Annotated in this window: 114 protein-coding genes, 1 pseudogene and 1 riboswitch (2 of these 116 only partly in view); of the genes and pseudogenes, 64 read left to right on the top strand and 51 right to left on the bottom strand. The window is 73.1% G+C overall.

Annotated features, from left to right (window positions below):
• From ACH4NX_RS26615 to ACH4NX_RS26595, 5 genes are all read left to right on the top strand, one after another.
• Nucleotides 1-186: the 3' end of an ABC transporter ATP-binding protein gene (locus ACH4NX_RS26615; protein ID WP_351395232.1), read on the top strand. The gene continues 1635 nt to the left of window position 1, outside the view; the window shows 186 of its 1821 coding nt (coding positions 1636-1821); the start codon falls outside the window, past its left edge; its stop codon occupies nt 184-186.
• Nucleotides 183-1940 (top strand): ABC transporter ATP-binding protein, encoded by a 1758-nt coding sequence (locus ACH4NX_RS26610; protein ID WP_398128951.1) that lies wholly within the window; start codon nt 183-185, stop codon nt 1938-1940. Before ACH4NX_RS26615 ends, ACH4NX_RS26610 begins: the two co-directional genes overlap by 4 nt.
• Before the next feature lie 59 nt (nt 1941-1999).
• Nucleotides 2000-3397: a salicylate synthase gene (locus ACH4NX_RS26605; protein WP_398128950.1), complete on the top strand. Its 1398-nt coding sequence runs from the start codon at nt 2000-2002 to the stop codon at nt 3395-3397.
• A gap of 126 nt (nt 3398-3523) precedes the next feature.
• A complete protein-coding gene (locus tag ACH4NX_RS26600) occupies nt 3524-4279 on the top strand; it encodes a HipA family kinase (protein WP_398128949.1) in 756 nt (251 codons plus the stop codon).
• Complete coding sequence (locus ACH4NX_RS26595) at nt 4276-4659, top strand: DUF3037 domain-containing protein (protein WP_351395221.1); 384 nt, start codon at nt 4276-4278, stop codon at nt 4657-4659. Before ACH4NX_RS26600 ends, ACH4NX_RS26595 begins: the two co-directional genes overlap by 4 nt.
• A gap of 21 nt (nt 4660-4680) precedes the next feature.
• Here the strand turns inward: ACH4NX_RS26595 and ACH4NX_RS26590 are convergent, their stop codons facing one another.
• Nucleotides 4681-5478 (bottom strand): hypothetical protein, encoded by a 798-nt coding sequence (locus ACH4NX_RS26590; RefSeq protein WP_398128948.1) that lies wholly within the window; start codon nt 5476-5478, stop codon nt 4681-4683.
• A 272-nt stretch (nt 5479-5750) separates the two neighbouring features.
• Between ACH4NX_RS26590 and fabG the strand changes: the two genes are divergently transcribed.
• The 5 genes from fabG to ACH4NX_RS26565 all read left to right on the top strand — a co-directional run bounded on the left by fabG (nt 5751) and on the right by ACH4NX_RS26565 (nt 10555).
• Complete coding sequence (fabG, locus tag ACH4NX_RS26585; protein WP_351395215.1) at nt 5751-6512, top strand: 3-oxoacyl-ACP reductase FabG; 762 nt, start codon at nt 5751-5753, stop codon at nt 6510-6512.
• A gap of 42 nt (nt 6513-6554) precedes the next feature.
• Nucleotides 6555-7316 carry an SDR family oxidoreductase gene (locus tag ACH4NX_RS26580; RefSeq protein WP_398128947.1) on the top strand — a complete coding sequence of 254 codons (762 nt, stop codon included), beginning with the start codon at nt 6555-6557 and terminating at the stop codon, nt 7314-7316.
• A 210-nt stretch (nt 7317-7526) separates the two neighbouring features.
• Entirely contained in the window at nt 7527-9113 is a 1587-nt protein-coding gene (locus tag ACH4NX_RS26575; RefSeq protein WP_351395210.1) for an ABC transporter substrate-binding protein, read from the top strand.
• 93 nt (nt 9114-9206) lie between these two features.
• On the top strand, nt 9207-9890 hold the full coding sequence (gene ung, locus ACH4NX_RS26570; RefSeq protein ID WP_398128946.1) for a uracil-DNA glycosylase: 684 nt from the start codon (nt 9207-9209) through the stop codon (nt 9888-9890).
• A 122-nt stretch (nt 9891-10012) separates the two neighbouring features.
• On the top strand, nt 10013-10555 hold the full coding sequence (locus tag ACH4NX_RS26565) for a hypothetical protein (RefSeq protein WP_351395204.1): 543 nt from the start codon (nt 10013-10015) through the stop codon (nt 10553-10555).
• 69 nt (nt 10556-10624) lie between these two features.
• On the opposite strand, the gene ACH4NX_RS26560 is transcribed toward ACH4NX_RS26565, so the two are convergent.
• The 3 genes from ACH4NX_RS26560 to ACH4NX_RS26550 form a co-directional block, all read right to left on the bottom strand.
• On the bottom strand, nt 10625-11128 hold the full coding sequence (locus tag ACH4NX_RS26560; RefSeq protein WP_351395202.1) for a hypothetical protein: 504 nt from the start codon (nt 11126-11128) through the stop codon (nt 10625-10627).
• 112 nt (nt 11129-11240) lie between these two features.
• On the bottom strand, nt 11241-11753 hold the full coding sequence (locus ACH4NX_RS26555) for a DinB family protein (RefSeq protein ID WP_351395199.1): 513 nt from the start codon (nt 11751-11753) through the stop codon (nt 11241-11243).
• Between the two features lie 43 nt (nt 11754-11796).
• Entirely contained in the window at nt 11797-12405 is a 609-nt protein-coding gene (locus tag ACH4NX_RS26550) for a TetR/AcrR family transcriptional regulator (RefSeq protein WP_398128945.1), read from the bottom strand.
• Between the two features lie 97 nt (nt 12406-12502).
• On the opposite strand from ACH4NX_RS26550, the gene ACH4NX_RS26545 reads away from it, so the two are divergent.
• Together ACH4NX_RS26545 and ACH4NX_RS26540 are read left to right on the top strand one after the other, a co-directional pair.
• A complete protein-coding gene (locus ACH4NX_RS26545) occupies nt 12503-13738 on the top strand; it encodes an FAD-dependent monooxygenase (RefSeq protein WP_398128944.1) in 1236 nt (411 codons plus the stop codon).
• Entirely contained in the window at nt 13735-14640 is a 906-nt protein-coding gene (locus tag ACH4NX_RS26540; RefSeq protein ID WP_351395190.1) for a Gfo/Idh/MocA family oxidoreductase, read from the top strand. Before ACH4NX_RS26545 ends, ACH4NX_RS26540 begins: the two co-directional genes overlap by 4 nt.
• On the opposite strand, the gene lnt is transcribed toward ACH4NX_RS26540, so the two are convergent.
• Entirely contained in the window at nt 14564-16141 is a 1578-nt protein-coding gene (gene lnt / locus ACH4NX_RS26535) for an apolipoprotein N-acyltransferase (RefSeq protein WP_398128943.1), read from the bottom strand. The two genes, ACH4NX_RS26540 and lnt, sit on opposite strands and share 77 nt — an antisense overlap.
• Nucleotides 16142-16372: 231 nt before the next feature.
• Between lnt and ACH4NX_RS26530 the strand changes: the two genes are divergently transcribed.
• Nucleotides 16373-17113: an SDR family oxidoreductase gene (locus tag ACH4NX_RS26530; protein ID WP_351395185.1), complete on the top strand. Its 741-nt coding sequence runs from the start codon at nt 16373-16375 to the stop codon at nt 17111-17113.
• Between the two features lie 65 nt (nt 17114-17178).
• On the opposite strand, the gene ACH4NX_RS26525 is transcribed toward ACH4NX_RS26530, so the two are convergent.
• The 3 genes from ACH4NX_RS26525 to ACH4NX_RS26515 all read right to left on the bottom strand — a co-directional run bounded on the left by ACH4NX_RS26525 (nt 17179) and on the right by ACH4NX_RS26515 (nt 19333).
• Nucleotides 17179-17358, bottom strand: coding sequence for a hypothetical protein (locus tag ACH4NX_RS26525; protein WP_351395182.1), 180 nt, complete (start codon nt 17356-17358; stop codon nt 17179-17181).
• Nucleotides 17359-17421: 63 nt separating this feature from the next.
• A complete protein-coding gene (locus ACH4NX_RS26520; protein ID WP_351395180.1) occupies nt 17422-18297 on the bottom strand; it encodes an undecaprenyl-diphosphate phosphatase in 876 nt (291 codons plus the stop codon).
• A gap of 256 nt (nt 18298-18553) precedes the next feature.
• Nucleotides 18554-19333 (bottom strand): VTT domain-containing protein, encoded by a 780-nt coding sequence (locus tag ACH4NX_RS26515; RefSeq protein ID WP_351395177.1) that lies wholly within the window; start codon nt 19331-19333, stop codon nt 18554-18556.
• Between the two features lie 49 nt (nt 19334-19382).
• On the opposite strand from ACH4NX_RS26515, the gene ACH4NX_RS26510 reads away from it, so the two are divergent.
• From ACH4NX_RS26510 to ACH4NX_RS26500, 3 genes are all read left to right on the top strand, one after another.
• Nucleotides 19383-20105: a DNA alkylation repair protein gene (locus ACH4NX_RS26510; protein ID WP_351395174.1), complete on the top strand. Its 723-nt coding sequence runs from the start codon at nt 19383-19385 to the stop codon at nt 20103-20105.
• Nucleotides 20106-20396: 291 nt separating this feature from the next.
• Nucleotides 20397-21566, top strand: coding sequence for an elongation factor Tu (gene tuf, locus ACH4NX_RS26505; protein WP_398128942.1), 1170 nt, complete (start codon nt 20397-20399; stop codon nt 21564-21566).
• 36 nt (nt 21567-21602) lie between these two features.
• Nucleotides 21603-22448 (top strand): fused MFS/spermidine synthase, encoded by an 846-nt coding sequence (locus tag ACH4NX_RS26500; RefSeq protein WP_351395168.1) that lies wholly within the window; start codon nt 21603-21605, stop codon nt 22446-22448.
• Nucleotides 22449-22478: 30 nt separating this feature from the next.
• Here the strand turns inward: ACH4NX_RS26500 and ACH4NX_RS26495 are convergent, their stop codons facing one another.
• Together ACH4NX_RS26495 and ACH4NX_RS26490 are read right to left on the bottom strand one after the other, a co-directional pair.
• Entirely contained in the window at nt 22479-23516 is a 1038-nt protein-coding gene (locus tag ACH4NX_RS26495) for a hypothetical protein (protein WP_351395165.1), read from the bottom strand.
• Between the two features lie 126 nt (nt 23517-23642).
• On the bottom strand, nt 23643-24611 hold the full coding sequence (locus ACH4NX_RS26490) for a hypothetical protein (RefSeq protein ID WP_398128941.1): 969 nt from the start codon (nt 24609-24611) through the stop codon (nt 23643-23645).
• Nucleotides 24612-24707: 96 nt separating this feature from the next.
• Between ACH4NX_RS26490 and ACH4NX_RS26485 the strand changes: the two genes are divergently transcribed.
• The gene (locus ACH4NX_RS26485) at nt 24708-25145 is read left to right on the top strand and encodes a DUF4442 domain-containing protein (protein ID WP_351395385.1); all 438 of its coding nucleotides are present in this window, start codon (nt 24708-24710) and stop codon (nt 25143-25145) included.
• Between the two features lie 120 nt (nt 25146-25265).
• Nucleotides 25266-25919 (top strand): DedA family protein, encoded by a 654-nt coding sequence (locus ACH4NX_RS26480; RefSeq protein ID WP_351395160.1) that lies wholly within the window; start codon nt 25266-25268, stop codon nt 25917-25919.
• Between the two features lie 125 nt (nt 25920-26044).
• On the opposite strand, the gene ACH4NX_RS26475 is transcribed toward ACH4NX_RS26480, so the two are convergent.
• Complete coding sequence (locus ACH4NX_RS26475; protein WP_279564029.1) at nt 26045-26581, bottom strand: gamma carbonic anhydrase family protein; 537 nt, start codon at nt 26579-26581, stop codon at nt 26045-26047.
• 107 nt (nt 26582-26688) lie between these two features.
• On the opposite strand from ACH4NX_RS26475, the gene ACH4NX_RS26470 reads away from it, so the two are divergent.
• Both ACH4NX_RS26470 and ACH4NX_RS26465 read left to right on the top strand, forming a co-directional pair.
• Nucleotides 26689-27492: an acyltransferase gene (locus ACH4NX_RS26470; protein WP_351395157.1), complete on the top strand. Its 804-nt coding sequence runs from the start codon at nt 26689-26691 to the stop codon at nt 27490-27492.
• 121 nt (nt 27493-27613) lie between these two features.
• Entirely contained in the window at nt 27614-28171 is a 558-nt protein-coding gene (locus tag ACH4NX_RS26465; protein ID WP_351395154.1) for a YbaK/EbsC family protein, read from the top strand.
• 4 nt (nt 28172-28175) lie between these two features.
• Here the strand turns inward: ACH4NX_RS26465 and ACH4NX_RS26460 are convergent, their stop codons facing one another.
• Nucleotides 28176-29246: a cation diffusion facilitator family transporter gene (locus tag ACH4NX_RS26460; RefSeq protein ID WP_398128940.1), complete on the bottom strand. Its 1071-nt coding sequence runs from the start codon at nt 29244-29246 to the stop codon at nt 28176-28178.
• A gap of 80 nt (nt 29247-29326) precedes the next feature.
• On the opposite strand from ACH4NX_RS26460, the gene ACH4NX_RS26455 reads away from it, so the two are divergent.
• The 4 genes from ACH4NX_RS26455 (at nt 29327) to ACH4NX_RS26440 (ending at nt 34035) form a co-directional block, all read left to right on the top strand.
• Nucleotides 29327-29686 carry a metalloregulator ArsR/SmtB family transcription factor gene (locus ACH4NX_RS26455; protein WP_351395148.1) on the top strand — a complete coding sequence of 120 codons (360 nt, stop codon included), beginning with the start codon at nt 29327-29329 and terminating at the stop codon, nt 29684-29686.
• 161 nt (nt 29687-29847) lie between these two features.
• Nucleotides 29848-31314, top strand: a complete 1467-nt coding sequence (locus ACH4NX_RS26450) for a hypothetical protein (RefSeq protein ID WP_351395146.1) — start codon at nt 29848-29850, stop codon at nt 31312-31314.
• A gap of 76 nt (nt 31315-31390) precedes the next feature.
• On the top strand, nt 31391-32743 hold the full coding sequence (locus ACH4NX_RS26445; RefSeq protein ID WP_398128939.1) for an AAA family ATPase: 1353 nt from the start codon (nt 31391-31393) through the stop codon (nt 32741-32743).
• Complete coding sequence (locus tag ACH4NX_RS26440; RefSeq protein ID WP_351395140.1) at nt 32740-34035, top strand: VWA-like domain-containing protein; 1296 nt, start codon at nt 32740-32742, stop codon at nt 34033-34035. The genes ACH4NX_RS26445 and ACH4NX_RS26440 overlap by 4 nt, the downstream gene beginning before the upstream one ends.
• Before the next feature lie 48 nt (nt 34036-34083).
• Here the strand turns inward: ACH4NX_RS26440 and ACH4NX_RS26435 are convergent, their stop codons facing one another.
• Nucleotides 34084-34491: a CoA-binding protein gene (locus tag ACH4NX_RS26435; protein ID WP_351395137.1), complete on the bottom strand. Its 408-nt coding sequence runs from the start codon at nt 34489-34491 to the stop codon at nt 34084-34086.
• 220 nt (nt 34492-34711) lie between these two features.
• On the opposite strand from ACH4NX_RS26435, the gene ACH4NX_RS26430 reads away from it, so the two are divergent.
• Both ACH4NX_RS26430 and ACH4NX_RS26425 read left to right on the top strand, forming a co-directional pair.
• Nucleotides 34712-35440, top strand: a complete 729-nt coding sequence (locus tag ACH4NX_RS26430; RefSeq protein ID WP_398128938.1) for a hypothetical protein — start codon at nt 34712-34714, stop codon at nt 35438-35440.
• Between the two features lie 77 nt (nt 35441-35517).
• Nucleotides 35518-36144, top strand: coding sequence for a YigZ family protein (locus tag ACH4NX_RS26425; RefSeq protein WP_398128937.1), 627 nt, complete (start codon nt 35518-35520; stop codon nt 36142-36144).
• 97 nt (nt 36145-36241) lie between these two features.
• Here the strand turns inward: ACH4NX_RS26425 and ACH4NX_RS26420 are convergent, their stop codons facing one another.
• Complete coding sequence (locus ACH4NX_RS26420; RefSeq protein WP_398128936.1) at nt 36242-36919, bottom strand: response regulator; 678 nt, start codon at nt 36917-36919, stop codon at nt 36242-36244.
• Entirely contained in the window at nt 36920-38107 is a 1188-nt protein-coding gene (locus tag ACH4NX_RS26415; protein ID WP_351395127.1) for a histidine kinase, read from the bottom strand.
• A gap of 274 nt (nt 38108-38381) precedes the next feature.
• Between ACH4NX_RS26415 and ACH4NX_RS26410 the strand changes: the two genes are divergently transcribed.
• From ACH4NX_RS26410 to ACH4NX_RS26390, 5 genes are all read left to right on the top strand, one after another.
• The gene (locus ACH4NX_RS26410) at nt 38382-39878 is read left to right on the top strand and encodes an alpha/beta hydrolase (RefSeq protein ID WP_398128935.1); all 1497 of its coding nucleotides are present in this window, start codon (nt 38382-38384) and stop codon (nt 39876-39878) included.
• A gap of 4 nt (nt 39879-39882) precedes the next feature.
• On the top strand, nt 39883-40536 hold the full coding sequence (locus tag ACH4NX_RS26405; RefSeq protein ID WP_398128934.1) for a hypothetical protein: 654 nt from the start codon (nt 39883-39885) through the stop codon (nt 40534-40536).
• A 178-nt stretch (nt 40537-40714) separates the two neighbouring features.
• Nucleotides 40715-41878: an exonuclease SbcCD subunit D gene (locus tag ACH4NX_RS26400; RefSeq protein WP_351395121.1), complete on the top strand. Its 1164-nt coding sequence runs from the start codon at nt 40715-40717 to the stop codon at nt 41876-41878.
• Complete coding sequence (locus ACH4NX_RS26395) at nt 41875-44865, top strand: SMC family ATPase (RefSeq protein WP_351395119.1); 2991 nt, start codon at nt 41875-41877, stop codon at nt 44863-44865. The genes ACH4NX_RS26400 and ACH4NX_RS26395 overlap by 4 nt, the downstream gene beginning before the upstream one ends.
• Nucleotides 44866-45079: 214 nt before the next feature.
• A complete protein-coding gene (locus ACH4NX_RS26390) occupies nt 45080-45925 on the top strand; it encodes an SDR family oxidoreductase (RefSeq protein ID WP_398128933.1) in 846 nt (281 codons plus the stop codon).
• Nucleotides 45926-45956: 31 nt separating this feature from the next.
• Here ACH4NX_RS26390 and ACH4NX_RS26385 read toward each other — a convergent pair whose 3' ends face one another.
• Nucleotides 45957-47645 (bottom strand): DUF885 domain-containing protein, encoded by a 1689-nt coding sequence (locus tag ACH4NX_RS26385; RefSeq protein ID WP_351395112.1) that lies wholly within the window; start codon nt 47643-47645, stop codon nt 45957-45959.
• Between the two features lie 78 nt (nt 47646-47723).
• Nucleotides 47724-48215, bottom strand: a complete 492-nt coding sequence (locus ACH4NX_RS26380) for an Lrp/AsnC family transcriptional regulator (protein WP_351395110.1) — start codon at nt 48213-48215, stop codon at nt 47724-47726.
• Nucleotides 48216-48274: 59 nt separating this feature from the next.
• On the opposite strand from ACH4NX_RS26380, the gene ACH4NX_RS26375 reads away from it, so the two are divergent.
• Nucleotides 48275-49525 carry a trans-sulfuration enzyme family protein gene (locus ACH4NX_RS26375; RefSeq protein ID WP_398128932.1) on the top strand — a complete coding sequence of 417 codons (1251 nt, stop codon included), beginning with the start codon at nt 48275-48277 and terminating at the stop codon, nt 49523-49525.
• Between the two features lie 75 nt (nt 49526-49600).
• Here ACH4NX_RS26375 and ACH4NX_RS26370 read toward each other — a convergent pair whose 3' ends face one another.
• The 3 genes from ACH4NX_RS26370 to ACH4NX_RS26360 form a co-directional block, all read right to left on the bottom strand.
• Nucleotides 49601-50932: a GNAT family N-acetyltransferase gene (locus tag ACH4NX_RS26370; RefSeq protein WP_398128931.1), complete on the bottom strand. Its 1332-nt coding sequence runs from the start codon at nt 50930-50932 to the stop codon at nt 49601-49603.
• A gap of 176 nt (nt 50933-51108) precedes the next feature.
• Entirely contained in the window at nt 51109-52695 is a 1587-nt protein-coding gene (locus tag ACH4NX_RS26365) for an alkaline phosphatase D family protein (protein ID WP_351395101.1), read from the bottom strand.
• 126 nt (nt 52696-52821) lie between these two features.
• Nucleotides 52822-54309 (bottom strand): PLP-dependent aminotransferase family protein, encoded by a 1488-nt coding sequence (locus ACH4NX_RS26360; RefSeq protein ID WP_398128930.1) that lies wholly within the window; start codon nt 54307-54309, stop codon nt 52822-52824.
• 164 nt (nt 54310-54473) lie between these two features.
• Between ACH4NX_RS26360 and ACH4NX_RS26355 the strand changes: the two genes are divergently transcribed.
• From ACH4NX_RS26355 to ACH4NX_RS26310, 10 genes and pseudogenes are all read left to right on the top strand, one after another.
• On the top strand, nt 54474-54977 hold the full coding sequence (locus ACH4NX_RS26355) for a hypothetical protein (protein WP_351395096.1): 504 nt from the start codon (nt 54474-54476) through the stop codon (nt 54975-54977).
• Complete coding sequence (locus ACH4NX_RS26350) at nt 54961-55923, top strand: DUF2156 domain-containing protein (RefSeq protein WP_351395094.1); 963 nt, start codon at nt 54961-54963, stop codon at nt 55921-55923. The genes ACH4NX_RS26355 and ACH4NX_RS26350 overlap by 17 nt, the downstream gene beginning before the upstream one ends.
• Nucleotides 55924-56015: 92 nt before the next feature.
• Nucleotides 56016-57149, top strand: a complete 1134-nt coding sequence (locus ACH4NX_RS26345) for an acyl-CoA dehydrogenase (RefSeq protein ID WP_398128929.1) — start codon at nt 56016-56018, stop codon at nt 57147-57149.
• 50 nt (nt 57150-57199) lie between these two features.
• Nucleotides 57200-58321, top strand: a complete 1122-nt coding sequence (locus ACH4NX_RS26340) for an SDR family oxidoreductase (RefSeq protein ID WP_398128928.1) — start codon at nt 57200-57202, stop codon at nt 58319-58321.
• Nucleotides 58318-59700: an aminotransferase class III-fold pyridoxal phosphate-dependent enzyme gene (locus ACH4NX_RS26335; protein WP_398128927.1), complete on the top strand. Its 1383-nt coding sequence runs from the start codon at nt 58318-58320 to the stop codon at nt 59698-59700. Before ACH4NX_RS26340 ends, ACH4NX_RS26335 begins: the two co-directional genes overlap by 4 nt.
• A 30-nt stretch (nt 59701-59730) precedes the next feature.
• Nucleotides 59731-60198: an aromatase/cyclase gene (locus ACH4NX_RS26330; RefSeq protein WP_351395083.1), complete on the top strand. Its 468-nt coding sequence runs from the start codon at nt 59731-59733 to the stop codon at nt 60196-60198.
• Nucleotides 60170-60784 (top strand): flavin reductase family protein, encoded by a 615-nt coding sequence (locus ACH4NX_RS26325; RefSeq protein ID WP_351395081.1) that lies wholly within the window; start codon nt 60170-60172, stop codon nt 60782-60784. Before ACH4NX_RS26330 ends, ACH4NX_RS26325 begins: the two co-directional genes overlap by 29 nt.
• Complete coding sequence (locus ACH4NX_RS26320) at nt 60781-62103, top strand: FAD-binding oxidoreductase (protein ID WP_351395080.1); 1323 nt, start codon at nt 60781-60783, stop codon at nt 62101-62103. The genes ACH4NX_RS26325 and ACH4NX_RS26320 overlap by 4 nt, the downstream gene beginning before the upstream one ends.
• Nucleotides 62104-62124: 21 nt before the next feature.
• Nucleotides 62125-62199, top strand: a pseudogene (locus tag ACH4NX_RS26315) (PT domain-containing protein); the annotation flags it as partial.
• A gap of 26 nt (nt 62200-62225) precedes the next feature.
• Entirely contained in the window at nt 62226-63467 is a 1242-nt protein-coding gene (locus tag ACH4NX_RS26310; RefSeq protein ID WP_398128926.1) for a wax ester/triacylglycerol synthase domain-containing protein, read from the top strand.
• Nucleotides 63468-63543: 76 nt separating this feature from the next.
• Here the strand turns inward: ACH4NX_RS26310 and ACH4NX_RS26305 are convergent, their stop codons facing one another.
• The 6 genes from ACH4NX_RS26305 to ACH4NX_RS26280 all read right to left on the bottom strand — a co-directional run bounded on the left by ACH4NX_RS26305 (nt 63544) and on the right by ACH4NX_RS26280 (nt 70081).
• Nucleotides 63544-64440, bottom strand: a complete 897-nt coding sequence (locus tag ACH4NX_RS26305) for an SAM-dependent methyltransferase (protein WP_351395076.1) — start codon at nt 64438-64440, stop codon at nt 63544-63546.
• A 108-nt stretch (nt 64441-64548) separates the two neighbouring features.
• Nucleotides 64549-66126, bottom strand: coding sequence for an ABC1 kinase family protein (locus ACH4NX_RS26300; protein WP_398128925.1), 1578 nt, complete (start codon nt 66124-66126; stop codon nt 64549-64551).
• A 108-nt stretch (nt 66127-66234) separates the two neighbouring features.
• The gene (locus ACH4NX_RS26295; protein WP_351395073.1) at nt 66235-66846 is read right to left on the bottom strand and encodes a hypothetical protein; all 612 of its coding nucleotides are present in this window, start codon (nt 66844-66846) and stop codon (nt 66235-66237) included.
• A 53-nt stretch (nt 66847-66899) separates the two neighbouring features.
• Nucleotides 66900-67424 (bottom strand): sigma-70 family RNA polymerase sigma factor, encoded by a 525-nt coding sequence (locus ACH4NX_RS26290; protein ID WP_351395071.1) that lies wholly within the window; start codon nt 67422-67424, stop codon nt 66900-66902.
• A 150-nt stretch (nt 67425-67574) separates the two neighbouring features.
• Entirely contained in the window at nt 67575-69332 is a 1758-nt protein-coding gene (locus tag ACH4NX_RS26285; protein WP_398128924.1) for an NAD(P)/FAD-dependent oxidoreductase, read from the bottom strand.
• A 50-nt stretch (nt 69333-69382) separates the two neighbouring features.
• Nucleotides 69383-70081 carry a hypothetical protein gene (locus ACH4NX_RS26280; protein ID WP_351395067.1) on the bottom strand — a complete coding sequence of 233 codons (699 nt, stop codon included), beginning with the start codon at nt 70079-70081 and terminating at the stop codon, nt 69383-69385.
• A gap of 177 nt (nt 70082-70258) precedes the next feature.
• On the opposite strand from ACH4NX_RS26280, the gene ACH4NX_RS26275 reads away from it, so the two are divergent.
• A complete protein-coding gene (locus ACH4NX_RS26275) occupies nt 70259-70750 on the top strand; it encodes an SRPBCC family protein (protein ID WP_351395383.1) in 492 nt (163 codons plus the stop codon).
• A 140-nt stretch (nt 70751-70890) separates the two neighbouring features.
• Nucleotides 70891-71760 carry an esterase/lipase family protein gene (locus tag ACH4NX_RS26270; protein ID WP_398128923.1) on the top strand — a complete coding sequence of 290 codons (870 nt, stop codon included), beginning with the start codon at nt 70891-70893 and terminating at the stop codon, nt 71758-71760.
• Here the strand turns inward: ACH4NX_RS26270 and ACH4NX_RS26265 are convergent.
• Nucleotides 71712-72590: an alpha/beta fold hydrolase gene (locus ACH4NX_RS26265; RefSeq protein WP_398128922.1), complete on the bottom strand. Its 879-nt coding sequence runs from the start codon at nt 72588-72590 to the stop codon at nt 71712-71714. The genes ACH4NX_RS26270 and ACH4NX_RS26265 overlap by 49 nt on opposite strands.
• A gap of 197 nt (nt 72591-72787) precedes the next feature.
• Here ACH4NX_RS26265 and ACH4NX_RS26260 point away from each other — a divergent pair, with 197 nt between their 5' ends.
• A complete protein-coding gene (locus tag ACH4NX_RS26260; RefSeq protein WP_351395056.1) occupies nt 72788-73675 on the top strand; it encodes an RNA polymerase sigma-70 factor in 888 nt (295 codons plus the stop codon).
• A gap of 415 nt (nt 73676-74090) precedes the next feature.
• The gene (locus ACH4NX_RS26255) at nt 74091-74852 is read left to right on the top strand and encodes a GntR family transcriptional regulator (protein ID WP_351395054.1); all 762 of its coding nucleotides are present in this window, start codon (nt 74091-74093) and stop codon (nt 74850-74852) included.
• 25 nt (nt 74853-74877) lie between these two features.
• Here ACH4NX_RS26255 and ACH4NX_RS26250 read toward each other — a convergent pair whose 3' ends face one another.
• From ACH4NX_RS26250 to ACH4NX_RS26240, 3 genes are all read right to left on the bottom strand, one after another.
• The gene (locus ACH4NX_RS26250; protein ID WP_351395051.1) at nt 74878-76032 is read right to left on the bottom strand and encodes an ROK family transcriptional regulator; all 1155 of its coding nucleotides are present in this window, start codon (nt 76030-76032) and stop codon (nt 74878-74880) included.
• A 99-nt stretch (nt 76033-76131) separates the two neighbouring features.
• A complete protein-coding gene (locus ACH4NX_RS26245) occupies nt 76132-76794 on the bottom strand; it encodes a response regulator transcription factor (protein WP_351395049.1) in 663 nt (220 codons plus the stop codon).
• Nucleotides 76795-76808: 14 nt separating this feature from the next.
• A complete protein-coding gene (locus tag ACH4NX_RS26240; RefSeq protein ID WP_398128921.1) occupies nt 76809-77966 on the bottom strand; it encodes a sensor histidine kinase in 1158 nt (385 codons plus the stop codon).
• Between the two features lie 107 nt (nt 77967-78073).
• Between ACH4NX_RS26240 and ACH4NX_RS26235 the strand changes: the two genes are divergently transcribed.
• Genes ACH4NX_RS26235 through ACH4NX_RS26225 form a run of 3 tightly spaced genes read left to right on the top strand, consistent with a single transcriptional unit; the run spans nt 78074 to nt 80221 of the window.
• Complete coding sequence (locus ACH4NX_RS26235; protein WP_351395043.1) at nt 78074-78994, top strand: ABC transporter ATP-binding protein; 921 nt, start codon at nt 78074-78076, stop codon at nt 78992-78994.
• Between the two features lie 2 nt (nt 78995-78996).
• A complete protein-coding gene (locus ACH4NX_RS26230; RefSeq protein WP_398128920.1) occupies nt 78997-79722 on the top strand; it encodes an ABC transporter permease in 726 nt (241 codons plus the stop codon).
• 58 nt (nt 79723-79780) lie between these two features.
• A complete protein-coding gene (locus tag ACH4NX_RS26225; RefSeq protein WP_351395037.1) occupies nt 79781-80221 on the top strand; it encodes a hypothetical protein in 441 nt (146 codons plus the stop codon).
• Nucleotides 80222-80233: 12 nt separating this feature from the next.
• Here the strand turns inward: ACH4NX_RS26225 and mug are convergent, their stop codons facing one another.
• From mug to ACH4NX_RS26190, 7 genes are all read right to left on the bottom strand, one after another.
• Nucleotides 80234-80791: a G/U mismatch-specific DNA glycosylase gene (mug, locus tag ACH4NX_RS26220; protein WP_351395381.1), complete on the bottom strand. Its 558-nt coding sequence runs from the start codon at nt 80789-80791 to the stop codon at nt 80234-80236.
• Entirely contained in the window at nt 80788-82230 is a 1443-nt protein-coding gene (purB, locus tag ACH4NX_RS26215) for an adenylosuccinate lyase (protein WP_351395034.1), read from the bottom strand. Before purB ends, mug begins: the two co-directional genes overlap by 4 nt.
• Before the next feature lie 130 nt (nt 82231-82360).
• Nucleotides 82361-83143 (bottom strand): SGNH/GDSL hydrolase family protein, encoded by a 783-nt coding sequence (locus tag ACH4NX_RS26210; RefSeq protein ID WP_351395032.1) that lies wholly within the window; start codon nt 83141-83143, stop codon nt 82361-82363.
• A gap of 66 nt (nt 83144-83209) precedes the next feature.
• Complete coding sequence (locus ACH4NX_RS26205) at nt 83210-84250, bottom strand: hemolysin family protein (protein ID WP_398128919.1); 1041 nt, start codon at nt 84248-84250, stop codon at nt 83210-83212.
• Nucleotides 84247-85596, bottom strand: coding sequence for a hemolysin family protein (locus ACH4NX_RS26200; RefSeq protein WP_398128918.1), 1350 nt, complete (start codon nt 85594-85596; stop codon nt 84247-84249). Before ACH4NX_RS26200 ends, ACH4NX_RS26205 begins: the two co-directional genes overlap by 4 nt.
• 156 nt (nt 85597-85752) lie before the next feature.
• Complete coding sequence (locus tag ACH4NX_RS26195; RefSeq protein WP_351395023.1) at nt 85753-86178, bottom strand: GNAT family N-acetyltransferase; 426 nt, start codon at nt 86176-86178, stop codon at nt 85753-85755.
• A gap of 88 nt (nt 86179-86266) precedes the next feature.
• The gene (locus ACH4NX_RS26190; RefSeq protein WP_398128917.1) at nt 86267-87157 is read right to left on the bottom strand and encodes an LLM class F420-dependent oxidoreductase; all 891 of its coding nucleotides are present in this window, start codon (nt 87155-87157) and stop codon (nt 86267-86269) included.
• A gap of 222 nt (nt 87158-87379) precedes the next feature.
• On the opposite strand from ACH4NX_RS26190, the gene ACH4NX_RS26185 reads away from it, so the two are divergent.
• Nucleotides 87380-87607 (top strand): toxin-antitoxin system HicB family antitoxin, encoded by a 228-nt coding sequence (locus tag ACH4NX_RS26185; RefSeq protein ID WP_279564082.1) that lies wholly within the window; start codon nt 87380-87382, stop codon nt 87605-87607.
• A gap of 17 nt (nt 87608-87624) precedes the next feature.
• A complete protein-coding gene (locus ACH4NX_RS26180; protein WP_351395018.1) occupies nt 87625-87999 on the top strand; it encodes a fic family toxin-antitoxin system, toxin component in 375 nt (124 codons plus the stop codon).
• Nucleotides 88000-88002: 3 nt separating this feature from the next.
• On the opposite strand, the gene ACH4NX_RS26175 is transcribed toward ACH4NX_RS26180, so the two are convergent.
• The 4 genes from ACH4NX_RS26175 to bioB all read right to left on the bottom strand — a co-directional run bounded on the left by ACH4NX_RS26175 (nt 88003) and on the right by bioB (nt 92048).
• The gene (locus ACH4NX_RS26175) at nt 88003-88686 is read right to left on the bottom strand and encodes a class I SAM-dependent methyltransferase (protein WP_351395015.1); all 684 of its coding nucleotides are present in this window, start codon (nt 88684-88686) and stop codon (nt 88003-88005) included.
• A 144-nt stretch (nt 88687-88830) separates the two neighbouring features.
• The gene (gene bioD, locus ACH4NX_RS26170) at nt 88831-89547 is read right to left on the bottom strand and encodes a dethiobiotin synthase (protein WP_351395013.1); all 717 of its coding nucleotides are present in this window, start codon (nt 89545-89547) and stop codon (nt 88831-88833) included.
• A gap of 1 nt (nt 89548) precedes the next feature.
• The gene (locus ACH4NX_RS26165) at nt 89549-90835 is read right to left on the bottom strand and encodes an adenosylmethionine--8-amino-7-oxononanoate transaminase (protein WP_351395011.1); all 1287 of its coding nucleotides are present in this window, start codon (nt 90833-90835) and stop codon (nt 89549-89551) included.
• Nucleotides 90828-92048: a biotin synthase BioB gene (bioB, locus tag ACH4NX_RS26160; RefSeq protein WP_351395009.1), complete on the bottom strand. Its 1221-nt coding sequence runs from the start codon at nt 92046-92048 to the stop codon at nt 90828-90830. Before bioB ends, ACH4NX_RS26165 begins: the two co-directional genes overlap by 8 nt.
• Nucleotides 92049-92198: 150 nt before the next feature.
• Here bioB and ACH4NX_RS26155 point away from each other — a divergent pair, with 150 nt between their 5' ends.
• Entirely contained in the window at nt 92199-93326 is a 1128-nt protein-coding gene (locus ACH4NX_RS26155) for an 8-amino-7-oxononanoate synthase (protein WP_398128916.1), read from the top strand.
• A gap of 42 nt (nt 93327-93368) precedes the next feature.
• On the opposite strand, the gene ACH4NX_RS26150 is transcribed toward ACH4NX_RS26155, so the two are convergent.
• Entirely contained in the window at nt 93369-93611 is a 243-nt protein-coding gene (locus ACH4NX_RS26150; RefSeq protein ID WP_351395003.1) for a DUF397 domain-containing protein, read from the bottom strand.
• A 9-nt stretch (nt 93612-93620) separates the two neighbouring features.
• Nucleotides 93621-94481 (bottom strand): helix-turn-helix transcriptional regulator, encoded by an 861-nt coding sequence (locus ACH4NX_RS26145; RefSeq protein ID WP_351395000.1) that lies wholly within the window; start codon nt 94479-94481, stop codon nt 93621-93623.
• A 213-nt stretch (nt 94482-94694) separates the two neighbouring features.
• Between ACH4NX_RS26145 and ACH4NX_RS26140 the strand changes: the two genes are divergently transcribed.
• Nucleotides 94695-95186, top strand: a complete 492-nt coding sequence (locus tag ACH4NX_RS26140; protein WP_351394997.1) for an ATP-binding protein — start codon at nt 94695-94697, stop codon at nt 95184-95186.
• Nucleotides 95187-95273: 87 nt separating this feature from the next.
• Here the strand turns inward: ACH4NX_RS26140 and ACH4NX_RS26135 are convergent, their stop codons facing one another.
• Complete coding sequence (locus tag ACH4NX_RS26135) at nt 95274-95747, bottom strand: C40 family peptidase (protein ID WP_351394995.1); 474 nt, start codon at nt 95745-95747, stop codon at nt 95274-95276.
• A gap of 3 nt (nt 95748-95750) precedes the next feature.
• Nucleotides 95751-95895, bottom strand: a riboswitch (cyclic di-AMP (ydaO/yuaA leader).
• Nucleotides 95896-96390: 495 nt separating this feature from the next.
• Nucleotides 96391-96759, bottom strand: coding sequence for a VOC family protein (locus ACH4NX_RS26130; protein WP_398128915.1), 369 nt, complete (start codon nt 96757-96759; stop codon nt 96391-96393).
• A 264-nt stretch (nt 96760-97023) separates the two neighbouring features.
• Here ACH4NX_RS26130 and ACH4NX_RS26125 point away from each other — a divergent pair, with 264 nt between their 5' ends.
• The 7 genes from ACH4NX_RS26125 to ACH4NX_RS26095 all read left to right on the top strand — a co-directional run bounded on the left by ACH4NX_RS26125 (nt 97024) and on the right by ACH4NX_RS26095 (nt 101944).
• Complete coding sequence (locus tag ACH4NX_RS26125) at nt 97024-97158, top strand: hypothetical protein (protein WP_351394989.1); 135 nt, start codon at nt 97024-97026, stop codon at nt 97156-97158.
• Between the two features lie 165 nt (nt 97159-97323).
• Nucleotides 97324-97626, top strand: coding sequence for an urease subunit gamma (locus tag ACH4NX_RS26120; RefSeq protein ID WP_100048517.1), 303 nt, complete (start codon nt 97324-97326; stop codon nt 97624-97626).
• A gap of 14 nt (nt 97627-97640) precedes the next feature.
• Complete coding sequence (locus ACH4NX_RS26115) at nt 97641-97952, top strand: urease subunit beta (RefSeq protein WP_398128914.1); 312 nt, start codon at nt 97641-97643, stop codon at nt 97950-97952.
• Nucleotides 97945-99666: an urease subunit alpha gene (locus tag ACH4NX_RS26110; protein WP_398128913.1), complete on the top strand. Its 1722-nt coding sequence runs from the start codon at nt 97945-97947 to the stop codon at nt 99664-99666. Before ACH4NX_RS26115 ends, ACH4NX_RS26110 begins: the two co-directional genes overlap by 8 nt.
• 8 nt (nt 99667-99674) lie before the next feature.
• Nucleotides 99675-100349 (top strand): urease accessory UreF family protein, encoded by a 675-nt coding sequence (locus ACH4NX_RS26105; protein WP_351394979.1) that lies wholly within the window; start codon nt 99675-99677, stop codon nt 100347-100349.
• 162 nt (nt 100350-100511) lie between these two features.
• Nucleotides 100512-101186, top strand: a complete 675-nt coding sequence (gene ureG, locus ACH4NX_RS26100) for an urease accessory protein UreG (protein ID WP_398128912.1) — start codon at nt 100512-100514, stop codon at nt 101184-101186.
• Nucleotides 101174-101944: an urease accessory protein UreD gene (locus ACH4NX_RS26095; RefSeq protein WP_398128911.1), complete on the top strand. Its 771-nt coding sequence runs from the start codon at nt 101174-101176 to the stop codon at nt 101942-101944. Before ureG ends, ACH4NX_RS26095 begins: the two co-directional genes overlap by 13 nt.
• A gap of 97 nt (nt 101945-102041) precedes the next feature.
• On the opposite strand, the gene ACH4NX_RS26090 is transcribed toward ACH4NX_RS26095, so the two are convergent.
• The 3 genes from ACH4NX_RS26090 to proP all read right to left on the bottom strand — a co-directional run bounded on the left by ACH4NX_RS26090 (nt 102042) and on the right by proP (nt 105603).
• Nucleotides 102042-103076: an NAD-dependent epimerase/dehydratase family protein gene (locus ACH4NX_RS26090; RefSeq protein ID WP_398128910.1), complete on the bottom strand. Its 1035-nt coding sequence runs from the start codon at nt 103074-103076 to the stop codon at nt 102042-102044.
• A 111-nt stretch (nt 103077-103187) separates the two neighbouring features.
• The gene (locus tag ACH4NX_RS26085) at nt 103188-103910 is read right to left on the bottom strand and encodes a lysophospholipid acyltransferase family protein (protein WP_351394969.1); all 723 of its coding nucleotides are present in this window, start codon (nt 103908-103910) and stop codon (nt 103188-103190) included.
• Nucleotides 103911-104088: 178 nt separating this feature from the next.
• A complete protein-coding gene (gene proP, locus ACH4NX_RS26080; RefSeq protein ID WP_398128909.1) occupies nt 104089-105603 on the bottom strand; it encodes a glycine betaine/L-proline transporter ProP in 1515 nt (504 codons plus the stop codon).
• A 153-nt stretch (nt 105604-105756) separates the two neighbouring features.
• Here proP and ACH4NX_RS26075 point away from each other — a divergent pair, with 153 nt between their 5' ends.
• Nucleotides 105757-106212, top strand: coding sequence for an RpiB/LacA/LacB family sugar-phosphate isomerase (locus ACH4NX_RS26075; protein WP_351400907.1), 456 nt, complete (start codon nt 105757-105759; stop codon nt 106210-106212).
• Nucleotides 106213-106261: 49 nt separating this feature from the next.
• Here the strand turns inward: ACH4NX_RS26075 and rocD are convergent, their stop codons facing one another.
• From rocD to ACH4NX_RS26060, 3 genes are all read right to left on the bottom strand, one after another.
• Nucleotides 106262-107491, bottom strand: a complete 1230-nt coding sequence (rocD, locus tag ACH4NX_RS26070) for an ornithine--oxo-acid transaminase (protein WP_398128908.1) — start codon at nt 107489-107491, stop codon at nt 106262-106264.
• Nucleotides 107488-108327, bottom strand: coding sequence for a dimethylargininase (gene ddaH / locus ACH4NX_RS26065; RefSeq protein ID WP_398128907.1), 840 nt, complete (start codon nt 108325-108327; stop codon nt 107488-107490). The genes rocD and ddaH overlap by 4 nt, the downstream gene beginning before the upstream one ends.
• Nucleotides 108328-108519: 192 nt before the next feature.
• Nucleotides 108520-109002 (bottom strand): Lrp/AsnC family transcriptional regulator, encoded by a 483-nt coding sequence (locus ACH4NX_RS26060; RefSeq protein ID WP_351400909.1) that lies wholly within the window; start codon nt 109000-109002, stop codon nt 108520-108522.
• A 77-nt stretch (nt 109003-109079) separates the two neighbouring features.
• Here ACH4NX_RS26060 and ACH4NX_RS26055 point away from each other — a divergent pair, with 77 nt between their 5' ends.
• The 3 genes in view from ACH4NX_RS26055 to ACH4NX_RS26045 are tightly spaced (at most 19 nt apart) and all read left to right on the top strand, a layout consistent with a single transcriptional unit that may run on beyond the window.
• Complete coding sequence (locus ACH4NX_RS26055; protein ID WP_351400910.1) at nt 109080-109838, top strand: LytTR family DNA-binding domain-containing protein; 759 nt, start codon at nt 109080-109082, stop codon at nt 109836-109838.
• Between the two features lie 3 nt (nt 109839-109841).
• Nucleotides 109842-110201, top strand: coding sequence for a hypothetical protein (locus ACH4NX_RS26050; protein ID WP_351400912.1), 360 nt, complete (start codon nt 109842-109844; stop codon nt 110199-110201).
• Between the two features lie 19 nt (nt 110202-110220).
• A protein-coding gene (locus ACH4NX_RS26045) for a cation acetate symporter (protein ID WP_351400913.1) crosses the window boundary here: on the top strand, nt 110221-110465 show its beginning. The gene runs 1486 nt beyond the window's last position; the window shows 245 of its 1731 coding nt (coding positions 1-245); the start codon lies at nt 110221-110223; its stop codon lies off the right edge, out of view.

Below are 110465 nucleotides of genomic sequence, written 5' to 3'. Positions count from 1 at the left end.
ACCCTGCTCGTCATCGCCCACCGGCTGTCGACCGTCCGCTCCGCCGACCACATCGTGGTGCTGGAGGACGGACGCGTCACCGAACAGGGCCGCCACGACGACCTGCTGGCCGCCCGGGGCCGTTACGCCACGCTGTGGGACGCCCAGGGCAGCGCGGACGACATCCGAGAGGGAAGTGCACGATGATCCGTCAGCTCTACCGGGTCCTGGGACCGGAAGGCTCCCGCCCGCTCAACCGGCTGCTCCTCCTCCAGTGCGGCGCGGCCGTCCTGCAGGGTGTGGCCTTCGCCCTCCTGGTGCCCGTCCTGCGGACCCTGCTCGGCCCGGAACCCGACGACGTGTGGCCCTGGCTGACGGTGTTCGTCGTCTGCGCGCTCGCGCACGCCGTGCTCCAGGGCGCGGCCATCAGCGGCGGGTTCACGGTCGGTTCCCAGCTCTCCCGGGTCCTGCACCGCCGTCTGGCGGACCAGGCACTGCGCCTGCCGCTGGGCTGGTTCACCGCCGGCCGCGCAGCCGAGTTCAGCAGGCTCGCCGGGCAGAACGTCATCCAGGTGATGAGCACACCGGCCCACCTGCTGCGCCCGTTCATCAGCTCCCTGCTCACCCCGGCGACGCTGGTGATCGCCACCTTCTTCTTCGACGTCCGCACCGCCCTGGTGCTGCTGGTCTGCGCGCCCGTGCTGTTCGCCGTCCAGCGGGCGAGTACGGCCGTGATGCGCCGGCTCGACCTCGGCCGTGACGCCGCGATCGGCGAGTCCGCGGACCGGGTCCTGGAGTACGCGCGCAACCAGCCGGTACTGAGGGCGTTCGGCCGGACCGCCGAGGGACACGGAGCGCTGGACGACGCCCTGGTGGCCGAGGCGCGCGCGGACCGGCGGCTCATCGCCCGGGGGCTGCCCGGCCTGGTCTCGTTCTCGTTCGCCACCCGGCTCGTGTTCGCCCTGCTGCTCGCCCTGGGCGTGTCCTGGCAGCTCGACGGATCGCTCACCGTGCCCACCCTGCTGGCGCTTCTCGTGCTCCTGGTCCGCCTGATCGACAGTGTGTCGTCCGCCGCCGAGGCCGGCGCCGGCCTGCGCATCGCCCGCAACACCCTGGACCGCCTCGGCGCGGTCCTCGACGAACCACCGTTCCCCCAGCCGGCCGAGCCGAAGACACCGCGCGACGCGAGCGTGGAGTTCGCCGGCGTCGGCTTCCGCTACGACGCCGGCCCGGCACAGGGGGCGGGCGCACGTCCGGTCCTGAAGGACGTGACCTTCCGCCTGCCCGAGCGCAGCATGACGGCCCTGGTCGGGCCCTCCGGCGCGGGCAAGACCACGATCGCCGGACTGCTCACCCGGTTCCGGGACACCACCGAGGGCACGGTCCGCATCGGCGGCGTCGACGTACGCGAGATCGGCGCCGACGACCTCGCGGCCCACGTCTCCCTCGTCTTCCAGGACGTGTACCTCTTCGACGGCACGATCGAGGAGAACGTCCGCATCGCCGCCCCCGGCGCGAGCCCCGGCGAACTGGCCGAGGCCGCCGCCCTGTCCGGGCTGGACCGCGTGATCGCGGAGCTGCCCGGGGGATGGGCCACCAAGGTGGGGGAGGGCGGCGCACGTCTGTCCGGCGGCCAGCGGCAACGCGTGTCCGTCGCCCGCGCGCTCCTCAAGGACGCCCCGATCCTCGTCCTCGACGAGGCCACCGCCGCCCTCGACCAGGAGAACGAGGCGCTGTTCGCACAGGCCGTGCGGACGTTGGCGGACCGCAAGACCCTCCTGGTCGTCGCGCACCGGCTGAGCACCGTCGTGAACGCCGACCGGATCCTCGTCCTGGAGGACGGCGAGATCACCGAACAGGGCACGCACGACGACCTGGTGGCGAAGAACGGCACGTACGCCTCCTTCTGGGAACGGCGGACGCGGGCCCACGGCTGGCGACTGGAGACGGCACCGTCATGACTCCTCACCCGGCATCGGCGTTCGACCCGGACCCAGCGGCAGAGAGAAGGCACGACACGATGAGCACCGGACCCCACAGCACCTGGGAGGCATGGGCGAGGTCCGTCCCACCGCTCGCCCGCACCGGCACCCGGGAGCCCAGCCACGACCCGGCGGCCACCGCCACCCGCCTCGCACAGGCGGGACTGGCCGGCCAGTACGTGGTGTACGAGGGGGAAGGCGGAACATGGCACTTCGCGGCGGGCTCCGACGCGAGTGTCACCGCGGGCGCCACCGGCATCACCGCGCGGGCCGCCGGACGTACCTGGACCTCGCGCACCGGCCAGGAGCCACTGGCGGCGTTCGCCACCGCCCTGTCCGCCCTGCGCGAAGAGAGCGACGAAGGACGCCGCTTCTACGGCTGGGCCGCCTTCGAACTCGCCCACCTCCTTCACGCGGACCCCGAGGCGGCCGGAGACCGGCCCCTGCTGCACGCGCTGATCCCGTCCGTCGAGGTGACGCTCACCGGCGAGCGGACGGTCGTCCGCGCCGTGGACGAGGCATGGGCGCGCAAGGTCACCGACCTGCTCGCGGAGCCCACGCCCGGGCGGACCTCCTGCGAGGAGCCGACGCGGGAGAGGACCGAGGGCGTCATCTCCGTGGGCACCGCCGCCTACGGCCAGGCGGTCTCCCGCACGGTCGGGGACATTCGCGCCGGGCTGCTGGAGAAGGCCGTGGTCTCCCGGAAGGTCCCGTTGCCCGCCGAACCCCGCCCGGACTTCCCCGCGACGTACCTCGCGGGTCGCCGGGCCAACACACCGGCACGTTCCTACCTGCTGGATCTCGGCGGCTACCGGGCCGCCGGGTTCAGCCCCGAGACCGTTCTCGAGGTCGGGGACGACGGGCGGGTCAGCACACAGCCGCTCGCGGGCACCCGCGCCCTGGGCGCCGACCCGGCGGAGAACGAACGCCGGCGCGCGGAACTGCTCAGCGACCCCAAGGAGATACACGAGCACGCCGTGTCCGTACGCCTGGCCTGGGACGAGATGGCCGCCGTGTGCCGCCCCGGCACCGTCGTGGTCGAGGAGTACATGTCGGTCCGCCCACGAGGATCGGTGCAGCACCTTGCCTCACGGGTGACGGGCCGGCTCCGCCCGGACGCCGGACCGTGGGACGCCTTCGCCTCCCTCTTCCCGGCGATAACCGCCACCGGGGTCTCGAAACGCGCCGCGCTCGAGACCCTGGCCCGCCACGAGGAAGGGCCACGGGGCCTGTACGGCGGCGCGGTGTTCCGGGGGAGCACGCGCGGCGCCCTGGACGCCGCCCTCGTCCTGCGCACGCTCATCGGCACGGAGGACGAGGCGTGGCTGCGGGCGGGCGCGGGGGTCACCGCCCAGTCCAGCCCCGAACGGGAGATCGAGGAGACCTGCGAGAAACTCCGCAGCGTCGCCCCGTATCTGCGGTTCTCCACGGAATGACCCGGGGCGGGACAGCCGAAGAGGCGTCGGGCAGGGCGGGCGGCGGGCGCGTACCGCACCGATGATCACGGTCGGTTACTATGCACACTTCGTACGCGAGGCCCGAGGGGCAGGCTGGCTTCAGGGATGCTGAGAGATGTCACCGCCACCCGTTTCATCACGCCCTTGCGCGAGGGCGGCTCACTGCCGGGACTCGTCGAGGCCGACGACCTCGGCACGTACGTCCTGAAGTTCACCGGCGCGGGGCAGGGCCGCAAGACGCTCGTCGCCGAGGTGGTCTGCGGGGAACTCGCCCGCAGGCTGGGCTTCCGGGTGCCGCGTCTCGTGACGGTCGGCCTCGATCCGGTGCTCGGTCTCGGCGAACCCGACCAACAGGTGCAGGAACTGCTCAAGACGAGCGGCGGCACCAATCTCGGCATGGACTTCCTCTCCGGCGCGCTCGGCTTCGACCCGCTCGCCTTCGAGGTGAGCGCCGAGGAGGCGGGGCGCGTCGTCTGGTTCGACGCGCTGGTGAACAACGTCGACCGGTCCTGGCGCAACCCCAACCTGCTGCGGTGGCGCGGCGAGGTGTGGCTCATCGATCACGGCGCGACCATGATCTGGCACCACAACTGGCCGGGCGCCGAGGCCTCCGCCGCCCGGCCGTACGACACCTCCGACCACGCCCTCGCGCGCTTCGCGCCGGACGTCCGCTCGGCCGCCGCCGCGCTCGCGCCCCTGGTCACCGAGGACCTCCTCGCCGAGGTCACCGCCGAGATCCCCGACGTCTGGCTGCTGGACGAACCGGGCTTCGCCACCCCCGACGACCTCCGACGCGCCTACGCCGGGCCCCTGCTCGCTCGGGCCGCGACCATCCACGAACGCGTCAAGGGGGACCGGTGAGCGACCGCCACGTCTTCGAGTACGCGCTGCTGCGCGTCGTACCCCGCGTCGAACGCGGGGAGCGTGTCAACGCCGGCGTGCTCCTGTACTGCCGGGGCAGGTCCTACGTCGGGGCCCGCACCCACCTCGACGAGACCCGGCTGCTGGCCCTCGACCCTGCGGTGGACCTGCCCGGCGTGCGCGCCGCCCTGCGTGCCGTCGAGGGTGTGTGCGCCGGCGGCGACGCGGCGGGCCAGGCGGCCGGCGACGACCCCGGCCGCCGCTTCCGCTGGCTGATCGCTCCCCGTTCCACCATCGTCCGGCCCGGCCCCGTCCACACCGGCCTCACGACCGACCCGGCAGCCGAGATCGAACGGCTCCTCGACCTGCTGGTGCGCTAGCCGTGCTTCGCGCGCCCTGCCTCAGATGTGCCGGCGGCGCCTGATCGCGTAGCCCCCCGCGAGCGCGGCGCTTGTCACGAAGCCCAGCCCGAGGCCGATGTCCCGGCCGCTCGGCCCGGTACCCGAGGCACCGCCGACTCCGCCCTGCGTGCCGAGCGTCGGCGCGACGGTGGGAGAGGCGGTGGGCACCGGCGTGGTGGTGGCCGGGGCCGGCGGGGTCGGGGTGGGACGAGGCAGCGAGGTCGCGGAGATGGTCGGGAGCGAGGCCCGCCTCGGCGGTGCCGCGCCGGCCGCGCCTCCGTCCGCCTTCCCGGCGGCGTCGATCCCGCCCTGGTCGAGCCGGTCCTCGTCACGACGGCCCTGGTCCGTCCCGCCCTGGCCGGCGTCCTGGCCGGCGCCGCCCTGTTCGGGGCGGCCCGGGTCGTATCCGCCCTCGTCCATCCCGCCCTCGTCCATCCCGCCCTCGTCGCTTCCTCCCGAGTCGTTTCCGCCCTCGTCGGGCCGGTACTCGTCGAGCCGGCCCGCGTCGAGGGCGCCCTGTTCGAGCCGGCCCTCGTCGGCTCCGCTTCCGTCGGGTCGACCTCCGTCGGGTCGATCCCCGTCGGACAGGTCTCCGGTGAGAGCGTCCGGATCGAAGGCGTCGGGGGTGAACGGGTCCGGTTCGAACGGGTCGACCGGGTCGCTGCCGAGGGCGGACCGGGACGCCTTGTGGTGGGTGAGGTCCCAGGAGTCCGGTCCCTGGGAGTGTGCGGGGTGGGCCAGCGGCACGATCGCGGCGATCGCGACGGCTATGCCTGCGGCACCGGTACGACGGCGCATGGACGCCTCCTTTTCCGGCCACGAGTGGCTCGCGCTTCGACGCTAGGGCGCCGGTGGCGCGAGGGCCCGCAGCGCTGGGCCGATCGGGTTGGCCGGACGCGGTGCCGCCCCCCGGGAGCCCAGGTAATGGATCACACCGGCGCGGTGTCCCGTTGACACCGGGTGCCAGGGCTTCTAGCGTCACGTCTGCGGAAGGTACTAAGCGGTCGCTCACCCAGGGCGCACCGCGACACTCCGCACGGGCCGCATCCCCAGGACGAGGAGAAGCAGCAATGTCCACCACTGAGCAGCGGGTCGCCGTAGTCACCGGAGCCGCGCGCGGCATCGGCGCCGCCACCGCCGTACGACTGGCCGCCGAGGGCCGTGCCGTCGCCGTCATCGACCTCGACGAGGCCGCCTGCAAGGACACCGTCGAGAAGATCACCGCGGCCGGCGGCAAGGCGATCGCGGTCGGCTGCGACGTCTCCGACGAGTCGCAGGTCGAGGCAGCCGTCGCGCGGATCGCCGAGGAGCTGGGCGCGCCGGTGATCCTCGTCAACAACGCGGGGGTGCTGCGCGACAACCTGCTGTTCAAGATGAGCGTCTCCGACTGGGACACCGTCATGAACGTGCACCTGCGCGGCGCCTTCCTGATGTCGAAGGCCTGCCAGAAGCACATGGTGGACGCCGGCTTCGGCCGCATCGTCAACCTGTCCTCCTCGTCGGCGCTCGGCAACCGCGGCCAGGTCAACTACTCCGCCGCCAAGGCCGGTATGCAGGGCTTCACCAAGACTCTCGCCAAGGAGCTCGGCAAGTTCGGCGTCACCGCCAACTCCGTCGCCCCCGGCTTCATCGCGACCGAGATGACCAAGGCCACCGCCGACCGCGTGGGCATGGGCTTCGACGACTTCAAGGCCGCCGCCGCCACGCAGATCCCGGTGGCGCGCGTCGGCGAGCCCGACGACATCGCCAACGCCATCGCCTTCTTCACCGGCGAGGCGGCCGGCTTCGTCTCCGGCCAGGTGCTGTACGTGGCCGGCGGACCGCTCGACTAGGGAACGCGGAGACTAGGGACACTGGGACTAGGGACCACTGACATGACTGAACTCCCCGAGCTCTCCGGCAAGGTCGCCCTCGTCACGGGCGCCAGCCGCGGCATCGGCTACGGCGTCGCCGAGGCGCTCGTCGCGCGCGGTGACCGCGTCTGCATCACCGGCCGGGGCGAGGACGCCCTCAAGGAAGCCGTCGGCAGGCTCGGCCCGGACCGGGTCATCGGCGTCGCCGGCAAGGCGCACGACGAGGCCCACCAGGCCGTCGCCGTCGAGCGCACGATGGAGGCCTTCGGCCGCGTCGACTTCCTGGTCAACAACGCCGGCACCAACCCGGTGTTCGGGCCGATCGCCGACCTCGACCTGAACGTCGCGCGCAAGGTCTTCGAGACCAACGTGGTCTCGGCGCTCGGCTTCGCCCAGCGCACCTGGCACGCCTGGCAGAAGGACAACGGCGGCGCGATCGTCAACATCGCCTCCGTCGCGGGCCTGTCGCCCTCGCCCTTCATCGCCGCCTACGGCGTCAGCAAGGCCGCGCTGATCAACCTCACGGCGCAGCTGGCGCACGAGTTCGCGCCCGGGGTGCGGGTCAACGCGATCGCCCCGGCCGTCGTGAAGACCAAGTTCGCCGCCGCCCTGTACGAGGGCCGCGAGGAGGAGGCCGCCGCGGGCTACCCGCTGGGCCGGCTCGGCGTGCCCTCCGACATCGGGGGCGCCGCCGCGTTCCTCACCTCGGAGCAGTCCGGCTGGGTCACCGGTCAGACGCTCGTGGTCGACGGCGGCGTCTTCCTGAACGCCGGCGTGGCCTGATCCCGGCTGCCGCCCCCACCCCAGGACCGGTCCCGGACACGGGCGCCGTCGACGAGAACGGCGCCCGTGTCCGCGTTCCGAGACGACCGGGGCCATGACAACGTAGTCATGGCCAGTTGATCAAAACCCCTGTTCAGAAGGGGGTTCAGGTGGCGTGGCGCTGCGGTATGGTCTGCCGACCCTTGGTACGGCGGATCGAGGAGCGTGCGCGTGTTCAACCGGAACCGAGGCCTGCGGCGGGTGGCGGCCATCGTGTCCATGTCGTCGCTGGCCACCGGATGCGGCATTCTGTCGTCCGACAGTTCGCGGGACGAGGGGCCGATCGTCGTGGGGACGACCAGCGCCCCCAGCACGCTGGATCCGGCCGCCTCCTGGGACGGTTCGTGGGAGCTGTTCCGCAACGTCCACCAGACGCTGCTCAGCTACCCCAACGGCGCGACCGCGCCCGAGCCCGATGCCGCCGAGAACTGCTCGTTCACCGACTCCACGAACCAGGTGTACCGCTGTGAGCTGCGGGAAGGCCTGACCTTCTCCAACGGGGACCGGCTGGACGCCCAGGCCGTCAAGCACTCGATCGACCGCATCAAGGACATCAACGTCAACGGCGGCCCCGCCGGTCTGCTGGGCAGCCTCGAACGGGTCCAGGTGACGAGCGAGCGCGAAGTGGTCTTCCACCTCGACAAGCCCGACGCCACCTTCCCGTTCGTGCTCGCCACGCCCGCGATGTCGATCGTGGAACCCGGCGGCTACCCGGCGGACGCCCTGCGCGAGGACGGCGAGGTCGTCGGCTCGGGCCCGTACACGCTCCGGTCGTACGAGGAGGGCGAGCGGGCCGAACTCGTCCGCAACGACCGCTACAAGGGCTTCGCCGAGCGCCACAACGACGCGGTGACCATCCGCTACTTCAAGGACTCCGCCGGCATGGTGAAGGCGCTGCGCGCAGGGGAGATCCAGGTCACCTACCGGGGTCTGGCGGCCGACGACGTCATCACGCTGCAGAGCGGGGCCGCCAAGGAGGAGGACCTCCAGCTGGTCGAGGGCAGCGGTACGGAGATCCGCTACCTCGTCTTCAACCCCGAGGACCCGTGGGCGGGCCGCAGGGAGGTGCGCCGGGCCGTCGCCCAGGTGATCGACCGGGCGGCGATCGCCCACAAGATCTACCAGGACACCGTCGACCCGCTGTACTCGATGGTCCCCAAGGGCCTGACCGGCCACACCACGGGCTTCTTCGACGACTACGGTGACCCCAGCGTCCCCAAGGCCCGCGAGATCCTCACCGACGCCGGCATCACCGAGCCCGTCCCGCTGACCCTCTGGTACACCAGCGACCGCTACGGCTCGGAGACGGCGCGGGAGTTCAAGGAGATCAAGCGCCAGCTCGAGTCCTCCGGCCTGTTCACGGTCACCCTCGAGAGCCGACCCTGGAAGACGTACGTCGAGGGCTACCAGAAGGGCGAGTACCCGGTGTTCGGGCGCGGCTGGTCCCCCGACTTCCCGGACGCGGAGAACTTCATCGCGCCCTTCGTCGGCGAGCAGAACGCGCTCGGCACGCCCTACCTCGCACCGGAGATCACCGGCGAGCTGCTGCCCCGCTCGCGCCAGGAGAGCGACCGCGCCAACGTGGAGAAGGAGTTCGAGCGGGCGCAGCAGATCCTCCTGGACGACGCGCGGCTGCTGCCGGTGTGGCAGGGCAAGCAGTACGTGGCCGTCAGCACGGACATCTCGGGCGCGGAGCGGGCCATGGACCCCTCGTCGATCATGATGATGTGGCAGCTGTACCGGAAGACCAGCTGGTAGGCGCCGTCGAGCGCAGGCGGGCGCTCTGATTGTCAGTGGTCGCCGGTAGGTTCTTCAGCAGTGGAAGCGACCGCACAGCGTAAGGAAGTTCACGTGACCGACATCGCCATGCTGCCCGAGTCCTGGCGCGAGGTGCTGGGCGGCGAACTGCACAAGCCCTACTTCAAGGAGCTGATGGAGTTCGTCGAGGAGGAGCGGGCGAGCGGCCCTGTCTACCCTCCGCGCGAGGAGGTCTTCGCGGCGCTGGAGGCCACGCCGTACGACCAGGTGAAGGTGCTGGTCCTCGGGCAGGATCCGTACCACGGCGAGGGCCAGGGGCACGGTCTGTGCTTCTCCGTCCGGCCGGGCGTGAAGGTGCCGCCGTCCCTGCGGAACATCTACAAGGAGATGCACGCGGAGCTGGACACCCCGATCCCGGACAACGGCTGTCTGATCCCGTGGGCGAAGCAGGGCGTCCTGTTGCTCAACGCGGTGCTCACGGTCCGGGCCGGCGAGGCGAACTCGCACAAGGCCCGAGGATGGGAGCTGTTCACCGACGCGGTGATCCGCGCGGTGGCCGGCCGGACGGACCCGGCGGTGTTCGTGCTGTGGGGCAACTACGCGCAGAAGAAGCTGCCGCTGATCGACGAGACGCGGCACGTGGTCGTCAAGGGTGCGCACCCCTCGCCGCTGTCGGCGAAGAAGTTCTTCGGCTCCCGCCCGTTCACGCAGATCAACGAGGCGGTCGCGGGGCAGGGGCACGAGCCGATCGACTGGACCATCCCCTCTCTGGGCTGATCCCGACGGCCGGGCCGGCCGCCACCGGCCGGCCCGTGCGCGTCACGGGCTGCCTGACCGGTATTTCCGATATGTGCCGTTAGCGTCGTCGGGGACAGCCGACGAGGGGCACGGAGGACGCGGTGGCCAAGGGACAGGAGCAGGCGGCGCCGGATGCCGTGCTGACGCGGATCGGGCAGGTCGTCATGCTGCATCACGCGGGCGACCGTGAGGAGGCCCGGCATCGCTTCCTCGGCCTGTGGGCGGAGATCGGCGAGCACGGCGATCCGCTGCACCGCTGCACCCTGGCCCACTACCTGGCCGACACCCAGGACGACCCGGGGGACGAACTGGCCTGGGACCTGAGGGCGTTGTCGGCCGCAGAGGAACTCACGGAGGACCGGTCCAGTGGGCGGTTCCGGGGGACGCTCGCCGCGCGCGCCCTCTACCCGTCGCTGCACCTGAACCTGGCCGCCGACTACGACCGGCTCGGCCACCGCGAGGCCGCCCGCGTTCACCTGCGACAAGCCCGCGGCGCGGCCGGGTCCCTCGCTCCCGACCGCTACGGCGAGGGCGTGCGCGCGGCGATCGACCGGCTGGAGCGGCGACTGGGCGAGGGCGGGCCCACGCCCGACCGGCACGACCGGCCGGACGGACGGTGGGGACCACCGCGACAGCGGCCGTAGGAGGTGTCGGTGCCGTGCGGAGCAGGTCGGCCTCCGAAGCGTCCCGGTGGGCGAGGGTGAGAGCGCGGCTCAGCGGCCGTATGCCTGCTCGCAGATGACCGACTGGGGGCTGCCCGGCCGCCAGCCGCCGTACTGTTTGCCGAGGGAGCACACGTCCGCGTTCCGGCCGGCGTCCTGGCCGGCCGACGGCGGAACGTCGGGGACCTGGGCGCGAGGCCGCTCGGGCCCGTGCGCCCGCTCCGGCGCCTTGGAACGGTCGGGGCGCGGCCGCTGTTCCGGGTGGACGCGGGCGGCCGGGGGTTCTCGCAGGGGCGGGGCCGCCGGGGGCGTCGTGCGACGCGGCTCACCGGAGGCGTGGTCGGGGGTCCGGGAGGGGCCGATCATCTCCAGTGCCTCACGGGCCGGGGCCTGCACGACCCGTGGCTCGGCCGGGCCGTCCGGGTGTGGCGCGGACGAGCGGGCGCCGCCCGCCGACGGGTCGGCCGCGGCCGGACCCTGGACCGTCGTACAGGCGGTCAGGGCCGAGACGGCCGCGGCCACGAGGAGCGTTGCGGTGGTCGTCGTTCGATGCACCCGGGCCACTCTGCTGGGTCGGGCCCCGTCCACGACGCCGGAAGAGCGGGAGTTGCCCCGCACGGGTGATCTCCGGCCCCGTACGGAGGCCCCGTGGCCGTCCAAGGTGACGTCAGTCGCCCGTGGCGCCGTCGAGGCGTTCGCGGATCAGGTCGGCGTGCCCGTTGTGGCGGGCGTACTCCTCGATCATGTGGGTGTGGATCCAGCGCAGGGTGTACCGCTCACCGGTGCGCCGGTGCCTGCCGCGGGTCGGTTCGTCGAGGGGGAAGCCGGCCGCGTTGCGCCTGGCCGCCTCGATCTCGGCCTGCCAGGTGGCACGGACCTCCTGCCAGGTGTCCGCCTCGGTCACCCGGAAGTCGCCGTCCGGGTCCTCGTCGGTGTAGTGGATCGGGTCCGCGTCCTCGTCCGCCAGCACTCTGCGGTACCAGCTCCGCTCCACCTCCGCCATGTGTCGCACCAGCCCCATCAGGGACAACGTGGACGGGGTCACGGCGGCGGTCCTGAGCTGGGCGTCGGTGAGGCCCTCGCACTTCAGCGCGAGGGTCTGCCGGTGGTACTCCACCCAGCCCTCCAGCATGGTGCGTTCGTCGGCGTCGGCGGCGGGTTCGCGGCGTTCGTTCGTCATGTCGGCATCCTCGCCGAGGAAGGCCCCCGCCCACCAGGGGATTTCAGCCGTCCAGCATGCCGTCCAGTATCTCGCGCAGCCCCGCCCGGACCTCCTCGAGGCCCGGCACCTCCGCGTGGAAGGTCCCGGCCACGCAGCTGAACATCAGTCCGTCCGCCCAGGCGACCAGCGACAGCACGTGGCGTGCCGGGTCGGCCGAGCCCATCGCCGTGACGAGGGCGCCGAGTTGTTCACGGAAGCGGGCGCCCGCCGCGTCGAAGTGGGCTCGTAGCTCCGGGCGGCGCGTGGCCTCCAGGGCCAGTTCGTAGCGGGCCAGCGTCAGCTCGCGGTTGCGGGTCAGGGCGCGGTGCGCCGAAAGTGCCAGCGCGTCCACCAGCGAGTCCAGGCCGTGGCGCGGGTCCGGCATCTCGTCCAGACCCAGCACCCGCGCCTCCCGGTCGGCCAGGCGTCGCACCGCCAGTTCCAGGAGTGCCTGCCGGGTGCGCGCCAGGTTGGACGTGGAGCCCTGGGGGAGTCCCGCCGCCTCGTCGACCGCGCGGTGCGTGAGTCCGCGCATCCCGCGCTCGGCGAGCAGGGTGAGGGCGGCGTCGGCGACGAGGTCGGCGCGGGAGGCGCCGGCCGGGGGCGGGGAAGAGGCGGTGCGTGCGGACATGGGATCAACCTACCCGCCTCACTACGTCTGTAGTACAGTCGGGACGGCAGGCGTCACTACGTCTGTAGTGCGCGAGTGGTGAGTCGGAGGAGGAGCCATGACACGGACCAGGCAGGCCGTAGTGATCGGCGGCGGAATCGGCGGCCTGACCGCGGCGGTGGCCCTGCACCGCCGCGGCCTGGGGGTCACCGTCCTGGAGCGCGCCCCCTCGCTCCAGCCGGTCGGCGCGGCCATCTCCCTGTCGCCCAACGCCCTGCGCGCCCTCGACGTCATCGGCCTCGGCGACGAGATCCGCGACCTCGCCGCCTGGCAGGGCGACGGGGGACTGCGCACGCCGGGCGGGCGCTGGCTCTCCCGTTCCGACGCCGAGGCCGCGGCCGCACGGTTCGGCGGTCCGCTGGTGCTGGTGCACCGGGCCGCCCTCATCGACCGCCTGGCCGCGCGACTGCCGCCCGGTGCCGTCCGCACCGCCGCCGACGCGACGCTCGCCGACCCGGGCGGCAGCGACCGGCCGGCCCGCGTGCGTACACCCGACGGCGAGCTGGAGGCCGACCTGGTCGTCGGAGCCGACGGCATCCGCTCCGGCGTACGTGGCACGCTGTTCCCGCACCACCCCGGCCCCGTCTACTCCGGCTTCACCACCTGGCGTGTCGTGGTCCCGGTACCCGGCGTCGAGTTCGCCTCGCACGAGTCCTGGGGCCGGGGCCGCATCTGGGGCACGCACCCGATGGGGGACGGCCGGGTCTACGCCTACGCCGCCGCCGTCGCCCCGGCCGGCGGACACGCGGCCGACGAGAGGGCCGAGCTGCTGCGCCGGTACGGCGACTGGCACGAGCCGATCCCCGCCGTCCTCGCCGCCGCCCGCCCCGAGGACGTCCTCCGTCACGACGTGCACCACATCGCCGAGCCGCTGCCCGCCTACCACCAGGGCAGGGCCGTCCTCCTGGGGGACGCCGCGCACGCCATGCCGCCGACCCTCGGCCAGGGCGGCAACCAGGCCGTCGAGGACGCGATCGTGCTCGCGCACCACCACGACGACCTCGCCGCCTACACCGCCGCCCGGCTCCCCCGTACGACCGCCGTCGCCCGCCGGGCCGTCAAGGTCGCCCGGCTCAACCTGATGACCAACCGCGCCGGGATCGCCGTACGCGACACCGCGATGGCCGCGCTGTCCAAGGCCGGGCCCGCCCTCTTCCTGCGCGGCTTCGACGGCATCGCCGACTGGCGGCCCCCGGCGGGGGCCCCGACCGCTCGAGCGAAGCCGAGAGTGGGGGACGCCGTATGCTTCCCAGCAGACCCAGGTCGGCGAACGTCAGAGGAGCACACCCCGTGAAGGTCGGCTGCATCGGACTCGGCGACATCGCGCAGAAGGCCTACCTGCCGGTGCTCGCCACCCTTCCCGGCGTCGAACTGCACCTGCAGACCCGTACCCCGGCGACGCTCACCCGGGTCGCCGACGGACTGCGCCTTGCGGACGGGCAGCGCCACGCGGACCTCGACTCGCTCCTCGCCGAGGGCCTCGACGCCGCCTTCGTGCACGCGCCGACGGCCGTCCACCCGCAGATCGTGACCCGACTGCTGGAGGCCCGCGTCCCGACCTACGTCGACAAGCCGCTCGCCTACGAACTCGCCGACTCCGAGCGGCTGGTGGCCCTCGCCGAGGAACGGGACACCGGCCTCGCCGTCGGCTTCAACCGGCGCCACGCCCCCGGGTACGCGCAGTGCGCCGAGCACCCGCGCGAGCTGATCCTCATGCAGAAGAACCGCATAGGCCTGCCCGAGGAACCGCGCACCATGATCCTCGACGACTTCATCCACGTCGTCGACACGCTGCGCTTCCTGGCGCCCGGCACGGTGGACGACGTGACCGTGCGCGCCCGCGTCGAGGACGGCCTGCTCCACCACGTCGTGCTCCAGCTCGCCGGGGACGGTTTCACCGCGCTCGGCGTCATGAACCGGCTCAGCGGCTCGGCGGAGGAGATCCTCGAGGTCTCCGGTCAGGACACCAAGCGCCAGGTGGTCAACCTCGCCGAGGTGATCGACCACAAGGGCCAGCCGACCGTGCGGCGGCGCGGCGACTGGGTCCCGGTGGCCCGTCAGCGCGGTATCGAGCAGGCGGTACTCGCCTTCCTCGACGCCGTGCGCGCCGGCAAGGTGCTCAGTGCCCGCGACGCGCTCGAGACCCATGAGCTGTGCGAGCGGGTGGTGCGGGAGGTGGCGGAGCGCTCCGCCTGACCCGCGCCGTCCGTACGCCCTCGGCGGCGGCCCAGGCCGCGAGGACCAGCAGCGCCGCGTGCACCGCCCAGTCGCCGTGGCGGACGTACGGTGTGCCGCCGTGCGTGAGCGGCACCTCGTACACCCGTGAGGCGCTCGCGCCGGTGCCGAGCCACGAGCCGATCCGCGCGCCGTTCGCGTCGTAGACGGCGGAGACACCGGTCAGGGTCGCGTGCACCATCGGGCGCCCGGTCTCGGCGGCGCGCAGCGCGGCGAGCGAGGCGTGCTGCTCCGGTGCCCAGGTGTGCTGGAAGGTCGACGTCGACGACTGGGCGAGCAGCACCTCGGCGCCGTCGGCGGCCAGCCGGCGGCTCATGTCGGGAAACGCGCTCTCGAAGCACACCATCGGCCCGATCCGCAGCCCGTCCCCGACGTCCATCACCACCTGCTCGGTGCCCCGCCTGCGGTCCTCGCCCGCCGCCTCGCCGACGGAGGTGGCCCAGCCGAGCAGCGAGCGGGCCGGGACGTACTCCCCGAACGGGACGAGCCGCATCTTGTCGTACCGGTCGCCGGTCGGGCCGTCGGGGCCGACGAGCACGGAACTCTTGTAGATGCCGGGCTTGTCGGAGCGCCGCGCGTCCACGTTGACCAGGATGTCCGCACCGGTCTCCCGCGACAGCGACGCGAGCCGCCGCGCCAGGTCGGGCCGGTCGTCCAGGTCGAAGCCGACGCTGCTCTCGCCCCAGACGATCAGGTCGACATCCCGGTCGGCGAGCCGGCGGGTCAGCTCCTCCTCGCGGTCGAAGCGCCGGTCGGCGCTCGCCGCCCCGGCGACGATGCCGGGCTGCACCACGGCGATCGCGGCCCGCTCGCCGTCCGTGTCGGGACGCGGCGACCAGACCCAGGCCGCGGAGGTGGCGGCGGCGGTGGCGACCAGGCCGGCCAGGGCGGGCATGCGGGCCCGGCGGACGGCGACGAGTACCGCGACGGCGACGTTGACGGCCACCACGAGGAAGCTCAGCAGCCACACCCCGCCCACCGAGGCGAGCCGCAGCGCCGGCGCCACCTGCCACTGACTCGCGCCGAGGACACCCCAGGGGCCGCCGAGCCCCTCCCAGGAACGGACCAGCTCCACCGCCAGCCAGCCCGACGGCAGCACCACCAGCGCCGCAGCGGCCCGGCGGGCCGAGGGCGCCCCGCCCAGCAGCCGGCGCACCAGCCAGCCCCACGGCGCCCAGAGCGCGCCGAGCAGCGCGGCGATGACGAACGTGAACACGTGCAGGTTGGGCATCAGCCAGTGGTGCATGGCCAGCATGAACCCGAAGCCGCCGCACCACCCGTCGTACGCCGCGCGCTTCCAGGTCGGCGCCGTCCGGGCCAGCAGCAGCCAGGGCACCAGCGCGGCCCAGGCCCACCACCACAGGGCCGGACCCGGAAAGGCGAGCACGGGCAGGGCGCCGGCGACCGCGGCGGCAGCCGAGCGCCGCCACGGGGAGGCGAGCCAGTGGCCGAGCGTCTTCATGGGCGCCTCCCTACCCCGTGGTCCCTTCAGTGTGCGCTCTCGACGAGGGCGGATTCAGTCGATCACACCGGTCGTGCGTGACGTGGCGCGCCGAGCCGGTGACCTCACTTACGATGATCGATGATCGATCAAACAACTCTCAGTCCCTCTCAGTCCCTCTCAGTCCCTCTCAGTCCCTCTCGACTTCTCTCGGTCCCTCTCGGGGTCCCGATCTACTGCTGGAGGCAACTCATGGAGCGTCCCGTCACGGTGGTCACCGGTGGCAGCCGCGGAATCGGCGCGGCGACCTGTCTGCGGCTCGCGGCGGACGGCCACGACGTCGCGGTGGGGTACGTGCGGGACCCGGCGGCCGCGGAGGCGGTCGTGGCGGGGGTGCGCGAGGCGGGCGGCCGCGGGGTCGCCGTACGGGTGGACACGTCGGTCGAGGCCGACGTCGAGCGGCTCTTCGAGGTGGCGGGGGAGCGGCTCGGGCCGGTGACGGGGCTGGTGAACAACGCTGCGGTGACCGGCCCGCTGGGGCGGCTCGCCGACAGCGACACCGCCGACCTGCGCCGGGTCCTCGACGTCAATCTGCTGGGCGTGCTGCTGTGCGCCCGGCGCGCCGCCCGGCTGATGACCGCGCGGGGGAGCGGTGTGATCGTGAACGTGTCGTCGGGCGCCGCGACCATCGGCAGCCCCGGGGAGTACGTCCACTACGCGGCGTCCAAGGCGGGCGTCGACGCGCTGACCCTGGGCCTGGCCAAGGAGCTCGGCCCGGACGGCGTCCGCGTCAACGCCGTCGCGCCCGGGGTCGTCGACACGGAGATGCACGCGGCGATGGGCGCCCCGGACCGGGCGCTGCGGATGGGAGCCGCCGTTCCGCTGGGGCGTGCGGGCCGGGCGGAGGAGATCGCCGCGGCGATCTCCTGGCTGATGTCGCCGGACGCGTCGTACACGACGGGGACGGTGCTTCGGGTGGCCGGTGGCCGCTGACTTCCGAGAACGGCGCCGTGGGTGGACGCCGACGCCGGGTGCCGGCGGCGGGCGGTGCCCGGCCGTCAGGCCGCCTCGATGACCTCGCCGCGGATCGCGGTCGCCCACTCGACCACCAGCAACTCGTACTCCACACGCTCCTGCGCCGACAGGGTCCCGCCCGCGCGCCGCCACAGCGCACGGATCTTGTCGTTCAGCTCCGCGGCGGACCGCACGGAACCAGGAGTCACGGAATCGGGGGACATGCGGACAAGCCTAGGGGCAAGCACTGACAGTGCGCTACCGGACGGCTACCGAGGCGGATGCGGTCAGCCCGACGACTCCGCGGCGTGCGGGCTGAGGACACCCGTCGCGACCAGCGCGATGATGACGATGCCGAGCGCGATGCGGTACCAGACGAACGGCATGAAGCTCCTGGTCGAGATGAACTTCATGAACCAGGCGATGACCACGTACCCGGTGGCGAAGGCGATGACCGTCGCGAAGAGCGTCGGCCCCCAGGAGACGTGGTCGTTCTCCATCGCGTCGTTGAGCTCGAACAGACCGGAGGCGAGCACCGCCGGGATCGCGAGCAGGAACGAGTAGCGGGCCGCGGCCTCGCGCCGGTACCCCATGAACAGGCCGCCGCTGATGGTGGCCCCGGAGCGGGAGACGCCGGGAACGAGGGCCGCCGCCTGGCAGAGGCCGTAGATCAGGCCGTCCCGGACGCTGAGGTTCTCCAGTTCCTTGCGCCGCCGGGGCGCGCGGTGCCGGCCGCCCTTCTCGTCCCTCGCGGCCATCCGGTCCGCGACGCCGATGATCACACCGACGACGATCAGCATGGTCGCGGTGATCCGCAGGTCGCGGAACGGTCCCTCGATCTGGTCCTTGAGCGTCAGACCCAGCACGCCGATCGGGATCGAGCCGATGATCACCAGCCAGCCCATGCGCGCGTCGGGGTCGCTGCGAAGTTCCTTGTTCGTGAGCGACCGCGTCCAGGTCGAGATGATCCGCCCGATGTCCTTGCGGAAGTAGATGAGAACGGCGGCCTCGGTGCCGATCTGCGTGATCGCCGTGAAGGCCGCGCCCGGGTCGTGCCAGCCGGAGAACGCCGCGGTCAGACGCAGGTGCGCGCTGGAGGACACGGGGAGGAACTCGGTCAGCCCCTGGACGAGTCCGAGGATGAGGGATTCAAACCAAGACATGAGGTTACGGAGTCCAAGTGCCGAGCGAGAAACGGTCGATGGGCGCACCGGACCGCCGTGTGCGGTTGATCGGGATCAGGGCGCGCCGAGGGGCAGCGTAGCGTCCTTGGGTGAAATCCAGGTGACATGGCGGACCGGCCCCGCCGCGGCGGGGTCCGACACGAGCGCGCGGCCCGCGTGCGATGTGCGAGGCGGGCGACGTACGAGGCGGGCGGGCTCGTCACCGCGCCGGTCCGGGTGGCGGTGTGACGCCCGGTCAGCGCCCGCGCAGCTGGTTGCGCTTGCGCCAGGCCACCACGGCGCCCGCCAGTCCCGGCAGGGCGATGCAGGCCAGCGCGATCAGGAAGGCGGGGGAGGTCGGCGTCGAGGCGCGGGCGCCGGCGACGGCGTAGGCGGCGGTGTTGGGGATCGACCCGAGCCCCGTCGCCAGCAGGAAGGGCAGCAGCCCCATGCGGGAGACGGCCGCGCAGTAGTTGGCGGCGGCGAACGGCACCCCGGGGAACAGCCGAGCCGCCAGCATGGAGCGGAAACCGTGCCGGCTGAGCTGCCCGTCCGCGGCCTTCAGCCACTTGCCCCGCAGCAGCGGGCGCAGCGCCTCCTGGCCCAGCGCCCGCCCGAGGCAGAAGGCGATCCCGGCGCCGAGTACCGTCCCCGCGAGGGCGGAGGCGAGTCCCATCTGCGATCCGAACAGCGCGCCGGCCGCCAGGTTCAGCAGCGGACGCGGTACGAAGGCGACGGTGCACAGTCCGTACGCCACCGCGTAGGCGACCGCCGCCGCGGCTCCACCGAGTTGCGGTGGCCAGCCGTCGGTCAGCAACTGCTGCGGCTGGAACAGCAGAACCGCGGTCGCGGCCGAGGCCAGCAGGGCGACGAGCAGGGAGAGCCGGGACCAGGGGGAGAGCAGCACTCTCGTCACGCGGGCGGCGAAGCCGGTCGGTTCGACGGGCGCGGCGGCGGTGGCGACGGCGAGCTCTGTCGCCGCGGTCCGGGGAGAGACCGTGGCGGTGCCCCCAGAGCGGGTGGTGGCATCGAACATCCGGTGACACTAACCGACAAATGTGTGTGATCGCCGTATGGTGCGTCTCATGACCGTCACAGCCGAGGGGATTCCGGACGCTCCGCGCAGCCCTCTCGCCGACACGGTACTGGAGCGGCTCCCCGTCGTGTACGCCGCCGCGGCCGATCCCGAGCGGGCCGTGGCCGCGCGGGCGTACATGAAGGACGTGGCTCCCTTCCTGGGGCTGACCTCGCCTGTTCGCCGTGCCCTGTCCCGCACCGTCCTGGAGGGGCTGCCCCGCCCGGGCGAGTCGGACTGCGCCGCGGTCGCGCTGCGTTGCTGGCGGCTGCCCGAGCGCGAGTACCACTACTTCGCCGTCGACTACCTGCGCCGCCATGTGACGTGTTGCTCTTCCGGATTTCTGCCCGTGGTCCGGCATCTGCTCACCACGGTGCCGTGGTGGGACACCGTCGATCCGCTCGCCGCGCACGTCGTCGGAGGGCTCGTCGCGGCCGACCGGGACCTCACGGGCGAGATGGACGCCTGGATCGCGGACGAGGACCTGTGGCTGGTTCGCGCGGCCCTGCTCCACCAGCTGCGCTACAGGGAACGCACCGACGCCGAGCGTCTCTTCGGCTACTGCCTGCGCCAGTCGGGCCACGACGACTTCTTCGTCCGCAAGGCCATCGGCTGGTGCCTGCGCGAGTACGCCAGGACCGACCCGGACACCGTACGCGCCTTCGTGTCCGAACACGGGCGACGTCTCGCGCCGCTGTCCGTACGGGAGGCGCTGCGGAACATCGGTCCGTAGCGGGCCGTGACGGGCCGGGAAGACCCGGAGCGGTTTCGAACGCCCGTGCCACAGAGAACCATTCGACGTGGGGCAAAGCGTCGGCAAGGATCGACGGCATGTTCCGGTACGCCTTCCACCTCGCGGCATCCGCGGTCGCGGATGCGCCGAAGGCTGCCGTCCTCTTCCTGCCGGCCGCCGTCGACGGCGCCCGAAGCTGACCCTCCCCGGATCGTCCGGCGGACCCCGCAGGGGGAGGGTCGGCCAGTCCCCGGGGTCCCCACCACCGCCACGAGGCTTCGAGGTACCGCCATGTCCAAGACGGCGTACGTCCGCACCAAACCACATCTGAACATCGGCACGATGGGCCATGTCGACCACGGCAAGACCACCCTGACCGCCGCCATCACCAAGGTCCTCGCCGAGCGCGGCACCGGCACGTTCGTGCCGTTCGACCGCATCGACCGGGCCCCCGAGGAGGCGGCGCGCGGCATCACCATCAACATTGCGCACGTCGAGTACGAGACCGACACCCGGCACTACGCGCACGTGGACATGCCGGGCCACGCCGACTACGTCAAGAACATGGTCACCGGCGCCGCCCAGCTCGACGGGGCGATCCTCGTCGTCTCCGCGCTGGACGGGATCATGCCGCAGACCGCCGAACACGTCCTGCTCGCCCGGCAGGTGGGCGTCGACCACATCGTGGTCGCGCTCAACAAGGCCGACGCGGGTGACGGGGAACTGACCGACCTGGTCGAGCTGGAGGTGCGGGACCTGCTCACCGCGCACGGCTACGGCGGCGACACCGTGCCCGTCGTGCGGGTCTCGGGGCTGAAGGCCCTGGAGGGCGACCCGCGGTGGACCGCGTCCGTCGAGGCGCTGCTCGACGCCGTGGACACGTACGTGCCCATGCCGGAGCGGTATCTGGACGCGCCGTTCCTGCTGTCCGTGGAGAACGTGCTCACCATCACCGGCCGCGGCACGGTCGTGACCGGCGCGGTGGAGCGCGGCACCGTCCACGTCTCGGACCGGGTCGAGGTGCTGGGGGCGTCCGTCGAGACGGTCGTCACCGGGCTGGAGACCTTCGGCCGGCCGATGGAGGAGGCGCAGGCCGGGGACAACGTGGCCCTGCTGCTGCGCGGTGTCGCCCGCGACACGGTGCGACGGGGGCACGTGGTCGCCGCGCCGGGCAGTGTCGTTCCCGCGCGGCGCTTCACGGCGCGGGTGTACGTGCTGTCGGCGCGCGAGGGCGGGCGTTCGACACCGGTCGCCACCGGTTACCGGCCGCAGTTCTACATCCGGACCGCGGACGTGGTCGGGGACGTCGACCTCGGCGCGGTGGCGGTGGCGCGACCCGGGGACACGGTCACGATGACGGTGGAGCTGGGACGGGACGTGCCGCTGGAGACCGGCCTGGGGTTCGCCATCCGCGAGGGCGGGCGGACCGTGGGGGCGGGGACCGTGACCGGAGTCGGGTGAGGGCCGGAGCGGACGGGGGCCGGGCACAATGAGGAGGTGAACGAAGCCATACCGGTCAGCCGCGTCACCGACCACGGCACCGCCAAGCTCATGCCCGACGTCGACCGGCGGCGGGCCTGGCTGCTCACCGTCGACGGGGCGCCGCAGTCGTACGTCGACCTGGACGAGCCGGCGCACCTGGAGTTCGAGTACACGCGCCGGCTCGGCCACGTCCTGGACACGGTCGCCGAGCCGGGGCGTGCGCTGGACGTGCTGCACCTGGGCGGGGGCGCGTTCTCCCTGCCCCGGTACCTGGCCGCGACCCGGCCCGGTTCCCGGCAGGACGTGGTGGAGGCCGACCGGGGCCTGCTGGACCTGGTCGCCGAGCACCTGCCGCTCCCGGACGGCGCGGGCATCACCGCGCACGGTGCCGATGCCCGCGCCTGGCTGGAGGCCGCCCCCGCGGACTCGGCGGACGTCCTGGTCGCCGATGTCTTCGGGGGCTCGCGGGTGCCCGCGCACCTGACGTCCGTCGCCTACGCCCGCGAGGCGGCACGGGTGCTGCGCGCCGACGGCGTGTATGTGGCCAACCTGGCCGACGGGGCGCCGTTCTCCTTCCTGCGCGGCCAACTGGCGGGCTTCGCCACGCTCTTCGCGGAGCTGGCGCTGGTCGCCGAACCAGGTGTGCTGCGCGGACGCCGCTTCGGCAACGCCGTCCTCGTCGCCGCGCACCGGCCGCTCGACACGGCGGCCCTGGCCCGGCGTACCGCCGCCGACGCCTTCCCGGCCAGGGTCGAGCACGGGCCCGCCCTGCGGGACTTCGTCGGCGAGGCCCGGCCGGTGCGGGACGAGGACGCCGTGCCGTCGCCCGAGCCTCCCGCCGGGGCGTTCGGCATCGGCTGAGCGGCGCGCGCGGCGCCGCCCGCCGGGTGCCTACGTGCCGGTCGGCGGGGCCTCGGTGAGGCGCACGGTGCTCAGGATCTTCTGGACCGTCGCCTCCGGGATCTCCTCGTCGACGCCCTTGACGCCGTACAGGTTCCACGTGACGAAGTCGCCCGCGCCGTTCTTGAACGCGAAGGTGGTCGCCTTGCCCTCGGTGTCGCACTTCCCCTTCTGGGGGGTGCCCTCCGAGTGCGCCGTGATGAGGCTGCCCTCGATGCCGGACGTGGTCGTGTACGCCTTCGGCTTGCCGTACTTCACGCTCTTCATGTCCGGCTGCGTGTACCCGCCGAAGATCCACCACGGCACCCGCGTCTCGGCCGCCTGGTCGGTGGTCGTGGCTCCTTCCTCACCACGCGTCCCGGCGGTGGCGAGGGCGGTGCTCTCCTTGCGGCCGTCCTTGTTCTCGTCACTCGTGCACCACTCGGACTTCAGATAGGTCGGGGCTGTGACCGAGGTGCGGCCCATCTTCCCGTCCTTCTCCTCCCACTCGAAACCGACGCTCATGTCGACGGTGTCGATCTCCCAGTCGGCGGGCACGTCGAACATGGTGCCGAAGCGCGGGTTGGCGACGACCTTCCAGCCGTCGATGGTCGCCTTCGCGCCCTCTCCGCCCCGCGGGTTGTCCCCGCCGCCGGACGCGCTCGGGTCGGTGGACGGGGTCTCGGGCTTGTCGGCGGACGCGCTCGCGGACGGCTTCTTGTCCTTGCCGTCGTCCGCCTGGTCGTCCTTGTCACCGCCCAGCACCAGGAACCCGGTGACACCGGCGGCCACCACCACGGCGAGCGCCGCGACGATCGCGACCACCTTCGTCCGGTTCCCGCCACCGCCGCCGCCCGGAGACGGCTGCGCGGCCCCGGCGGGCTGCGGAACACCCCACTGAGGCTGCTCGTACGTGCCGGGCTGCTGCTGGTAGCCGGGCTGCTGGTAACCGGGCTGCTGGTAGGGATTCGGCTGTTGGTACCCCGGCTGCTGGTACGGATTGTTCTGCGGGTTCTGCTCGCCCCCGGGCGGCTGCTGTCCTGGCCACATGAGCAGTCACCCTAATGCCGCCCAGGACACGATTCGGTCACCAGCCCTTGTCAGGGACGTACCGAATCCCGGAACGCGCTTCCCGGCAGCGGCCCTTGGGCTCCGCGGAAACGGAAGGCCGACGCCTCAGGAATCCGCCGGCGTGTACTCCCTGACCGTGGCGAGGATCTTCCGGACGGTGGCGTCCGGCACCTCGTCGCCGACGTCCGCGGCGCCGAAGAACGACCAGGAGACCAGGTCGCCGTCGGCGGCCTCGAAGGCGAACGTCGTCGCCTTGCCGTCCACGTCGCACTTGCCCTTCTTCCGGATCCCCGACGACCGTGAGGTGGCGACGCTGCCCTCGATGCCGGAGGCGGTGGTGAACGAGGTCACCGGACCCGTCGAGACCTTGTCCCGCTCCGGCTGGGCGAAGCCCCCGTACACCCAGGCCGCCGAGTCGGTCCGGGCGATCTCCTCCGTGCTCCGCGCACCGTTGTCGCCGCGGGTGCCCGCGCCGGCCAGGGACGTGTGTTCGACGGAGCCGTCGCGGTCGCCGTCCGTCCCGCACCACTTCTCCTTGAGGACGGCCGGGGCCTTCATGGCGACCAGGGGCTTCTCCTCGGGGTCGTCGTCCTCGGCGACGTAGGTGACCCAGTCGGGCGACTGCCGCTTCCAGGAGGCCGGTACGTCGAAGGCGATGCCCTGGTCGGCGTTGGTCACGACGGTCCAGCCCTCGACGGCCGGCTGCCGGCCCTCGTCCCCGTTCCGCGGGTTGTCGGCGGCCGTCGCGGGCGTCGAGGCGGCGGTGGGGCCGGGCTCGGCCCGGTCGTCCTCGCCGCCGCCCAGCAGGACGGTCCCGGTCGCGGCGGCGGCCACCACGACGACCGCGGCGGCGGCGACCGCCACCACCTTCGTACGTCCGCGCGGTCCCCGCCCGGGGGGCGGGATGGCCGTGACGGTGGGGGCGTACCACGGGGCGGGCTGCTGCTTCCCGGCGTGCGGTTGGTGGGACTGTTGCTGCTGGTGCGACTGATGCGGCTGGTGGCCGGGCTGCTGGTACGGATGGGGCTGCCTCGGGCCCGGCCCGCCGGTGGGTGACTGCTCTCCTGGCCACATGGGCGGCAAGCATACGGCGATCAACGCGGGTGCCTGGCTCGTGCCTGGCCCTTGAATGCTACTCATGGGTAACCTTCCGGCATGAGCGCAGACCAGATGTCGATCGGCGAGTTGCTCGCCGCCACGGTGCCGATGGTCCGGACCCTGAACCTCGCGTACCTGGAGACCACTCCGGACAAGGCCGTACTGGCCCTTCCGGACCAGAGCGAATACCGCAACCACGTCGGCGGTCCGCACGCCGGCGCCATGTTCACGCTGGGCGAGTCGGCGAGCGGAGCGATCGTGCTGGCCGCGTTCGGCGACCAGCTCTCCCGGGCGGTGCCGCTGCCGGTCTCCGCGGAGATCGCCTTCAAGAAGATCGCGCTCGGCCCGGTCACGGCCACCGCGACACTCGGCCGCCCCGCCGCCGAGGTGGTCGCGGAGCTGGACGCGGGCAGCCGCCCCGAGTTCCCGGTGAGCGTCGCCATCCGGCGCGAGGACGGCGCGGTCACCGGTGAGATGTCCGTCATATGGACCCTGCGTCCCAACAGCTGACGCCGGGCGACCCGGTAGGCTTCCCGGGTGCGCCTCGTCGAGGCGCACCCGGGAAGCGGACAGGACAGGCGCTGGGCCCACCCGGAACGCAGCGGAGACGCGAATGCGGAGGGTCAGGCCTTGCACGTCCAGGAGTGGCTCGACACGGTGCCCGCGGCGGCCGTGTACGCCGTCGTCGGGCTGGTCATCGGTCTGGAGAGCCTCGGTATTCCGTTGCCGGGCGAGATCATCCTGGTCTCGGCGGCCCTGCTCTCCTCCCAGCACGGCGGCATCGACCCGCTGGTCCTGGGCGCCTGCGCGAGCGCGGGCGCGGTGATCGGCGACTCCATCGGGTACGCCGTCGGCCGCAAGGGTGGCCGGCCACTCCTGGCCTGGCTGGGCGGGAAGTTCCCCGGACACTTCGGTGAGGGGCACATCGCCACCGCCGAGCGGTCCTTCCAGAAGTGGGGCATGTGGGCCGTGTTCTTCGGCCGCTTCGTCGCCCTGCTGCGCATCTTCGCGGGTCCGCTGGCCGGCGTGCTGCGGATGCCGTACTGGAAGTTCCTGATCGCCAACGTCCTCGGCGGCATCGTCTGGGCGGGCGGCACCACCGCCGTCATCCACTACGTCGGCGTCGTCGCCGAGTCCTGGCTCAAGCGGTTCTCGTGGCTGGGTCTGGTGGTGGCGGTCGCCCTCGGTATCGCGTCGATGCTGATCGTCAAGCGCAGGGCAGGCAAGGCCGGCAAGGCCGACGAGGCCCGGGCGGCAGCCCAGCCGGCGACCGCCGGGGAGTGAAGCGCCCGGTCAGGGGCGCGGGGCCGGCACACTTCGTGGCCCCGCCTCGGGCGGTGAGCGACCCATACGCGCCCCACGTCCTGCGGCCACGGACGGCCCGCGGACGGACCGCGGACGACGGTCTCCTACAGAACCTCTCCGAGCGCACCCCGGTGCTCCGTCGCCAGCGCCGCGTACATCGTCCCGTTCAGCGTGACCCCCTGACGCTCCTCCTCCGTCAGCTCCCGCTTCACCTTCGCCGGCACCCCCGCGACCAGCGAGCCCGGCGGCACCCGCATCCCCTGCGGGACCAGTGCCTGGGCCGCGACCAGGGAGCCGGCGCCGATCACGGCGCCGTTGAGGACCGTGGCGCCCATGCCGATCAGGCAGTCGTCCTCGACGGTCGCGCCGTGCACCACGGCGTTGTGCCCGATGGAGACGCGTTCGCCGACGGTGACGGGGAAGCCCGGGTCTGCGTGGAGCGTGCAGTTGTCCTGGACGTTGCTGCTCGCGCCGACGGAGATCCGCTCGACGTCGCCGCGCAGCACCGCGCCGTACCAGACGCTCGCCCCCGCGTGCAGCGTCACGTCCCCGATGACCGAGGACGTCGGCGCCACGAAGGCCTCCGCGTCCACCTTCGGGTCCCTGCCGCCGATGCCCGTGATCAGCGCCTTCTGCGTCATCTTCGCCTCCTGCTCGGGTGATCTACGGCACCGTACGCCACCCGGTGGGGTGAAGATCACAGGCCTGCCTGGTCATGGCCGCACCGCACGCCGATTACCGTGAGCGGGTGCCGAAGCGCAAGAACACGTATCCGTCCTGGCGGAGCCGCCTCGCGCAGCGGGCCGTCCACGCGGGCTGGGCCTGGGTGCAGCGCACCGGCTCCGTCACCGCCGCACACCCCGGACGCTTCCGCTTCGGCGCGCTGGGCACGGGCACCCGGCTCGCCTTCCCGCTCGGCACCGTTTTCGGGGAGCCCTGGATCCACGTCGGGGCCCACTGCATCATCGGCGAGCAGGTCACCCTGACCGCCGGGCTCATGCCCGACCTCGACCTCGGCCCCGAGCCGATCCTGCGCATCGGCGACGGAGTGGTCCTCGGCCGCGGCAGCCACGTCATCGCGGACACCACGGTCACCATCGGCAGCGACTGCTACTTCGGCCCGTACGTCTACGTCACCTCCACCAACCACTCCTACGACGACCCGCACCAGCCCATCGGCAAGCAGTGGCCCCGGATGGACCCGGTGGAGATCGGCTCCGGCTGCTGGGTCGGCACCGGCGCGGTGATCCTGCCCGGCGCCCGGATCGGGCGGAACGTGGTGGTCGCCGCCGGTGCCGTGGTCCGGGGCACGGTCCCCGACCACGCCGTGGTGGCGGGCGCGCCGGCCCGTGTCGTACGGCGCTGGACGCCCGGCGAGGGCTGGCAGCCGCCGCTGCGGACCCCGGCTCCGGTGCCGATCCCCGACGGGGTCACGCCGGGACAGCTGCGGGCGCTGTCGAAGCTGGACGACGAGGCGGTGGCCCGGCTGGCAGAGCTGGACGGCGAGGCGGGAGCCGCCGCCAGGCTCGCGGAGCCGGCCGCCGAGAGCTGAGCCTTTGGGGCCTCGGCCCGTCGCCGGCAGCGGCGTCCGCACCCGGGAGAACCGTGCCCGCCCACGGCCCGCACACCGTGCGGCCGTTCACCGCGCCGTCCGCTGTTGCTAGCGTGCCGCCATGCACGCACCCATCGGGAACTTCGACAGCGCCACGCCCGCCCCGGAAAGCCTCGACGAACTGACCCGCCCGGTCGCCGACGCCGTACGCCACTGGAGCGGCGGCGTCCCCGCCGACCAGATCGTCTACGTCGACACCGAACCTGAGTGGGCCGACACCGCCACCTTCGTCGAGCACTACGGCCGTGAGCTGCTCGAACAGTCCGCCAACTGCGTCGTGGTCACCGGCAAGCGGGGTGGCGGCACGACCCTGGCCGCCTGTGTGGTGCTCTCCACCACCCGGGTCGACGTCAACGGTGTCGTACGCCGTCACCTGGGCGCCCGCAAGGCCTCCTTCGCGTCCATGGACACGGCGACCGGTGAGACCGGCATGGAGTACGGCGGCATCACCCCGGTCGGCCTGCCCGGCGACTGGCCCGTGCTGGTGGACTCGGCCGTCGTCGACCTGCCGTACGTCCTCGTCGGCAGTGGACGCCGGCGCGGCAAGCTGCTGGTGCCGGGCAAGGCCTTCGCGGAACTGCCGGGGGCCGTGGTCCTGGACGGGCTGGGCGTCGCCTGACCCCTCACGCGGTCGCGTGGTGGGCCAGCCCGAGATGCGGGTCCGCCTCGCCCGGGGCCGGTGCCGGGTCGGCGTGGACCAGGGCGGCGGTGAGGCGCGGCACCGCGTGCAGCAGGGCGTGCTCGGCCTCGACGGCGACGCGGTGGGCCTGGCGGACCGTCACCTCGCCGTCCACGACCAGGGCCACCTCGGCGCGCAGCCGGTGCCCGATCCAGCGCAGCCGCAGCTCACCCACCCCGCGCACGCCGGGCACCTCGCCCAGTACGCGCTCGGCCCGGTCCACCAGCGCGGGATCGACGGCGTCCATCAGACGCCGGAACACCTCGCGCGCCGCGTCCCGAAGCACCAGCAGGATCGCGGCCGTGATCGCCAGGCCCACGAGCGGGTCGGCGAGTCGCCACCCCAGCGCCGCGCCTCCGGCGCCCAGCAGGACGGCCAGTGACGTGTAGCCGTCCGTACGGGCGTGCAGTCCGTCGGCGACCAGTGCGGCGGAGCCGATCTCCCGGCCCACGCGGATCCGGTAGCGGGCCACCCACTCGTTGCCGGCGAAGCCCACCACGGCGGCCACGGCGACCGCCGGTACATGGGAGACCGGGCGCGGGTCGAGCAGCCGGTCCACCGCCGTCCACGCCGCGAGGGCCGCCGACGCGGCGATCGTCAGGACGATCACGACGCCTGCCAGGTCCTCCGCACGCCCGTAGCCGTAGGTGAAGCGCCGGGTGGCCGCGCGCCGGCCCAGGACGAAGGCGATGCCCAGCGGTACGGCGGTCAGCGCGTCCGCGGTGTTGTGCACCGTGTCGCCGAGCAGCGCCACCGACCCGGAGACCATCACCACGGCCGCCTGCGCCGCCGCCGTCACGCCGAGCACCGCGAGCGACACCCACAGCGCGCGCAGCCCGCGGGCCGAGGACTCCAGGGCGGGGTCCAGCTTGGCGGCGCTCTCGTGGGAGTGCGGGGTGAGGCGGTGCGCCAGGCGGTGCCACGGGCCGGCGGGGGAGTGGCGGCCGGGGGCGTGCTCGTCGTCGTGGGGAGGGCGGGGACGAGGGCGAGGGTGATGCCGGTGCGGGTCGCTCACGGGGTGCCCCTTCCGGTGTTTCGGGGTGGTGTCCCTGCGCCGGTGGACGTCCGGCGTCCGTCGGACCATTATATGTGCGTATGAGCGCACGCAAGCACCTGTCATCTGCGGACGAAGCGCACCCGCGCACACCGGGCGAGGAGCAGTTCGCGCTCGCCGCCGAGGTCCTCGCCCTGCTCGGGGACCGTACTCGCCTGACCCTGCTGCACGCCCTGACCGGCGGCGAGGCCGACGTCACCACCCTCACCGAGGCCTGCGGAGCGGCCCGGCCCGCGGTCAGCCAGCATCTGGCCCGGCTGCGGCTCGCGGGGCTGGTGAGCACCCGCAAGGAGGGGCGCCGGGTGGTGTACGCGCTGCGTGACGGGCATCTGCGCCGGCTGGTCGACGAGGCGCTGAACGTGGCCGACCACCGGCTCGGCGACCGGCCGCTCCACGACTGAGCGGGACCCCGGCCGGAGGACGGCGGTGTGCGGGAACGGTCCGCGCGACGCCGTACGCGGAAAACACCTGGCAGCCCGAGGACCGGCGTCGCTATGCTCCTCGCGATGACTACTCCTTCTGTTAGCAGAATGGGGGACCCGTCCGCGCAAGGTGAGTGCTGATGCTCACCGACACCGCGAACGGGGACTCCCGCCTTTCCCTCTGGCGGCGCGTGCGCGAGTTCGCCGTGCCGCCTTCCATGATCGAGACCGCGACAGCCCGCCGCCATGCCGGGGACTGGGCCGGGGCGTGCGCCGCCGCGGGCATCGACGTCGACCTCAACCTGCGTTCCGCGGCGCGCGCGTACGGCCACGACCTCGCGACCCGCGTCCGGGCCGACCTGCGCCACCTCGCTCCCGACCTGCTGCGCTGGCACATGCCGAGAATCGCTCCGGACGGGCTGCTGCGCCCGGGCCTCACGCTCACTCTGGCGCGGTACGGCATCGCGGGACGTGACGGCGCGCGCCCGGTGCACCTCGTGGTCCGGACCCCGCCCGCCTGGGCGGACGGCGGCCAGCGGATCAGCCTGGCCCTGTGGGACGGTACCGGCCCGGAGTCCGGCGCTCCCCGGCATCCGCACCCCCGGCCCAGCCGGCGGTTCCGTCTCGACCTGCACCGCCACCTGTGGGACGCGCGCCGAACCGATGAGCTGCGCGTCAGGGCGGGGGCCGGCCCGCCGTCCGCCGACGACCCGCCCGGGTATCCGGGCCACCCCGGCCTGCCGGGGCGCCGCTGTGCCGTCGACCGGTGGGCGGCCGAGGCGGGGATCCTGCTCCGCGCCGAGGGGTGCACGGCGACTGGCACCGGCGACGGCCTTGGTACGGGTGGTGGCTCCGGTACGGGTGGTGGCTCCGGTGCCGGCATCGGCACCGTCGCCGTGCGGCTCGGGGCCGGGCGCCGGCTGGCCGTGGAGCTGGTCGCGGACAGAAACGGCGCCGGTCCGCCCACGCTGCGGATCGAGCCGGCACCCACGGGCGGCGCCGCGTCCGCGCTGCCGGTGCTGCCCGACGCGGCGACCTGGGTGTCACCCGACCTGGAACTGCTCAGCGCCGGTGCCGTCGAGGCCGGTCGGCTGCATCCGCTGGTCGCCTCCGCGCTGGTGCCGGACCATGTGCCGGACGCCCCGCTGACTCCGTACGCGGACCCGGCGGGAGAGCCCCGTCTCGTGGACTGCCGGGGAGCCCGGCACCGGCTCGGCCTCGTCGACGGGGTGCTGGCGGCGCTGGACCACGACCCGGCCGAAGTCCGCCGGGAGGAGTTGCTGGCCGCGCTGACCGGCACTCCGCTGCCCTGCTTCCAGGTCATCGACGAGGCCCACCGGCGTCCGGAGTGCCTCCCCGACATCCGCGAACGCCTCAACCACGGCGACACCGCCGGCGCCCTCGCCGTGGTCGAGAACCTGCTCGGCGCCGACGCCCGTCTGCGCGACGGCGCCCTGCGGGACGAACTGGAGGCCGCCGTGCAGCGGCGGACCACCCACGGGATGTTCCGGGCAGGCCTGGACGGACCCGGTCCCAAACGCGTCTGTCCGGGCCCTTACCGTCCCCGCGTCACTCGTTCCCGCCCGCGCCACGCGACCCGCGACTGACCGAGGCGTCCCGCTCCCACGCCGCGTCCCGTTCAGCGGCCCTCCCACCCACCACGAGCCCAACAGGTGATGACTCATGACGACTTACGCGCCCGTGACGTCCGTGCCCTCCGTGCCCGCCGTCGACCCCACCTCCGCCTCCGACCGCACCGACCTCTCCGACCACTCCAACCTCTCCGAGTCTTCCGAGACCTCCGGCACCTTTGAGCCCTCGCAGCTCGACGTCGCCGGTGAACTGCTGACCCTGCTGCGCGACGCGACCACCGAACCGCAGCCCGACAACCAACTGGAGGCTCTCACCCTGGCCGTGGCCGCCGACCTCCCCGTACTGCTGTGGGGTGAGCCGGGGATCGGCAAGACCGCTGCCCTGACCCAGCTCGCCACCGCCCTGGATCTTCCGCTGACCACCGTGATCGCCAGCGTGCACGAGCCGTCCGACTTCTCCGGGCTGCCCGTCGTCGGGGACGACCCCGCGGAACAGGGCGTCCCGATGGCCCCGCCGGAATGGGCGGTGCGCCTGGTCCGGGCCGGCCGGGGCCTGCTGTTCCTGGACGAGCTGTCCACCGCGCCGCCGGCCGTACAGGCCGCTCTGCTCCGCCTCGTCCTCGAACGGCGGATCGGTGCCCTCCGGCTGCCGCCCGGGGTCAGGATCGTGGCCGCCGCCAACCCGCGCTCCTCGGCGGCCGACGGCTGGGAGCTGAGCCCGCCGCTGGCCAACCGGTTCGTCCACCTCCAGTGGACCCACGACCACGACGTCGTCGTACGAGGGCTCGGCGGGACCTGGCCCCGGGCGACGCTGCCGCGGCTCGACCCGGACGGGCTCGCGGAAGCCGTGGGCCACGCCCGCCGCGCGGTGTGCGAGTTCCTCACCGCCCGCCCCGGGCTCGTGCACCGGCTGCCCAGCGGCGAAACGCGCCGGGGTGGCGCCTGGCCGTCGCCCCGGAGCTGGGAGATGACCCTCAACCTGATCGCCTTCGCGACCGCCGCCGGTTCCTCCGGGGAAGTGCTCTCCCTCCTGGTGCGGGGCACCGTGGGCGACGGTCCCGGGCTGGAACTGATGGCGAGCCTGGACCGGATGGACCTCCCGGACCCCGAGACACTGCTCGCCGACCCGTCCGGTGCCGTGCTGCCCGAACGCGGAGACCTGCGCCAGGCCGCGCTCGACGGCGTGGTGGCCGCCGTACGCAGACGTCCGGAGCAGTCCCGGTGGGACGCGGCGTGGGCGCTGCTGGCCCGCGCCATGGAGACCGGCGCCCCGGACGTCGTGGTCGTCCCCGCCACCACACTCGCCGGCCTGCGGCAGCAGGACTGGGACATCCCGGCGTCGATCGAGCGGCTCGCCGGAGCCATGGCCCTGTCCCGGCGCGCGGACCGGGCGGCGGACCGGGCGGCGGCGCGGACCGCGGGCGCCGCCAAGGCGGGACGATGAGCACGGGAACGTCGAGTGCGGCCGCCTCGGCGGCAACGCCGGTCCCCGTCGTCTGCGACCTCGACAAGCTCTTCGCCGCCCGGCTGCACGCCGCCCGGGTCCGGCCCTACCTGGCGACGGCGCTGTTCGCCCTGCACGTCGTCCCGGAGCGGGCGGTGCCGACGATGGCCGTCGACCGGTACTGGCGGTGCTACGTCTCGCCGGTCTTCGTGGACCGCACGCCCGTGGAGGAACTGGCCGGGGTCTGGGTGCACGAGGTGTCGCACCTGCTGCGCGACCATCACGGACGCGGTGACCGGGTCGCGCGGGAGCGCGGGCTGACCGGCCCGGCCGAACGGCTGCGGATGAACATCGCCGCGGACTGCGAGATCAACGACGACGTGTTCGGGGACGGGCTGGTCCGTCCCGAGGGCGCGGTCGAACCGGAGCTCCTGGCCCTGCCCGAGGGGCAGCTCATGGAGGACTACCTGCGCCAGTTCCGGCTCGGGCGGCTCACCGAGAGCCTGGCCTGGCTGGACTGCGGCAGCGGCGCCGACGGACTCGAAAGGGAGTGGGACCTCGGACCGGACGGCGCGGACGGGCTCAGTGAGCAGCAGCAGGACGCGGTGCGTTTCCGGGTCGCGCAGGGCATCAACGCCCGCCCGGGAAGCGCGCCGAAGGGGTGGAAACGCTGGGCGGAACAGGCGTTCCATCCGCCGCAGCCGTGGCGGGACCTGCTGGGAGCGGCCGTCCGCTCGGCGGCCTGTGGGGGCGGCGCGGGAGAGGACTACTCCTACGGCCGGCCGTCGCGGCGCTCGGCCGGGATGCCCGGCGTCGTGCTGCCGAGCCTGCGGCGCAGACCACCCCGGGTCGCCGTGGTCATCGACACCTCCGGGTCGGTCGGCGACGCGGAACTCGGCAGCGCGCTGCTCGAGGTCGCCGCGATCGCCCGTGCCGTCGGAGGGCGCCGTGACCTGGTGACGGTGGTGCCGTGCGACGCGTCGGCCCGGTTCGCTCACTCCCTGTGCCGCGCCGAGGGGATCCCCCTGGTGGGCGGGGGCGGTACGGACCTGCGCACGGGCTTCGCCAAGGCGCTGCGCGCACGTCCCGCGCCCGACGCCGTCGTGGTCCTGACCGACGGGCAGACACCCTGGCCCGCCACACGGCCCGCGTGCCGGACGGTGGTCGGACTGTTCCCCCGGCAGCGGGCGCGCTCTTCGTGGGACGAGGACGACCCGCGGTACGTACCGGACTCACCGCCCGGCTGGGCCCGCGTGGTGGTCATCGGGCCGGACCCGGCCGACGGCCGGTGAGGGGCCGCCACTTCCCGCGGTCCTGCGGACCGGCCTTCCGGAGAGTGATCAGCCGAGCCGAGGGATCTCGATCGCAGGGCAGCGGTCCATCACCATCTCCAGGCCCCTGGCCCGGGTCCGTTCGTACGCGGCCTCGTCGATCACGCCGAGCTGGAACCAGACGGCCCGGGCCCCCTTGGCGACCGCCTCGTCGGCGACCGGCCCGGCCAGCTCGCTATTGACGAAGACGTCGACGACGTCCACGTCGAAGGGGACGTCCGCGAGAGAGGCGTACCCCCGCTCCCCGTGCACCGTCTCCGCCTTGGGGTGCACGGGCACGACGCGCTTGCCGAAGCGCTGCAGCACCTCGGCGACGCCGTACGCCGCGCGCTGCCGGTTGGACGACAGGCCCACCACGGCCCAGGTGTCGCCGAGCTCGTTGAGGATCTTCCGGACGGTTGCCTCGTCGCCGTACACCGGCGGCCTCCTTGGACTAGTGGACGACTCGCGTATCGATCTTCGCGCGTCCGAGCACGTCTCCGCGTTTCTCCATGCGTCTTCGTGCGTCTTCGTGCGTCTTCGTGCGTCTTCCGCAGCGACAACGGACGGCGGCCCGCCGGGATTCCCCGCACGGCGGGGGCGGGACGGCGAGCGCGCCCCCTGTGCGCCACCGCCCCGACCCGCCTACGCTCACCCCGTGCTGCGCATCATCGACGCCCGGACCCACGAGCCCGCCTCCGCCGCTCCCGCCCGGCGGGGGCCCACCCGTGTCGAGGCGCACGCGCCGGGCCGCGACACGACCGGGCTGCGCGTGCTGCTCGTCGCCGACCTCCTGGTCCGTGCCCTGGAACTCGACGGCACGCCGGCGTGGGCGCTGCTGACCGGTGCGCAGGACGGGACACGGCTGCTCGCGGACGCGGCGGCACTCGGCATCCGGCCTTTCGAGGACGGCGGCGCCGCCGGCTCCGGACCGGGCGCCGGCCAGGTCGTACACGTCGTGCGCCGGGGCGGGGCCGCCACGCCGGACGGGGCGACGGTCGCCGTCGCCCCGGCGGACGTGGCCGGACAGGACACCGCCGGCCTCGCCTCCCCCGACGCCGTGCGGCTCGCGCTGCTGGAGCGGCACCACCACGCGCGCGTGGAGCTCGACGCGAGCGCGCTGGACGACGCCCGGGACACGCTCGCGCGCTGGCGCCGCGCGGTCGCCGCCTGGGCGCGGCAGCCGTCGCGTCCTGTCCCGGGCGAGGTGCGGGATCAACTGCGGGCGGCCTGGGAGGACGACCTGGACGCCCCCGGGGTGCTGAGCGTCCTGCGCCGGGTGGAGACCGATCCGGACCTGCCCGACGGAGCCCGGTTCGAGATCTACGCCTACGCCGACCGGTTCCTCGGCCTGCACCTCGCCCGGGACATCGGAGCCCCGGCGTGATCGCGCCCCCCGGTCAGCCGCGCCGCCCGGCTGACCGCGCCGAGGGGCGGGTCACGGTGAGCGCATAGGCTGGCCGGATGCAGGACGAGTACCGCACCGTCGCCCGCGCGGGTGTGCACGAGACCGAGATCAACCGCTCGCGCTTCCTGTGCGCCCTCGCCCCGGCCGCCACCGAGCAGGAGGCCCAGGAGTTCGTCGCGGCCGTACGCAAGGAGCACGCCACCGCCACCCACAACTGCTGGGCGTACGTCATCGGAGCCGACGCCGCCGTCCAGAAGGCCAGCGACGACGGCGAGCCCGGCGGCACCGCCGGCGTCCCCATGCTCCAGATGCTGCTGCGCCGGGACATGCGGTACGTCGTCGCCGTCGTCACCCGCTACTACGGCGGCGTCAAACTCGGCGCGGGCGGGCTCATCCGTGCCTACGGCGGCGCGGTCGGTGAGGCCCTGGACGACCTGGGCACGCTCACCCGCCGCCGGTTCCGCCTGGGCACGGTGACCGTCGACCACCAGCGGGCCGGCAAGCTCCAGAACGACCTGCGCACGGCGGGGCGCGCGGTGCGCGACGTGCGGTACGCCGAGGCCGTCACCATCGAGATCGGCCTTCCCGAGGCCGACGTGGACGCCTTCCGGTCCTGGCTCGCGGACGCCACCGCGGGGTCGGCCGGGTTCGAGCTGGGCGGCGAGGCGTACGGGGACGCCTGACGAAGCGGACGACGGCGACACCTGTCCGTCGCGGTGACGAAGGAGTCGGGGCGGCCACACTGCCCGGGCGGCGTGGCCGCTCTCCGCGCCACGCCGGTCATTCCTCCGCGTCGCGGACCAGCAGCGCGATCTGCACCCGGTTCTCGACCGCCAGCTTGGCGAACAGGGCGCCCGTGTGCGCCTTGACGGTCGCGACGCTGATGCGCAGCCGCTGGGCGATCTCCGGGTTGCCCAGTCCGTCCGCGATGGCCCGGGCGGTTTCGAGTTCTCGTTCGGTCAGTGTGGACAGCCGCTGCCGTGCGGCTCGGCGGGACGAGCCGCGAGCGTGAGCGGACCGCGGGCCGGTGGCCGCGGCGATCACCCGTGCCATGGCCGCCGGAGACAGCACGGACTCGCCGTCCGCGACGGTCCGCACCGCGTCGAGAATCCGCGATGGCCGGGTGTCCTTGAGGACGAAGCCGAGGGCTCCGGCGCGCAGTGCGCCGAGGATCAGATCGTCGGAGTCGAACGTGGTCAGCATGAGCACCCGCGGCGGCGCCGGTCGGCTGAGGAGTTCCCGGGTCGTGCTGAGACCGTCCCGGCCGGGCATGCGCACGTCCATCAGTACGACGTCCGGCCGCTGCTCGTCCACCACGGTGATCGCGGCGTCCCCGTCGGCCGCCTCCGCGACGACGGTCAGGTCCGGTTCGCCGTCGATGACGAGCCGCAGCGCCATGCGCACCAGCTGTTCGTCGTCGGCGATGACGACACGCACCGGCTCCCGCTCGCTGTCCACTCAGGTCCTCTTCTCTCGGGTGGCGTTCGGCCAGGGCAGTCGTGCGGTGAGGACGTATCCGTTGTCGGGTGTGGGGCGGTGGTCGAGTTCTCCCCCGGCGAGGTTGATCCGTTCGGTCAGGCCGAGCAGGCCGAATCCCGATGCCGGTGGTCGCGCCTTCTTCGTGACCGTCGTCGGTGAGTTGCGGACTCCGACGGTGAGACTGTCGCCCGCCTTCCCCTCCAGGGTGACGTGTACGCGTGTGCCTGGGGCGTGTTTGGCGGCGTTGGTCAGTCCCTCCTGGACGATCCGGTAGCAGGTCCGTCCGGCGACGTCGGACGGCCTTCCCGTCACGGTGGTGGTGAGTGTGACGTCCAGTCCGGACGTGCGGGCGTCGGCCACCAGGTCGGGGATGAGGTCGATGGAGGGCTGGGGTGGTTCCGGGAGGCCCGGGTCGGCCCGGAGCACACCGAGGACATCCCTCAGTTCTTCCAGTGCCTGGTGGGAGCCCTCGGCGATGCCGCGGACCAGCACGCGGTTCTCCTCCGCCGCGAGATCACCGCGGTGGTTCAGCACTCCGGCCTGCATGGCGACCAGGGAGATCCGGTGCGCGAGCACGTCGTGCATCTCTCGGGCGATCCGGTTGCGTTCCAGGGCCCGTGCCTGCGCCGCCCGGGCGGTCTGTTCCCGTTCCGCGCTCTCCGCCCGGTCCCGCAGGGACCGCACTTCGACACGCCGCGCGCCGACGGCCATGCCCACGGCCACCGCGATGCCCGCGGTCAGCGCGGGGACCGCGAGCTGGAACCACCACCAGCCGGGCGGGCTCTGGACCGGGTAGAGCCCGGCAGTGAACTGTGACGCGGTCACGTAGGCCACCACCACGGCCCCGATCTCCACCGGACGACGACGGGTGGCGAGCGAGCCCATCGCCACGAGCGCTGCTCCGGTGGCGAGTGCCGACGCGGGCGAGACGATCGCGACCGTCAGGGCGACGGTGAGCGGGAACCTCCTGCGCCACAGCAGCACCGTCAGGCAGCCGAGAGCCACCAGCGGATCGGCGATGAGAAACCAGGAGCCCGTCCCCGTTGTCGGCTCCCGCGACAGCAGCACACCGGTGGAGAGCCAGACCGGCACGCCCACCGCCGCGGCTGCCACCAGCCGCCAGGTCTGCTGCCACCCCCCGAGCCGTGGTGCTACGTCCGTGTTCACCCGCCCATTGTCGCGAAACCGTACGGCCGGTGGGTCGGACCGGAGGCTGATGTGCCCTTCGACCAGAGTCGAACCACCGTCCCGACTCCGGTCGAAGCCGGTTCGAGCCGCCGGGCCGATGTGCCGGCGGCGCCCCCGGGGACAGACTCGTGGAGGCGGTCGGGAAGGTGATCACAGCTCTGGCCGCCCAGCGGTGATCGGCTGCGGGGACCGACCGAGGCACGCCCTCCGGCACCCCCGCGTACCCTCGTGCGCCCCCTCAGGAGGACATCAGATGCACCGAACCCTGTCCCTCGCCCTCGCCGCCACCGCGGTGGCGGCGACCACGATTCCGGGAGTGCCGGCGGCAGCGACGCCGGACTCCGTGCGGTGGGGCCCCTGCTCGCAGAAGGCCGCCTCGAAGAAGGACGCGGTCGCCGCCAAGGAGGCTCCCCCGCCCCCTCTGGAGTGCGCGACGCTCGAAGTTCCGCTGGACTACCGGGACCCGGACGGCCGACAGATCGAGATCGCGATCTCCCGGCTGGCCGGCAAGGAACCCTCGCAGCGCCGCGGCGTGCTGCTGACCAGTCCGGGCGGCCCCGGCATCTCGGGACTCGGCTACCCGGCCGTTCTCGCCGGCTCGGGGCTGCCGCGGGAGGTGCTGGACTCGTACGACGTGATCGGCTTCGACCCGCGCGGCGTCGGCCGCAGCACGCCGGTGACCTGCGACCTGACGCCGGAGCAGCAGGGACGCGGCAACATCCCGCCGTACGCGCACACCGCGGCCGATGTCGCGCGCGAGGCGCCGCACGCGCGGGCCGTCGCCGAGCAGTGCGCCACCTCACGGACGGCGTGGATGCTGCCGCACACCACCACCGCGAACACCGCGCGCGACATGGACCGGATCCGGGCGGCGCTGGGCGAGCCGCGGCTCTCGTACCTCGGCGCCTCCTACGGCAGCTACCTCGGTGCGGTGTACACCACGATGTTCCCGAGGCGCGGCGACCGGATCGTGCTCGACAGCAACCTGGGTCCCGGTGGTTACGACGTCACGGCCATGCGGATGCTCGCCCGCGGAATGGAGGACCGGTTCCCGGACTTCGCGGCCTTCGCGGCCGCACGCCCCGAGTACGGCCTGGGCACCACACCGGAGCAGGTGAGGGCGAAGTTCTTCGAGCTCGCGGCACGGCTGGAGGCGGAACCGGTCCAGGGCTTCGACGCGACGTCGTTCCGCGGGGTCACGTTCGACCGCCTCTACAGCGATGCGGACATGCCCCTGGTGGCCAGGACCTGGCAGGCACTCGACACGGACCAGCCGCCGCCGGCGACCCCGCCGTTCCCCGACATGGAGAACTTCATGTCCGCCCGCTTCTCAGTGATGTGCGCGGACAATCGCTGGCCCCGGACGGTCCGGGAGTATCAGCGCGACGTCGCGGTCGACCGGCCGGCATACCCGATGCTGGGCGGGTCCACGGCGAGCATCGGACCGTGCGCCTTCTGGCCGGACGAGCGGGTCGAGCCGCCGGTGCGCATCGGTGACCGGGGCCCGTCGAACGTGCTCATGGTGCAGAACGAGCGTGACCCGGGGACACCGCTGGCCGGCGCCCAGGAGCTGCGCCGGGCGTTCGGGAAGCGGGCCACGATGGTGACGGCCGACCAGGGCGGACACGGCGTCTACCTGTTCGGGCCCAACACGTGCGCGAACGACGCGGTGACCGCGTTCCTGACCACCGGGCACCGCCCGTCGCAGGACCTCGCCTGCGCGGCGGAGCCGAGCGAGCAGCAGGAGTAGAGGCATGCTCAAGGAGTGGCGGCATCGTCGGGCTGTGCGGCGGGTCAAGCCCGGGGACGGGCGGCCGTTGAAGCGTTTTCGCTGGTGGCAGATGCTGACTCGGGCCCTGTTCCGTCTTCGGCTGGTGAACGACGACGGCCGGCAGACGGTCTACGCCGTCGACGTCAGGCACCAGAACAAGTCGGAGGGCCACGTCAGGGCCCACCTGTACCTCGATGGCAGGCATCACGCCGAGTCCAGAGTCCCCGCCGTCTTCCCCGTCCAGGGCGGCACCGTCGAGGTACGGACGAGCGGCTTCGGGCTCAAACGCTGCCACTACGTCACCACCGAGGGGGCCGAGCACCAACTCGTCCCCGACCCCGCCTCCGCCGAGGGGCGCCGCGCGCGCCTCGACCGCGCGCACCCCGTACTGAGCCGCTGTACGGGTGTCCTCTCGTCGCTGGTGCTCGCCATCGGCCTGGTTCTTCTGATCCTTCAGCTCGCCGAGCAGGTCACCCGGGCACCGGAGGGCGTCGCCCAGTACGTCGGGACGTTCGTCTCACCCGTTGACCTGCCGGCCTGGGGCAACGTCGCGGTGGGGCTCGTCACCGCGGCGGCCAGCACGGAGCGGGCGCTGCGGCTGCGCTACAACTGGCTGCTCGACGGCGGAGTGGGCTGACGTGAGGCCGGGCGGTGGCCTTCCGGCGTGACGGTCGTCGTGGGACCGGGTGTGAGGTCAGTGGTGAATCAGGTACCGGCAGGCGTTAGCGTGGTGGGTGCCGACCCGGGACTCCCTTGGCGGCTTGTGCCGGTTTTTGAGTCGTTACCGAGGGAAACACGCAGGTCAGGACCGCTTGATGAGATTGCTGCACACTTCCGACTGGCATCTCGGCCGGGCGTTCCACCGGGTGAACATGCTCGACGCCCAGGCCGGGTTCATCGGCCACCTCGTCGAGACCGTGCGTGATCACGGCGTCGACGCCGTGGTCGTGTCGGGAGACGTGTACGACCGGGCCGTGCCGCCACTGGCCGCCGTCGAGCTGTTCGACGACGCCCTGCACCGCCTCGCCGATCTCGGTGTGCCCACGGTGATGATCTCCGGCAACCACGACTCGGCCCGCCGTCTCGGCGTCGGCGCCGGACTCATCGACCGCGCCGGCATCCATCTGCGCACCGACCCCGCCGGATGCGGAACCCCGGTGGTGCTGGCGGACAGGCACGGGGAGGTGGCCTTCTACGGGCTGCCCTACCTGGAACCCGCCCTGGTGAAGAGCGAGTTCGGGGTGGAGAAGGCGGGCCACGAGTCCGTGCTCGCCGCCGCCATGGACCGGGTCCGCGCCGACCTCGCCACGCGCGCGCGGGGCACCCGTTCCGTCGTCCTCGCGCACGCCTTCGTCACCGGCGGCGAGGAGAGCGACAGCGAGCGGGACATCACCGTCGGCGGGGTCGCCGCCGTGCCCCGCGGTGTCTTCGACGGCGTCGACTACGTGGCACTCGGGCACCTGCACGGCTGCCAGACCCTCACCGAGCGCGTCCGCTACTCGGGCTCCCCGCTGCCGTACTCCTTCTCGGAGCACCAGCACCGCAAGAGCATGTGGCTCGTCGACCTGGACGCCGACGGCTCGGTCACCGCCGAGCGGCTCGACTGCCCGGTGCCGCGCGGCCTGGCCCGGCTGCGGGGCACGCTGGAGGAACTGCTCGCCGACCCGGAGCACACCCGGCACGAGGAGGACTGGGTCGAGGCGACCCTCACCGACCCGGTCCGCCCGGCCGACCCCATGGCCCGGCTCACCGACCGCTTCCCGCACACGCTGAGCCTCGTCTTCGATCCCGAGCGGGCCCCGGACGACCCCGCCGTGTCCTACGCCCGGCGCCTCGCCGGCCGCAGCGACCAGCAGATCGCGGAGGACTTCGTGGCCCACGTGCGCGGCGCCGGGCCCGACGGCCACGAACGGAGCGTACTGCGGGACGCCTTCGACGCGGTGCGCGCGGACGACACCGTGCGGGAGGTGGCCCGGTGAGGCTGCACCGCCTGGACATCACCGCCTTCGGGCCCTTCGGCGGCTCGCAGAGCGTCGACTTCGACGAGCTGTCCACCGCCGGACTCTTCCTGCTGCACGGACCCACCGGCGCCGGCAAGACCTCCGTCCTCGACGCCGTGTGCTACGCGCTGTACGGCTCGGTCCCCGGAGCCCGCCAGAGCGGCCAGGGCATGACCCTGCGCAGCGACCACGCCGTCGCCGCGCGCACCGAGGTGCGCCTCGAACTCACCGTCGCCGGACGCCGGCTGGAGGTCACCCGGCAGCCGCCCTGGGAGCGCCCGAAGCTGCGCGGCAGGGGCACGACCGTCGACAAGGCCCAGACCTGGCTGCGCGAGTACGACGCGAGCGCCGGCACCTGGAAGGACCTCAGCCGCTCCCACCAGGAGATCGGCGAGGAGATCACACAGCTGCTCGGCATGAGCCGCGAGCAGTTCTGCCAGGTCGTGCTGCTGCCCCAGGGCGACTTCGCGCGTTTCCTGCGCGCCGACGCGGAGGCGCGCGGCAAGCTGCTCGGCCGGCTCTTCGACACCCGGCGCTTCGCCGAGGTCGAGAAACGCCTCGCCGAGCGGCGCCGCACGACCGAGGCCCGGGTGCGCGAGGGGGACGCCGCGCTGCTGGCCGACGCCCACCGGATGCAGCAGGCCGCCGGTGACGCCATGGAACTGCCCGAGCTGGCGCCGGGCGAGCCGGGACTGGCCGAGGCCGTCCTAGGAGCCGCCGCCGTCGCGCGCACCACCGCCCGGGAACTGCTGGCCGTCGCCGACTGCCGGCTCACGGCCACCGAGGCCGCCCAGGCCGCGGCCGAACGCGACCTCGACGACACACGCGAACTGGACCGGCTGCAGCGCCGGTTCACCGAGGCGCGTCAGCGGGCCGAGCGGCTGGCGGAGCGGGCCGACGCCCACCGCGCCGCCCAGCAGCGCATGGAGCGCGCCCGCAAGGCCGAATCGGTCGCACCCGCACTGGAACTGAGGGACGCCGCCGACGCCGAACACCGGCGGGCGGCCGGCTCGGAGACACGCGCGCGCGCCGCCCTGCCGCAGGCCCTCGCGGACGCAGGCGCGACGGGGCTGGCCGCCGCCGCGCGCCGGGCCGCCGAGGAACTGGGCGGCCTGGAGTCGGCCCGGCGGGCCGAACAGCGCCTCGCCGAGCTGGTCGAGGAGCGGGCCGGACTGGACCGCCAGGAACGCGCCGACGAGGACGTCCTGGACGAGGCGGAGAGCTGGCTCGCCGACTGGGAGGCCACGCGCTCCCGGCTGCAGGCCGGTGTCGACTCCGCGCGGGAGGCCGCCACCCACGCCGAGCAGCTCACCGTGCAGCGCGAGTCGGCTCAGCGCCGGCTGAGCGCGGCCCGGCAACGGGACCGGCTGACCGCTGACACGGCTGAGTCCCGGCGGCACGTCCTCGCCTCGGCCGAACGCGCCGTCGAGGCCCGTGCCCACTGGCTCGACCTCAAGGAGCAGCGGCTGAACGGCATCGCCGCCGAACTCGCCGCCGGCCTCACCGACGGCGCACCGTGCGCCGTGTGCGGCGCCACCGAACACCCCGCCCCCGCACGCAAGATCGCCGGGCACGTCGACCGCGAGGCGGAGGAGCGCGCCCTCGTCGCCTTCCAGGACGCCGACGAGCGGCGCGCCGAGGCCGAGCGGCGCCTGGGCACCGTACGGGAGGCACTCGCCGCCGCCACCGCGGAGGCGGGAGACGCGCCCACCGCCCGGCTGGCCGAGGAGGCCGAGGAGCTGGAGCGGCGTTACGCGCGGGCGCGGGCGAGCGCCTCCGGGCTGCACGCCGCGCAGGAGGAGCTGCGCCGGGCGGAGCGCGAGCGGGAGCAGCGGATCGCCGCCCAGCAGCAGGCCGCCGTCCGGGCCGCGTCCCGGGTCGGCAACCGGGAGCGGCTGGAGAGTGAACGGGCCGCGCTGGAGGAGGAATTGACCAGGGCACGTGGGACCGCCGACAGTGTGGCGGCGCGGGCCGCGCAGCTGGAGCGCCGGGTCGCGCTGCTCACCGAGGCAGCCGACACCGCCCGCGTCGCCGAGGACACGGCCCAGCGGCTCAAGGACGCCGACGCCCGCCTCGCCGACGCCGCATTCCGCGCCGGCTTCGACACCCCGAGGGACGCCGCCGCCGCACTGCTCGACGACGCCGCCCACCGCGAGTTGCAACGCCGGCTCGACGCATGGGACGCGGAGGAGGCCGCGGTACGCGCGATCCTCACCGAGGCCGACACCGCCGCCGCGGCCCAGCGGCCGCCCGCCGGCCTCGGCGCGGCACAGGACACCGCCGCAGCCGCGGGCCGACGGCTGCGCGAGGCTTCCTCGGCACGCGACGCCGCCGCCCTGCGCTGCGCCGAACTGGACCGGCTGTCCGCGCACGCCACCACCTCCGTGCGACGGCTCGCCCCGCTGCGCGAGGAGCACGGCCGCGTCGCCCGCCTCTCCTCACTCGCCGCGGGCACCTCCGCGGACAACGAACGCCGGATGCGCCTGGAGTCGTACGTGCTGGCGGCCCGCCTGGAGCAGGTGGCCGCCGCGGCGACCGCGCGCCTTCGGCGCATGTCCTCCGGCCGCTACACCCTCGTCCACTCCGACGACCGCACCGGGCGCGGCCGCAGTGGCCTCGGCCTGCACGTCGTCGACGCCTGGACCGGCCGCGAGCGCGACACGGCCACCCTCTCGGGGGGTGAGACGTTCTTCGCCTCGCTCGCCCTCGCGCTCGGTCTGGCCGACGTCGTCACGGACGAGGCCGGCGGCGTCCGTCTGGACACCCTCTTCATCGACGAGGGTTTCGGCAGCCTCGACGACCAGACCCTCGACGAGGTCCTCGACGTCCTGGACTCCCTGCGTGAACGGGACCGCAGCGTCGGCATCGTCAGCCATGTCGCCGACCTGCGACGGCGGATACACGCCCAACTCGAGGTCGTGAAGGGGCGGACGGGGTCGGTACTGCGGCAGCGGGGCGCCGGCTGAGCGCTCCCGGCGGACCTCGGCGGCGACCGCGCCTGCCATGTGCGGGCCGCCCCTGGTCCCCGGACGCTACGCGGTGGGCGCGGCCGAGCCGCGCCCCGGGCCGGAGACCTGGCTGAACGTCGTGCGGCCGCCGCGGCTCGCGGACCGCCGGCATCCCGGACGCCGAACGATATCGGCGTGCGTGGCGGCGGCGGGCCGTCCATCATGGTTGCCCATGCCACGACTCGCGCACCCCGCACCCGAAGACCTGCGCCGCGACCCCCTGCCCCTGCGCGGCCGGACCGCCCTCGTCACCGGAGCCAGCCGGCGCGGCGGCATCGGCCACGCCGTGGCCCGGCGGCTCGCCGCGTACGGGGCGAGCGTCTACCTGCACCACCACCTGCCGCACGACGCCGCCATGCCCTGGGGCGCCGACCGCACGGAGGACGTGGTCGCCTCCGTACGCGCGGCGCTCGGCGACCCGGACGCCACCGTGGCGGCCGGCCCCGGCGACCTCACCGACCCCGCCGCACCCGGCGAACTGGTCGCCACCGCCGCCGAAGCGCTCGGCGGACGGCTGGACGTCCTCGTCGCCAACCACGCCCTCAGCGGCAGCGACGGGACCCTCGACACGATCGACGCCGCCATGCTCGACGCGCACTGGCAGGCCGACACCCGGTCGGTACTGCTGCTGGTCCAGGCCTACGCGCGGCTGCGCGCCGCGCTGCCGCCCCGCACACCCGGCGGACGGGTGATGATGATGACCTCGGGCCAGGACATCGCGGGCGGCATGCCCGGCGAGATCGCCTACGCGCTGCAGAAGGGCGCGCTCGCCTCCATCACGCGCTCCCTGTCGACGGCCCTCGCCGAACACGCCGTCACCGTCAACGCGGTCAACCCCGGACCCGTGGACACCGACTACATGACCGGCGAGGACTACGAGGCCGTCGCCGCGCTCTTCCCCGCCGGACGGTGGGGCATGCCCGACGACCCGGCCCGCCTCATCGCGTGGCTCGCCACGGACGAGGCGGAGTGGGTCACCGGTCAGGTCGTCGACTCGGAGGGCGGTTTCAGGCGGTGACGCCGAGGGCGGCCGGGAACCGACGCCCGGTTCAGAGCCGCGACAGCTCGTCCACCAGGTCGTCCAGGCCCAGCGAGCCCTGGGAGAGGGCCGCCATGTGCCAGGCCTTCGGGTCGAAGGCGTCGCCGTGCCGCTTCCGGGCGTTCTCCCGGCCCAGCAGCCACGCCCGCTCACCGAGCTTGTAGCCGATCGCCTGGCCCGGGATCGTCAGGTACCGGGTCAGCTCGCTCTCCACGAAGTCCGCCGGGCGGCTGCTGTGCGCGCCGAAGAACTCCTGCGCCAGCTCCGGCGTCCAGCGCTCGCCCGGGCGGAACGGGGAGTCGGCCGGGATGTCCAGTTCCAGGTGCATGCCGATGTCGACGATGACCCGGGCGGCCCGCATCATCTGCGCGTCCAGGTAGCCGAGCCGCTGCTCCGCGTCGGTGAGGAAGCCCAGCTCGTCCATCAGCCGCTCCGCGTACAGCGCCCAGCCCTCGGCGTTGGCGCTGACCATGCCGACCGAGGCCTGGTAGCGGGAGAGGTCCTTCGCGACGTGCGCCCACTGGGCGAGCTGGAGGTGATGACCGGGGACACCCTCGTGGTACCAGGTCGAGACCAGGTCGTAGACCGGGAAGCGGGTGAGGCCCATCGTCGGCAGCCAGGTGCGGCCGGGACGCGAGAAGTCCTCCGACGGGGACGTGTAGTACGGCGCCGCCGCGCTGCCGGGCGGGGCGATGCGCGACTCCACCTTGCGCACCCGCTCGGCGAGTTCGAAGTGGGTGCCGTCCAGTGCCTCGATCGCCTGGTCCATCAGGCCCTGAAGCCAGTCGCGGACCTCGTCGACGCCCTCGATGTGCTTGCCGTGCTCGTCCAGGTGCGCCAGCGCCACCCACGGCGTCGCGGCACCCGGCAGGATCTTCTCCGCCTCCCGCCTCATCTCGGCGAGCAGGCGGTGGTACTCGGCCCAGCCGTACGCGTACGCCTCGTCCAGGTCCAGGTCCGTGCCGTTGTAGTAGCGCGACCAGCGGGCGTAGCGCTCGCGGCCCACCGTGTCCGGGGCGCCCTCGATCGCCGGGGCGTACACGTCGCGCATCCAGTCCCGCAGCTCCACCACGGCCGCGGTCGCGCCCCGGGCCGCCTCGTCCAGCTCCGCGCGCAGCGTGTCGGGGCCGGTGGACGCGAAGTCCTCGAACCAGCCGCGGCCCTCACCCGTGTCCGCCCACTCGCCGAGCTGCTCGACGAACGTGGCGGTCGGGCGCGGGGACGCGTACAGCTCGCGTTCCAGACCCAGGGCCAGGGACTCGCGGTAACCCGCGAACGCCGCCGGTACCGCGCGCAGCCGTTCGGCGATCCGCGCCCAGTCCTCGTCGGTCCGCGTCGGCGTGATGGTGAAGACCTCGCGCACCGAATGCGCGGCGGTGCCCATGTTGCCGACCGAGCGCAGGCCCTCCTCGGCCTCGTGCACGGCGAGTTCGGCGGTGAGGCGCTCGCGCAGGAGCCGGGCGCAGCGCCGCTCCACGTCGCTGTCCCCGCCGGGCCGGCGCTCCGCCTCGTCCAGCAGGGCGAGCGTGGCCCGCGCCAGCTCCGCGAGGGCCTCCTGCCCCGCGGGCGAGAAGTCGGGCAGGCGGCTGGAACTCTCCTGCACGCCGAGGAACGTACCGGTGACCGGGTCGAGGGCGATGAGCTCGTCGACGTAGGCGTCGGCGACCTCGCGGGGCAGCGGGCTCTTGGTCTCTGACATGCGGACATCCTCATACGGATTCCGGTGCCACGTCAGCCCGGTTCGCCGGGCCCGCGGCCGCGGGCGGCCGGATTTCGCTCAGGGCGTGGCCGCGGGGGCGGCGGGCGGCAACAGGGGGCCGCACTCCCACTGCTGGAAGATCAGCCGTGTCTCGACGCGCGCCACCTCCCGACGGGACGTGAACTCGTCCAGGACCAGCCGCTGCAGGTCCGCCATGTCCGCGACCGCGACATGGACGAGGTAGTCGTCCGGGCCGGTGAGATGGAAGACGGTGCGCGACTCCGCGAGCGCCCGGATCCGGTCCACGAACGGGCCGACCAGCTCCCGCCGGTGCGGGCGCACCTGCACCGACAGCAGTGCCTGGAGGCCGCGGCCCAGCTTCGCCGGGTCCAGTTCGAGCCGGTGGCCGAGGATCACCCCGGCCCGCCGCAGCCGGGTCACCCGGTCCAGGCAGGTCGACGGGGCCACCCCGACCTGGGCGGCGAGATCGCGGTAGGTGGTCCGGGCGTCGTTCTGCAGCAGCCGCAGCAGATGAAGATCCACCGGATCCAGTACGACGGAATCGGCCATTCGGCGAACGTAGCACGGTCGACGACCCCACAGGCCCGGTGAGTGTTCAGTCTTCGGCCATGGACTCTGCGCGCACACACACGTCACCGTCCGACGGGGCACGCGCCGCCGCGCCCTCGGGCGCGCCCACGAGCAGGGCACTGGCCACCGAGGCCGTGCACGCCGGCCGCGACGATCTCGCGGGCCAGGGACTGCACGCCCCGCCCATCGACCTGTCCACGACCTACCCGTCGTACGACAGCCGGGGGGAGGCCGCCCGCATCGACGCGTTCGCCGCCACCGGCGCCGACCCCGAGGGCCCGCCGGTCTACGGCCGTCTCGGCAACCCCACCGTCGCCCGCTTCGAGACGGCGCTGGCCCGTCTGGAGGGCACCCAGGCCGCGGTCGCCTTCGCCAGCGGCATGGCCGCGCTGAGCGCGGTCCTGCTGGTCCGGGGCTCGATGGGACTGCGGCACGTCGTCGCCGTACGGCCCCTGTACGGATGCAGCGACCACCTGCTGACCGCCGGGCTGCTGGGGTCCGAGGTGACGTGGACCGACCCGGCCGGTGTCGCGGACGCGCTGCGCCCGGACACCGGCCTGGTGCTGGTGGAGTCGCCGGCCAACCCCACGCTGGCCGAAGTGGACCTGCGGGCCGTCGCCCACGCCTGCGGATCGGTGCCGCTGCTGGTGGACAACACCTTCGCCACGCCCGTGCTCCAGCGCCCCGCCGGACAGGGCGCGCGTCTGGTGCTGCACAGTGCCACCAAGTACCTCGGCGGGCACGGCGACGTGCTGGCCGGTGTGGTGGCCTGCGACGAGGAGTTCGCGGGGCGGCTGCGGCAGGTGCGCTTCGCCACCGGTGGCGTACTGCACCCGCTGGCCGGCTATCTGCTGCTGCGCGGGCTGTCGACGCTGCCCGTGCGGGTGCGGGCCGCCTCCGCCAACGCCGCCGCGCTCGTCCGGCGCCTCGCCGCCGATCCGCGCGTGGCCCGCGTCCACTATCCGCGCATCGGCGGCGCCATGGTCTCCTTCGAGGTCCACGGGGACCCGCACGACGTCATCGGCCGCGTCCGCCTGATCACCCCGGCCGTGAGCCTCGGCAGCGTCGACACGCTCATCCAGCACCCGGCGTCCATCAGCCACCGCATCGTGGACGCCGACGACCGACGCGACGCCGGGGTCGGCGACCGGCTCCTGCGGCTGTCGGTCGGCCTGGAGGACGTCGACGACCTGTGGGCCGATCTGGACCGGGCGCTGGGGGAGCGGGCGCCGGGGGAGCGGGCGGCCGGGGCGATCCCGCCGCGGGAGGCGCTGTCGCGGGCCGACTGACCGTCTTGGGCCGGCCGGGACGGCCTGCGTGCGCGGGCCACCCGCGCCACCCACCCGCGCCACCCACCCGCGGGCTCACTCCCCGCCGATCCGCTCCCCGTGCGGCAGCCGCGCCGCGGCCCGGGCCGCCGGGTCCAGGCGGGCCGTGACGACCAGGGTCCCCTCCTCGATCTGGTAGTCGAGGGGGAGACCCAGTCCGCGCATCGCGGCGACCATGCCGGTGTTGGACGCCTGCGTCACGGCGTACACGTTCGCGCAGCCCGTCTCCGCCGCCATCGCCACGAGCCGGCCGAGGAGCTCGCCGCCGATGCCCCGGCGCTGCCACGCGTCCTCGACGAGCAGCGCGACCTCCGTCTCGTCCCCGTCCCACAGCAGGTGACCCAGTCCGACGATCCGCCCCGAGGCGGTCTGTACGGCGAGGGTGCGGCCGTAGCGCGGGCTGAGCAGGTGGTTGAGATACCGGTCGGCGTCCTTGACCGGGCCGTGGTATCGCAGCCCGAGCGTTCGCGCCGAGCACCGCTCGTGCATGGCCTTCGCCGCCGGGACGTCACGCGTGTCGGCCCGGCGGACCGTGATGTCGCTCCCCTCGGGCAGCGTCAGCACGTCCCGGCCGCGCGGGACGCGCGGACCGAGCCGGGCGTCCAGCTCGACCAGCGCCCGTGCCCGGGCGAACTCGGCCGGGGTGAACGGCAGGTACGGCCGCTCCACGCTGATCACCCCGCCCTCGGGCGCGCGCAGCCGCAGCACGGTGTCCTCCAGCGCGCCTTCCGGCGGCACGTCGTCCCCCGCGTGCCCTCCGACGCCCGCGGGCAGCGAGCGGATGGTGCACCGGCCCAGCAACTGCCGCAGCGCCAGTGGGAGTTCCGCCGCGTCCAGGGCCGTGCGGGCGGCCAGCCCCAGTATCCGGGTCGGCGCGTCGACGAGGTCGTGGGCGTCCGCCCGCTCGGTCCAGGTGCGGTCACCGCCCGCCGCCGACACCACACCGGCCAGCTCGGACCCCGTCAGCTCACCCGGGGCACGGAGCAGGAACTCGTCCACGGTGCCCTCGGCCAGCGGGTGCGTCTGCAGGCTCAGGATGTCGACCCGCCTTTCGGCGAGGGCCGCGCACAGCACGGCCAGTGACCCGGGGGCGTCCCGCACGGTCGTCCGCATCCGCCACAGCGCGCTGTCCCCGGCCTCGGCTCCCGCCACCGCCTCGCCGTCCCGGTCGGACGACCCGGCCTGCCGCGCGGCGGACGGCGGCCGGGTGCCGGTATCGTCCGGCGGCGGTGCGTGCCCGTGGCGCCGTGACCACCAGGTGTGGAAGCCCGCCGTGGCGATCAGGGCGGCCACCGACGCCGACAGCAGGGCGGGGACCGCCGGGCCGTGCTCCACGAGGCGCGCCACGGCGCCCGTCACATCGGACATGTCTCGACTCATGCGACCACTGTGAAGGAATGGTGTTGCGTGATCACGAACGCTCTGTGACCGATGGGTAAAGAGCGCTTCCGGGACATTTGGGAAACACGGCCGCAGGGGGGACACGGGGCCGCGCACCGGGGGATGACGCCGGTGCGCGGCACACCGCACAGGCTATACGGGAACTACTGACCGACCCGGCCCGGCTGGAGCACCTTCGTGAACAGCACCGTACCGTCCTGTTCGCGCAGCCGCACCGTCATCTCGGCGCTGTCGCCGTCGATTTGGACCTCGCCGAAGAACTGGTAACCGCCCGCGGGCGAGACGTTGGAGGCCGTCGGCGCCTTCACGAAGACCCGCTCCGGGCCGAAGGTGCCGTCGAGCGCGCTTGCCGGGAAGGCGCCCGCGTTGAGCGGCCCGGACACGAACTCCCAGAACGGCTCGAAGTCGGTGAACGCGGCCCGCGAGGGCTGGTAGTGCTGGGCCGAGGTGTGGTGTACGTCGGCCGTCATCCAGACCGTGCCGGTGATCCGCCGGTGCTTGACGAAGCGCAGCAGCTCGGCGATCTGCAACTCACGTCCCAGCGGCGCGCCGGGGTCGCCCTGCGCCACCGCCTCGATGTTCGCCTTCCCCTCGGTGGCGTCGGACACGACCAGGCCGACGGGCATGTCGGCGGCGATCACCTTCCACACCGCCCGCGAGCGCGACAGCTCCCGCTTGAGCCACTCCAACTGCTCGCGGCCCAGGATGCCCTGCGGGTCCACGCTCTGGTCGCCGGGGGAGTTGGCGTTGCGGTACGTCCGCATGTCCAGCACGAACACATCGAGGAGAGGGCCCTGGTGGAGGACCCTGTGCACCCGCCCCTCCCGCGCGCCGGGACGCAGCGTGGAGACCGGGAAGTACTCGCCGAACGCGCGCCGGGCCCGGGCGGCCAGCACGTCCACGCTCTTCTCGGTGTAGCGGCTGTCGGTGTCCGCTATCACCTGGCCCGGGTACCAGTTGTTGCGCACCTCGTGGTCGTCCCACTGGACGACCGACGGGACCTGGGCGTTGAAGCGCCGCAGGTTCTCGTCGAGCAGGTTGTAGCGGAAGTTGCCGCGGAACTCGGCGAGGGTCTCGGCGACCTTGGACTTCTCCTCGGTGGTGATGTTCCGCCAGGTGCCGCCGCCGGGCAGGGCGGCGGTCTCGGCGATGGGACCGTCGGCGTAGATGTTGTCGCCGCTGCACAGGAAGAAGTCCGGGTCCAGGGCGCCCATGGCGTCGTAGATGCGGTATCCGCCGAGGTCGGGGTTGATGCCCCAGCCCTGGCCCGCCAGGTCGCCCGACCACACGAAACGCACTCCCTCACGCCGGCGGACCGGCACCGTGCGGAAGGTACCGGGGACCGGCTCGCCGGTGCGGCGCGGGTCGTCCGGGTCGGCGAGGAGGACCCGGTAGTGGATCTGCTCGCCCGGCGGCAGGCCGCGCAGCCTGGTCGTGCCGGTGAAGTCCGTGTCCGCTCCCAGCAGCGGGCCGCGCCATCTGCGCGGATTGCGGAACGACTCGGTCGCGGACGTCTCGACGATCATCCGGGCCGGCCGGTCGGACCGTACCCACACCAGACCGGAGTGGGCGGTCACGTCACCCGTCTGCACGCCCCAGCCCGCCCCCGGCCGCCCGGAACGGGCGAACGCCGGCGCCGCAGCCAGAGCGGTGGGCAGGGTCAGGGCCGCCGACGCGGCGAGCGAGCCGCGCAGCACGCTGCGGCGACCGGGCAACGGACGGTGTGACATGGATGCGCCTCCAGGGACGGGATCCGGCCGGTGTCCGGCCGGTGTGCAGAGCCAGACCTACTGGTGCGGCGCGGCGATCACGGAAACTCCGGGTGAACAAGCCGCCGCCCGTGCGCCGGGAGCGGCTCACTCGCCCCGCGCCATCAGCGCCACTCCCGCCCGAATCCGCCCCGGCGTCAGATGCGCGTATCCCAGCACCAGCCGCACCTCCTTCCCCGCCGTCCCGTCGCCGTCCGCCTCGTGCCCGTACGCCGCGAGCGCGTGTACCGCGACCCCGGCGTCCGCCACGCGCGCGAGGAAGCGCTCCTCGGGGCCGTACCGCTCGGGGAGCGTGGCGATGGCGTGGAGTCCGGCGGCGATGCCGGAGACCCGCGAGCCGGGGAAGTGCTCCTCCAGCGCGCCGACCAGCGCGTCGCGGCGCTCGCGGTAGGCGCGCTGGCAGACGCGCAGCTGGCGGTCGTAGTCGCCGCGCTCCACGAAGCGCGCGAAGAGCGCCTGGTCGAGCGTCGGATGTCCGAGGTCCGTGGTGCGCTTGCGCTCGACGACGTCGTCCGCCAGCCACTCCGGTACCAGCAGCCAGCCCAGCCGCAGCCCCGGTGCGAGGGACTTGCTGACCGAACCCGTATAGGCGACCCGTTCCGGATCGAGGCCCTGGAGGGCGCCCACCGGGGCACGGTCGTAGCGGAAGTCGCCGTCGTAGTCGTCCTCCAGGACGAGCCCGTCCACGGACCGCGCCCAGTCCAGCAGTTCGGCGCGCCGCCGCGCCGAGTAGGCGATCCCGGTGGGGAACTGGTGCGCGGGCGTCGTCACGACGGTCCGTACGCCCGAGGCGCGCAGCGGGCCGACGGCGAGCCCCTCGTCGTCCAGGGGCAGCGGTACGGTACCGACGCCCGCCGACGCGTACAGGGCGTCGTGCTGGGGGCTGCCGGGGTCCTCGACGCCTGCGGTGCGCATCCCGCGCGCGCGGAGCACGGTCGCGAGCAGCGCCGTCGCCTGTGCCACCCCGGAGACGACCACGATCCGCTCCGGGTCCGCCACCACGCCCCGGCGCCGGGTGAGCAGCTCGGCCAGCGCGGTCCGCAGCCGGGGCAGCCCGCGCGGGTCGGGATAGCCGAGGCTCTCGTGCGGCAGCTCCGCCAGCACGCCCCGCTGCGCGGCCGCCCACGCCGCGCGCGGGAAGAGCGACAGATCCGGTGTCCCCGGCACGAAGTCGGCACGGTCGCCGGGGGAGCGCGGGGCGAGATCACGCGCGCGCGGACGGGCCGCCCTGACGGCGTCGCCCACCCAGGTCCCCGCACCCTGCCCGCTGCGCAGGTATCCCTCGGCCGTCAGCTGCTCGTACGCCTCCGTCACGAGACCCCGTGACACCCCGAGGTCGGCCGCGAGGTCCCGGCTGGACGGCAGGCGGGTGCCCGGCGTGAGCCGGCCGGAGCGGACCGCGCCCCGCAGCGCCTCCTGGAGCGCACGGCCACGCGCGCGTGCCGGTGCCGAGACGGCGGGCAGCAGCAACTCCCAGGCGGCCGTCCCGTCGGGAGCGCTGTCGGGAATGCCGTCGGCAGTGCTGTCGGCGGAGCCCGGACGGCTGTCGTCCCGGCCGGTCGGCGCTGATGTCATGAAAGCAGTCCCCCGAGGATCACGTTCGCCCAATCGCCCCCACTTTACGAGGGGTTGGACCCGAGGGGTGGGAGCCGCCGGTGCGTAAACCGGAGTGACAGACCACAGCGAGGGGGCAGGCCGCTGCCGGGCCCCGGAATCGTACGCGCAATCCAGGAGCGCCCGTGGACGCCAAGAACCGTTTCGAGACGAAGGCCACCTTCGCTCTCTCCCGACTCGAATGGCTGGGCTTTCTCGCCGTATCGCTCGTGCTCGCCTTCCAGCACCATACGGAAATCCGCTGGGGCGTGTTCGTGCTGCTGTTCGTGGTGATCGACGTCATCGGTTATCTTCCCGGTGCGATCGCTTTCCGGCGCAGCCCGGACCGACGCGTGCCGCGTGGCTGCTACGTGGCCTACAACGTGATGCACAGCCTGGTCACGGCAGGTGTCCTGGCCGGGGCGTGGGCGCTGTTCGTCCGGCCCGAATGGGCGCTGCTCGCCCTTCCGATCCACCTCATGGGCGACCGGGCGCTCTTCGGGAACTCCCTCAAACCCTTCGGCGTCGCCTTCGAACCGGAAACCGACCCGGCCTTCCAGGTGTTCGAGCAGCGCTATCACTCGGTGGCGGATCGCGGTGCGGGCGCCGCGGCGCGGACCGTGGAGGACACCGATGCCGTCCGTGCTTGACACGCTCGCCGCGCACAGCGACAACCCCAGTTCCTTTCTCGCCCTCAACAGCGGGAACGCCTACTTCCACGACGACCGGTTCGAAGGTGCCTGCGCCTATCGCACATCGGGTCGTTACGTGCTGCAATTCGGCGGCCCGTTCGCGGCACCCGAACACCGCGCCCGGCTGCTGGACGCCTTCGCCGCGCACGCCGGGCGCCGCCTGGTCGCCGTGCAACTGCAGCGGGCGGACGCCGAGCTGTACGCGGCGCACGGGTTCACGGTCAACCAGATCGGGTCGTCGTACGCCGTCGACCTGAGCCGTTTCACGCTGCGCGGCTCACGTTTCGTCCGGCTGCGGAACAAGATCTCACGCGCCCGGCGGGCCGGTCTGGAGGTCACCGAGGTCGTGGACGGTGACGACCGCGCCGAACTGGACCGGATCGACCAGTGCTGGCTGCGGGAGAAGGGCCGGCACGTCAAGGAGCTGCGCTTCCTCGTCGGTCAGCGGAACGGGAGCCTTCAGAGGCATCGCCGTCTGTTCGCCGGCCGGATCGACGGCGAGGTGGTCGGGTACATCAACTACTCGCCGGTCTTCGGCAGCCGCCCCGGCTGGCTGCACGACCTCAGCCGGCGCCGGCCCGACGCGCCGCCCGGCGTGATGGAGGCACTCAACGCCACCGTCATGGAACGGCTGACCGCCGACGGAGCCGGCTGGCTGCACTTCGGGTTCACCCCGTTCACCGGGCTCGACCCGGAGCACGAACCGCCGGGCGCCAGCCGCCTGTTCTCCCGGTTCGCCCGGCTGCTGGCCGAACGCGGCGACGCGATCTACCCCGCGGCCTCCCAGCTCGAGTACAAGCAGAAATGGGCCCCGCACGCGGTCCTCCCGGAGTACATCGCCTTCCGCGGCAGGCCCCGCCCCGGTGCCGTCTGGCAACTGCTGCGCGCCACCAACGCCGTATGAGCCACCGCTTGCGCGGCCGTGCGAGTGCCGTACGTGCGCCGCTTGAGCGCCGTGCACGTGTCACACCCATCCCACCCCGGAGGACCACGCCCATGAGATTCCTCGAGCGTGAACGCGCCACCCTCGCCAAGCTGCTGCCCGACCTGGATCCCGCCCTGCGCGAGACCCCGCTGATGGAGCTGGAGCGGCCGGGCAGCCGCGGCATCCGGCACTTCCGGGACAGCGGCGGTCCGGGGCTCCTGGTTCCGGAGTCCCACCAGGGCCGGGGCGCGACCGCGCTGGACGCGCTGCGCGTGCAGCGGGCCATCGGCAGCCGTTCTCCCTCCCTGGCCGTGGCCACCACCATGCACCACTTCTCCATGGCCACCCTGGTCGGACTCGGCGACCTCGGCGACGGCCTGGAGTGGATGCTGGTCGAAGGCGTGGCCTCGACCAACCGGATCATCGCCTCCGGTTTCGCCGAGGGCCGCAGCGGCGCCGGCATCCTGGACCCGTCGATGACCGCCGCGGTGTCAGAGGACGGCGTCCGGATCAACGGCGTCAAGCGGCCGTGCAGCCTCGCCCGCTCCATGGACGTGCTCACCGCCAGCGTCATGCTCCCGCGCGAGGACGGGCGGGGCGACGAACTCGCCGTCGCCCTCGTGCCCGCCGAGAGCGACGGCCTGAGCGTCAGCGGCTTCTGGTCGAGCGCCTTCCTCGCCGGTGCCGAGAGTGAACAGGTCACCCTCACCGACGTCCTCGTCCCGCCGGAGCTCCTGCTGCGCACCGCGACGACCTCCGGTGAACGGCTCGACGAGCTCCAGACGGCGGGCCTGATCTGGTTCCAGGCGCTGATGACGGGCAGCTACCTCGGCGCCGCGAGCGCGCTGGTGGAGCGGGTGCTGCTGAACGACCGCATCCCCGAGCACGAGCGCGTACGCCTCTTCGTCGAGACCGAGGCAGCCATGGCCACCGCCGAGAGCGTCGCCCGGCGTATCGACGCCGGCGACCTGGACGAGTCGGCGCTCGCGCAGGCCCTGTACGCGCGCTACGGCGTCCAGGACGTCATCGCCCGTGTCGTCCCGCGCGCGGTCGAACTGCTCGGCGGTCTCAACTTCATGACCTCCGACGAGGTGGGCCACCTCGCCGCCTGCGCCAACGGACTGTCCCTGCACCCGCCGTCGCGCTCCCGGATGACCGGCCCGTTCTCCGCCTACCTGGCCGACCGGCCACTCGTCATCGCCTGACCTCAGTCCGCCGTTCATCGGTGGCCGAGCCCCGTTGGGAGAACACACCCATGCCGTCAGACAACCAGCGTCTCACCGTCCTGCCCACCGGCCGTACGGGACCGCGGGACCGCCCCACCCTGCTGCTCACCGGCGGTTCCGGAGTGCTCGGACGGGCCCTGATCGACGAGCTGTCAGCCGACTTCGACCTGCTGTGCCTGCGCCGCAACACACCGCTGCGCGATCCGCGGGTGCGCGAGATGAGGGGCGACCTCGTCGCACCCCGGCTCGGTCTGAGCCCCCTGGCCTGGCACGAACTGGCCCTCCAGGTGGACGTCGTACTGCACTCCGCCGCCGAGACCAACTGGCGCACCCCGCCGGAGGACATCACACGCACCAACCTGCGCGGTGCGGACACGATGCTCGACCTGGCCGCCCGGGCCGACGCCCCGCTCTACCTGGTGAGCACCGCGTTCGTGGCCAACACCCCCACCGAGGAGGACCGCCGGCGCTTTCCCGGCGCCGCCGCCTACCTCGACTCCAAGACCCGGGCCGAGCAGATGACACGTGACGCGGGCGTACCCGGCGCCATCGTGCGGCCCTCGGTCGTCATGGGCGACTCCGGCACCGGACGGATCGCCGGTCAGCAGGGCCTGACCAAGACGATCGGCTCGATGGTCCTCGGGCAGGTGCCCGTGCTGCCCGGGGCTCCCGAGGCCAGGATCGACATGGTGCCCCAGGACTACGTGTCGCGGGCCATCGGCGACCTGGTCCGGGGCGGCGTGGGCTGCGGCGAGTACTGGCTGACGGCGGGGAAGGAGGCCGTCGAGCTGCGGGAGGTCGCCGACGTCTGCGCGGACGTCGCCGTGCGCCACGGCCTGCCCCGGCCCGAGCGGCCCCGGCTCATCCCGGTCGAGGCCGTGCACCGGCTGCTGCTGCCCATGCTGGAGGGCACCGCGCTGCCCGCGTCGGTCCGCCGGCGACTGGAGCACTACGCGGAACTGCTGCTGGTGTTCCAGCGGGAGCTGCCGTTCGACACCTCCCTCGGCGAACCCGACTGCGGCACCCGCCTGACCCGCACCGACATCCGCGCCGCACTCGTGCGCAACGCGGAGAGCTGGGCCGAGGACAGGGCCGGCCTGCTCAGCCGGCACCGGGCCGCCGCGACCGCTCCGAGGGAGGCGGCGTCATGACGGTGTCACCCCCGTCCACCGAGGCCTCCGGATCGCCTGCCGGGACGGCTGGTCCGCCCGCTGGGACGACCGGACCGTCCGCGGGGGCCGCCGGGCCGTCCGCCGGGACCTCCGTGCCACCCACCCGGGCCGCCGAGCCGTCCGACCGGATCGACGTCGTCGACCTCTACCTCAAGCACATCGGCTCCGGCCGCGCCGTCATGGGCAGGGTCATGGGAGGCATGGCAGAGGTCCGCTCCGAGGGCGTCTGGATCCACGCCGACGACGGCCGCCGCTTCCTGGACTTCGGCGGCTACGGCGTCTTCATCCTGGGCCACCGCCACCCGGCCGTCGTCGAGGCGGTGCACCGCCAGATCGACACCCACCCGCTGGCCAGCCGGGTCTTCCTCGAACCCGTCGCCGCCCTGGCCGCCCAGGCACTCGCCGCCCACACCCCGCCCGGCCTCGACTACGTCCACTTCGTCAACTCCGGCGCCGAGGCCACCGAGGCCGCCCTGAAACTGGCCCGCGCGCACGGACGCACCTCGGTGATCACCACTCGCGGAGGCTTCCACGGCAAGACCCTCGGCGCGCTGAGCGTCACCGCCAACGCCACCTACCAGACGCCCTTCCAGCCGTTGCTCCCCGACGTCACCCAGGTCCCCTACGACGACCCGGCCGGCCTCGAACAGGCGCTGGCCGCCCGCCGCGACCGGGCCTGCGTCATCATCGAACCCGTACAGGGCGAGGGCGGCGTACGCATCCCCCGCCCCGGCTACCTCAGCCAGGTGCGGGCGCTGTGCCGGGCGTACGGCGCCCTGCTGGTCGTCGACGAGATCCAGACCGGCATGGGGCGGCTGGGCACCTGGTGGGGCGTCGACGCCGAGGGCGTGCGCCCGGACGTACTGCTCGCCGGCAAGGGGCTCAGCGGCGGCGTCGTACCGATCGCCGCGATGGCCGCCACCGCGGAGGCCTACGCGCCCTTCAGCCGCGACCCCTACCTGCACACCTCCACCTTCGGCGCCTCCCCGATCGCCTGCGCCGCCGCCCTCGCCACCGTACGGGCGATGGAGGAGGAGAACACCGTGGTCCGGGCCGCCGCTCTCGGCCTGCGCGTCCTCACCGCCGTACGGGCCGTGTGCGCGCCGTACGAGGGCGGGCTGGTGCGTGAGGTGCGCGGCCGGGGGCTGCTGATCGGCATCGAGTTCGCCGAGGACCAGGCGGTCGGCGAACTCCTGCTGGAGCTGATCTCCCGCGGTGTGCTCGTCAACCACTCCCTCAACTCCACCCGGGTGCTGCGGCTGACCCCGCCGGCCGTGGTCGAGGACTCCGCGCTCGACCTGTTCCTCACCACCCTCGCCGAGGCCCTGCACAGCGCGGCCGGCCGCATGGCCGGCTGACACCAGCTTCTGGAAGGAACCGAACGACCCATGCGCCATGTGGTCCTGCACGCCTTCGCCGGCAAACTGGCACCCGCGGACGTCTACCGACGCATCAGCGACTTCCGCCGCTACCCCGAGTACAGCGACACCTTCCGCGAGGTGCGCGTAGAACCCGAGCTGCCCGACGGCTCGACGGTCTCGGACTGGACCGTCGAGTTCCGGGGCGGCCTGATGCGGTGGCGGGAACGCGACACCTACTCGCCCGAGACCCACTCCCTCGCCTTCGAGCAGCTCAGCGGCGACTTCCAGACCTTCGAGGGAAGCTGGCGCTGCGAGCCCCGGAGCGGCGGCACGCTCGTCGTGTTCACCGCCGCCTTCGACCTCGGCATCCCCTCCCTGGCCGAGATCCTCGACCCGGTCGCCGAGTCGACCGTGCGGACCAACATCGCCCGTGTGCTGCGGGGCCTGGCGGACGCGGAGGTGATCGATGAACGCGCGGCTGCGGCTCGTGGCTGACCGGACGGCGACCGCCGGGACCCCGCCCACCGCGACCGACCCGCCGCACGGGGAAGCGTTCAAGGGGGAAGCGCTGTACGAGGAGCCGGGGCCGGGCGCCGCCCGCTGCCTCGGCCTGTACGCCAAGCTGGCAGCCGGGGTGACCGTCGTGACCGCCCGTGGTGAGGACGGCCCGCTCGGCATGACGGTCTCCGCCGTCACCTCGCTCTCGGCCCGCCCACCGCTGCTCCTGGCCTGTCTGCGCGACGGTTCCCGCACCCTGGCCGCCGTCCGTGCCCGCCGGGTCTTCGCCGTGCACCTGCTGCGCGAGGAACAGCAGGAGCTGGCGGGCCGGTTCGCGTCCCCCGCCACGACGGCGGCCGAGCGGTTCGCCGGAACCGACATCCGGCAGGTCCTGGGCGTCCCGGTGCTGGCCGGCGCGCTCGCCTGGTCGGTGTGCCTGACCGAGGACGTACGCCGCTACGGCGACCACCACCTCGTCGTCGGCCGGGTCGCCGCCGTGCACGTGGGCGGCGGACGCCCGCTGCTGTGGCACGACCGCCGGTTCGGTGCGCTGACCGAGCCGGTGCCGGACGCCGCCGGATGACCACGCCGCCGGCCGGAACGCCGTACTGGCAACCGGCGGAACTGCCGCCGCAGCCCCAGCTGCACGGCGTGGTCACCGCGGACGTGGCCGTCGTCGGGGCCGGCCTGGCCGGACTGTCCTGCGCCTACCACCTGGCGGTACGCGCCCCCGGGCTGGACGTCGTCGTGGTGGACGCCGAGCACCCGGCCGCCGGGGCGAGTGGCCGGGGCACCGGTCTGCTGGGCCCCCGGGCCGGCCCCGCCGTCGACCGCGCGGTGCGCCGCTTCGGCCCGCGGACGGCGCGCCGGATGCACCGGGCCAGCGAGCGGGCGGTACGCGAGGTCCTCGACCTGTGCGGCCGGCTCGACGTGCCGTGCGGGCTGCGGACCGGCGAGCAGCTCATGGCCGCACGCTCGTCCGCGGGCCTGGTGGCACTCGCCCGCCAGGCCCGCGCCTGCCGCGAGATCGGCCTGGACGTCCCCGTCCTCACCGCGGCCGGCATCCGCGACCGCGTGGGCGTGCCGTACAAGGCCGCTCTCCTGCACCGCCCCGCCGCCACCCTGGACCCGGCCGCCCTGACCTGCGCCCTCGCCCGAGCCTGCGCCGACAAGGGCGTGCGCTTCTACGGCGGCAGCCCGCTGCTGGCGCTGCGCCCCGGGGACCTGGTCGGCCCCGAACTGGTCCTCCCGCACGGCCGGCTCTACGCCGGTCAGGCGGTGCTGGCCGTCAACTCCGCCGCGCGGACACTGGACCTGCCGGTCGGCACGGTCCTCCCGCTGGAGGTGTACGCCGTCGCCACCGAACCGCTGAGCGCCCCGGTGTACGAGGTGCTGGGCGGGGGCGCCGGATGCACCGTCGTCGACGCCGTGCCCATGGCGCCGTACTTCCGGCTGCTCCCGGACGGGGGTCTGGTGGCGGGAGGCGGCACCGCGACGGTCCCGGCGGGGCTGGACGCTCCCCGGCTCCAGGCCCTGCGGGAGCGCGCCTGGAGCCGGCTGGAGCGATGGCTGCGGTGCCTGCACCCCGGCCTCGCCGGGGCGCGGGTCACCCACCGCTGGTCCGGCCGTATCGGTGTCACCGGCGACGACCTGCCGGTGGTCGGGCCGGTGCAGGGGTTCCCCGACGTCTGGTACATCGGAGGCTGCGGCGGACACGGCCTCGCCCTGTCCGTGGCGCACGGCGCGCACGTGGCCGCGGCCCTGCTGGGCGAGCCGGAACCCGGAGAACCGCTGCCGTGGCACCGCTCCCGGGCCCCGCGCCTGCCGGTCCACGGCCCCGCCCGGCCCCTGCTGCGCGCGTACGTGGACGCACTCGGACGCACCGCGCGCCGCGCCTGCTGAGACCCCGGCGGGGCGGTAGCCATGTACGTGCGACCGAGGGACGAGCCAACAGTCAAGCCGACAGCCGAACCGACAGCCGAACCGACAGCCGAACCGACAGACACCCGACGGAGAGGTCCTGGATGCGCCACCCCCGCCCCGGCAGCGACGGCGGTCTGCCGGCGTCCCTGCCCATGGGCACCGCCGACATCGCCTACCACCTGGCCATGGAGGGCAGGCCGCTGCCGGCCGGGTTCCTCTTCGGCTTCTCCGGCCGCGCCCCCACCCTGGACGCGGTACGCGCCCGGGTCGCCGAACGCGCCCACCGCATCCCGGCGTTGCGCTACCGCATCGATCGAGGGAGCCGGACGTTCTCCCGCGTCGAACGGATCGCCGTGGAGCAGCACGTGCACGAGGCCTGGCTGCCCGGGGACGACGACGGCTCGGGCGCCGGACGGCTGATGCTGTCCCGTCCCATGGGCGGGGACGGGAGGCCGCCCTGGGACCTGTGGCTGGTGCACGGCCCCACCGGCGGCCACAGTCTGTGCTACCGCACCGACCACACCTTCCAGGACGGCGTGGGAGCCGCGCACACCGCGCGGGCCCTGCTCGACGACGACCCCGCGGGCGGACCGCCGGCGCACCACCGTGGGCTCCCGGCTCCCGGCGGCCTCGCCGGTGCCGTCGGGGACGTGGCGGCCTCCTTCCGCCGGACCGTCAAACCGGCCTTCGACGTACCGGTCCGCGGGCGGACGGACATGTGCCAGGCGGTCGTCCCGGTGGCGCGGCTGCGGGCCGTCGCCCGGGCCCACGGCGCATCCGTGAACGACGTCTTCCTCGCCGCCTACGCGTACGCGGTCGGCACCTGGCACCGTAAGAACACCGGTGGTGCCCATCCGCCGCTGCCGGTGGCACTGCCGATGTCGGTGCGGGGACCCGGTGAGGAGTGCGCCCCGGGCAACCGGCTCGTCGTGGCACGCGTCCTGCTGCCCTGCGACGCGCCGTCCCCGCGGCACGCCCTGGACCGCGTGGTCGCCCGTACCGGGGCACTGCGCACCAGCCGTCAGCGTGAGGCCCTGCGCCTGATGCTGTCGGCCGGGCCGCGGGCGGTCGGCGCCCGGGTCGGCACCCTGATGGTCAACGGCCGGTCCGTCGCGGGGCCGGTGAGCAGCGTGAACTTCGGCAGCGCACTCGTCCACCAGGGCAACGCCGCCCGCCGGGCCGTCGTCTACTCCGGGCTCGGTGCCGGTATCCGCTGCCTGACCACGCTGACGAGCCAGCAGGACACCGCCTGCTTCGCCGTGATCCACGACGAGGCCCTCTCGACGGCCGGCGAACTCCCGGACCTGTGGCTCGCGGCACTGCTGGAACTCGAACGGCCGTAACGGGCACGGGGCACGGCAGGGCCCTCGGGTGTCGCGACGAGCCCGGGGCGCCTGCCGTGCCGTGCCGTCCGGTACCTCAGCGGGAGTCGCCGGAGTCGCCGGAGTCGCCCAGTGTCCCGGTCGTCAGGAACACGCACTTCGCCGCGGCCTCGGAGAGCAGCGGCAGATAGGGCGCCAGGCGCTGCACCACGTACGGCAGCGTGAAGAGATCGGCCGCCCGCGCGTCCCAGCCGTGTCCCGCCCACCAGTCCTCCGGCTCGGCGAGCTGCCAGTCCCAGGAGATCCCGGTGGCCGACAGCGCCTCCAGGAACGGCGCCACGAACGACGAGGAAGCGGCCCCGGCGTTCACGCACTCGGCACCGAAGGTGCTGCCGGGCGCGGAGAGCTCCGTCATGGTGCGGACGATGGACTCCACCGTGTGAGGCCGGAGGTGGTAGAGGTGCGTCTCGCACAGCCACGCGGTCGGCCTGCGCGGATCCAGCCCGGCGGCGAGCAGCTCCTCGCCCCAGGATCCGGCCGGGTCGGCACCGACGGTGCTGCGGCGGCCGCAGGACGGCGTGGCCCAGTCCAGCACGTACTCCTTGAAGGCCAGCAGCGCCGGGTCCTCGACCTCGAAGACGTGCACCCCCCTCGGCCAGTCCAGCCGGAAGGCGCGGGTGTCGAGACCGGCCCCGAGCAGCACGACCTGCCGGCATCCCGAACGGGCCGCGGCCATCAGGTGCTCGTCGTAGAAGCGGGTGCGCACCACGGCCCAGTCGGGCAGCAGCCGCTGGAGCGGACCGTCGCCCGGGGGACCCCCGGTGAAGCCGGCCGCGTGCAGGAAGTCGGCGGCCCACGGATCTCGGACGTACGGCCCGGACCGCCCGTACTCGGCGGCGTGCGCGGACGCCGTCCACAGGGCGACCCGGGAGAGCCCGTCCGGCAGCGGGACGCCCGACGCGGGCGGGACCTTGGGCCGTGTGGTGTCCGGCATGGGAAACCTCCGTGTCGGTGGTGTCGGTGGTGTCGGTGGTGTCGGTGGTGTCGGTGGTGTCGGTGGCAGTGGTGGCAGTGGTCTCGGTCCGGCGGCCGCCGGGTCCGGTCAGGGGGAGCGTCGGCGGCTGAGCAGGACCGCCAGCGCGCCCAGCGCCAGCAGCCCGCCGGAGGGACGGGTGGGCCGCTGGCCGCCCATCGCGGCGGGGGTCCGCGGCTCGTGGATGTTCAGGGCGAACTGCCGGTTGGCGATGTCGGACAGCACCCCGCGGACCTGTTCCGGGCTGGTGACCGCGGTCAGCAGCAGCTCCATGGAGTTGCGGGCGAACTGGTTGCGGCCCAGGAACTCGCGGCCCAGCGAGAAGAGGATCTTCGGCACCTCGCCCTGGAACACCTCCGGCAGCGTGATCTCGGGAGCCAGGCAGCGCACCGAGCCGTCCAGGTTCGCGAACGACTTGCCCAGCAGTGAGACGGCCGGCGGCGAACCGATGCCCCGCTTGGTCGCCTTGGCCAGCACCGTGGTGAGCGAGACGCCGAAGTTCATGTCCTCCAGGGACAGATGGGAGACCTTCGGCACGAAGGCGGCCATGTCGGCGGCGAACGCCGGCATGTTGGCCCACGGCGTCATCCGGCCCATCCCGGCCCAGTGCTGTGCCAGTCCGGCACCGTCGTTCTGCGCCAACGTCATGAACAACGGAAGCAGTTGCATGCTGGTACGGCGGTCCAGACGGCCGACCATGCCCCAGTCGATCAGGGTCGCGGGCCCGCCGGGCACGGCGAAGACGTTGCCCGCGTGCGGGTCCGCGTGGAAGAAGCGGTGGACGAAGTACCCGTGGTACATGAACCGCAGCAGATCCTTGCCGATCTCGATGCGCTCGTCGTCCGTGAAGTGGCTGCGGTCGATGTGCCGTACCGACTTCCCGCCGGCGAGCGACTGGACCAGGACCCGGGGACTGGCGTGCAGCACCCGGGGCACCTCCAGCGAGCGGAAGTTCCGGATGTGCTCGCGGGCCTCGTCCATGTTGTGGGCCTCGCCGTTGAAGTCGAGCTCCGGCTCCATCGCGTCGAAGACCGAGCCGAGCATCGCCTCGATGTCGATGACCTCGTTGAACCGGGGCGCGACGCGGGCCACGATCTTCGATGCCCGTCGCATCAGGGCCATGTCCGCGAGCACGCCGTCGCGGATGCCGGGCCGCTGGATCTTCACCACGGCCGGGCGTCCACCGGGCAGTGTGACCCGGTAGACCTGCGCGAGGGACGCCGCCCCGAGCGGGGCGGTGGTCTCGACGTCGTCGAAGCGCAGCTTCCAGTCCGGCCCGAGGTCCCGTGCCAGCACCGGCTCGAACACGGAGAACGGCTGGATGTCCACCTGGTCGTGCAGGTTCTGCAGCTCGTCCCGGATCGACCGCGGGACCATGTCGGGGCGGGTGGACAGGATCTGACCGAGCTTCACGTAGAAGGGTCCGAGGCTCTCCAGCGCCCGCCGCACCGCTTTGGCCCGGCGCTGCTCCGACCCGGCGGCGGTGTCGGGGCCGGACCCGGCGGAGGCCTCGGTGTCCTCCGCCGGGTTCCGCGTGTCCCGTCTCGTACGTCTCCGCAGCCGGGTCGCCTCTCCCACCTCGTCGGCCACGAGGCTGCCCAGCACCTTGACCACGAGACGCAGTCGATCGCAGACGACAGACGCCATCGTGTGTGATCCTCCTCAGATCGGGAGCCGGGTACGCGAACGGCGGTCGGCGCGCTCGACCGGGCCGGCCGGGCGGGACGGGCGGGACGGGGGCACCGGCGGCCGGCTCTAGGACGAGGACTGCCCGCCCTGGGTCGGCAGGCCGGTCAGGTTCTGCAGGCCCTCGAGTGCCTCGACGAGCTTGGGCAGTACCTGGAGCAGCTGGGTGAGCTGGGTCGGCAGCGACATGAGGTCGCCGACCCCGCCGGCGGCCTGGCCGAGGCCTCCGGCCAGTTGCCCGAGCCCGCCGAGGGCACCGGCCGCACCGCCGACCGCGGCGAGCGGGTTGGCGGCGCCGCCCAGCGCGGCCAGGGGGTTACCGGCCCCGCTGAGCGCCGACAGGGGGTTACCGGCCCCGCCCGCGCCCAGTGCGGCGAGCGGGTTGGCCCCTCCCACGGCGCCCGTGAGCGCGGCCAGGGGATTGCCCGGGGTGCCCGCGAGCGCCGCCAGCGGGTTGGCCGCGCCCGCGAGCGCGGTCGCCGGGTTGACGGCGCCGGCCAGCGCGCCGAGCGCGTTCGCGGGCAGCCCGGCCAGTGTGTCGACGGGGTTGCCCGCGCCCGAGCCGCACGGCCCGGGCCTGTCCGGCCGGTCGAGGATGTCGTCGAAGGCTTCCTTCCCGCTGTCGGCCATATTGCCGACCAGGTCCTTGAGGATGTCCTGGAGGTTTTTGTTGTTGGACATGAGCGGGGTCCCTTTCCGTTTTCCTGTGATGCGAGGGAAATGGCTTCTGTCCGTTATCGGACACAGCCTTCCAAGGATTTGGCGCACGCGTTCTTGAGCCGGGCGCGGCCCCTGGTGAAGGCGGCCTCGGCTGCCTTGACGGAAATGTTGTGTATGCGGGCGAATTCCGCAGTCGAAATCCCCTTGGCGCGAGCGAGTATGACCTCCTGTTCGCGTCCGCGCAGGTGTTTCACCTGGCCCAGCAGCCATCTGCCGAAGTCTTCGTCGCAGACGTCGTCCTCGGTCGTGCCGGAGGCGTCCATGGGCGCCGCACGCTGCAGAAGTCTGCTGCGACGCTCCATGTCACGGTAGAAGTCGATGCAGAGCCGAAGCGCCACGGACGTCAGGAAGGAACCGAGCCGATTCCTGTCCAGCGCGGCGTGGGCGGCTGCGCGGGCCATCGTTTCCTGAACGCAGTCCTCGGCGTCCTGAAAACTGGGCAGTCTTCGCCGAACCAACCGCATGAGGCGGTCCTGATGCTGGAAGATGTCTTCCCAGGAGCATTCAGCGGGCGATTGGCAGGTGGAATGTCGCACCATTGTGGATTGCAGCCCGTTGTCTCTCGGATTGGGCAGGGAGAACCGCAGTCGACTTTCTATTCGTCGACCATGTGGTTTTCCTACCCGAGGCCTTCGGGGGGCAAACCGGAATGTGTACCTCCACCGGTCGGCAGGAATGATTCTTCGCGGTCATTTCCGCGAAGCCGGACGCCGGGTCCAGTCGCGGTTCCAGTTGAACCACATGTCCCGTACGGTCTGGTGCACTTGGGAGCCGCCGGCGCGCAGCTCGGTGGTGTACGCCTGGACGGCCTCCCTTCCCACCATCCGCGCGCCACCGGTGAAGTAGGACCCGCGCACGTGCCGCGGTGAGCGGAACTTGCCCCACAGCAGGATCCTCATCAGCGGCCACAGGGTGAACACGCCGGCGGGACAGCGGTCCTCGGGATCGAGGGTGCCCCACACCGAGGGGCAGAGTTCGCTCTCGCGCAGCAGTTCGTAGATGCGCGCGATCGTCCGCTCCTTCGTCGACTCTCCCGCGTGATAGGCGAGTACGGCGTCCCGGGACTGATCGAACAGCCGCTCCACCCACGGGTTGTCGACGCCCTGGAGGCCCCGGTAGGGCGGCAGTTCGAGCGCGTCGAAGCAGGCCGGGTCGTGCGTCTTCTCGAACGTCACGGCGGCCTGGTTCTGGGCGTTGGTCCCGTACAGGGTGGTGATGGTCCACACCCGGTTCCAGGCGTTCCACAGGTCGAAGTCGTCGAACGAGATGTAGCTGCAGGACACCAGGTCGTCGTAGAAGCGGAACATGCGCTTGGTCCAGTGGTCCAGGTACGCGAACCGGGCGGTGTCGAAGTCGTCCTGGCGCACGGCCTCGATGAGCCGGTGACCCAGGGCGTTGAGTGCCATCACGGTGACCGCGAGGCCGCTGGAGAACAGCGGGTCGATGAAGTCGCTGGCGTGCGGCAGCAGGCACCACCGGTCTCCCACGACCTTCTGCGAGGCGAACTGGGTGCGGTCGGTCGACACGTACGGCCGTACCGCCCGCGCCTGGTCGAACTGCCGCGCCACACTGGGGAACCGGCGCACATGACGCCAGAACTCCTCCTCCGCCGAGACGTCGTCCGGACGGGGGTACCGGTCGAGATCGAGGTTGACGCCGACGCTGCACAGCTCACTGGTGCTCGTCGACTGGTTGTCGAACGGGATCACCCAGAACCAGCCGCCCCGGAACATGTGGTGGAGCGTCCCCTGGCTGAACGGGCTGGGCATTGCGTGCTGCTCGCGCGGCGGTGCCACGGTGTCGAAGGGGCGTACGTCCACCATGTGCGTGAAGATCGTGCGTGACCGGGTGCGGTACGGGGGCTCCTGCCGCAGCCCGAGCCGTTCGGGCAGTACGGCCCGCATCCCGCCGGCGTCGACCACGTAGGACGCCCGGAAGGTGCCCCGCTCCCGCGTGACCAGGGTGGCGCCGTCCTCCTCGAACTTCACGTCGTCCACCAGGGTGTGGGTGTACGCGGTGACGCCGTAGGACACGGCCACGTGGAACATGTACGCGTCCACGTCCTGCCGGAAGTAGTGCGAGTCCGGACCGAGCGGCGGCCCCCAGGTGGGGTACTGGGTGCACTCGTCGGCCCGGGTCGGCTCGCCCTCGCGGTGGTAGACGAAACTGAAGTTCCGCTTGACCCCGCAGTTCGACGACACGTGACGGCGCAGTGTTCCGTTGGTCGCCAGGTGCTCGATCTCCGGGACGCCGTAGCGGCGGGCCAGCACGCGCAGGCCGAAGGTGGTCTCGGGGACGGTGGACTCTCCGATGGCGAAGCGGGGGTGTCCGCTGCCCTCCAGCAGCAGCACGCGCACACCGTTGCGTGCGAGTACGGCCCCCAGCATCGTCCCGCCGATGCCGCCACCGACGATGGCGACATCGAAAACACGCTGGTCCTCTTGCATGTCTGCGGTTCCTTTCGCGACGGGAAGAGCGAGCTGCCCGGCCTTCCCGGTCACCGGTGGGCGACCGGGGAGCCCGGCAGTACCCGGCGCAGCCCGCAGGCCGCCACCCGGGCGGAGAAGGAGACGGCGAACCAGGGAGTGGGCGCCAGCTCGGACAGCCGGCGCCGGTCTCCCGGTACGAGGCGCTCGCCGCGCCCGGTGACGTCGAGCCACGCACCGAAGTGCAGCAGCCGCGCCTCGGGCCCGGCATCACGCGCGGGGAACGGCCGCATGTGCTCGCGCACCGCGCGGGTCAGGGCCCCGCGCCGTTCGGTGCCCACCGCGTGCCCGGCCAGGAAGGAGTCGAGCAACTCGGCGGAACGGCCCGGGAACCCACCCCGCCCGAGCCGCGTGCGACCGACCAGTCCGGCGTCGTGGAACGCGGCGGCGGCCAGCAGCCCGACCCGGTCGTAGGCCGTGCCCCGGGTCCGGGCACAGGCGTCCGCCAGCAGGAACGTGCGCAGGGAGTGCACGGCGACGTGCGGCGGCAGCCGGCGCAGCCGCGACAGCGCGGCGCCCGCGAGAGGATGCCCGAGCAGCTCCGCCAGGCGGGGCCGGCCGAGCAGGGGCTGCCAGGAAGCCGGCAACTCCTCCGGTGGCACGGCGGGCCAACTCGCCGTTTCATCACCCGAGTCGGGCGATCCGGGCTCCGCGGCCATGACCAACTCCCCCTCGTCGTACAGCCGTGCGTCGGCTGTTGTCCGTCTCATCTGTCCTTACGCTCGGGCCCCATCCCACCCCCCATGCGCAACGGCCTTTACCTGACCGCGCGTTGGTGCGCGAGCGGCGGCGCGCGTACCGGGAAACGCGCTCCGGGCGTGCTTTTGGGACCGGCCGCGTTTCGCGCGAGTCGCGGGCGGGCGGGAACGGGCATTCTGTATTCCGTGATCGCCGTGCTCAACGTCCATGAACGCTCCCTGCCCGCCCCGTCCGAAGAAGTCGGCGCCCTGATCGACTCGCTGGGCAGCGAGAACGACCGCCTCTGGCCGCCCGACTGGCCGCCCGTACGCTTCGAGGGGCCGCTGGCCGTCGGTGTCCCCGGGGGCCACGGACCGGTGCGGTATGTGGTGAGCCACTATGTGCCCGGCCGGTGGGTGCGATTCCGGTTCACCGGTCCGCGGGGGTTCGAGGGCTTTCACGAGTTCAGCGTCGAATGCCTCGACGAGGGGCGGACCGTGCTGCGCAACACCCTCGTGGTCCGTCCGCGGGGCCTGCGCTGGCTGGGCTGGGTACTGGTCGTCCGGCCGCTGCACGACGCGGCGTTCGGGCGCAGCCTGGACTGCGCCGAGCGGGCCCTGACCGGACGGGTGGCCGACCCCGTCAGGTGCGGCAGGTACGTGCGTCTGCTGCGCGGTGCCGCCTTGCGGCTGGCCGTATGACCCATTCGAATGAATGAACCCTATTTACTCGATGGAAGGAATTCTTTCCCCCCATCGAGGGATCGTTGCGGAATTCGATGGACGCGAGACTGAGGAGTCAGAGCGAACCCAACGGTATTCCCAACGACAGGGAGATCGTCGTGAGTTTCCCGAATCCCCGCCTCCCCGGATTCAATTCGGACGACGCGGCAACGGACCTGAGTGAGGCCCCGCACCGTCTCGCCGGACTCGCGCAGGCCGGCGGCGCCCAGGTCATCACCACCGTCGACGTACAGCCGGGGGAGGACGACTGGAACGTCCCGGCGACCGAGGAACATCCCCGCCCCGTGGTGCTCGTGCACGGTACCTTCGGCAACCGCGGCTACACCTGGACCTCGGCCGCGCCCCTGCTGCGGCAGCACGGCCACCGGGTCTTCCGGCTCGACTACGGCCAGCACGGCAACCCGGTGATCTTCGGCCTCGGCGACATCAAGCACTCCGCCCGTCAGCTCGCCGACTTCGTCGAGGAGGTGCTGCGACGCACGGGTGCGCAGCAGGTCGACCTCGTCGGCTTCTCGCAGGGCGGCATGATGCCGCGCTACTACCTGAACGCCCTCGGCGGAGGGCCCAAGGTGCACAACTTCGTCGGCATCGCGCCCAGCAACCACGGAGTCACGGCCCAGGGCCTGATGAACCTGGCCCGCCAGATCCCCGGAGCGGTGGAACTGCTCGAACAGGGCGCTTTCGGGGAGGTCGTGCCGGCCTGGCCGCAGCTCCAGCACGACCACCCCTTCCAGAGCGAGCTGGCCGGTCTCGGCGAGACGACGGAGGGCGTCCGGCACACCGTCATCGCCACCCGGTACGACGACGTGGTCACCCCGTACACCTCGTGCGCCCTGGAGCGGACCGAGGGCCGCTACGTCGACAACATCGTCCTGCAGGACATCGACCCGGACGACCGCACGCCGCACGTGAGCATGCCCTACAACCCGACCGTGCTGAAGGAGGTCCTCAGGGCGCTCGCCGACTGAGCGCGGCTGCCGTCCAGGAGGACGCGGGCGACCAGCGCCGGGTCGTCGTTCATCGGGACGTGTCCGCAGCCGGGCAGCCGTACCAGCCGGGCCCGCGGAATGGTGTGCTTGGCGCGTATGCCCTGCCGGGGCAGGAGCAGCCGGTCCCGGTTGCCCCACGCCACGGTGACGGGGACGCCCGGGACGTCGTCGGTGAACAGCACGCTCCGTCCGGCCCGGAGCGTCTGCGCGAACCCCTCGGCGTGCGCGAGCGCGAGCGTCTCGGCGACCACGGCCTCGGGGGAGCGGCGGCCGGGGCGGGCGTAGATCGTGCTCGTGAGGGCGGTGCGGCCGACGGCCGTGCGGGAGAGCCGCTCGACCAGCGGGAGGGGCAGGCTCCGGGCGGTCCGGCGCATCCCCGTCAGCACGCCGAAGGCGTAGCGCCGCTCGGCCCGCGTCCAGAACCCGGCCGGGGACAGGGCCGTCACCGACCGCGCCAGGTCCTCGCGGCCGAGCTCCAGGGCCAGCAGGCCGCCCAGCGAGTTGCCGGCCACATGCGGCCGGTCGATTCCCAGCGCGGCACAGAAGGCGGCGAGCGCGGCGGTCGTCGTCGGCAGGTCGTGCGGCAGTCCGTACGGCAGCGCGGCCGACTGCCCGAAGCCGGGCAGGTCCACGGCTATCACCTCGCGCTCGGTCGCGAGGATGTCGACCACCGGGTCCCAGGCCTGCCGGTGGTGGCCTATGCCGTGCAGCAGGAGCAGCGGCTCGCCGCTGCCCGCGCGCGCGTAGGCGAGAGAGAGGTCCTGCGGGCCGTACGGGGTGGGGGCCGTGAAGGAGAGCGTTGCGGACATGGGGCTCCTTGTCGGGAACACGTGTCGCGGGAACACGTGTTGTCGGGAACGCGTGAACGAGGACGGCATCGCGTAGACAGCCTGTCAGTAAGAGCTACCGACGGGTAGCCCCCGGGTGCCGCCCCTCCGCCGGCGGTGGTGGCGGCCGTGGGCGAATCCGCCTGGACACGGCCGGACGAGTCCGCTGGGATGGGACGGTGACCACCGAAACCACGACCGACGTCTTCGAAGAGCACCGCCCCGTCCTCCTGGGGGTCGCCTACCGCATGCTGGGCCGGCTGGCCGACGCGGAGGACGTGGTCCAGGAGGCCTGGCTGCGCTGGTCCGGCGCCGACCGGTCCGGCGTCCGCGAGCCGCGCGGCTTCCTGGTGCGCGTCACCACCCGCCTTGCCATCGACCGGCTGCGCCAGATCAAGTCGCGGGGCGAGACGTACGTCGGCCCGTGGCTGCCCGAGCCCTATGTCACCGACTTCGGGGACGCCGTCCCGGACACGGCGGAGCGAGCCGTCCTCGCCGACTCCGTCTCCCTGGCCGTACTCGTCGTCCTGGAGTCGCTGTCACCGCTGGAGCGGGCGGTGTTCGTCCTGAGGGAGGCGTTCGGCTACCCGTACGCCGAGATCGCCGCGATGCTGGAGCGCCGAGAGGCCGCGGTGCGCCAGCTCGCCGGCCGGGCCCGCAAGCACGTCGACGAGCGGCGGCCCCGCTACGACGTCGACCCCGCACAGCGCCGGGACCTCACCGAGCGCTTCCTCGCCGCCGCGGTCGACGGCGACCTGGAAGGACTCATGGCGCTGCTCGCCCCGGACGTCCGCCTGGTCGGCGACAGCGGAGGCAAGTCCAAGGCGCCCCTGCGCGTCCTGGAGACCTCGGGCAAGGTGGCCCGCTTCCTGCGGGGCGTCGCGAGCAAGGGGATCGAGGACGCCTCGTTCCGTTTCCTGGAGCTCAACGGAGGCCCGGCCCTGCTGGTCCTGTCCGGGAACGAACCCGACTCCGTCTTCCAGCTGGACGTGGTCGACGGCCGCATCGAAGCGGTGTACATCATCCGCAACCCCGACAAACTGCGATCCCTGGCGTCCCTCGTCTAGGGGGTGTCGTTCGGATCAGGTCGCAGGTAATCGGCGGTTCCTCGTTGGCGCGGGCGAGCGGGGGCTGGTGCGTGCAGATGCAAGGCGGAGGAGGAGTCGACGCGGAGCGGTGGGGGCCCTCCCGCTCGAGCGAAGTCGAGAGTGGGGGAGAGTGACGACAACGCGGCAGATGTGCGTGCCGGCCCCCGCGTCTGCGGCATGATCCAGACGACACCCCCTGGCCCCCGCCTCCCCGTCACCCGCCCTGCCCGCCACCGCCGAGCCCCCGTCGCCGCGACGGGGGCTTCGTCGTCCTGTCGCGGGATTGGTCTTGACCAAGGGTGTGGGCCGTTTTAGGGTCGCAGAGAACTGCAACAACCTTTAATAAACAAGGGCGTCAAAACGCCGCCGGACCACGGCGATTGCGGAGGACAGGGTGGGGACCACGCAGTTGGAACCGCTACCGGAACCCAAGTACTGGCATCTCAGGACCGTACTCAGCGAGGCCCTGGACTCGGAGTTCTCGGTGGGTGAGGTCCTGCCCAACGAGCGGGACCTCGCCGCCCGGTTCGGGGTCGCCCGTGCCACTCTCCGCCAGGCCCTGGAACAGCTCGAACTGGAGGGCAGGCTCCAGCGACGCCGAGGTGTCGGCACGACCGTCGCCCCACCGCGCGTCGGTGTGGCCGTCGGCACCCGGCAGCACGCCTGGCCCGGCACCGCCGACGACACCTGGCAGCCGGCCGACTGCGCCCTGACGGTTCCGTCCGCGGCCGTCGCCGACGCGCTGGGCACCGGACGGGACGAGCCCGTGCACACCGTCCGCCGCTCCCGCGTGACGCACGGCCAGCCCGTCGCCGCGGAACTGCTGTACGTCCCGCCCGCCTCGGTGCCCGACCTCACCGCCATCGACGCTCCCTCCGGCACGGCACGCGCGCGTGCCGTGCTCCGCGAACTGCAGCGCGGACAACTGGAGCGGCAGGAGAGCGCCGTGGAGCTCGGATCGGCCGGCGCGGAGGACGCGAAGGAACTGGACCGCCTCCCCGGAGCGCCCGTCCTCGTGGTCACCACCCGCTACCTCGCCGAGGGCCGCACCGCCGCTCTCTCGGTCGCCACGTACCGGGCGGACACCTGCCGCCTCACGTTCGGGGACTGTGGCGACGTGGAGATCCATCACGGCCCCGAGACCCGGGCCTCCTGACCGGCCCGGCCCGGTCTTCGGCAGGTCAGCGGCGGGCCGTCGCGCCCTCGACCGCGAACAGCTGCTCCTCCACATGGTCGAGGGCCAGCCGCAGCGCGCCGGTCGCCACGGCCGCTTCGCCGAGGAGGGACAGGGCCAGCTTCGGCGGGCGCAGGCAGTAGCGCGCCAGCTCCCGCCGCAACGGCTCCAGCACGTCGTCCAGCCCCGCCGCCCAGCCACCGATGACGACCAGCTCGGGATCGAGGGCCAGCACCATCGCGGCCACGTCGTGCACCAGCCGCTGGATGTAACGCTCGACGGCCGCGCGGGCCCGTGGGTCGCCCTGACGGGCCTCGGCGAACACCTTGGCGACCGCCTGCTCGTCCAGCGGGTGCAGCGGCTGGTCCGTGGTGGACAGCAGCGTCTCCGGTGTCACGTCCCGGCCCAGCAGATGCAGCGCGCCGGTCTCGCCGGCCGCCCCGCCGTACCCCCGGTGCAGCCGCCCGCCGATCAGCGCCCCGGCCCCCGGACTCAGCCCGGCCAGCACGAACACGATGTCGTCGGACTCGGTGGCGGCCCCCTTCCAGTGCTCCGCCACCGCCGCGGCGTTCGCGTCGTTCTCGACCAGCACCGGGCACTTGAAGGACCGGCTCAGCCGCTCGCCCAGACGCAGCCCGGTCCACCCGGGCAGCGCGGTGCCCAGCCGGACCGTGCCGTCCGCCTCGACGATCCCCGGCGTGGCCGCTCCCACGGCACGCAGCGATCCGCGGGCCACCCCGGCCCGGCGCAGCAGCTCGGCGACCGCCGTGCGCAGCCGCTCCAGCCGCTCGTCGGCCGGGGCACTCTCGTCGACGTCCTTGGCCTGGGCGCCGATCACCCTGCCGTCCAGGCCGGACAGAAGCGCGGCGACGCGGTGCGGCCCGATCTCCAGACCGAGCAGGTGCCCGGCCTCGGCCCGGAACCGGAACCGCCGCGCGGGCCGCCCCTGCCGTCGGGCCGTGCCCTCGTCGGCGGGCGCCTCGATGACGAGACCCGCCTCGATGAGTCCCTCGACGACCCCCTCGACGGTCGGCCGGGACAGCCCCGTCACCCGGGTGATCTCGGTCAGCGTCGCACAGTCCGTGGCACGCAACGCGTGCAGCACCACAGCGGAGTTGATCCTCCGCAGCAGCGACGGATCCCCGCCGGTCAGCCCGCCCAACGTCCGTCCTCCCAGCTCGTGCGCGTGTTGGCCGGATCGTACTCGGCCCGCTCCGCCCCGGCGAGAGCCGGTCCGCCCCTTCCTCGCCGGGCAAGCGCCTCACCCGGGTGCCACGAACCCCGACTCGTACGCCGTGATCACCGCCTGTGTGCGATCCCGCGCCCCGAGCTTCGCCAGCACCGCGCTCACGTGCGACTTCACCGTCTCCGTGCCGACGACCAGCCGGGCGGCTATCTCCGCGTTCGACATGCCACGCGCCATCAGCCGCAGCACCTCGCCCTCCCGCTCGGTCAGCTGCGCCCGCTCCAACTCCGCGCGGGCCGCTCGGTTGCCACCGCCGTCGCCGTACTCGGCGGCGAGCTGCCGGACCGAGGCGGGGAACAGCAGGGACTCGCCCTCGGCGATCAGCCGCACCGCGTGCACGATCTCGGCCGGCCGGGCCCGCTTCAGCAGGAAACCGTCGGCGCCCGCGCGCAGCGCCTCGTACACGTACTCGTCGTTCTCGAAGGTCGTCACCACGAGGATCTTCGGCGGATCGGTCATCGTCCGCAGCAGCGCGCGCGTGGCCTCGATACCGTCCAGCAGCGGCATCCGGACGTCCATGGCGACCACGTCCGGCCGCAGCCGCCGCACCAGCGGAATGACCGCCGCCCCGTCGGCCGCCTCCCCGACCACCTCGATGTCCGGCTGCGCCTCCAGCACGGCTCGCAGACCCGCGCGTACGAGGGGTTCATCGTCGACGAGGAGCACTCTGACCGGCATCCGCCCAGCGTAGATCAGGTCGGCGGCAGCTCGACGCGCACCTGCCAATCACCGGAGTCGTCGGGTCCGGTGTGCGCCCGGCCGCCCAGCAGCGCGGCACGCTCGCGTATACCGCGCAGCCCGCTGCCGCGTCCGGGCGTGACTCTCCCGTCCGGCAGCGCGTTGCGCACCTCCAGGGTGAGCGCACCGTCCCTCACCTCGACGCGGACCCGGGCCGGCACGGCACCCGCGTGCCGCAGCACGTTGGTCAGCGACTCCTGGAGGATGCGGTACCCCTCGCGGGAGACGGGGCCCGGCAGGGTCTCCACGGGGCCCGTGACCTCGGCGTCGACCTTCGCCCCGGAGGCGCGGGCGGACTCCAGGAGACGGTCGGCGTCCACGAGCGTCGGCCGCCCGCTCGCGGGCCCCCTCGACTCCCGCAGGACACCGAGCACCCGCTCCAGGTCCTCCAGGGCGGCCCTGCCGGTCTCCTCGATCGCGGTCAGGGCGCGGTCGGTGAACTCGGGACTGTTCGCCGTGCGCGCGGCCCCCGCCTGCACGACGGCGACGGTCAGCGCGTGACCGATGGAGTCGTGCAGCTCGCGGGCGATGCGGTTGCGCTCCAGGAGCTGCTCCGTGCGTTCCTCGAGGGCGCTGAGCCGTTCGGCGGCGGACGGTCCGAGGAACGCGCGGGCCGCCGCCGTCACCAGGACGCCGAGGCCGACCACGGCGCCGTACAGCGCGAGCAGGGGGAACACCGCGAGGACCGCCCACACCCAGTGCGGCTCGGCGTCCCGCAGGACCGGTATGTCGTCGACGCTGTACCCCAGGGAGTGCCGGACCATCTCGACGGCGATGAGCGGCAGCCAGACACAGACCATCGAGGTCACGCCGCCCAGCAGCATGCGCAGCTCCAGCCACGCCACCGTGCGCAGCCGGTCGCGCCGGTTCACCGAGGGGGTGACCGAGAACGCCGAGTCCTCGTGGCCGGGGGTGAGGAGCAGGCGCGCCTGCACTCCCTCGCCGGTCCGCACCGCCGCGATCAGGCCGACCGGGACCAGCACGAGCAGGGGCACCCAGGGCATGTGCGGCACGACGAACATGAACACGCTGAAGGCCGCCATCGGCACCCACAGGTGCAGCAGGCGTGTGTACGTCGTCCCGCGGACCAGCGGGCGCAGCAGGCGGACCATCCCGTCATCGTGCCACCGGCACCGACAGCGCGGCTCCCCCGCACGGGGGAGAGGCTCTCCACCGGCGGGGGAGGCCACGACCCGGTGCGAACCGACACGCTGCTGTCATGACCAGCATCGACGTCCAGAACCTCACCAAGGAGTACGGCACCCGACGAGCCGTCGACGACCTCACCTTCACCGTGCGCCCCGGCCGCGTCACCGGCTTCCTCGGCCCCAACGGCGCGGGGAAGTCCACCACCATGCGGCTCGTCCTGGGCCTGGACCGGCCCACCTCCGGGACCGCGACCGTCGGCGGACGCCCCTACGCCACCCTGCACGAGCCGTTGCGGCACGTCGGCGCCCTGCTCGACGCGCAGGCCGCGCACGGCTCGCGCACCGCCCGGGACCACCTGCGCGTCCTCGCGGCGAGCAACCGCGTCCCGTCGCGCCGGGTCGACGAGGTGATGGAGGAGACGGGCATCGCGTCGGTGGCGCGCCACCGGGTGCGGACGTACTCGCTGGGCATGCGCCAGCGGCTGGGCATCGCCGCCGCCCTGCTGGGCGATCCCGAGGTGGTCATGCTGGACGAGCCCTCCAACGGGCTGGACCCCGAGGGCATCATCTGGATCCGCGGACTGCTGCGCGGGCTCGCGGCCGAGGGACGCACGGTCCTGGTCTCCAGCCACCTGATGAACGAGACCGCGTCCTTCGCCGACCACCTGGTCGTCCTCGGCCGGGGCCGACTGCTCGCCGACACCCCGATGCGGGAGTTCATCGACGCGCGCGTGCGGCCGCGTGTCCGTATCCGTACGTCGGACCCCACCGCGCTGAAAGCCGCCCTGGCCCGGCACGGCCACGACGCGGTGGAGCAGGAAGACGGGCGCTGGACCGTGCACGACGCGCGCGTGGACGACATCGGTCGCGCCGTGTCCGGCGCCGGAGTCCCGATCCTCGAACTCTCCTCGGACGAAGGCACGCTGGAGCAGGCGTACCTCGACCTGACGGCCGCCGAGACCGAGTTCACCGCACAGTCCCAGGAGGTCTGACCATGTCGTTCACGCCCGTACTCCGTTCGGAGGCGCTCAAGGTCCGCACCCTGCGCTCGCTGTGCGGCACCCTGCTGGCGGTGTTCGCGGTCACCACCGCCGCCTCCGCGCTGGCCGGAGTCTCCGACACCACCCAGCCCGAGTTCGATCCGCTGTTCATGGCGCTCTCCGGTGTCATACCCGGCCAGATCGCCGCCGTCGCCTACGGGGCCATGGCCGTCTCGTCCGAGTACCACGGCAACGGGATCCGGCTCTCCCTGGCCGCCGTTCCGCGGCGCGGACGGTGGTTCGCGGCGAAGCTCGTGGTCGTCGCCGTACCCGCGCTCGTCGTCGGGCTGCTCACCGCGTTCGCCGCCCTCGTCGCGGCCCGGGCGGGCCTCGGAGCGGCGGCGGACGGGCTCACCACCGGCGAGCAGGTGCGCGGCGTCGTGGGCTGCGGGATCTACCTCATGCTGATGGCGCTGCTGGCGGCCGGCCTCACCGCGCTGTTCCGCAGCGGCGTGGCCACCCTGTCCGTCCTGATCCCGTTCGTCCTCATCGTCTCCTTCGTGATCGGGGACGCGGTGGGCGGCGTCACCGACTTCCTGCCGGACAAGGCGGGACAGGTCATCCTCTACCAGACGCACGAGGGAACCCTGGGGCCCTGGGCCGGACTCGCGGTGACCGCGCTGTGGGTGGCGGCCGCCCTTCTCGCGGGAGCCTGGCGGCTGCGCGGCCGGGACGCCTGACGCCCGCTCGCGGCTGACGCACCGCCAATTGTCAGTGCCGGCCGGTTTACTGGAGGGCATGGACATCGCGCGGCACATCGCCCTCATCGACGAGCTGTGCTTCCGCCCCTTCCCGGCGGAGCACGGCCCGTCGGGCGGGGGCGCACGGGGTCCCGGCCACTTCGTGGCGGTGCTGGAGAGCAGCCACGGCCTGCGCGGCGGCGACCAGGGGGAGCGGACGGCGACGGTGGAGCAGTACGAGAAGTACCGCGACGCCCTCTACGAGCGCCTCGCCGGGCGCTGGGGGCAGACGGACCCCTGGAACCTCCAGACGGTCCTGCTGCGCACCGAAGCGGAGGAGATACCCGAGCCGTGGGCTGACCTCTGTGTCCGCGCGAGCGTGGCGTACCTCTGGGAGGCGGAGGGCACCGGCCGCTGGGCCGCGGTGGCCGTCGCGGACCGGGACGAGACGGACGAGGTGCGGCTGCTGGCCGTCGTCACGGAGCAGGCACCACCATGACGGCCCACGCGGCTACGCTTCCGGCTGTGCCTCCGCCGCGATCCGCAGCCGCGCGAACTCCTCCGCCATCGTCCGGGCCGTCCAGTGCGCGTTGAGACCACTCGGGTTGGGCAGCACCCACACGCGTGTGTCCCCGATCGTGCGCGCCTGCGGACCCACCTGGGCCTTCCGGTCGTCGAACGCCGCGCGATAGGCGGTGACACCGACCACGGCCAGCCAACGGGGCCGCAGCCGCGCCACCTTGAGCGCCAGCAGCCGGCCGCCCTCCCGGTACTCCTCGGCACTCAGCTCGTCCGCCCGCGCGCTGGCCCGCGCCACGACGTTCGTGATGCCGAGCCCGTACGACGGCAGTTCGCCCTGCTCCGACGGCTTCAGCAGCCGCGGTGTGAACCCGGACAGGTGCAGCACCGGCCAGAACCGGTTGCCGGGACGGGCGAAGTGGTGGCCCGTCACCGCCGTCATCAGCCCGGGATTGATTCCGCAGAACAGCACGCGGAGACCGTCCGCGACGACGTCCGGTACCGGACGGTCGCGGGCGGCCTCCAGCTCTGCCCGGGTGAAGCGCGTCAGAGGATCGCTCCGGGGGTGTAGCCCGCGGCGGCCGGGTGCTGCTTGACGATCTCCTCGATCCGGGCGACGACGACGCCGACCTGGCCGGCCGCGGCGCCCGTGAAGGACAGCTTGTCGGCCATCAGCGCGTCCAGTCCGGCGCGGTCCAGCGGGATGCGCTCGTCGGCGGCCAGCTTGTCGAGCAGCTCGTTGCGCTCGGCACCCCGCTCGCGCATCGCCAGCGCGGAGGCGACCGCGTTCTCCTTGATCGCCTCGTGCGCGACCTCGCGGCCGACGCCGGCCCGCACCGCGCCCATCAGGACCTTGGTGGTGGCCAGGAACGGCAGGTAGCGGTCCAGCTCCCGGGCCACGACGGCCGGGAAGGCGCCGAACTCGTCCAGCACGGTCAGGAACGTCTCCAGCAGCCCGTCCAGCGCGAAGAACGCGTCGGGCAGGGCCACCCGGCGCACCACCGAGCAGGACACGTCGCCCTCGTTCCACTGGTCGCCCGCCAGCTCGCCGGTCATCGAGGCGTAACCGCGCAGGATCACCATCAGGCCGTTCACGCGCTCGCAGGAGCGGGTGTTCATCTTGTGCGGCATGGCGGAGGAGCCGACCTGGCCGGGCTTGAAGCCCTCGGTGACCAGCTCGTGCCCGGCCATCAGCCGGATGGTCTTCGCCAGCGACGACGGCGCCGCCGCCAGCTGCACCAGCGCGGTGACGACCTCGTAGTCCAGCGAGCGCGGGTAGACCTGGCCGACCGAGGTGAACGCCTGCGAGAAGCCCAGGTGCCCGGCGATCCGCCGCTCCAGCTCCGCGAGCCTGTCCGCGTCCCCGCCGAGCAGGTCCAGCATGTCCTGGGCGGTGCCGACCGGACCCTTGATGCCGCGCAGCGGGTAGCGGCCGAGCAGCTCCTCCACCCGGCCGTACGCGACGAGCAGCTCGTCGGCGGCGGTGGCGAAGCGCTTGCCCAGCGTCGTGGCCTGCGCGGCGACGTTGTGCGACCGTCCGGCCATGACCAGCTCGCCGTACTCGCCGGCCAGCTTGCCCAGCCGGGCCAGGACGGCCACCGAGCGGTCGCGGACCAGCTCCAGCGAGAGCCGGACCTGAAGCTGCTCGACGTTCTCCGTCAGGTCCCGCGAGGTCATGCCCTTGTGCACGTGCTCGTGCCCGGCGAGGTCGTTGAACTCCTCGATCCGCGCCTTCACGTCGTGCCGGGTGACCTTCTCGCGCTCGGCGATCGAGGCCAGGTCGACCTGGTCCAGAACACGCTCGTAGTCGGCGATCGCGGCGTCGGGCACCTCGATGCCGAGGTCCTTCTGGGCCCGCAGCACGGCGAGCCAGAGCTGCCGCTCGAGCTTCACCTTCTGCTCGGGCGACCAGAGCGTGGCGAGCTCGGCGGAGGCGTAGCGTCCGGCGAGGACGTTCGGAATGCGGGGCTTGGCGGGAGCGGAAGTCACGTGAACGGATTCTACTGGCGGTTCCTGCAGGCCGGCTCCACGGGGTTCTTCGTCGAAAGCTACGAAAGCTACGAAAGCCGCGAAGGCCGCGAAGGCCGGGCGGGCCGGGCGGGCCGGGCGGGCCCGGGCATCAAGGAGTCAGGTCCTCGTACGGCAGCAGTTCCGGACGCTTGGGGGGCATCCCGTCCCCGGACGACCGGCCGGTCAGCCTGCGGCCTATCCAGGGCAGCAGGTACTGCCGGGCGAACCGGACGTCCGCGGTCCGGCGCATGACCCACCCCGGCGGGGGCGTCGCCGGGATCGGCGCGTGCCATTCGGGGTCCTCCGGCTCGTGACCGAGCGCCTGCCACACGGCCTCCGCGACCCGGCGGTGCCCGTCGGAGGTCAGGTGCAGCCGGTCCACGTCCCACAGCCGCGGGTCGGCCAGCGAGCGGGCCCCGTACAGGTCGACGACCACGGCGCCGTGCTGCTCGGCCAGGTCGTCGATGATGGCGAACAGTGCCTCCATACGCGGCCGGAACCGCTCCAGCACCGGCCCCTGGCGGCCCGGGCTGCGCATCAGCACCAGCTGTTCGCAGCGCGGCGCGAGGCGCTCCACGGCCTGCGTCAGCAGATCCCGTACCCGGGCCATGTCGCACTTGGGCCGCAGCGTGTCGTTGAGCCCGCCGACCAGCGTGATCACGTCGGCTCCCATGGCGGCCGCCACGTCGACCTGCTCGTCGACGATCTGCCCGATCAGCTTCCCGCGCACCGCGAGGTTCGCGTACCGGAAGCCGGGGGAGCGGGCGGCCATCCGCGCGGCGAGGAGGTCGGCCCAGCCCCGGTAGGAGCCGTTGGGCAGCAGGTCCGACATGCCCTCGGTGAAGGAGTCGCCGACGGTGACAAGGCTGGTGTGAGTGGGATGCGTCTGCATGGCGACAGAAATGGTAGCCCCTGCACATACCCGCCGGTCGGTCGCCCTCCGGCAGGGCACGGAGGCTCACGTACGTCGCCCGAACAGCTCCCGCAGCACGTCCTCCATGGTCACCAGCCCCGCCAGCCGGCCGTCGGAGCCGATCACGGCCGCCAGATGCGTACGACTGCGACGCATCGCGGTGAGCACGTCGTCCAGCGGGGTGCGCTCCCGCACCCGCGCGATGGGCCGCATGTCCCTCAGCCGGAAGGGCAGGTCCCGCGGCGAGGCGTCCAGGGCGTCCTTCACATGCAGGTAGCCGACGATCCGCCGCCCGTCGTCCACCACCGGGAAACGGGAGAACCCGGACTCCACCGACAGCCGCTCCAACTGCTCCGCGGTGATGCCCACGCGCGCGTGGACGACGCGTTCCAGTGGCAGCACCACGTCCCGCACCGGCCGCCGGCCCAGCTCCAGGGCGTCGTGCAGACGCTCCTGGGCCCGGTCGTCGATCAGGCCGGCCTCACTGGCGTCCTTCACGATCTCGGCCAGCTCCGCGTCCGTGAAGGTCGAGGAGACCTCGTCCTTCGTCTCGACCCTGAGCAGTCTGAGCAGCGCGTTCGCGAAGGCGTTGACCGTGAAGATCACGGGTCGCAGCGCCCGGGACAGCGCCACCAGCGGCGGCCCGAGCAGCAGCGCGCTGCGCACCGGCTCGGCCAGCGCGATGTTCTTCGGCACCATCTCACCGAGCAGCATGTGCAGGTACGTCGCCAGCGCCAGGGCGATCACGAAGGACACCACGTGCCCCGCGCCGGAGGGCACTCCCACCGCGTGGAACACCGGCTCCAGCAGGTGCGCGATCGCCGGTTCCGCGACCACGCCGAGGACCAGCGTGCACAGCGTGATGCCCAGCTGGGCCGCCGCCATCAGCGCCGACACGTGCTCCAGACCCCACAGCACGCTCCTCGCGCGCCGGCCGCCCTCCGCTCCCGCCGCCCCCGTCGCCCCGGCCTCGACGGCCTGCTCCACCTGGCTGCGGCGCACGGAGATCAGCGCGAACTCGGCCCCCACGAAGAAGGCGTTGACGACGAGCGTCGCCAGCCCGATCAGCAGCTGTACGGCGGTCACCGGCCGGCCTCCCCTTCGTCCGCGTCGGCGGTGCGCGCGTCGTCGAGCGGCGCGCGCAGCAGCACCCGGGCCGCCCTGCGGCCCGTGGCGTCCACGACGTCCAGCCGCCAGCCGGCCACCTCCAGAGTGTCGCCGACGGCGGGAATGTGCCCCAGCCCGGCCGCGACCAGCCCGGCGACCGTCTCGTACGGCCCCTCGGGCACCTTGAGTCCCAGCCGCGCGAGCCGGTCCACGCGCGCCGCACCGTCGGCCCGGTACAGCGCGTGGCCCTGGTCGTCGGTGCCGGCCGGGTCCAGCTCGGGCGTCTCGTGCGGGTCGTGCTCGTCCCGCACCTGGCCGACGACCTCCTCGACGATGTCCTCCAGCGTGGCCACGCCCGCCGTCCCGCCGTACTCGTCGATCACGACGGCCATCGTGCGCCGCCCGGAGAGCCGGTCCAGGAGCCGGTCGACGGTCAGTGACTCCGGGACGAGCAGCGGCTCGCGCATCAGCTCGGCGACGGCGATCCGGCTCCGCCGCTCGGCCGGCACCGCGAGTACGTCCTTGACGTGCGCCGTCCCGACCACGGCGTCGAGAGTGTCCTGGTAGACGGGGAACCGGGACAGCCCGGTCGCCCGCGTCGCGTTCGCCACGTCCTCGCACGTCGCCCGGGCGTCGAGGGCGACGACCTGGACGCGCGGGGTCATCACGTTCTGAGCCGTCAGGTCGGCCAGGTTCAGGGTCCGCACGAACAGCTCGGCGGTGTCGGCCTCCAGAGCGCCCTCCTTGGCCGAGTGCCGGGCGAGCGCCGCCAGCTCCTGCGGTCCGCGCGCGGACGCCAGCTCCTCGGCGGGCTCCACGCCGAACCGGCGCACGATGCGGTTGGCCGTGTTGTTCAGGTGGGTGATGAAGGGCCGGAAGGCGGCGCTGAACCAGCGCTGCGGACCACCCACCCGTTTGGCCACGGCCAGCGGCGAGGAGATCGCCCAGTTCTTCGGCACCAGCTCGCCGACGATCATCAGGAAGACCGTCGACAGGGCCGTGCCCAGCACCAGCGCCAGCGAGGATGCCGCCGAGCGCGACACCCCCACGCTCCTGAGCGGACCCGCGATCAGCGCCGCGACCGACGGCTCGGCGAGCATGCCGACCACCAGGTTGGTGACCGTGATGCCGAGCTGCGCCCCGGAGAGCTGGAAGGTCAGGTTCCGTACGGCCTTCAGAGCACTCGCCGCACCCCGCTCGCCCCGCGCCGCCGCGCGCTCCAGCTCGCCGCGCTCGACGGTGGTCAGCGAGAACTCGGCCGCGACGAAGGCGCCGCACACGAGCGAGAGCAGGATCGCCACCAGCAGCAGGAGCACTTCGGTCATCGGGTCACCTCGGGTCCATGATCGGCCAGGACGCGGTGGCCCGCGCGACGGGGTGCGCCGGGGGAGGACGCCGGGTGAGGTGCCGGGGCGGGCGTCTGGGCGGGCGCCGGGAGGCTCGCCGATGCGGACTCGCTCATGCGCCGTTGCTCACACCTTTCAGTCGGTGAGGGCCTTCACCCAGCGTCGCCACTGTTCCTCGGGCGCGTACCCGGCCGCCCGCCAGGCATGCTGGGCCCGCTCGTTGCGCCGCAGCACCATCGCGTCCCCGCGGCGCCCGCCCAGCCGTACGAACCGCTCCTCCGCGGCCGCGAGCAGCGCCGAGCCGATGCCCTGACGCCGGTGGTCCGGGTGCACCGCCAGCCGGTACAGATGACAGCGCCACCCGTCGAAGCCCGCGATCACCGTGCCCACCAGGTCCCCGCCCCGCTCGGCCAGAAGCAGCGCCTGGGGGTCGCGGGCGACCAGCCGCTCCACGCCCTCCCGGTCGTCGCTGATGCTCGTCCCCTCGGCGGCCGTCTTCCAGAAGGCCAGCACGGCGTCCAGGTCCCCGGGCCCGGCGGCCCGTACGCGCGGTTCGTTCATACGGTGATCCCACCACGCGCGCCGGACCGTCACGCGGCATTCCGGCATGCGGACCCTCGCGGCGCGCACCGCCACGAGGGGCCGGCCGTCAGGCGTCGCGCAGCGCCCGCATCACCGGGGCGAAGACCTCCATGTACGGCTCCAGCACGGTCAAGTAGGTGAAGCCGTACCGCTCGCGCTGCGCCCGTACCTGCGCGGTGATCTGCTCCAGGGTCCCGGCCAGGAAGATGGGCAGCTCCAGTACCTGGTCGGCTCCCAGGTGCGGAACGTGCTCCAGGAGGGGCCGGGCGGCGGCCTCGCGGTCCTCCGTCACGACGACCGTCTGGATGAGCAGATTCAGCTCCGCCGGTGTCTCACGGCCCGCCGCCAGCTCCCGGTACCGGGCCACGCGCTCGTCGAGCTCCTCCGCCGTGACCGGGGCGAGCTGCCCCGTCGTACTGCCCCGCACCGTACGTCCGCCCGTGAACGCGGCGATGGCGGCGTGCCGGGCGGTCAGCTCCAGCATCCGGTCGCCGTTGGCGCCGATCAGCAGTGGCACCCCCGGCCGCTGCACCGGCCGCGGCTGGTACTCCTCGTCACCGAGCAGCCGCTCCAACTCCTCGACGGTGCGCCGCAGATGGTCCACCCGCTCACCGGGCGAGCCGAACGGCAGCCCCGCCGCGTCGTGCTCCGCCCGTACGTAGCCGGTGCCGAGCCCGAGTTCCAGGCGCCCGCCCGTCAGGGCGTCCGTGGTCGCCACCTCCCGGGCCAGCAGGGCGGGATTCCAGAAGCCCGCGTTGAGCACGAAGGTGCCCAGCCGGGGCCGCTCGGTGACCCGGGCCGCCGCGACCAGCGCCGGGAACGGCGCAGGCATGCCGAGATGGTCCGGAACCAGGATCACGTCGTACCCGAGATCCTCGGCCCGCCGGCATTTCGCGGCCCACTCGTCGGCGGGTGCGGACGCCATCAGGTTGACGCCGAAGCGGAACGGACGCGACATGAACTCTCCTCCACGCTGGGGCACTTCGGGTATCGCGAGTCAATCACCCGTACGCGGTGGCCGCCAGCGCCTTCCTGTGCGGCACGCGGCGCACGCGCCGGCGCCTGCGCCGCGTGCCGCGCCCACCACCGCGGCCACCGTGCCCCCACCCGCCGGGATCCGCCGGGCTTCCGCGGGCCGCCGCCCTTGCCGGTGCTAGCGTTCCGGCGCTAGCTTCGAGGTATGGCGAAGACCCGGAAGGCCCAGCTGAACGTGCGGGTGGACGAGGGCACCGCCCGGGCGGCCCGCGAACGAGCGGTGGCCCGGGGGATGAGCGTCAACCGCTACATCGAGGAACTGGTCCGGCAGGACACCGGCGAAGCCGGCCACACCTTCGTGGAGGCCGCCGCCGACTTCATGCGGCAGTACGAGAAGGTGTTCGCCGAGGAGGTCGGCGAAGGCCGCGGCTGAGCCGCCGACGCCTCCGGATGAACGACCTCACCATCGATCTCGCCTGGCTGCTGATGCTCGCCGAACAGCACACCCCGGGAGACCCCCAGGTCACCGACTGGGGAGCGCTCGTCGCGGCCGTCGCCCGACACCGGGCCGAGATATTCGACACCCCCGTCTACGAGGGCCCGCACGCCCGCGCCGCCGCGCTGCTCCAGCTGCTGATCCACGTCCCCGCGCTGGAGCGCTCCAACGCCCTGTTCGCCTCCGCGGTCGCCTACGCCTACCTGGTCGCCGGCGGGGTCGAGGTCGCCACCACGCCCGAGCAGGTGCGGGACCTCGCCCTGCTGGTCAAGAACGGTGAGGCGTCGGTCGACGAGATCGCGGACGAGCTGCGCCGGTGGAGCGTGTGACGACTACGCCTCCGCCTCCCGCCAGGCCGTGCCCAGCACGCAGTACGAACTCGGCAGCGCCGGCCCGTTCTCCGGCATCAGCACCCGGCGGTAGGGCCCGAGCGTGAACCCCGCGCCCCGCAGCGCGGCGACCGGCTCGCGGGACAGGTGGCAGCCGCCGGACAGCGGAGGCCACAGGGTCCGGTCCAGCGCGCGCTGGGTGAAGGTCATCACCCGGCCGCCGCCCCGGCCGTGCTCGAAGAACCGCAGCTCGCCGCCGGGGCGCAGCACCCGTCTCAGCTCCCCGAGCGCCCGCGGCACGTCCCGGACGCTGCACAGCACCAGCGAGACCACGGCCGCGTCGAAGGCCTCGCTCTTGACCGGCAGCGCCTCCGCCGCACCCGGCGCGACGTCGACCGGCACCTGAGCGCGCAGCGCCGCCTCCACGGCCAAGTGCCGCAGCACCCGCTCGGGTTCGATGGCGACGACCTCCGAGACGGTGCCCGGGTAGTGGGAGAAGTTCAGCCCGTTGCCCGCGCCGACCTCGATCACCCGCCCGGACAGCCCGGCCAGCAGACGTTCGCGCACGCGGCCCATGCCCATCCGGATCTCGGCGCTCTCACTGAACCGGGCGTAGCAGCGGGCGAACAGCGGATGGTGCACGGCGTCCCGCGGCACCCCGCGGGGACGAGCGGATCGCGGCGCCATGGGACCTCCCTCACGAGGTGGTGCCTTACCGCGATTGTCCCCCCTGCGAGCACCGCGCACCCACCGCGCGGACGGCTTCTTTCCGGGCGCCTCGCTTCCGCCCGGGGTGCCGGGCGGTCGCCGGCCCCCGAGCCGGTCCGTCGGTCAGGGCGCTTCCCGGGCCCGGAACGCCTCCGCGTCCCAGGTGCCCTCCAGCCGGGGCGCCAGCCACAGCGGGGCCGCCGACCGGAAGGCGGCCGGCGGAAGGGAGCCCGCTCCGGCCGGCAGGGCGCCGAGCAGGGGGGCTCCGGCCACCTCGGGAAGGTCCACGAGATTGCAGCGCGAGGCGAGGTCCGGGGCCCCGGGCCAGCTGCCGATCACCACGCCCGGCAGTTCCAGGCCACGGGAACGCAGCTCACGCGCCGTCAGTTCCGTGGTGTTCAGCGTGCCCAGCCCGGCCGAGGCCACCACCAGCACCGGCGCGCCCAGCAGTCCGGCGACGTCCGCCAGCGTCCCGCCGGCCGCGTCGAAGCGTACGAGGAGCCCGCCCGCGCCCTCGACCAGGACGAGGTCGTGCTCGGTGGCCAGCTTGTCCGCGGTCTCCGCCACCTCCTCCGGGCGCACCGGCGCCCGGCCGGCCCGCCGCGCGGCCGTACCCGGCGCCAGCGGTTCCGGGTAGCGGGCGACCTCGGCCGCCGTCACGGCGCCCGCGAGACGCGCCACCTCCCGGGCGTCCCCGGGCTCGTCCGGCCGTACGCCCGTCTGCGCGGCCTTCAGTACGGCCACCGACCGGCCGCCCGCCAGCGCCGCCGCGGCGACGGCGGCGGTCACGACCGTCTTGCCGACCTCCGTGCCCGTGCCCGTGATCACCAGTACCGGCATGTCATCCCTCCCGTGCCGCCGCGCACACCGCGCGGGCGATCCGTGCCACGTCCGCGTCGTCCGTGACGTACGGCGGCATGGTGTAGACCAGATCGCGGAACGGCCGCAGCCACACGCCCTCGCGCGCGGCCGCCGCCGTCGCCGCCCGCATGTCGACGGCGTGGTCGAGCTGCACCACGCCGATCGCGCCGAGTACCCGTACGTCCCGCACGCCCGGCGTCCCGGCGGCGGACGCGAGACCCTCCCGCAGGCCCGCCTCGATCCGCTTGACCTCCGCGAGCCAGTCCTGGCCGAGCAGCAGCCCGATCGACGCGCACGCCACGGCCGCCGCCAGCGGATTGCCCATGAACGTCGGCCCGTGCGCCAGCACCGGCACCTCGCCCCGCGAAATGCCGTCGGCCACCCGGGAGGTGCACAGCGTGGCCGCCATCGTCAGATAGCCGCCGGTCAGCGCCTTGCCCACGCACATCACGTCCGGCGTCACCGCCGCGTGCTCCGCCGCGAACAGCGCGCCCGTACGCCCGAACCCGGTCGCGATCTCGTCGAACACCAGCAGCACGTCGTGCGCGTCGCACGCCTCGCGCAGTACCCGCAGATAGGCGGGGGAGTGGAACCGCATCCCGCCGGCGCCCTGCACCACCGGCTCGACGATCACCGCGGCCAGCTCGTCGGCGTGCCGCTCGACCGACGCGCGTAGGTGATCCGCGTACGACTCCTCGTACTCCGCCGGCGGCGCGTCCGCGAAGACCTGGCGCGGCAGGACGCCCTGCCACAGCTCGTGCATCCCGCCCTCGGGGTCGCACACCGACATGGGCTGCCAGGTGTCACCGTGGTAGCCGCCGCGCCAGGTCAGCAGGCGCCGCTTGGCCGGGCGGCCCAGCGACCGCCAGTACTGCAGACACATCTTGACCGCGACCTCGACCGACACCGACCCGGAATCGGCGAGGAAGACGTGCTCCAGGCCCTCGGGTGACATGTCGACAAGGAGCTTCGCCAGCCGTACGGCGGGCTCGTGGGTGAGCCCGCCGAACATCACATGGCTCATCCGCCCCAGCTGCTCGCGCGCGGCCTCGTTCAGCACCGGGTGGTTGTAGCCGTGGATCGCCGACCACCAGGACGACATCCCGTCGACCAGCTCGCCCGAGCCGTCGGCCGGCCGCAGCCGCACCCCGCTCGCCGACTCCACGACGAGCGGGTCCTGCCGGCCGGGCATGGGGCCGTACGGATGCCAGACGTGCCGCCGGTCGAGCGCCAGCAGCTCGTCCACGGACAGCGCGGGCTCAGGCATTGGGCGCGAGGTCCGTTCCGGCACCACGGCGGCGTACGGCGACCAGGTCCGTACGGACTTCGCCGGCCGCCGCCGGACCGGCGGCGGCCGGCGCGGAACCGCGGGGTCCGCCGCTCTCCTGGGACCCGCAGCCTCCGCCGCTCTCGTGCGATCCGCAGGGCCCGCCGTCCTCGTGCGACCCGCAGCCGCCACCGCCACCGCCCGTCGTCGCCCGGTGCCCGGGCAGGGTCACCTGGTCGGCGCCCTCCACCTCGAAACCGGCGTCCGCGATCATCTCCAGGTCGGCATGGCCCGCCTGGCCCTCGCTGGTGAGGTAGTCGCCCAGGAAGATGGAGTTGGCCAGATTCAGCGCGAGGGGCTGCATCGTGCGCAGGTGGACCTCGCGCCCGCCCGCGATGCGCACCTCGACGTCCGGGCAGACGAACCGCGTCATCGCCAGGATGCGCAGGCAGCGCTGCGGGGTGAGGTGCCACTCCTTGGCCAGCGGCGTGCCCTCCATCGGGATCAGGAAGTTGACCGGTACCGAGTCCGGGTCCAGCTCGCGCAGCGAGAAGACCACGTCGACCAGGTCCTCGTCGCTCTCGCCCATGCCCGCGATCAGACCCGAACAGGCGGACAGCCCGGCCGCGTGCGCCCTGTTCACCGTGTCCACCCGGTCGGCGTACGTGTGCGTGGTCGTGATGTCCCCGTACGTCGCCTCGGACGTGTTGAGGTTGTGGTTGTAGGCGTCGGCGCCCGCCTCGCGCAGCCGCTCCGCCTGGCCGTCGGAGAGCAGGCCCAGGCAGGCGCACACCTCGACGGCCTCGTTCTGGTCCTTGATGGCCCTGATGGTGTCCGAGACCCGGTCCACGTCCCGGTCGGTCGGGCCGCGCCCGCTGGCCACCAGGCACACCCTTTTGGCGCCCCCGGCCACGCCCGCGGCGGCGGCCTGCGAGGCCTGGTCGGGCTTGAGCCAGGTGTACTTGAGGATCTCGGCCTTGGAGCCGAGCCGCTGCGAGCAGTAGGAACAGTCCTCGGGGCACAGGCCCGACTTGAGGTTGACGAGGTAGTTGAGCTTCACCCGTCGGCCGAACCAGTGACGGCGTACCTTGCCCGCCGCGGCCACCACATCGAGCAGGTCGTCGTCGGAAGTGGCGAGGACGGCAAGAGCCTCCTCGCGGGTCGGCGACTCGCGCCGAAGCCCCTTGTCCACCAGCGTGTTCAGCAGGTCCATGAGAGCCGATCCTGTCCTACGGGGCCACCCGGGGCCAAGGAGAGTTTGCACAACACTGACAGATCGCCGTGTGGGTATCGCCACACCTCGCGGGGGCTGTCGTGCCGCTAATGTCTGTCCACTGCCTACAAAACTCCGGAGGACCGTCCCATGGCGTTCGGCTGGATCGACGAGCAGGCCAGGGCGCGCCGCCGGGCCGGACTCGTACGGGTTCTGCGCCCCCGTCCGGCCGACTCGCCGCTGCTGGACCTGGCGAGCAACGACTACCTCGGACTGGCCCGGCACCCGGAGGTCACCGAGGGCGCGGCGCGGGCCGCGCGGAGGTGGGGGGCCGGCGCGACCGGATCCCGGCTGGTGACCGGCACGACCGAGCTGCACGCGGAGCTCGAACGCGAACTGGCCGCCCACTGCGGTTTCGAGGCCGCGCTCGTCTTCTCCTCCGGCTACGCGGCCAACCTCGCCGCGGTCACCGCGCTGGCGCCGCACGGCTCCCTCGTCGTCTCCGACGCGGGCAACCACGCCTCACTGATCGACGGTTGCCGACTGGCCCGCGGCACGACGCAGGTGGTGGCGCACGCCGACCCGGACGCCGTACGCAAGGCACTGGCGACGCACGACGGACCCGCCGTCGCCGTCTCCGACACGGTCTTCTCGGTCGACGGCGACGCCGCCCCGCTCGCCGCGCTCGCCGGGGCGTGCCGGGAGCACGGCGCCGGGCTGGTCGTCGACGACGCCCACGGTCTCGGCGTCCTGGGCGACGGCGGCCGCGGCGCCCCGCACGCGGCGGGACTCGCGGGCGCCGACGACGTCGTCGTGACGGTGACGCTGTCCAAGTCGCTCGGCAGCCAGGGCGGCGCCGTGCTCGGCTCCGCCCGGGTGATCGAGCACCTGGTCAACGCGGCCCGGACCTTCATCTTCGACACCGGCCTCGCCCCCGCGGCGGCGGGCGCGGCGCTCGCGGCGCTCACCCTGCTGCGCCGCGAGCCGGATCGGGCGGCGCGGGCCCGCGCGGTGGCGGCCGAACTGCACGCACGCCTGACCGGCCTGGGGCTTTCCGCGGTACGGCCGGACGCCGCGGTCGTCTCGGTGCGCGCCCCTTCCCCGGAGGGGGCGCTACGGTGGGCGGCCGAGTGCCGTGCGGCCGGCCTGTCCGTGGGCTGCTTCCGCCCTCCTTCCGTACCCGACGGCGTCTCACGGCTCAGGCTGACCGCTCGTGCGGACCTCTCCGGGGATCAGATCGAACGCGCTGTACGGGTGATCGGCGAAACGCGGCCATGAGTCGGCGTGACACGGCCGTGCGTCGCCCGATGCCGGTCCGGTTCAGTGGCGGTGGATCCCGGCCGTGAACGACGCCCAGCTCCCGGGGGAGAAGAGCAGCGCGGGTCCGGCCGGGTCCTTGGAGTCGCGTACGGCGAGCAGTCCGGCACAGGGGCCGGCCGACGGCCTCGCCGTCTCGACGCAGTTGTTCGCCCCGGTGCTGTAACTGCTGCGCAGCCACCGCACACCGGGCAGATCGGTGCCGGCGGGGATGTTCCGGGGAAGTGCGGACGTGGAGCCTGTCATGGTGCCTCCTCACGCGCCTGCCGCTGTCGCGGCGATGAAGTCCAACGAGTCCTCGGGCGAAAGGGCATGGATCAGAAGAGCGTCGAAGGCCTCGGTGTAGGCCTCTAGGTCTTCTTTCCGTTCGAGGTGCAGGCTACTCGTCAAGTGGTCGAGAACAACCACGTCTAGATCAGAAGTGCTCGAAAAAGAAAAGATTACGAAAGGGCCGGTGACACCGATGTGCGCCCCGGCGGCGAACGGCAGTACCTGGAGCCGGACATGTGGCAGGCGCGCGGCCTCGACCAGCCGGGCCAGCTGACGGGCCATGACTCCGGGTCCGCCCACCTCCCGGCGCAGCACCGACTCGTCCAGGACCGCGCTCAGTCTCAGCGGTGTCCGTGCCCGCAGCACGTCCTGCCGGGCCAGCCGGACCTCCACCAGTGTGTCCAGCCGTTCCTCCGGCAGCCCGTCCACCGCGGCGCGCGTCACCGCGCGGGCGTACTCGGGCGTCTGCAGCAGCCCGGGGACCACCGTGGTCTCCAGCGTGCGCATCGCGCTCGCCTGGGACTCCAGGCTGATGAAGTCGCGGTAGGTCGGCGGCAGCACCCCGCGATAGGCGTGCCACCAGTGGTTGCGGCCGCCCGCGTCGTCGGAGCCGGCCAGCGTCACCAGCAGCTCCCGCAGCTGGTCGTCGGCCACGCCGTAGGCGTCCAGCAGTAACCGCACGTCGGCCGGTCTCGCCCCGCTCGTCCCGGTCTCGATCCTGCTGACCTTCGACTGGTGCCAGCCCACCAGCCGGGCCGCCTCGCCGCTGGTGATCCCCGCCGACGTGCGCAGGGCGCGCAGTTCCGCGCCCAGCTTCCGGCGGCGCACCACGGGACCATGTTGCATGGGCCACTCCTCTACTCCCTGTGGGCCGCCCACATACGCTCTGCCGTCGCAGAGTTCACCGCATCGAGCGACAGATATATGCACATCTTGGTGGATCGCCGCCCTTCACGGCCTGAGGGTGGCAGTCTGACGGCGAAGCACCAGTCCGGGACCGTACTCGAACCGTCCGCTCCATGTCGGGTCGCGGTCCCGCGGGAAAGGGACGAGCTCGCCATGGCAGACCATCTGGAAGCATCCGTCACTCTGCCGAGCGATCCCGCCTCGGTGGCCGCCGCGCGCACGTATGTGGTCGGCACGCTGGCGGAGTGGGGCCTGCCGGCGGACACCGAGGTGTCCGAGACCGTCCGGCTCATCGTCTCCGAGCTGACGACCAACGCGGTCCAGCACACCCTCGGCCAGTCGCCCACCTTCACGGTGGACCTCGCACTCGACCGTGACGAGCGGCTGCGCATCGGCGTCACCGACAGCCATCCGCGGTTCCCCAAGCGCCTGCCCGCAGCCGTCCAGCAGGACAACGGCCGCGGCATGGTGATCATCCGCTGGCTGACGGCGGAGTGCGGCGGCAGGCTGAGAGTGCGGCCCACGCGGGAGGGCGGCAAGACCATCTCCGTCGAACTGCCCTGGACACCGCCGGGCAGTCCGGTGGCTCCCGAGCCCGCCGCGGCCGTGGGGCAGGCCGCCGACCGGCGGGAGACTCAGCGGTGAGGCGCCGACAGCCTCCGGAGCGCCGCCGCATACCACGCACCCGAGGGGGAGTCGGCGGCGTGGCCCGCCGACTCCCCCTCGGGTGCGCTACTTGACCCGGCCGTACCAGACGCTGCCGGTCCAGATCTTCTGCAGACGCACCACGTCCCCGGTCTTCGGGGCGTGCCAGATCTTGCCCTTCCCGGCGTAGATGCCGACGTGGTAGACGCTGCGGCCCGAGTGGAAGAAGACCAGGTCCCCGGCCTTGCGGCTGTTGGCGGAAATACGACGTGTCTTGTTGTACTGCTGAGCCGCGGTGCGCGGCAGCTTCTTGCCGGCCTTCTTGAACGAGTACAGGGTCAGCCCGGAGCAGTCGAACCTGCGTGGTCCGACGGCGCCCCATGCGTACGGTGAGCCCTTCTTGGAGGCCGCGATCTTGAGGGCCTTCGTCGCGTAGGTGGCCGCGGCCGCCTCGGAGGCGGCACCGGGGACCACGACGGATCCGCCGATGGCGGCGAGGGTGAGGGCCGAGGCCGTACCGGCACGGGCCATCAGCGACGGGACACGATTGAGCGCGGACATGCGCAACCCTTCGTCAGCCGCCTGTGAAGGGTGACCTGTCGGATTCGGGCTGGCGAAGTTGCCCGGCCGCACGAGTGCGGCTTCACCCCAAGGGCTGCCCGGCCCGGTGCCTCTCCCGCGGAGATGACCGTTCCGGCGACCCGTCGTGCTCGGGTCCTCCACTCCTGCCGATCCACTCCTGTCGACCGGTCGTCCGGGCGGCGGCAGGACTCGGCGTCCGCCCGGACCGCCCCGCCGCTGCGGCGGGGGCTTGTCGTCAGTCACGGATCTTGTCTCCTCCAGAGGGAGAATCCCAACGGAACGTGCCCTTTGTGTTGTTACCCGCCACTCACCCGTTCGGGTGGACGCCTCCCTGTTCGAGTCACCTCCCGGCGTGGTGCCGACCCCCGGGACCAGCGGCGGAGCCCCCCATTGCGCTGTCCGGGCACGCGGGTCGCGCAACCTCGGCCGGTCGGAAATCGATGGTGTTCCTACGCCGAAAGGGGGTACGCCGTTTGGTCCGTTTCACCCCCTGGTGTGTCAACTGCCGGACCGGGGCGGAAGGTCGACACGCGCAGTCCGCCGTCCAGCACGCGCGGCGCCCGGGCCGGGGTGGCGGAGCGCGGATCCGTCTCGCCCCGGATCGGTGGGGCCGTGGCCGCGGTCATCCTCCGTTCGGTGGCTCGTGCAGGCCGAAGGAGGAGCCCTGGTCGTCCCGGCACAGCACGAACCGGCCGAACCGGGCCGCCGACTCCGCGTCCTCCTCGCCCTCCTCGCCGAGGTCCTCGACCGCGCCGCCCAGCTCCCGGACCCGGGCCACCGCCGCGTCCAGGTCGTCGACCCGGAAGAAGAGGTACGGAGAGGCTCCCGCGTCGCCCCCGTGCAGGCCGCCCGGCACTCCCGCGGTGCCGATGGAGAACCCGCGCCCCGTGGGGCCGGGTTCGAGGTGCCAGCCGAACAGGGAGCCGTAGAAGACCCGCCCGCGCTCGGGATCGGCCACACCGAGCTCGAAGAACGACGGTTCGCCCGTCATGGGGCACCTCCTGCGGGTCGGTGGACTGTGCTCGCCCCCCCGACCCGATCGTCCTCCCCGCCCGGCGGCGGCGCAGCCCGTCGTCGCGAGGCGAACGGTAGGCGGCCGTCATCACCGACGTGCCCGGTGCCCTCCGCGGCGTGTACGAGCGCGCCGCGCTGGAGAGTCCGCCGCGCCGCCCGTCCCCGGTGAGCTCATCGCCCGCACCCTGGCGCGGGAGCGGTCGGCGGTGACGAAAGCGGTCAGCGGCTGTTCCCGCGGCTCATGGTCCAGGACTGGGCCCAGTACGCGCTGTTCGGCGGCTTTCCCCCGGAGGTGCTCCAGGAAGGCATGCGGGGGTTGTTGAGCATGCGGGAGACCGGTGACGGCACCGGTAATGAGCCGGTCAAATCCGGGTGACGTGCCCGAAACACTGTAGCCCTACTCTCCACCCCGATCCACCTGCGGTTTTTGGGCACACGCGAGTGCATTCCAGCGCATTCATGTGTGTTACATCTATAGCCGTCGCGGTGGCCGCGGCAGCCGGACCGCCCGGTCCTGGCGTGATGTCCTGTGAGGTGGTAAGTGCAACTGACCCCGCACGAGCAGGAGAGACTGCTCATTCATGTGGCCGCGGACGTGGCGGAGAAGCGCCGCGCACGAGGCGTGAAGCTCAACCATCCCGAGGTCGTCGCACTGATCACCTCGCACATCCTCGAAGGTGCCCGCGACGGTCGCACGGTCGGTGAACTCATGGCCTCCGGCCGCAAGCTGATCCAGCGCGACGAGGTCATGGAGGGCATACCCGAGATGATCCACGACGTGCAGGTCGAGGCAACCTTCCCCGACGGCACCAAGTTGGTCACCGTCCACGATCCGATCATCTGACGGGGACGGCAGCCATGATTCCCGGAGAGATCCTCTTCGCCGACGAGCCGGTCGCCTTCAACGAGGGGTGCCAGACCACCCGTCTGACCGTGCTCAACACCGCCGACCGGCCCGTCCAGGTCGGCTCCCACTACCACTTCGCCGAGGCCAACCCCGCTCTCGACCTCGACCGCGCCCTCTCTCACGGCAAGCGGCTCAACATCGCCGCCGGTACCGCCGTCCGGTTCGAGCCCGGCATCCCGGTCGACGTGGAGCTCGTCCCGCTCGCCGGCGACCGCGTCGTCGTGGGTCTGCGCGGCGCGACCGGAGGTGCCCTCGATGTCTGAACTGTCCCGCCCCGCCTACGCCGACCTGTTCGGCCCGACCACCGGCGACCGCGTCCGTCTCGCCGACACCGACCTGCTCGTCGAGATCGAGGAGGACCGCTCGGGCGGCCCGGGCCGCTCCGGCGACGAAGCCGTCTTCGGCGGCGGCAAGGTGCTGCGCGAGTCCATGGGCCAGTCCCGTGCCACCCGCGCCGACGGCGCCCCCGACACCGTCATCACCGGCGCCCTGATCATCGACCACTGGGGCGTCGTCAAGGCCGACATCGGCATCCGTGACGGCCGGATCACCGGCATCGGCAAGTCCGGCAACCCGGACACCATGGACGGCGTCCACCCCGACCTCGTCATCGGCCCCGAGACGGAGGTCATCGCGGGCAACGGCAAGATCGTCACCGCCGGCGGCATCGACACCCACGTCCACTTCATCGCGCCGGCCGCCGTCGACGAGGCCCTCGCCTGTGGCATCACCACCCTCATCGGCGGCGGCACGGGACCGGCCGAGGGCAGCAAGGCGACCACCGTCACCCCCGGCTCCTGGCATCTCGCGCGGATGTTCGCCGCCCTGGAGACCAGCCCCGTCAACATCGGCTTCCTGGGCAAGGGCAGCACCATGTCCAAGGAGTCCATGCGCGACCAACTGCGCGCCGGCATCCTCGGCTTCAAGATCCACGAGGACTGGGGCGCCACCCCCGCCGTCATCTCCGCCTGCCTGGACGTCTGCGACGAGTCGGGCGTCCAGCTCGCCATCCACACCGACACCCTCAACGAGGCCGGATTCGTCGGCGACACCTTCGACGCGGTGGCCGGCCGCACCCTGCACGCCTTCCACGTCGAGGGCGCCGGTGGCGGCCACGCGCCTGACATGATCACGGCGGTCTCGCTGCCCAACATGCTGCCGGCGTCCACCAACCCGACCCGGCCGCACACCGTCAACACCGTCGAGGAGCACCTCGACATGCTGATGGTCTGCCACCACCTCAACCCCGCCGTCCCCGAGGATCTGGCCTTCGCGGAGTCCCGCATCCGGCCCAGCACCATCGCGGCCGAGGACATCCTGCACGACATGGGAGCGATCTCCATCATGTCGTCGGACGCCCAGGCCATGGGCCGCATCGGAGAGGTGATCCTGCGGACCTGGCAGACCGCGCACGCGATGAAGCGGCGCCGGGGCTTCCTGCCGGGCGACACCCGCGCCGACAACCTGCGCGCCCGCCGCTATGTCGCCAAGTACACCATCAACCCCGCCGTCGCCCAGGGCATCGAGCACGAGGTCGGGTCCGTCGAGAGAGGCAAGCTCGCCGACCTGGTGCTGTGGGACCCGCGGTTCTTCGGTGTGAAGCCGCAGTTGGTACTCAAGGGCGGTCAGATCGCGTACGCGCAGGTCGGCGACGCCAATGCCTCCATCCCCACCCCGCAGCCGGTCCTGCCGCGCCCGATGTTCGGCGCGCTCGGCACGGCACCCGCCGCCAACTCGGTCGCCTTCGTGGCCGAGGCGGCCATCGAGGACGGCCTGCCCGAACGCCTGGATATCGGGAGGGAGCTGGTGCCCATCCGGTCGACCAGAGGCCGTACCAAGGCGGACATGCGCCAGAACGACGCCCTGCCGCGCGTCGAGGTCGCCGCGGACTCCTTCGCGGTGACCATCGACGGCGAGCTCGTCGAACCCGCTCCCGTCGCCGAACTGCCGCTCGCGCAGCGGTACTTCCTCTTCTGAGCGCCGACATGAGCCGCGCGACACTGCTCGTCCTCGCGGACGGCCGCTTCCCCGCCGGAGGGCACGCCCACTCCGGCGGGGCGGAGGCCGCCGTCCGGGCGGGCCACATCACCGACGCCGCGAGCCTGAAGGAGTTCTGCCGGGGACGGCTGCACACGAGCGGGGCCGTCGCGGCATCCCTCGCGGCAGCCGCGGCCCTCGGCGTCGGCCCCGGCGAACTCGACCAGGCCGCGGACTCCCGCACCCCGTCCCCCGCTCTGCGGGCGGCGGCCCGCAGACTCGGGCGGCAGCTCATGCGGGCCGCCCGTGCCACCTGGCCGCATCCAGAACTCGACGCGCTGGCCCGGCGGTTTCCCAAGGGCGCCCATCAGCCCGTCGTCCTCGGGCTCGCGGCCCGGGCGGCCGGGCTGGGGCCGCTGGACGCGGCGTACTGCTCCGCCTACGAGGGGGTCAGCGGACCGGCGACAGCCGTGGTGCGGCTGCTCGGCCTCGACCCGTTCGACGCGACCGGCGTACTCGCCCGGCTCGCGCCGGAGCTGGACCGGGTGGCCGAGGACGCCGTGGAGGCGGGGCTGCGGGCCGTGACCGAGGGAGCCGGCACGCTGCCCGCGCGGTCCGCGCCGTTGCTGGAGACCGGGGCGGAGGCGCATGCCGCCTGGCCTGTGCGGTTGTTCGCCTCGTAGCGGGTTCCGCCCCCGCCGCCCCCTCCATTCCCGATCCCGGGGCTGGCCCCTTCGACCCCGCCGGGGGGGCTCTGCCCCCGGCCCCCCGGCGGCCTGAACGGCCTCGTCCTCGAACGCCGGACGGTCCGGCAGTGCCGGCCTCAGTCTCACAGGAGTCGCAGCATGCATCTCGACCATCACCACGACCTCCCCGCCGTCTCCGCCGATGCCCACCGGCCCGACGGCCGCCGCCGTGCCCTGCGCGTCGGGCTCGGCGGGCCCGTCGGGTCCGGGAAGACCGCGACCGTCGCCGCGCTCTGCCGGGCGCTGCGTCAGGAGCTGTCCCTCGCCGTCGTCACCAACGACATCTACACCCGCGAGGACGCCGAGTTCCTGCTCCGGGAGGCGGTGCTGCCGCCCGAGCGGATCAGTGCCGTCGAGACCGGGGCCTGTCCGCACACCGCCATCCGGGACGACATCTCCGCCAACCTCGAGGCCGTCGAGGACCTGGAGGACGAGGTCGGGCCGCTCGACCTGGTCCTGGTGGAGTCCGGCGGGGACAACCTCACCGCCACCTTCTCCAGGGGACTCGTCGACGCCCAGGTCTTCGTCATCGACGTGGCCGGCGGGGACGACATCCCGCGCAAGGGCGGACCCGGCGTCGCCACCGCCGACCTGCTGATCGTCAACAAGACCGACCTCGCCCCGTACGTCGGTTCCGACCTCGCGCGGATGGCCGCCGACGCGAAGGCCCAGCGCGGCGAACTGCCCGTCGTGCTCCAGTCCTTGCGGAGCCCGGACGGCGTACGGGACGTCGCCGACTGGGTACGGGCCCGGATCGCCGCGTGGACGGCGTGACCGCGCCGGGCGGAGTGCGCGCGAGGGCGAGCATCGTCGCACGCGGTGACGGGCGGGGCGGCACCGCCCTGCCCGTGCTGAAGGGCGAGGGGCCGCTGGCCGTGCGGCGTACCCGGGGGAGCGGTGCCGAGGCCCGGGTCATGCTGGTCGGCGCGATGAGCGGACCGCTCGGCGGCGACCACTTCGCGGTGGACGCCGAGGCGGCCCCGGGCGCCCGGCTGCGGGTGGGCTCGGCCGCCGCCACCCTCGCCCTGCCGGGGCAGGACAAGGCCGGGGCCCGCTACGACGTCCGGCTCACCGTCGGCGACGACGCCGAGCTGCGCTGGCTGCCCGAACAGCTCATCTCCGCGCACGGCAGTGAACTGAGCGTCACCACACGTGCCGACCTCGCCGCCACCGGGCGTCTCCTGCTGCGCGAGGAACAGGTGCTCGGACGGTCCGGTGAGGAACCCGGGCGGCTCACCAGCCGTCTGACGGTACGGATAGCGGGCCGGTGCGTGCTCGACCAGGAGCTGGCCTGCGGGCCCGGCGCCCCGGGCGGCTGGGACGGCCCCGCCGGGCTCGCGGGACACCGCGCGCTGGGCCAGCTCGTCGTCGTACGCCCGGAGTTCGCCGCCGAGCCGCCGAAGGCGCGCACTCTCGCCCAGGGCGCGGCCGTGGTGCCGCTCGCCGGGCCCGCCGCGCTGGTGACGGCCGTGGCGACCGACGCGTTGCGGCTCAGACGCCTGCTGGAGGAGGGGCTGGCCTCACTGGGCTGAGGACCCGGCCCGGCCTCGCGGACTCGGTGGTCGCGCGGACCGGAACGGAAGGGGAGGAGGGGCGGCCCGTCCGTATCGGCCGCCCCTCCCGTCGGCCTCACGCCTGCCGCGCCGCCGACCAGGTGTCCTCCGCCGCGTAGTCGAACAGATCGCCGTACGCCTGGAACATCTTCGGGTACGCCTCCCGCCAGTCCCGTCCGGCCAGCCGCTCCTCGATGAAGGCGACCGTCTCCGGCAGGGTCTCGGCGTACCGGACCACCGGGCGGTAGCCCAACTGCCGCTCGGCCGCCGCCATGTCGCACACCACCGGCGCGGGCACGGACCACGGCGTGTCGCCCACGCCGCCCGCGGGCGGCGGGCCGTCCACCAGTACGTCCTCGGCCTCGAAGCCCATCACCGCGTCGATCGCCGCCGCGATCTCCGCCACGGTCGGCGCGTCCGGATCGACCGCGTTCAACACGCGAGTGCCCGGTCGCGGCGCGGCCAGCCGGACCAGTTCGGCGATGTTGTGCACGCTCGCCGGGTGGAAGCGGCTCGCACCGCCGTACGCGAGGACACGCCGGCGCCTGCCGTCGAGGACGCGCTTGACGAAGTACAGCTCGCGCGGCGTCCGGCAGTACGGCCCGTGGACGGCGCCCGCGCGCAGCAGTGTGACGGGCAACCGGTCGCCCGCGGCGAGGAGCTCACGCTCCAGGGCGACCTTGCGGGTGCTGTAGGAGGTGTCGCCCGGCCGGGTCGTGCGCTGCTCCTCGGTGAGCGGCACGGGGTACTCGGGGAAACCGTCGGGCTCGGCCTGGGTGTCGAAGTTGCGGCCCTTGTCGTCCTCGTAGACCGACACACTGGAGATCACCACGGCGGAACCGACCCGCCCGGCGAGCGAGACCAGTTGCCGCGCGTGCCCGCCCCCGAAGGCGACCATGTCCACCAGGACGTCGCAGCCTTCGCCGACCGCCGCGGACAGGGCCGCGTCGTCCTCCCGGTCGGCCCGCACCACGCGTACGTCCCCGGGCCAGTCCCCGTCCCTCTCGCCGCCCCGCGAGACGGCCGTCACCTCCCAGCCGTCCCGGGCCAGCGCCCCCACGGCCACCCGTCCGATCTGTCCCGACGCTCCGACCACCACAGCACGTGTCATACGTCAGACCGTAGGCGCCCGTCGGCGGTCCGGCCACGCCCCTCTGCCGACGGCAGACAACAGGAACCGCACGGCGACCGCGAGTGTCCGACGGCGGGCCACCGCCCCCGACTAGCGGTGCGGCAGCCGGGGGAACCTCGGTCCCTTCGCGGCCTTCGCCGCCTCCTCGGCCTTCACGTCGGCCGCGTACCGGTCGACGTACTCCTGCCCGGACAGCGTCAGGACGGCGTACATGATCTCGTCGGTGACGGCGCGCAGCACGGCCTTCTCGCGTTCCAGGCCGGCGTACCGGGAGAAGTCCAGCGGCCGGCCGAACCGGATCACCACGGGGTGCAGCTTCGGGATCTTCCGTCCCGGCGGCTGTGCCTCGAAGGTGCCGATCATCGCGCAGGGCACGACCGGCACGCCGGCCCTGAGCGCCATCACCGCGACGCCGACCTTGCCCTTGTACAGCCGGCCGTCGTGCGAGCGCGTGCCTTCCGGGTAGATGCCGAGCAGCTCGTCCCTGCCCAGCACGCCGAGTCCCTCGCGGATCGCGGCCTGCCCCGCCTCCTTGCCGGTGCGGTCGACGGGGATCTGCCCGGCGCTGCGGAAGAAGAAGGCGGTCAGCCGGCCCTTGAGGCCGGGGCCGGTGAAGTACTCGGCCTTGGCGAGGAAGGTGATGCGGCGTCTGAGTACCGCGGGCATCAGGAAGTGGTCCGAGAACGAGAGGTGGTTGCCCGCGACGATCGCCGCCCCCGACGCCGGCACGTGGTCCAGGCCCTCGATCCGGGGGCGGAAGACCACTCTCAACAACGGGCCCAGCAGTACGTACTTGAGCACGTAGTAGAACACGGTGTGTCTCCCACTCTCCCGGTAGGCACGGCACGGCTTTCGAGCCGGACGTCCGCGTCCGGTGATCGATCGTAGCCCGGACCGCGGCGGTCCGTCCGGGACGGGTACGGACGCTCTTGGGGCCCGACGCGACGAGCGGGCGGTGGGGTGCGCACCCCACCGCCCGCTCGACGCGTGATCAGAACTTCGGCGTCGGAGCCTGCGACTCGACCATCTCCGCCGCCTCCTCGTCGGTCTGCACCGAAGGCGGTGAACCCTCGAGGGGCCGCTGGGCCGTCTCCTTCATGCAGGCCACCGCGACGATGCCGACCAGGGCCGCGGCCATCGCGTAGTAGGCCGGCATCATGTCGGAGCCGGTCACGCTGATCAGGGCGGTGATGACCAGCGGTGTCGTGCCGCCGAACAGGGACGCCGACAGGTTGTAGCCGACCGAGAGGGACCCGTACCGGACGTTGGTCGGGAACATCGCCGGGAGCGCCGCCGACATCGTGCCCAGCAGACAGACCAGGGACAGGCCGAGCATCAGCATGCCGGCCGAGACGGCGAGCAGACTGCCCTCCTGCACCAGCACGAAGGCCGGGGCGGACAGCACGAAGAAGCTGATCATGCCGGTCATGAGGAGGGGCTTGCGGCCGAAACGGTCGGACAGACGGCCGACCTGGTTGATGATCAGCATCAGCACCACCATGGTGGCCACCAGGATCATCAGGCCGTGGCTCTCGCTGTAGTGCAGCTCGTCCGACAGGTACGTGGGCATGTACGACAGCAGCATGTAGTCGGTGATGTTGTACGCGCCGACGAGCGCGATGCACAGCACCAGCGCGCGCCAGTGCGTGCGGAAGATCTTGGCGAGGTCGCCCCGGGCGGTGGTCTCCACCGCGGTCGCCGCCTCCGAGATGTGGACGTTGGAGTCCTCCAGTTTCAGGAAGGCGGGTGTGTCGTCCAGCTTCAGCCGCAGATAGATACCGACGATGCCGAGCGGCGCCGCGACCAGGAAGGGGATGCGCCAGCCCCAGGCGTCCATGGTGTCGCTGCCGAGCCAGGCCGTGAGGCCGGTGACCAGACTCGCGGCGCCGGTGTACCCGGCCAGCGTTCCCAGCTCCAGGAAGCTGCCGAAGAACCCGCGCCGCTTGTCGGGCGCGTACTCGGCGATGAAGGTGGAGGCACCGCCGTACTCGCCGCCGGTGGAGAAGCCCTGGAGCAGGCGGAAAACGATCAGCAGGACGGGGGCCCAGAAGCCGATGGAGTCGTAGCTGGGGATGAGCCCGATGGCGGCGGTGCCGATCGCCATGAGGATCATCGTCAGCGCGAGCACCTTCTTGCGGCCGACCTTGTCACCCATCGGGCCGAAGACCATGCCGCCGAGCGGGCGCACCAGGAACGCCACGGCGAACGTGGCGAACGAGGAGAGCAACTGCGCGGTGTCACTCCCGGACGGGAAGAACACGCGGCCGATGGTGCCGGCCAGATAGGCGTAGATGCCGAAGTCGAACCATTCCATGGCGTTGCCGAGAGAGGCGGCCTTCACCGCTCTCTTGACCGCGGCCTCGTCCGTGACGGTGATGTCCGACCGGCGCAGCCGGGGGTTCTGCCGACGCCTGATCGCCCGGAAGAGAGCCGGGTGGCGGCGGATCGCCGCGGTGTCGGGTTCTTGGCCGTTCTCGGTGGGGGACGTGGCGGCCTCCCTTTCCACGCGCAGCCGCTCCTGACGGAGTGCTGCTCGGTCGTACGTTTCTCAGGGTCGTACCGTTCCCCCGATCATCCTGGGTATGGTCGTGACTTCGGTCATGTGGTTGAGCCGATGAGGTGAGCGGCGCGCCGGGCGGGCGGTGGGTAGGCTTCGCCCATGCGCGTCTCCGTCTCCTCCGACATGGACGAACCCGTAGCCCGCCTCCTCGTCGAGGAGCTGCGCGCACGGGGCCACGAGGTGCTGCCCCACGGCGCGCTGCGGCCCGGGGCGGACCCGCGGTGGGCGGTGTGCTCGCAGCGGGCGGCGCGTGAGGTCGCCGACGGCACGGCCGACCAGGCGGTGGTGTGCTGCTGGACCGGCACGGGAGCGTCGATCGCCGCCAACAAGGTCCCGGGCGTGCGGGCCGCCCTGTGCACCGACGCCCACACCGCCGACGGGGCCCGCCGCTGGAACGACGCCAACGTACTCGCGATCGGCCTGCGGCTGACCTCGGCGCCGCTGCTGCGGGAGATCCTCGACGCCTGGTTCGCGGGCGGGCCCAGCGAGGACGCCGAGGACCTGGCTAACGTGGCCCACCTGGAGCGGCTCGACCGGGACCCAGCCGCTCCGTGACAGCACCGTCAGGACGCCAGGCCCTTCGGTCCTCCAGGTCCGGGGTCCTTCAGGAGGTCAGGACCTTCTCCAGCGCCCCGAGCGCCCCCGCCAGCTCCTCGCCGGTGACGGTCAGCGGCGGGGCCAGCCGGATGGTGGAGCCGTGGGTGTCCTTGACGAGGACGCCCTCGCGCATCAGCCGTTCGCTGATCTCGCGGCCGGTGCCGAGCGCCGGATCGACGTCGACGCCCGCCCACAGGCCCCGCGCGCGGAAACCGACGACGCCCCTGCCGACCAGGGCGGTCAGGCCCTCGCGCAGCACCGCGCCCAGTTCGGTGGCCCGGCGCTGGAACTCGCCCGTCTCCAGCAGATCCACCACCGCCGTGCCGACCGCGGCCGCCAGCGGGTTGCCGCCGAACGTCGAGCCGTGCTCGCCCGGGCGCAGCACGCCGAGGACCCCCCGGCTGCCGACCACCGCCGACACCGGGACGATGCCGCCGCCCAGCGCCTTGCCGAGCAGCACCACGTCCGGCACGACCGACTCGTGCTCGACGGCGAGGGTGCGCCCGGTGCGGCCGAGACCCGACTGGATCTCGTCCGCGACGAAGAGGCAGCCGGCCCGGCGGGTCAGCTCCCGCACGCCGGCCAGATAGCCGGTGTCCGGGATCAGCACGCCCGCCTCGCCCTGGATCGGTTCGATCAGCACGGCCGCCGTCGTCTCGTCGACGGCCGCCTCCAGGGCCGCCAGGTCGTTGTACGGGACGACCCGGAAGCCCGGGGTGAAGGGGCCGAAGCCGGAGCGGGCCGTCTCGTCCGTGGAGAAGCTCACGATCGTCGTCGTACGGCCGTGGAAGTTGTCCGCCGCGACCACGATCGTCGCCCGGTCGGCCGGGACGCCCTTGACGTCGTAGGCCCACTTGCGCGCCACCTTGATGCCGCTCTCCACCGCCTCCGCGCCGGTGTTCATCGGCAGCACCATGTCCGTGCCGGTCAGCCCGGCCAGCCGCTCGGCGAAGGAGGCGAGACGGTCGTTGTGGAAGGCGCGCGAGGTGAGCGTGAGCCGGTCCAGCTGGCGGTGGGCGGCCTCGGTCAGCGCCGGGTGGCGGTGGCCGAAGTTGAGCGCCGAGTACCCGGCCAGCATGTCCAGGTAGCGGCGGCCCTCCACGTCCTCGACCCAGGCGCCCTCCGCGCGGGCCACGACCACGGGCAGCGGATGGTAGTTGTGCGCGAGGACGGGCTCCTCCGCGCGGATGAGCTCCTCGGAGCCGCGGGTGCGGACGGGACGGGCGGGCGCGGTCATGTACGGGTCTCCCGGATCTCCTGGGTGCAGCACTTGATGCCGCCACCGGCCTTGTGGAACTCGGACAGGTCGACGGGGACGGGCACGTATCCCAGGCCGGCGAGGCGGTCGGCGAGTTCCCGGGCCCCGGGCGCGAGGAACACGTGCCGTCCGTCGCAGACGGAGTTGAGCCCGAACGCCATGGCGTCCTCGCGCGTGGCGATCACCGCGTCCGGGTAGAGCCGCTCCAGCACCTCGCGGCTGCCGGGCGAGAAGGCCCCGGGGTAGTAGGCGATGTTCCCGTCCGCTGCGCCGTCCGCGTCGTCGAGCACGAACAGCGCCGTGTCCAGGTGGTAGAAGTACGGGTCCACGAGCGTCAGCGAGACCACCGGCACGCCGAAGAACTCCTGCACCTCGCGGTGCGCCTCACGGGTCGTACGGAACCCCGTGCCGGCCAGGATCCAGCGGCCGGCCGGGACCAGGTCGCCCTCGCCCTCGCAGACCTCCTCGGGATGGTGGACCTCGAAGCCCTCCGTCTTGAACCACGCCTCGTAGGGCACCGACTCGGGACGGCGCTCGCGGGCGTGGAAGAGGGAGCCGCAGACCCGGCCCCCGACGACGACCGCGCAGTTCGCGGCGAAGACCATGTCGGGCAGGCCCGGCACCGGCTGGACGGTGTCCACGGTGTGGCCGTGGGCGCGGTACGCGTCGACCAGCGCCTGCCACTGGTCCAGGGCGCGGATGACGTCGACGGGCCGGTCGGGGCTCATCCACGGGTTGATCGCGTACTGCACGGCGAAGTGTCTGGGTTCGCAGACCAGGAAGCGCCGCCGGCGCGGCACACGGGAATCGGACACAGAGGGGTTCCTCCGCTTCCTGACGGATTGTGACTGGGGTATGACACCACGGTAGGAAGCGAAGGAGACGGACGACAAGCGACAAAAGCTGCGTGTTCGCGCACGAACGCTGCGTCCTGAGCCGGTCCGGCGCACGCCTGCTGCGCCCTCGGCCGGTCCGCGGGCCGCCACCCACGGGTTCCGGGGCCGCGCCTACGGTGCCGGATGGCTCGCGCCCGCCTCCGGACTGTCCGGGATCAGATGGGACAGCACCATCACGCTGATCGTCTTGCGGATGAACGGCTCCGCCCGGATCCGTTCCAGCACCTCCTCGAAGTGCTCCACGTCCCGCGCCCGCACATGCAGCAGCGCGTCCGCCCCACCGGTCACCGTCATCGCCGCCGTGATCTCCGGGTAGCCGCGCGCGACCTGGGCCAGCCGCCTCGGCGGCGCCGCCCCCTCGCAGTACACCTCCACGTAGGCCTCGGTGCGCCAGCCCAGCGCCAAGGGCCGCACCGTCGCCGTGAACCCGGTGATCACACCGGTCTCGCGCAGCCGGTCCACCCGGCGCTTGACCGCCGTCGAGGACAGCCCGACCTCCGCGCCGATCTCGGCGAAGGACGTCCTGGCGTTCGCCATCAGGGCGGTGACGATCTTCCGGTCGAGTTCGTCGAACGAGGCGGGCCTGCTGCTCATGCGGGCACTGTATCCAGCGGATACGTCCACGTCGGGCACGTGTGCAGGCGTACGGATTGCTCCTACACTCCAGCCTCATGCTGCGCGCCCTGGCTGTCGACGACGAACGCCCCACCCTCGAGGAACTCGTGTACCTGCTGAACGCCGATCCCCGCATCGGCACGGCGGAGGGCGCGTCGGACGCGACGGAGGCGCTGCGCCGCATCAACCGCGCCCTGGAGTCGGGCCCCGACGGGCCGGACTCCATCGACGTCGTCTTCCTCGACATCCAGATGCCCGGCCTGGACGGACTCGACCTCGCCCGGCTGCTGAGCGGGTTCGCCCGCCCGCCGCTGGTCGTCTTCGTCACCGCGCACGAGGACTTCGCCGTGCAGGCCTTCGACCTCAAGGCCGTCGACTACGTCCTCAAGCCCGTCCGCAGGGAACGGCTCGCGGAGGCGGTCCGCCGCGCCGTCGAACGACGGGGCACCGTGACCCCGGCCCCGCGCATACCCGTGCACGAACCCGATCCCGACCACATCACCGTGGAACTGGGCGGCGTCACCCGTTTCGTCCCCGTCGAGGACATCACCCACGCGGAGGCCCAGGGCGACTACGCCCGCCTGCACACCGACAAGGGCAGCCACCTCGTCCGCATCCCCCTGTCCACCCTGGAGGAGCGCTGGCGTGCCCGCGGCTTCGTCCGCATCCACCGCCGCCACCTCGTCGCCCTGCGCCACATCGCCGAGCTCCGTCTGGACGCCGGGACCGTCAGCGTCCTGGTCGGCACCGAGGAACTCCAGGTCAGCCGGCGCCACGCCCGCGAACTGCGGGACCTGCTCATGCGGAGGCCGTGAGTCATGCCCCAGGACCCCACCGAACGCCGCGTCACCGTCACCGGCCCGCCCAGACGCACCGGCAGGGCCCCCGGCTACTACCGCCCGCGCACCGAGATCGACGAGCAGACCACCCTCGGGCACACCTACGTCCGCTCCCTCATGCGCAGCCAGCTGCGGGCCGGCCTCACCGCCTTCGCGGTGCTCGGACTCCTGGTCGGGCCGCTCCCGCTGCTGTTCGCGGCGATGCCCGACGCCCACCGCCTGGAATGGACCGTCCTCGGCTTCGGCCTCTACGCCCCGCTCGTCCTCCTCGCCCGCTGGTACGTGCGCCGCGCCGAGCGCAACGAACGCGACTTCGTGCGCCTCGTCGAGGACCGATGACCCCGTCCCCGAAGGCGCCATGAACTCCAGCTACGCCATACCCGCCGTCGCCCTCGTCGTCGTCGCCACCGTCCTCGTCGGCGCCTTCGGCCTGCGCATCTCCCGCACCACCTCCGACTTCTACGTCGCCTCCCGCACCGTCGGCCCCCGCCTCAACGCCGCCGCCATCAGCGGCGAGTACCTCTCCGCCGCGTCCTTCCTCGGCATCGCCGGGCTGGTCCTCGTCCAGGGCCCCGACATGCTCTGGTACCCGGTCGGCTACAC

Origin of the sequence: Streptomyces sp. NPDC017225 (assembly GCF_044331465.1) — a bacterium.
In the GTDB taxonomy this organism is placed as follows: Bacteria; Actinomycetota; Actinomycetes; order Streptomycetales; family Streptomycetaceae; genus Streptomyces.
Note: the sequence above shows the minus strand (reverse complement) of the source record. Positions and strands in the feature narration are given on the sequence as shown.

Excerpts from the sequence above, each read along its gene's own strand:
- ACH4NX_RS26175 (WP_351395015.1), bottom strand. The coding sequence starts at position 88,686 with ATGGCGCCGCGATCCGCTCGTCCCCGCGGGGTGCCGCGGGACGCCGTG.
- ACH4NX_RS26445 (WP_398128939.1), top strand. The coding sequence starts at position 31,391 with ATGACGACTTACGCGCCCGTGACGTCCGTGCCCTCCGTGCCCGCCGTC.
- ACH4NX_RS26210 (WP_351395032.1), bottom strand. The coding sequence starts at position 83,143 with ATGCAGACGCATCCCACTCACACCAGCCTTGTCACCGTCGGCGACTCC.
- ACH4NX_RS26300 (WP_398128925.1), bottom strand. The coding sequence starts at position 66,126 with ATGGCGTCTGTCGTCTGCGATCGACTGCGTCTCGTGGTCAAGGTGCTG.
- ACH4NX_RS26150 (WP_351395003.1), bottom strand. The coding sequence starts at position 93,611 with ATGACAGGCTCCACGTCCGCACTTCCCCGGAACATCCCCGCCGGCACC.
- ACH4NX_RS26490 (WP_398128941.1), bottom strand. The coding sequence starts at position 24,611 with ATGTGGCCAGGAGAGCAGTCACCCACCGGCGGGCCGGGCCCGAGGCAG.
- ACH4NX_RS26330 (WP_351395083.1), top strand. The coding sequence starts at position 59,731 with ATGCGCCATGTGGTCCTGCACGCCTTCGCCGGCAAACTGGCACCCGCG.
- fabG (WP_351395215.1), top strand. The coding sequence starts at position 5,751 with ATGTCCACCACTGAGCAGCGGGTCGCCGTAGTCACCGGAGCCGCGCGC.
- ACH4NX_RS26375 (WP_398128932.1), top strand. The coding sequence starts at position 48,275 with ATGGACTCTGCGCGCACACACACGTCACCGTCCGACGGGGCACGCGCC.
- ACH4NX_RS26555 (WP_351395199.1), bottom strand. The coding sequence starts at position 11,753 with ATGACGAACGAACGCCGCGAACCCGCCGCCGACGCCGACGAACGCACC.
- ACH4NX_RS26580 (WP_398128947.1), top strand. The coding sequence starts at position 6,555 with ATGACTGAACTCCCCGAGCTCTCCGGCAAGGTCGCCCTCGTCACGGGC.
- tuf (WP_398128942.1), top strand. The coding sequence starts at position 20,397 with ATGTCCAAGACGGCGTACGTCCGCACCAAACCACATCTGAACATCGGC.
- ACH4NX_RS26130 (WP_398128915.1), bottom strand. The coding sequence starts at position 96,759 with ATGACGGGCGAACCGTCGTTCTTCGAGCTCGGTGTGGCCGATCCCGAG.
- ACH4NX_RS26495 (WP_351395165.1), bottom strand. The coding sequence starts at position 23,516 with ATGTGGCCAGGACAGCAGCCGCCCGGGGGCGAGCAGAACCCGCAGAAC.
- ACH4NX_RS26145 (WP_351395000.1), bottom strand. The coding sequence starts at position 94,481 with ATGCAACATGGTCCCGTGGTGCGCCGCCGGAAGCTGGGCGCGGAACTG.
- ACH4NX_RS26475 (WP_279564029.1), bottom strand. The coding sequence starts at position 26,581 with ATGACGCAGAAGGCGCTGATCACGGGCATCGGCGGCAGGGACCCGAAG.
- bioB (WP_351395009.1), bottom strand. The coding sequence starts at position 92,048 with ATGGACCTGCTGAACACGCTGGTGGACAAGGGGCTTCGGCGCGAGTCG.
- ACH4NX_RS26605 (WP_398128950.1), top strand. The coding sequence starts at position 2,000 with ATGAGCACCGGACCCCACAGCACCTGGGAGGCATGGGCGAGGTCCGTC.
- ACH4NX_RS26345 (WP_398128929.1), top strand. The coding sequence starts at position 56,016 with ATGAGATTCCTCGAGCGTGAACGCGCCACCCTCGCCAAGCTGCTGCCC.
- ACH4NX_RS26200 (WP_398128918.1), bottom strand. The coding sequence starts at position 85,596 with ATGACCGAAGTGCTCCTGCTGCTGGTGGCGATCCTGCTCTCGCTCGTG.
- ureG (WP_398128912.1), top strand. The coding sequence starts at position 100,512 with ATGCATCTCGACCATCACCACGACCTCCCCGCCGTCTCCGCCGATGCC.
- ACH4NX_RS26525 (WP_351395182.1), bottom strand. The coding sequence starts at position 17,358 with ATGTCCCCCGATTCCGTGACTCCTGGTTCCGTGCGGTCCGCCGCGGAG.
- lnt (WP_398128943.1), bottom strand. The coding sequence starts at position 16,141 with ATGAAGACGCTCGGCCACTGGCTCGCCTCCCCGTGGCGGCGCTCGGCT.
- ACH4NX_RS26380 (WP_351395110.1), bottom strand. The coding sequence starts at position 48,215 with ATGGCCGATTCCGTCGTACTGGATCCGGTGGATCTTCATCTGCTGCGG.
- ACH4NX_RS26110 (WP_398128913.1), top strand. The coding sequence starts at position 97,945 with ATGTCTGAACTGTCCCGCCCCGCCTACGCCGACCTGTTCGGCCCGACC.
- ACH4NX_RS26185 (WP_279564082.1), top strand. The coding sequence starts at position 87,380 with ATGGCGAAGACCCGGAAGGCCCAGCTGAACGTGCGGGTGGACGAGGGC.
- ACH4NX_RS26455 (WP_351395148.1), top strand. The coding sequence starts at position 29,327 with ATGAGCGCACGCAAGCACCTGTCATCTGCGGACGAAGCGCACCCGCGC.
- ACH4NX_RS26465 (WP_351395154.1), top strand. The coding sequence starts at position 27,614 with ATGCACGCACCCATCGGGAACTTCGACAGCGCCACGCCCGCCCCGGAA.
- ACH4NX_RS26320 (WP_351395080.1), top strand. The coding sequence starts at position 60,781 with ATGACCACGCCGCCGGCCGGAACGCCGTACTGGCAACCGGCGGAACTG.
- ACH4NX_RS26610 (WP_398128951.1), top strand. The coding sequence starts at position 183 with ATGATCCGTCAGCTCTACCGGGTCCTGGGACCGGAAGGCTCCCGCCCG.
- ACH4NX_RS26325 (WP_351395081.1), top strand. The coding sequence starts at position 60,170 with ATGAACGCGCGGCTGCGGCTCGTGGCTGACCGGACGGCGACCGCCGGG.
- ACH4NX_RS26510 (WP_351395174.1), top strand. The coding sequence starts at position 19,383 with ATGACCGTCACAGCCGAGGGGATTCCGGACGCTCCGCGCAGCCCTCTC.
- ACH4NX_RS26520 (WP_351395180.1), bottom strand. The coding sequence starts at position 18,297 with ATGTCTTGGTTTGAATCCCTCATCCTCGGACTCGTCCAGGGGCTGACC.
- ACH4NX_RS26530 (WP_351395185.1), top strand. The coding sequence starts at position 16,373 with ATGGAGCGTCCCGTCACGGTGGTCACCGGTGGCAGCCGCGGAATCGGC.
- ACH4NX_RS26285 (WP_398128924.1), bottom strand. The coding sequence starts at position 69,332 with ATGCAAGAGGACCAGCGTGTTTTCGATGTCGCCATCGTCGGTGGCGGC.
- ACH4NX_RS26165 (WP_351395011.1), bottom strand. The coding sequence starts at position 90,835 with ATGCCTGAGCCCGCGCTGTCCGTGGACGAGCTGCTGGCGCTCGACCGG.
- ACH4NX_RS26305 (WP_351395076.1), bottom strand. The coding sequence starts at position 64,440 with ATGCCGGACACCACACGGCCCAAGGTCCCGCCCGCGTCGGGCGTCCCG.
- ACH4NX_RS26590 (WP_398128948.1), bottom strand. The coding sequence starts at position 5,478 with ATGCGCCGTCGTACCGGTGCCGCAGGCATAGCCGTCGCGATCGCCGCG.
- ACH4NX_RS26140 (WP_351394997.1), top strand. The coding sequence starts at position 94,695 with ATGGCAGACCATCTGGAAGCATCCGTCACTCTGCCGAGCGATCCCGCC.
- ACH4NX_RS26400 (WP_351395121.1), top strand. The coding sequence starts at position 40,715 with ATGAGATTGCTGCACACTTCCGACTGGCATCTCGGCCGGGCGTTCCAC.
- ACH4NX_RS26550 (WP_398128945.1), bottom strand. The coding sequence starts at position 12,405 with ATGTCCGCACGCACCGCCTCTTCCCCGCCCCCGGCCGGCGCCTCCCGC.
- ACH4NX_RS26515 (WP_351395177.1), bottom strand. The coding sequence starts at position 19,333 with ATGTTCGATGCCACCACCCGCTCTGGGGGCACCGCCACGGTCTCTCCC.
- ACH4NX_RS26340 (WP_398128928.1), top strand. The coding sequence starts at position 57,200 with ATGCCGTCAGACAACCAGCGTCTCACCGTCCTGCCCACCGGCCGTACG.
- ACH4NX_RS26235 (WP_351395043.1), top strand. The coding sequence starts at position 78,074 with ATGACCAGCATCGACGTCCAGAACCTCACCAAGGAGTACGGCACCCGA.
- ACH4NX_RS26440 (WP_351395140.1), top strand. The coding sequence starts at position 32,740 with ATGAGCACGGGAACGTCGAGTGCGGCCGCCTCGGCGGCAACGCCGGTC.
- bioD (WP_351395013.1), bottom strand. The coding sequence starts at position 89,547 with ATGCCGGTACTGGTGATCACGGGCACGGGCACGGAGGTCGGCAAGACG.
- ACH4NX_RS26350 (WP_351395094.1), top strand. The coding sequence starts at position 54,961 with ATGCCGTCCGTGCTTGACACGCTCGCCGCGCACAGCGACAACCCCAGT.
- ACH4NX_RS26370 (WP_398128931.1), bottom strand. The coding sequence starts at position 50,932 with ATGTCCGATGTGACGGGCGCCGTGGCGCGCCTCGTGGAGCACGGCCCG.
- ACH4NX_RS26190 (WP_398128917.1), bottom strand. The coding sequence starts at position 87,157 with ATGTCGCGTCCGTTCCGCTTCGGCGTCAACCTGATGGCGTCCGCACCC.
- ACH4NX_RS26600 (WP_398128949.1), top strand. The coding sequence starts at position 3,524 with ATGCTGAGAGATGTCACCGCCACCCGTTTCATCACGCCCTTGCGCGAG.
- ACH4NX_RS26365 (WP_351395101.1), bottom strand. The coding sequence starts at position 52,695 with ATGTCACACCGTCCGTTGCCCGGTCGCCGCAGCGTGCTGCGCGGCTCG.
- ACH4NX_RS26180 (WP_351395018.1), top strand. The coding sequence starts at position 87,625 with ATGAACGACCTCACCATCGATCTCGCCTGGCTGCTGATGCTCGCCGAA.
- ACH4NX_RS26545 (WP_398128944.1), top strand. The coding sequence starts at position 12,503 with ATGACACGGACCAGGCAGGCCGTAGTGATCGGCGGCGGAATCGGCGGC.
- ACH4NX_RS26195 (WP_351395023.1), bottom strand. The coding sequence starts at position 86,178 with ATGAACGAACCGCGCGTACGGGCCGCCGGGCCCGGGGACCTGGACGCC.
- ACH4NX_RS26335 (WP_398128927.1), top strand. The coding sequence starts at position 58,318 with ATGACGGTGTCACCCCCGTCCACCGAGGCCTCCGGATCGCCTGCCGGG.
- ACH4NX_RS26075 (WP_351400907.1), top strand. The coding sequence starts at position 105,757 with ATGCGCGTCTCCGTCTCCTCCGACATGGACGAACCCGTAGCCCGCCTC.
- ACH4NX_RS26135 (WP_351394995.1), bottom strand. The coding sequence starts at position 95,747 with ATGTCCGCGCTCAATCGTGTCCCGTCGCTGATGGCCCGTGCCGGTACG.
- ACH4NX_RS26055 (WP_351400910.1), top strand. The coding sequence starts at position 109,080 with ATGCTGCGCGCCCTGGCTGTCGACGACGAACGCCCCACCCTCGAGGAA.
- ACH4NX_RS26230 (WP_398128920.1), top strand. The coding sequence starts at position 78,997 with ATGTCGTTCACGCCCGTACTCCGTTCGGAGGCGCTCAAGGTCCGCACC.
- ACH4NX_RS26265 (WP_398128922.1), bottom strand. The coding sequence starts at position 72,590 with ATGTCCGCAACGCTCTCCTTCACGGCCCCCACCCCGTACGGCCCGCAG.
- ACH4NX_RS26295 (WP_351395073.1), bottom strand. The coding sequence starts at position 66,846 with ATGTCCAACAACAAAAACCTCCAGGACATCCTCAAGGACCTGGTCGGC.
- ACH4NX_RS26290 (WP_351395071.1), bottom strand. The coding sequence starts at position 67,424 with ATGGTGCGACATTCCACCTGCCAATCGCCCGCTGAATGCTCCTGGGAA.
- ACH4NX_RS26405 (WP_398128934.1), top strand. The coding sequence starts at position 39,883 with ATGCTCAAGGAGTGGCGGCATCGTCGGGCTGTGCGGCGGGTCAAGCCC.
- ACH4NX_RS26105 (WP_351394979.1), top strand. The coding sequence starts at position 99,675 with ATGAGCCGCGCGACACTGCTCGTCCTCGCGGACGGCCGCTTCCCCGCC.
- ACH4NX_RS26060 (WP_351400909.1), bottom strand. The coding sequence starts at position 109,002 with ATGAGCAGCAGGCCCGCCTCGTTCGACGAACTCGACCGGAAGATCGTC.
- ACH4NX_RS26240 (WP_398128921.1), bottom strand. The coding sequence starts at position 77,966 with ATGGTCCGCCTGCTGCGCCCGCTGGTCCGCGGGACGACGTACACACGC.
- ACH4NX_RS26485 (WP_351395385.1), top strand. The coding sequence starts at position 24,708 with ATGTCGATCGGCGAGTTGCTCGCCGCCACGGTGCCGATGGTCCGGACC.
- ACH4NX_RS26450 (WP_351395146.1), top strand. The coding sequence starts at position 29,848 with ATGCTCACCGACACCGCGAACGGGGACTCCCGCCTTTCCCTCTGGCGG.
- ACH4NX_RS26385 (WP_351395112.1), bottom strand. The coding sequence starts at position 47,645 with ATGTCAGAGACCAAGAGCCCGCTGCCCCGCGAGGTCGCCGACGCCTAC.
- ACH4NX_RS26245 (WP_351395049.1), bottom strand. The coding sequence starts at position 76,794 with ATGCCGGTCAGAGTGCTCCTCGTCGACGATGAACCCCTCGTACGCGCG.
- ACH4NX_RS26225 (WP_351395037.1), top strand. The coding sequence starts at position 79,781 with ATGGACATCGCGCGGCACATCGCCCTCATCGACGAGCTGTGCTTCCGC.
- ACH4NX_RS26360 (WP_398128930.1), bottom strand. The coding sequence starts at position 54,309 with ATGACATCAGCGCCGACCGGCCGGGACGACAGCCGTCCGGGCTCCGCC.
- ACH4NX_RS26115 (WP_398128914.1), top strand. The coding sequence starts at position 97,641 with ATGATTCCCGGAGAGATCCTCTTCGCCGACGAGCCGGTCGCCTTCAAC.
- ACH4NX_RS26310 (WP_398128926.1), top strand. The coding sequence starts at position 62,226 with ATGCGCCACCCCCGCCCCGGCAGCGACGGCGGTCTGCCGGCGTCCCTG.
- ACH4NX_RS26090 (WP_398128910.1), bottom strand. The coding sequence starts at position 103,076 with ATGACACGTGCTGTGGTGGTCGGAGCGTCGGGACAGATCGGACGGGTG.
- rocD (WP_398128908.1), bottom strand. The coding sequence starts at position 107,491 with ATGACCGCGCCCGCCCGTCCCGTCCGCACCCGCGGCTCCGAGGAGCTC.
- ACH4NX_RS26390 (WP_398128933.1), top strand. The coding sequence starts at position 45,080 with ATGCCACGACTCGCGCACCCCGCACCCGAAGACCTGCGCCGCGACCCC.
- ACH4NX_RS26125 (WP_351394989.1), top strand. The coding sequence starts at position 97,024 with ATGGTCCAGGACTGGGCCCAGTACGCGCTGTTCGGCGGCTTTCCCCCG.
- ACH4NX_RS26425 (WP_398128937.1), top strand. The coding sequence starts at position 35,518 with ATGCAGGACGAGTACCGCACCGTCGCCCGCGCGGGTGTGCACGAGACC.
- ACH4NX_RS26155 (WP_398128916.1), top strand. The coding sequence starts at position 92,199 with ATGGCGTTCGGCTGGATCGACGAGCAGGCCAGGGCGCGCCGCCGGGCC.
- ACH4NX_RS26050 (WP_351400912.1), top strand. The coding sequence starts at position 109,842 with ATGCCCCAGGACCCCACCGAACGCCGCGTCACCGTCACCGGCCCGCCC.
- ACH4NX_RS26280 (WP_351395067.1), bottom strand. The coding sequence starts at position 70,081 with ATGAGACGGACAACAGCCGACGCACGGCTGTACGACGAGGGGGAGTTG.
- ACH4NX_RS26410 (WP_398128935.1), top strand. The coding sequence starts at position 38,382 with ATGCACCGAACCCTGTCCCTCGCCCTCGCCGCCACCGCGGTGGCGGCG.